Source organism: Pseudomonas sp. B14(2022) (genome assembly GCF_012030485.1).
Taxonomy (GTDB): domain Bacteria; phylum Pseudomonadota; class Gammaproteobacteria; order Pseudomonadales; family Pseudomonadaceae; genus Aquipseudomonas.
The window spans coordinates 1-115343 of sequence record NZ_JAAUVM010000002.1 but is presented as its reverse complement, the minus strand read 5'-3'; the positions used below and the strand labels follow the sequence as shown (position 1 = coordinate 115343).

Genomic DNA, 115343 nt, shown 5'->3' with positions numbered 1-115343 from the left:
GCTTTACCCGCGACGGCAACATTGCCCGCGAGTTTGCCCGGCGTATCGAAGTGGGCATGGTCGGCATCAACGTGCCGATCCCGGTGCCGATGGCGTGGCACGGGTTTGGTGGCTGGAAGAAGAGCCTGTTCGGTGACATGCATGCCTACGGCACTGAGGGGGTGCGCTTCTACACCAAGCAGAAATCGATCATGCAGCGCTGGTCGGAGAGCATCGAGCAGGGCGCGGAGTTTGCGATGCCGGTGTCCAAATAACGCTTGGAAGAACACCGTAGGGCAAATGTGGGAGGGGCAGTGCGACGATTCGACTTGCCCCCTCCCACTTTTGGTTGTTTTTCACTTGAGGGTTGACGGCCAGGCGAATGACGAATACTGTACATAAACACAGTGTTTAAGCGCTGATCAACCAGGATGGCAACATCAGCCACGCCAAACACTGTGTGCAAGTTAATGGATTAACTTAATGCACAGGCTCGTTCTACCGAGCCGTTTTTATGTATAGAGAGGGAACTCATGTCGTACCCAGAAAGCAAACTCACCGGCTTGACCGGTTTCGCCCTTGCGGCAAAAGTGACCGGCGGCTGGTCCGGCCCTGTGGTCAGTATCACCAGCCTGGATCAACTCAAGGCCAATATTGGCGACACTACCCCACGGGTATTGGTGATCAACAGTAATATCTCGGCGTCGAGCCTGACCAAAGTCAACATGGGCGCCAACAAGACCCTGATCGGTTCGTTCCAGAACCGTACGTTGGAGAATATTCACCTGCGTGCAACCGCGCAGTCGCAGAACATTATTCTGCAGAATATTATCTTCAAGCATTCGGCGAGCATTAAGGCCAATGATGATATTCAGGTGTACCTGAACTACGGCAGCAAGTATTGGATTGACCATTGCTCGTTTGTCGGGCACAGCTGGTCCACCACTGACGGCAGTGAAGACAAACTGCTGTATATCGGTGAAAAAGCCGATTATGCCACCATCAGCAACTGCTTCTTTGGCAGCCACAAATACGGCCTGATCTTCGGTCATCCGGCGGATGATAATAAGGCGGAGTTCAACGGTTACCCACGCCTGACGGTGTGCCATAACCGCTTCGAGAACATGGAAGTGCGTGCGCCCGGCTTGATGCGTTACGGTTATTTCCATGTCTACAACAACTACATCAATAACTTCCACCTCGGTTTTACCCTGGCGCAGAATGCCAATATCCTCTCTGAAAGCAACTATTTTGGCGAAGGCAGCCAAAACAAAGGCATGTTGGATGATAAGGGCACCGGGACGTTCACTGACACAAACAGTGTGCCGCCGATCACCAACCAGAAGTCGCCCAAGGCACAATGGACGGCAAGTTCTAACTACGCCTATACCTTGAAGACGGCGGCGCAAGCCAAGGACTTCACACAGAAGAATGCCGGGGCTCAGGCTGCGGCGCTGGTATTCGGTAGTTGAGTAGCTAGCTTTTTACTGAGCTGTCATTTATTGCAAGTGCCACTGTCTTTATATCAAGGATATAAATACAGTGATGGCCTTTGTAATCTAAATAATTCTTCATGTTGCGATAAGTGGGTGCCCATGTTAAACCTTGGTGCGCACTTGCAGGGCCAACTATCTCTTGCTCTTTCAGTCAGTATTAAGTTGCTGGCTGCCAGGTGCTATTTAATCTTCGCTTGTCACTTAAGCGTTAGCAAAAGGACATCATCATGAAACATGCGAATCACGCACCCACTCGCTGGACACGGGCCGATGCGCTGAAAGTTAATGAGAATGACCCGACGACGACACAGCCGTTAGTGAGTCCTGACTTTCCTGTCATGAGCGACACGGTCTTTATTTGGGACACCATGCCATTGCGTGAACTGGATGGCACGGTGGTATCGGTGAATGGCTGGTCGGTGATCTTCACCCTGACCGCCGACCGCCGCCCCCATGATCCACAATTCATCAATGCCGATGGCCGTTACGACATCAAGCGTGATTGGGAAGACCGCCACGGTCATGCGCGGATCTGCTACTGGTACTCGCGCACCGGCAAGGACTGGATCTTCGGCGGCCGTGTCATGGCCGAAGGGGTTTCGCCGACCACCCGTGAATGGGCGGGCACGCCGATCCTGTTGAATAACAACGGTGACATCGACCTGTATTACACCTGCGTCACGCCGGGTGCCACGATTGCCAAGGTCAGGGGGCAGGTTGTCACTTCGGACACCGGTGTCGAGCTGCGAGGCTTTACTCAGGTCAAGTCATTGTTCGACGCCGACGGCACCTATTACCAAACCGAAGCGCAGAATGCGACCTGGAACTTTCGCGATCCCAGCCCCTTTATCGATCCCGTCGATGGCAAGTTGTACATGGTGTTCGAAGGCAATGTGGCCGGCGAGCGCGGAACTCATGAAGTGGGCCCGAATGAAATAGGCCTGGTGCCGCCAGGGCATGAAGATGTCGGCGGTGCGCGTTATCAGGTGGGCTGTATCGGCATTGCGGTTGCCAAAGACCTCAACGGTGACGAGTGGGAGATTTTGCCGCCGCTGGTGACTGCCGTCGGGGTGAATGATCAGACCGAACGGCCGCACTATGTGTTCCAGGACAACAAGTACTACCTGTTCACCATCAGCCACAAGTTCACCTATGCGGATGGCGTGACGGGGCCGGATGGCGTCTATGGGTTCGTCAGCGATCACCTGTTCGGCCCCTATACGCTGATGAATGCGTCGGGGCTGGTACTGGGCAACCCGCCTTCGCAGCCGTTCCAGACGTATTCCCACTGCGTGATGCCCAACGGCCTGGTGACGTCGTTTATCGACAGCGTGCCCACCACCGGCGATGACTACCGCATCGGCGGCACCGAGGCGCCGACGGTCAGGATCGTGTTGAAGGGCGCTCGTTCGTTTGTGCAGGAGGCTTACGACTACGGTTACATTCCGGCGATGCGGGATGTGGTGTTGAGCCAGTGACCGCAGTGCAAAACCCAGCCTGATTTCATCAGGTAGGTGGGAGGGGGCTTGCCCCCTCCCACTTTTTTTGACCGCATTTCAGCCGCCTTCAACGCTCAAGTCCCCGCCCACCTGGCCGATACAGGCACTAGCACCACGAGTGATCCCGAACGCGTAGGTGCACACCTGGTCGTCGCTCAGGTCAACGAATAAAAATCAAAAGGGGTGGCCATGACCATATTGCAGCGTGTGATCGGCGGGTTCGCAGTGCTGGTGCTGTTACTGCTAGTCATGGCGGGGATCAGCTATCAGAACACGCAGTCCATCAGCAGTCGCTTGAACATTATCACCGGCCAGTCGGCACCCTTGAGCCGGGCCGCCAGTGAGTTATACGTGCATATCCTGCGCGCCAACCAGGCGTTGCTGGCCATTCAGATCAGCACCGACCCCAAGCAGATCGAGGACGGCAAGCGACCGTTCACCGAGAGCATCGCCCAGTTCAACCAGTTGCTCGACAGCACCCTTGCCTATACCGGCGAGCATGAGGCGCTGCGCGCGAACCTGGCGCAGCAGCGCCAACAGGTAGCGGCCTACGCCGAGCAGTCGCAGGCGTTGATGACGTCCCACGTGCAACACGTGCAGCAGTTGGCGCTGACGCGGCAACTGCAAGGCTACAGCAGTGCTCAGGCGATACAGCTGACCAGCTATCTGCGCGATTACATTGCCCATGCCCGCAGTGTCGGCGAGCCGCAACAGGTGGCCGCAGCGGAAAAGCTGCTGTTGGAAGTCAACAAATCCTACGATGGCTTCGCGGCTCATACCGTTACGCCCGCTATTGATAAATTACAGCGCGTGCTCAACCTGCAGGACGAAGTGATCAGCACCCGGGCCCAGGCCCTGACGGCGATTGATCCCAGGGTCGGGCGGATTGCCGGCGTCATGGTCAATCGCCTGCTGACTGACCTGACCGCCCCTGACGGGCTGTTCCAGGCTTATCAGGTGGAGGCGAAACTGGCTGCGCAGGTGCAGCAGCAACGCAATGCGGTTGACGCGACCCTGAAAGCCACCCTGGACAGGATTGGCGAGTTCGGCAGCCAGTCCCTGGAGGTCGCCAACCAGGCCAGTCAGTCGGCCAATGCCACCATCGGCACCAGCCGCAGCTTGCTGTTGATCGCGTGTGTGCTGGCGGTGCTGGCGGCAGTGGCGATTGGTACGTGGGTCGCCTTCAGCCTGCGGCGTCCGCTGGCGGCGTTTCGTGAAGTCCTCAAGACGCTCACGGCGGGGGACATGCGGGTCAGTTTCGATGTCAGCCGCAAAGATGAGTTCGGTGAGTTGGGCGGCTACCTGAACGAACTGACCACGGCCCTGCGCAAAACCTTTCGTGAATTGATCAGCTCTGCCGATGCGCTGGCCGTTACCGCAGGCAGCAACGCCTTGAACAGCGAGCAGACCACCCGTGTGGTGGATGAGCAGAAGGACCGGTTGCAATCGGCAGCCTCGGCCATGACGCAGATGGAAAGCACGGTCGAAGAGGTGGCTCGGCGTGCGCAGGACACCCGCCAGGCCGTGGACGACACGAGTGAACTCACGCACAAGGTGCAGGCGCGCGTGGCCGAGACCATCGTCAACATCCGCCAGCAGGCCGACCAGGTGAACAAGGCCACGCAGGTGACCGATGAGTTGCAGAAGTACGGGCAGAATATCGAGGGCATTGTTGTCGCCATTCGCACCATTGCCGAACAGACCAACCTGCTCGCCCTGAATGCGGCGATTGAAGCGGCCCGTGCCGGCGAGCAGGGACGCGGTTTTGCGGTAGTGGCCGATGAAGTGCGCTCCCTGGCCAGCCGTACCCAGACCTCGACCAGCGAAATCCAGGACATGATCGGGCTCATGCAGGAAAAGATTCACTCGGTGGTGCACGTGATGAACGAAAGCCAGGCGCAGTCCACCCAGTGCGTGTCCCTGGCCTCGGGCGCGGGCGACTTGCTGCTGTCGATGAGCGATTCGGTCGACAGTATCCGCGACATGAATATCCAGATCGCCGCCGCCACCGAGGAGCAGAGCGCCACGGTGCAGGAAACCAGTCGGATGGTCATCCAGATCAACGATTCGGCCCAGCAGACGGCAAATGGCGCGGAGCAGTCCGCCATCAGCAGCCACGAGCTGTCGGACATGGCCAAGGTGCAGCGCGAGCTGCTCCATCATTTCAGCGTTTGAGCCGCGGGAGTCAGAACATGAAAGCATGGTTAATCCTCGCCTTGGGGGCGACGCTGTTCATACCGGGCCCAGCCCAGGCCGCCACGCCCTTGCTGGGTGTGGGCATGGCAAAGTACGACGATAACTTCCAGACCCTGCTGCGCAATGGCGTGCAGCACCAGGCCGACGTCATGAACGTCGACGTTTTTATGGAGAACGGGAAGGACAGCGTCGATTTGCAGATGCGTCAATTCCGCAACCTGGTCAACGCCAAGGTGGATGCGATCATCGTCGCGATGGTGGACGGCAAAAGTGCGGCGCAGATGATGCAGCTGGCCTCGGACGCCAAAATTCCGCTGGTCTTCGTCAACCGCAATCCGAACCCGGAAAAGTGGCCGGCGCAGACCGCATTTGTCGGCTCCAACGAGCTGGAGTCGGGGACCTTGCAGATGGAAGAGCTGGCGCGCCGGGCCGGTTACAAGGGCAACGTGGTGATTCTGGTGGGCGACCCGGCCAACGCGTCCTCCTTGATGCGCACCGAGGACGTGGAGAAAGTCGTCGCCAAATACCCCGATATGAAAGTCGTACAGAAAAAAGTCGGTAACTGGGAGCGTAGCCAGGCCGCCACTATTGTCATTGACTGGGTCAAGCAGGGCGTCGATTTTTCGATCATCGCGGCCAATAACGACGAAATGGCGATCGGCGCGATCATGGGCCTGGAAAAGGCCGGCAAGCAGGCCAAGGACTATTGGGTCGGCGGCATCGACGGCACCCCGGACGGGTTGAAATTGATGGCTGAGGGCAAGATGGCGGTCAGCGTGTTCCAGGATGCCGCCGGCCAGGCCGGTGGCGCAGTGGACACCGCGCTGCGCATGGTACGCGGCGAGGTGCTGGAGTCGACGGTGGTCTGGGTGCCGTTCAAGTTGATCACCCCAGAGAATCGTCAGGCGTTTGAATAGGACTGACCACCTCGCTCCAACCTTGGAATGCAGTCAAATGTGGGAGGGGGCAAGCCCCCTCCCACAGGGTTATGGGGTGTTAGTGAGAACGGGCGTCAGCGCCGCCCCGTGCGCGTGCTCACATCCACCCACACCGCCAATACGAGGATGCTGCCCTTCACAATCATCTGCCAGTAACTGTCCACGTCCAGCATCGACATGCCGTTATCCAGGCTGGTAATCACCAACGCCCCGAGCAATGCGCCGTACACCGTGCCCGAGCCGCCGCGCATCGACGTACCGCCAATAAAGCACGCAGCGATGGCATCCAGCTCGCCCATGTTGCCCGCCGACGGTGAGCCCGCCGCGAGACGCGCAGTATTGACCAGGCCAGCGAGGGCGCACATCACGCCCATGATGCCGAAGATCCACAGTTTTACCGCCTGCACGTTGATGCCCGACAGGCGCGTGGCTTCCATATTGCTGCCCACCGCGTATACACGGCGGCCGAACACGGTCTGGCTGGTGACGTAGCTGAACACGCCGAGCAGCACCAGCAACAGCAGCACCGGTACGGGGATGCCGTCGTAGCTGTTGAGGGTGGTGACGAACCCGGCGAGCACCGCGCCGATCACCCCCACGCGCAGCACATCGCGCACCAGGGAGTGTGGCGCCAAGCCATGCAGCGCTCGGTTGCGGCGTTGTTTCCAGGTCAGGAACAGGGTCAGGGCAAACAGCAGAACCCCAAGGCCAATCCCCACCGAATGCGGCAAATACCCCTGGCCTACATACACCAGCGACGGCGACACCGGCGCGATGGTGGTACCGCCGGTGATCCCCAGCAGAATCCCGCGAAACGCCAGCATGCCGCCCAGGCCAACGATAAACGACGGAATGCGCAGGTAAGCGGTCATGTAGCCATTGGCCAAACCGATCATCAGGCCGCACAACGCCACCAGGCTGAGGTTGGCCAGCAGCGGGATGTGATAGATCACATCGAGGATCGCTGCGAGCCCGCCCAATAATCCCAGCAATGAACCCACCGACAAATCGATCTCGCCGCTGATGATCACCAGCACCATGCCGCACGCCAGGATGCCGGTGATCGACATCTGCCGCAGCAGGTTGGACAGGTTGCGCGGGGTGAGGAAGCCGCCCTCGGTCTGCCAGCTGAAAAACAGCCAGATAAACGCCACGGCGATCACCAGGGCGAGCATTTTGTAGCGGGTGAACAGCTGTTTGACCTGATTCATCTACGCGGTTTTCCGATTGTTATTATTTTGGCTGAGTGCGGCGGCGAGCACCTGTTCCTGGGTGAGCCCTTCATTGATGAAATCGCCGCGCAACTGGCCGTCGCCGATCACCAGCACGCGGTTGGATACGCCGAGCACTTCGGCCAATTCCGAGGAAACCATGATGATCGATACGCCTTCGGCCGCCAGCGCGCCCATCAGTTTGTAGATCTCATACTTGGCGCCCACATCCACCCCGCGTGTGGGCTCGTCAAGGATCAGCACTTTGGGCTTGGCCATCAGCATTTTCGCCAGCACGGCTTTTTGCTGATTGCCGCCGGACAGGCTGGTGATCGGCAGGAACGGGCTGGCGGTCTTGAGGTGCATGCGTGCGATCTGCTGGTCGATGCTGCCCAGTTCGGCTTCGGCGTCGATGCGGGTCAGGTGGGCGTAGGTGTCGAGCACCGCCAGGGTGATGTTCTGGCCCACGCCCAGATCGGGAATGATGCCCTGGCGCTTGCGGTCCTCGGGCACCATGCACAGCCCGGCGCGGATCGATTTGAGCGGCGTGCGCGTGTCGATCACCTGGCCGTCCAGCCACACCTCGGCGCTGTAGCGGCCGGGGTAGGCGCCGAACAACGCCGACACCAGCTCCGTACGCCCGGCGCCCACCAGCCCGGCTATGCCGAGGATTTCGCCGCGCTTGAGCACAAAGGAAATATCGTCGACGCGCTTGCGCTTGGGGTTGTCGACGTCATAGCAGGTGACGTTGCGCGCCTCGAAAATCACCTCGCCGATGGCATGGGGCTCGGTGGGGTAGAGGTTGTTCATTTCCCGCCCGACCATCTGCGTGATGATCTGCGGGATGTCCATGTCGGCCATGGCGGTGGTCGCGATGTGCTTGCCATCGCGGATCACCGCGATGGTGTCGCACACGGCCGCGACTTCATCGAGCTTGTGGGAGATGTACACGCAGGCCACGCCCTTGGCCTTGAGGCCGCGGATGATGTCGAGCAGCACCTCGATTTCCGAGCGGGTCAGGGCCGAGGAGGGTTCGTCGAGAATCAGCAGGCGCGCCTGTTTGTTCAGGGCCTTGGCGATTTCCACCAGTTGCTGGTAGCCGCCGCCGTACTGCGACACCGGCAGCGCGACGTTCATGTCCGGCACTTTGAGCTCACGCATCAACGCTTCGGCGCGGTGAAGCATCGCCGGGTAGTTCATGCGCCCGCCGGGCAAGGTCAGTTCGTGGCCCATGAAGATGTTCTCGGCCACCGACAGGTCGGGCACCAGGGTCAGTTCCTGGTGAATGATGACGATGCCGGCGGCCTCGGTCTCGCTGATGGACTGAGCCCTGAGCGGCTGCCCGTCCCAGAGGATTTCCCCCTCCCAGGTGCCATGGGGGTAGACCGCCGACAGCACCTTCATCAAGGTGGATTTACCGGCACCGTTCTCGCCGCACAGGCCGACGCATTCCCCCGGCCGCACCTTGATGTCGATGCCGTTCAGCGCGTGGACACCGCCAAAGGTTTTGACGATGCCGTTCATTTGCAGCAAGTAGTCGGCCATGGCGGTCACTGCCCGCCGATCTGCTCTTTGGTATAGAACCCGTCCTTCTCCAACAGGTCGATATTGGCCTTGGTCAGCGGGGTCGGGGTGAGCAGGATGGTGTCGACTTTCTTGCTGCCGTTGTCGTACTGCGAGCTGTAGGTGGGCTTCTCGTTACGCGCCAGTTGCACCGAGAGCTTGGCGGCTTCGGTGGCGATCAGCTTGAGCGGCTTGTACACGGTCATGGTCTGGGTGCCGTCGATCACGCGCTTGACGGCGGCGAGGTCGGCGTCCTGGCCGGAGATCGGCACCTTGCCCGCCAGCTTCTGTGCCGCCAGGGCCTGGATCGCACCGCCGGCGGTGGCGTCGTTGGAGGCGACGATGGCGTCGATTTTGTTGTTGTTCCGAGTCAGGGCATTTTCGACGATGCTCAGGGCTTCGGTAGGGTTCCATTCCTTGACCCACTGCTGGCCGACAATCTTGATATCGCCCTTGTCGATGGCCGGTTGCAGCACCTTCATCTGGCCTTCGCGCAGCACCTTGGCATTGTTGTCGGTGGGGGCGCCGCCGAGCAGGAAGTAATTGCCCTTGGGTGCCGCTTGCAGCACGCCGTTGGCCTGCATCTCGCCGACTTTTTCGTTATCGAAGGAGATGTACGCATCGATGTCCGCGTTGAGAATCAGGCGGTCATAGGACACCACCTTGATCCCGGCTTTCTTGGCTTCGGCGACGGCATTGGTCAGCACAGTGGCGTTGAATGGCACGATAACGATCACGTCGACGCCCCGGGAGATCAGGTTTTCGATCTGCGAAATCTGCTTCTGCTCGTTGGCATCGGCGGACTGCACAAAGACCTTGGCATCGAGTTTTTCCGCAGCGGCGACGAAGTAATCACGGTCACGGGACCAGCGTTCCAGGCGCAGGTCGTCGATGGAAAAACCGATTTTCGGGTGGGCGGAATCGGCCATCACCGGCAGTGCGAGCAGGGCCAGGGCGGTGGCGAGCAGGGTACGTTTGAATGACTTCATGGTGGTGCGTCCTTTTATTGTTGTTGGAAAGACACAGCGTGATGCGGGTAGAACTGTAGAGCGTCCTTCGACGCTCCGCGCACAGATTTGTCGCGCAAATGTCACCGATAAATAAACCGGTTGACCACTCCCTCCAGCATCTCCTGCCGACCACTCACGGCCTGCGGGTTCAGTTCATGGGCAAACGCATGTTCGGCCAGCGACTCCAGGCTGAACTCACCGGCCAGCACGGCTTGGCCCAGCGGCTGCTGCCAGCCGGCATAGCGCTGGTCCTTGAACTGCTGCAACCGGTCGTTTTGCACCATGGCCGCCGCACGCTCCAGGGCCAGCGCCAATACGTCCATGGCCTCGACATGCCCGTGGAACAGATCCACCTCATCCAGGCTCTGGCGGCGTACCTTGGAGTCGAAATTGTAGCCGCCATTCTTGAAGCCACCGGCCTTGAGGATTTCATAGGTGGCGAGGGTCATCTCCTCGACGCTGTTGGGGAATTGGTCGGTGTCCCAGCCGTTCTGCGGGTCGCCACGGTTGGCGTCGATGCTGCCGAAGATGCCCAGGGACACGGCCGTGGCGATCTCGTGATGGAAGCTGTGCCCGGCCAGGGTCGCGTGGTTGGCCTCGATATTCACCTTGATCTCGTGTTCCAGGCCGTACTCATGCAAAAAGCCGAACACCGTGGCGCTGTCGTAATCGTACTGGTGCTTGGTCGGCTCCTGGGGCTTGGGCTCGATCAGCAGGTCGCCCTTGAAGCCGATCTTGTGCTTGTGCTCCACCACCATGCGCATAAAGCGCCCGAGCTGTTCGCGCTCGCGCTTGAGGTCGGTGTTGAGCAGGGTTTCATAGCCTTCACGGCCGCCCCACAGCACATAGTTGGCGCCCTTGAGTCGCAGCGTGGCGTTCATCGCGCTGAACACCTGGGCAGCGGCGTAGGCAAACACCTCCGGGTCCGGGTTACTGGCAGCACCGGCGGCAAAGCGTGGGTTGCTGAAGCAATTGGCGGTGCCCCACAGCAACTTGATGCCGGTCTGTTCCTGATGGCGCTCCAGGTGGTCGACCATTTGCGCAAAGTGGTTGCGGTACTCCTTGAGCGAACTGCCTTCCGGCGCCACATCGGTGTCGTGAAAACTGTAGTAGTCGATGCCCAGCTTGGAGAAAAACTCGAATGCCGCCTCAGCCTTGCCGATGGCCACGTCCATCGGCTCGCCGCTGCGCTGCCACGGGCGTTTGAAGGTGCCCATGCCAAACATATCGGCGCCGGGCCACACGAAGGTGTGCCAATAACACGCGGCCATGCGCAGGTGCTCGCGCATCGGTTTGCCGAGGATCAGCTTGTTGGCGTCGTAATGGCGAAAGGCGAGGGGGGCGTCGCTGCTGGGGCCTTCGAAGCGAACCTTCTCGACACCGGGGAAGTACGGCATGGCGTTTTCCTTATTGTTCTTGGCGGTGTCTGGATACTAGCAACGGCTCCTGGCCCGCTGATTATGAAAATCATCAAGGTGTAGTGCGATTTTGAGTGGCAGGGGCTAGTCTGGTGTGACTGGCCTCAGGACAAAAACAATGAAAACCCTACCGCCCGTCCACCGCATCGCCCTGTTGTTCAACGGCAGCAAAATCTACGACCGTGGCATCATCGCCGGCATCGGCAATTACCTGAGCAGCACCCGCGCGTCCTGGGATCTGTTCCTGGAAGAGGACTTCCTCTGTCGCCTCAAAGGCATCGAGCGTTTTCAGGGCGACGGCATCATTGCCGACTTCGACGACCCGCTGATTGGCGAGGCATTAGCCGATAGTCAGTTGCCGGTGGTGGCGGTGGGTGGCTCGTATGAAGACGCGCGCGCCTATCCCAAGGGCATTCCCTACGTGGCCACCGACAACTATGGGTTGATGAAGCTGGCGTACGAGCACCTGATCGAGGCCGGGCTGACGCGATTTGCCTGTTTCAGCCTGCCCGAGGCCCAGGCCAATCGCTGGGCCCAGGAGCGTGAAAAAGCCTTTCGCCGCCTGCTGCAACGCGATGGTTTGCACGTCGAGGTGTATCGCGGCCTGGGCACCAGCGCGCCGTTGTGGGACAGCGCGGTGGAACAGCAGATTGCCTGGCTGCACAGCCTGCCCAAGCCCATCGGCATCATCGCCGTCACCGACGCCCGCGCCCGACAACTGCTGCAAGCCTGCCTCACTGCCGGCATCGCCGTGCCGGAGCAAGTGGCGTTGATTGGCATCGACAACGATCCGCTGACCCGAACCCTTACGCGAGTGCCGCTGAGTTCGGTGATCCAGGGCACGGAAACCATGGGTCGCACTGCCGCTGCGCTGTTGCACCAGATGTTGCACGGCAAGCCTTGCACCGGTACGCAAATCCTCGTGCCGCCGGACGCAATCAACGTCCAGGCCTCCAGCCTTCATCAACCCTTGGGCAATCCGTACGTGATGCAGGCGCTGCTGTTTATCCGCCAATACGCTTGCCAGGGCATCAAGACCGCGCAGGTGGCGGCCTATGTCGGCGTGTCGCGCTCCTCCCTGGAAGCGCACTTTCGCAAGGTGCGCGGCTGCAGCGTGCATGACGAGATCCTGCGCTTCAAACTCGCCGCCGCCGCCAAGGGCCTGGAAAGCCACGAACTGGCGATTGCCGATATTGCCGCCAGGTGCGGCTTCAAGTCGGCGCAGTACCTGCACACCGTGTTTCGTCGCGAGTTTGGTTGTACGCCGCGGGAGTACCAGCAGGGTGCGTAGTATGCGTTGCCCGTGCCTGAGTAAGGCCTTACATACACCGCCCCTCCCACCTTTTTAACGCGTTCAGGCAGTTGCTTTTGCGGGTTTCAGGCATTCGATGGAGCGATCCACGGTGGTCTTGGCAATTTCCAGCAAATGCCACACGGCCAGAATCTTCGTCCGTTCGGGGTTTGGTAGCAGGTCACCGCAATCCAGCGCCGTGGCGGAAGCGCTGTCGAGCAAGCTGGCGGTGTAAAGCAGGGCGTCTTCGAAGCTCAGGTCTTCGTTGACCGAGTGGAGGCCTTGGGTGGGTAGGTAGTGGTCGATGGCGCGGTTGAAGGCGGCGCGGTCTTTGGCGGGGTCGTGGGGTGGATCGGGGATAACTTTATTCATGGTGTACCTTCGCGTTGGATGAGAGGCCGACACCCTTCGCGACTAAACGAGGGTGGCGGCTGTACGCAGGTTAGTCGACCGGCTCCAACGCGAAAATACCGGCGCACCCGAAGGTGCCCTGCGCACAGCCACCATAAAACTCATGGAGGACCATGCACGCGGTGGAAGGTCAGGCGACTAAACCCGATCACTGATTTGGCAGTGACGGACCGCAGACTAGCCAGCGATTCCAACAGGCACAAGGCGGCAGGGATTGTCTAGGAAACGTCCTGCAATTAAAAGCGACCCGACTTGCTGGCGCTTTACAAACCATGACCAAATGCCACTAACGATGCCGCTCAACTATTGAAATGCAGGCGATGTGTGAGGGGGCTTGTTGCCGATGCCGGAGCGCGGTGCAGGGGCACCGCGCGGACAGAGGGGTTATGGCAGGGCGTAGGCGATCACGTAGTCGCCACGGTCGGTGGACTGGCGCGCACCGCCGGCGGTGACGACGATGTACTGCTTGCCGGTTTTCGGCGAAACGTAGGTCATCGGGCCGCCCTGGCTGCCGACGGGCAGGCGGGCCTTCCAGATTTCATCACCGTTGCCGCTGTTGAAGGCGCGCAGGTAGAAGTCCTGGGTGCCGGCGATAAAGATCAGGCCGCCCTGGGTCGACAGGGTGCCGCCGAGGGTCGGCAGACCGATCTTGATCGGCAGGTGCATGCGGATGCCCAGCGGACCGGTGTCTTCAACGGTGCCAACCGGCACTTGCCATGCGACTTTCTGGGTCTTCATGTCGATGGCGGTGAGGGTGCCGAACGGCGGCGCCTGGCACGGAATGCCGGCCACCGACAGGAAGCGGTTTTTGTTCACCGCATACGGCGTGCCCTTGAGCGGGACCGCGCCCATGCCGGTGTTCAGCGCTTCGCCACCGGACGAAGACTGGGCCTTGTTCTGCGACGGCACCATCTGGATCCACAGGCCCAGGCGCATGTCGTTGACGAAGATAAAACCATGCACCGGGTCGGTGGAAATACTGCCCCAGTTCATGCCGCCCAGGGAACCCGGGAAACTCAGGGATTTATCGGTGCCCGGCGCGGTGTACAGGCCGTCGTAGCGCATGCCCTTGAAGTCGATGCGGCACAGCAACTGGTCGTACGGGGTGGCGCCCCACATGTCCGATTCAGTCAGGGTTTGCGCGCCAATCTGCGGCATGCCCACGGATTTCGGCTGGGTCGGCGAGTAAGGTTCGTTGGGGATATTCGCGGCTTTGACCGGGACTTCCTTGACGTCGGTGAGTGGCTGGCCGGTGGCGCGGTCGAGTACATAGATCTGCCCGGCCTTGGTGCCGATTACCACTGCGGGTACCGCCTTGTCGCTGCCCGGTGGGGTGAAGTCGATCAGGCTCGGTTGCATCGGCAGGTCGAAGTCCCACAGGTCATTGTGGACGGTCTGGTACACCCACTTTTCAGCACCGGTGGAGGCATCCAGCGCCAATACCGAAGCGCCGTATTTATGGTTGAGCGGGGTGCGCTCCACGCCATAGATGTCGGTGGACGAGCTGCCCATCGGCAGGAAGACCGTGTTCATCAACGGATCGTAGGACATCGGCGCCCAGCTGTTGGGGGTGCTGCGCACATAGGTGCTGCCGGCGGCCGGTGCTTGTTTGTCTTCAGGGTTGCCCGGGTCGAAGGCCCAGCGCATTTGCCCGCTGATCACGTCAAAGCCACGGATCACGCCGCCGGGCATATCGGTTTGTACGTTGTCGGCCACGCGACCACCGACCACCACGGTGGTACCGGCGATCAATGGCGCGGAAGACAGCTGGTAGTAGCTGTCCGGCACATTGCCCAGGCCGGCTTTCAGGTCCACCTGGCCGTGGGTGCCGAAGTCTTCGCAGAATTTACCGGTGTCGGCATCTACTGCGATCAGGCGCGCATCGATGGTGTTGGTCAGCAAGCGGCGCTGGCATTGCGCACCGGCTGGAACGCTGGCGGCAATGATCGGCGAGCTGTTGGGCTGGCTCGGTTGGGCAATCGGCGCGGTGGCGTCGAAATACGCCATGCCCCGGCAACGCTGCCACACCGCCGACTTGGCGTTGACTTCGTTCTTCCACAGCTCTTTGCCGGTGTCGGCGTCGAGGGCGATCAGGTTGTTGTGCGGGGTGCAGATAAACACCTTGTTGCCGATCTGCAGGGGCGTGAGCTGGTCTTCGGCGCCATTGCCGTCGCTGAGAGCCACGTCACCGGTGTGGTAGGTCCAGGCCACTTTGAGCTGGTTGATGTTGTCGCGATTGATCTGGTCCAGCGCGGCGAAGCGGCTGCCACCTTCGGTGTTGCCGTAGTGCGCCCAGTCCTTCTGCGCGTCGGCGGCGGCCACGGGCGTGATGCCTGGGCCTGCACCGGTTGGGGCGACACTGGGGTGGGCGACAAACATATTGCCCGCCGCCACTGCCACGCCCACCGCCAACACGGCGGCAACGCCATAGGCACCGCGCGCAGGTCGGCCCGCCAGCAGCGGATACACCAGCGCCACCACCAGGCCGATGACCGCGAACATGAACAGCCGCGAGAACAGCGGCCAGAACACCAGGCCCACATCCGCCACCGCCCAGATGGCCGTGCCGATCAGGAACGCCGCGAACAGCCATGCACCTGCGGTCTTTTGCCGGGCAATCAGCAGGCCGGAAACCGCCATGGCCACGCCGCCGATCAGGAAGTACCAGGAACCGCCGAGGCTGACCAGTTTGGCGCCGCCAACGGCCAGCGCGAGGCCGAGCAGGGCGATGATCACGCCCAGACCCAGGAGTAAGAATCTAGAGACGCCAGTGGCGCGCGATGCTCGTTTCATGTCGAAAGGACTCGAGTGAGAGAGGGCAAAGACGCGATTTTAGCAAGATAAGTAACCAGATAGTACATTTTGCCGTGTGCACAGCGATCCAATCCTCTTTCTGTGCGGGCAATCAGCACTCAAGGGGAGGCGCCCGCCAGGAAACATTTATTAATAAATACGCGCGCTGATTGGTTGTACGACGTCATATCAACTGTGTTCGACTATCTCCGCTCTCACAAAAAAAACAACGGAGACTCCCCCTATGACCGATTTCCCTTCGATAGAAGGCAAGTCTGCCGCACCCGTAAGCGGCCATGTTGTACGACTACTCAAGCTATTAGGCCCAGGCGTGATCGCCGTCCTGTCTTGGCTGGGTGCCGGCGATTTGATTACTTCCTCCGTTGCCGGCGCCAATTACGGCTACGCCATGATGTGGGTGCTGGCAGTTTCTCTGCTGCTCAGGTACCTGATCGTCAACATCATTGCGCGCTTTCAGCTGTGCAATAACCAAGGCATGACGATCCTTCAGGGTTATGCCCAGTTGAACCCGTTCTTCGCCTGGTTCCTGCTGGTGTATGCGCTGCTGATGGGGCATTTGATGAATGCCTACATGATCAAGGGTGCGGGTGAAGCCCTGGCCATGCTGTTCAAGACTGACTACGCGCTGCTGTGTTCGGTGGCGGTGGTGTTGGCGGTGTGGCTGCTGGTGGGGCGCAATATCTATTCGATGATCGAAGGCGTGATGAAAGGCCTGCTGGCAATCATGACCCTGGCGTTCATTGCCTTGGCGGTGATGTCCGGGCCGGATATGGCGGGCATTGTCAAAGGGACTATCGGTTTCAGCATTCCGCCGGATGAGGGCGTACACGGGGCGTTGCTGGTGGCTGTCTCGGTGATCGGCGCGGTGGCGGGCTCGATTGCTAACTTCGTGCACCCTTATGTCATGCGCCAGAAAGGCTGGGTCGGCCCACAGCACAAGCGCATCCAGCGTAACGACCTGCTATTCGCCGTGTTCGTCGGCATTGTGATCAACCTGGCGATCTGGATTGTGGGCGCCGAAATCCTGCGGCCCAACGGTATTGAAGTGAAGACCTTGGGCGACCTGGGCAAGGCGCTCGAAATCTTCTTCGGGCCGATCGGCTGGTACATTTTCTTTATCGGTGTATTCGCTACGCTGTTTGCCAGCATCTCCGGCAAAACCACGGCCTTCCCGATGCTGATCACCGATGCCTTCCAGCACGTACGGCCTGGACGCCGTGAGCGTTACGGCAAAGAGTTCCACCATGACCCGATGCACAAGTGGTTCATGTTGTTCATTCTGGTGACCCCGCTGATCTGGTCGCTGCCGGGCATGCCGGACTTTGTCACGCTGACCATCGGCGTCAGCGCGTTGAACATCATTGGCTTGCCGGTAATTTCCCTCGGCTTGCTGATTATGTCCAACCAGAAGTCGCTGCTGAGCAAGGAATACCGCAATAACCTGTTCGAAAATATTGCGCTGCTTTTCGCCACGGGGTTGGCGCTGTGGGTCGCGTTCCAATTGGGTGTCGAACTGTTCAGTTGATGCCGGGCGGGCAGGCGTCGCACCTGTTTGGCGCGACGCCTGCAATCAATCAACGAAACGCCGGCACCACCTGCTCGATAAACAGCGCCAACGACTTCTTCTTCTCGGCATGGGGCAGGCTGTTGTCGCACCAGAAGCTGAACTCATCCACGCCCAGTTCCTGGTAGTAGCGGATGCGCGGGATGATTTCTTCGGCGGTGCCGATCATCGCGGTCTTGTGCAGGCTGTCCAGTTCGAACTCCGGGCGGGCGGCGAATTTTTCTTCCGGGCTCGGTGCCAGGAAGCCATTCACCGGCACCTCTTTATTGCCGAACCAGGCATCGAAGGTGCGATAGAACTTCGAGATCGCCTTGGCCCCGACTTTCCAGCCGTCCGGGTCATCGGCGGCATGCACGTGGGTGTGACGCAGCACCATCAGTTGCGGGCGCGGTACGCCAGGATTGTTGTCGAGGGCGGCCTGGAATTTGTTTTTCAGGTCGAGGACTTCTTCGTCGCCCTTCATCAGCGGCGTGACCATCACGTTGCAGCCGTTGGCGACTGCGAAGTTGTGCGAGTCCGGGTCGCGGGCGGCGATCCACATCGGCGGGTTGGGCTGCTGGATCGGCTTGGGCACGCTGGTGGAGGTGGGGAATTTCCAGATGTCGCCGTCGTGGGCGTAGTCGCCTTTCCACAACGCACGCACCACCGGCACCATCTCACGCAGCGCCTGGCCGCCGCTGGAGGCGGGCATGCCGCCGGCCATGCGGTCGAATTCGACCTGGTAAGCGCCACGGGCCAGGCCGACTTCCATGCGCCCGTTGCTGATCACGTCGAGCAAGGCGCATTCGCCCGCCACCCGCAGCGGGTGCCAGAACGGCGCGATGATGGTCCCGGCGCCCAGGTGAATGGTGGTGGTCTTGGCCGCGAGGTAAGCCAGCAGCGGCATCGGGCTCGGCGAGATGGTGTATTCCATGGCGTGGTGTTCGCCAATCCATACGGTGCTGAAACCGCCGGCCTCGGCCATCAGGGTCAGTTCGGTCAAGTCTTCGAACAACTGGCGGTGGCTGACACTTTCGTCCCAACGCTCCATGTGTACGAACAGGGAAAACTTCATGACGCTTACCTCGGATCTATTGTGATCGGCCTGTCGACTGCGGGCCCTTAAGTGCTCTCGCCAATGTGAAGCATGCCAGTGATGATGGCTGTTCGGCGGATTGATTGTTGGTATACCATAATACGGAATATCCGCAAAACTTTTCTCTCCAACGGTTGCACCCTCACCTGACAAGGAAGGCGAGCTCGATGAACATAAAACAAAAACTGATCCTGGCCTTTGCGGTGATCGCCAGCCTGCCGGTAATGCTGGTGGCTGTGCTGATCATCCTCAATGTGCGCCATGAGGCACGCGATGGCTTTATCGACAGCAGTGGGCGCGAAATCCGCCAAGTCGACAACGCCATGCAGTTGTTTTTCGAAGGCATCAGCCAGAACGTCAGCTACCTGGCCGCGCACCCGCAACTGCAGAGTATCAATGGCGATGTGAAACGCTACCTGGCCAGCGATGCTGCGCAAGTCGCTCCTGGCGAGCGCGACGAGCAGTTGTTCAAGCTGTTCGAAGGCCTGGCCAAGAGTCATTCGGCTTATACCTACCTGTCCCTGGGCACCGAGGACGGTGGCTATGTGTTCTGGCCTGGCGACCCCAAGCTCGCCAGCTACGACCCGCGCACACGGCCCTGGTACAAGACGGCCATGGCGCAGCCGGGCAAGACCCTGCGCACCGAGGCCTATTATTGGGCCGCCGACGATGTGGTGCTGGTCAGCACTGTGCAAAGCTTCAACGACCGCCAGGGCAAGGCGAGCGGGGTGGTCAACATCGACGTGTCGCTCAAGCAGCTGACCGACCTGGTCAAGCAGATCAAGCTGGGCGAAAGCGGCTACCTGATGCTGATGGAAGCCAACAACACGGTGCTGGTGGACCCGAATGACCCGTCCCACAATTTCAAGCCGCTCGGTGAACTGGGCGATGGCTATCGCCAGTTGAGCGAAGCCGGCCAGGGCCTGGTGCAGGTCGAGTTGGCGGGTGAGCGCTACATGGCGCTGGTGTGGCCGTCCAAGGCCTTGGGTTGGCGGTTTGTCGGGCTGGTACGCGAGAGTGAAGTGATGGCCGGCGCGACGCGCCTGACCTGGCTGATCGCGGCCATCGCGCTGGTGTGCGGTGTACTGTTCGCGGTGGCGGGGGCCTGGTTTGCCGGGCTGATCGTCAAGCCGATTCGCGGCGTGGCCAGCGGCCTGGAAGGCATTGCCCAGGGGGAGGGTGACTTGACCGCGCGCCTGGCGGTGAAGGGTCGCGACGAGACGGCGCAACTGGCCGGCTGGTTCAACCAGTTCCTCGAAGCGATCCGCACGCTGATCCAGCGCATCGGCCAGGCCGCCGGGCAGATCCACAGCAGCTCCGGGAGTGCCACCGAAGTCTCGGTGGAAATGGCCGAAGTCGCCGAGCGCCAGCGCGAAGCGGTGGATATGGTTTCGACGGCGTTTCATGAAATGGTCGCCACCTCCAACGAAGTCGCGCGTTCCTGCAGCCAGGCTGCCGATTCGGCTGACAACGGCCAGCGCCAGGCCCACACCGGGCAGCAACAGATCGACGCGGCGGTAAGCAGTGTCGGGCGCCTGAGTGTAGAGATCGGCCAGTCCGCCCAGGCCATGGAGCAGCTGGAAAAGGACAGCAACGACATCCAGTCGATCCTCGGCACCATCCGCTCCATTGCCGAACAGACCAACCTGCTGGCCCTGAACGCCGCCATCGAAGCCGCACGGGCGGGCGAGCAGGGGCGAGGATTTGCGGTGGTGGCGGACGAGGTGCGGGCGTTGGCCAAGCGCACGTCGGACTCCACCGGTGAAATCGACGGGCTGCTCGGCAACCTGGCGCGCCGCACTCACCAGATGGGCAAGCAGATGCACGCGAGCCTGGAGGTGTCCCAGGAAACGGTCGTGTCGATCAACGACGCGCGTGAAAGCTTTGGCCTGATCCGTGAATCGGTGGACGTGATCCGCGACATGAACACGCAAATCGCCACCGCCGCCGAAGAGCAGCACCAGGTGGCCGAAGACATCAATCGGCATATCAGCCAGATTCATGGGGACGCGCAATTGGTGGCAAGCCTGGCAGACTCCACGCGCCAGGATGCGCAGCAATTGACGGCGTTGTCGCAGACGTTGAATCAGTTGGTCAGCCGCTTCCGCACCTGACCTGGCTCGGGCTGTCTGATGAGGTGTTTGGCTCAGGCCGGCATCGGCAACGCGCCCATCTTGCCGTGGCAGTACACCAGTGGCCCGGTGTTCTGCCGGGGCACGATCAGGTTTTTTACTGCGCCGACCATGATCGCGTGGTCACCGCCTTCATATTCGCGCCACAACTCGCACTCGATTACCGCCGTGGCATTGGCCAGGATCGGGTTGCCCAACTCACTGAGCGTCCATTCGATGCCCTGGGCCTTGTCCTTGCCCTTGCGCGCAAAGGCATAGGCTTCGGTTTGCTGCCCACCGGAAAGCACATGAATGGCAAAGCGTTTGTTCTTGATCAACACCGGGTACGAGTCGGAGCTGTAGTTGGGGCAGAACAGCACCAGGGCCGGGTCCATGGACAGTGAGCTGAAGGCACTGGCGGTCAGCCCGACGATTTGCCCGTCGTCATCGAGCGTGGTGATCACGGTGACCCCGGACGGAAACGAACCCATCACTTGTTTGTAGATAGCGGCATCGATCATGGGGCGGTCCTCTGCGGGTAAAGCGGTTTTTATGAGTTTGTAGGTCTGATGGTATACCGTAATACAGTGGATGCAACCGCTTTTTCAGTCGCCCGATGAACGTCAATCCTGGGGCTTATAGCCAATAAATACGGGAGCCATGGTAGGAAATAACAGGGTGCCCTGTGGCACACTTGCGGATCAGATGCGTGCTGAAACTACGGATCAGTCTTGTGAAAATGTTGGAATACCATAATATGGTGTTCATCTGAGGGGCGGCCAGAGAGCTCCCCCGGTTTGGCGTCAAACAACTATAAGATCAGACAAACGCGAGTTCATTTCCATGCCCCAGATGTCCCGGCAAGACCCCCTGATCGAGCATCACACGGTCGATTACGTCCCCCTCGCAGAGCGCCATGGAAAGGCCCGCGACCTGTTCACCTTATGGTTCAGCACCAACATCGCACCGCTGCCGATCGTCACCGGTGCCATGGTCGCCCAGGTGTTCCATCTCAATCTGGCGTGGGGGCTGCTGGCGATTGCCCTCGGGCATCTGCTCGGCGGCATCGTGATTGCCCTCGCATCGGCCCAGGGCCCGCGCATGGGCATCCCGCAGATGGTGCAGAGCCGTGGCCAGTTCGGCCGTTACGGCGCGCTGCTGATCGTGTTCTTCGCCGCACTGATCTACATCGGCTTTTTCATCTCCAATATCGTCCTGGCCGGCAAGTCCATCGTGGGCATCGTGCCGTCGGTGCCGGTGCCGGCGAGCATCCTGATCGGCGCCCTTAGCGCCACCGCCATCGGCGTGATCGGCTACCGCTTTATCCATACCCTCAACCGCATCGGCACCTGGGTGATGGGCAGCGCGTTGCTGGCCGGCTTTATCTACATCTTCGCCCATGACCTGCCGGCAGATTTCCTTACCCGAGGCGGCTTCAACGCCGCTGGCTGGTTGGCCACCGTGTCGCTGGGGGTGATCTGGCAGATCAGCTTTTCGCCCTACACCAGCGACTACTCGCGCTACCTGCCGGCGGATATCGGCATCACCCGGCCGTTCATTGCGACCTACCTGGGCGCCACCCTCGGCACCATCCTGTCCTTTGCCTTTGGCCTGGTTGCCGCACTGGCCACGCCAGAAGGCACCGAAGCCATGGTCGCGGTCAAGCAAGCCACCGGCTGGCTGGGGCCAATCCTGATGGTGCTGTTCCTGCTCAATATCATCAGCCACAACGCCCTGAATCTGTACGGTGCGGTGCTGTCGATCGTCACCTCGATCCAGACCTTCGCCAGTCACTGGACCCCCAGCATCAAGGTGCGCGTGGTGCTCTCAGGCGTGATCCTCACCGGTTGCTGCGTAGTCGCCTTGGGCGCGTCGGCGGACTTCATCTCGCAATTTATCGGCCTGATCCTCGCGCTGTTGCTGGTGCTGGTGCCGTGGGCGTCAATCAACCTGATCGACTTCTACATCATCAAGCGCGGGGTCTATGACATTGCCTCGATTTTCCGGGCGGATGGCGGGGTGTATGGGCGTTTCAACCTGCATGCGATCGTGGCGTACTTCATCGGCATCATCGTGCAACTGCCGTTTGCCAATACCTCGCTGTATGTGGGGCCGTGGGCCAACCTGGTGGAAGGCGCGGACCTGTCGTGGCTGGTGGGACTGGTGGTGACGTGCCCGTTGTATTACTGCCTGGCGACACGTCAACACACCCAAAAGGTCAGGGCGGCGCGGTTGGGCTACACCGACTGAGCCACCCCGCCGAACTCCTCCAACGCATCCCGCAACGCGCCCTCGAAGTATGCCTTCGAGGCGCGATCCCAGAGGATATGAAACGCCGGCAGCTCCACACTCCCTGTGTGGATGACAATCGCATTGACCCGCGCCACCGACGTCTGCGCCACCGTCCCCGGCTTAAAGGCCGGGAAACTGAGATCCACCCCGCACAGCTTGGCCATCACCTGCGCAATCACGCCACCGCTGAGCCGCACGCAGGCATGGCTGTCCTGGCGCGGCAGCAGGTAATTGGCGCGGTGGTCCAGTTCCCAACGCGCTTCTTCATCGGCAATCCGCTGCCCCTGATCCTGCGGGCTGCCCAGTAGCAGGTATTCGTTCTGCGACAGGCGCGCCACCCAACTGCCGTCCGCTTGCGCGCTGGCTTGGTTGGGCGCGCCCGGCAACGTGAAGCCGCGCGCCGTGAGGTACTCGGCGCTTTGTGTGCCGCGAAAGCCGACCCGGGGCAGGTCGGTCTGGTCCTGCAGTTGGCAGGGCGGCGTGAACAATTCGTGGGCTTTCAGACTGGTCATGGCTTAACCCTCCTGGCGTTGGTTGGTGGGGTCGAAGAACGGCAGTTGCACCACCTCGGCCTGGACGACGATGCCGCCTTCGACGCGAATCGGAATGCGCTGCCCCGGTGTGCTCTGGTCGATCCCGGCGTAGGCCAGGCCGATGATGCGGCCCAGGCTGGTGGAGTATTCGCAGGAGGTGACGTTGCCGCTGATGTCCGCGCCGTTGAGCACCAGGTGGCCTTCCAGCGGTTGCACACTGCCCTTGGGCAGGCTGAAGCCCACCAGTTTGCGTTTCAGCGGCTGGGCTTCGAGGATGTCCACCGAGCGGCGGCCGACGAAGAATGGCTTGTTGCGGTTGACCGCCCAGCCCATGTCGATTTCTGCCGGGTGAGTCATGCCGTCAGTGTCCTGGCTGATGATCACGTGGCCTTTTTCCAGGCGCAGCAGGCGTTGGGTTTCGACGCCGAAGGGGCGAATGTCAAAGGCCTTGCCGGCCGTCATCAACGCGTCCCACAACGCCAGGCCGTGGCGTGCCGGTACGTGGATTTCATAGCCCAATTCGCCGACGAACCCCACCCGCAGCAAGCGTGCCTTGATCCCGGCCACCGTACCCTGGCGCACGCCCAGGTAGGGGAAGCCTTCGGCACTGAGGTCGATGTCGCTGCACACCTGCTCCAGCACCTTGCGCGAATCCGGCCCGGCGACGTTCACCGCACAGATCGCCGCAGTGACGTTGGTCACGTCCACGTCCAGGCGCCACTGCGCGTTCCACTTGAGCATCTGCTGGTAGATGCGGTCGACGCCGCTGGTGGTGGCGGTGACGTAGAAATGGTTGTCGGCCAGCCGCGCGCACACGCCATCGTCGATCACCACGCCGTGTTCGTTGGTCATCAGCGCATAACGCGAACGGCCCACCGGCTGCTTGAGGAACGCAAAGGTGTACATGCGGTTGAGCAATTCGGCGGCGTCCGGGCCGCGCACGTCGAGGCCGCCGAGTGTGGACACATCGATCAGCCCGACCTTGTTGCGCACGTGCAGCGCTTCGGCCTGCATGCATGCTTCGCGGTCCTCGGCCTTGCCGTAATAGGCCGGGCGCTGCCAGATACCGGCGGGCATCATCTTCGCTCCGGCTTGCACATGGCGTGCGTGCATCGGCGTTTGGCGGTAAGGGTCGAAGGCGCGCCCGGCGACATGCGCGAGTTTCTCCGCCACGAACGGCGGCCGTGCGGTGGTGACCCCGGTTTCGCTGATAGTGCGCTGGGTCGCCCAGGCCACCAGCCGTGCGGTCGGCAGCGCCGAGTGGCGCCCCTGGGACGGGCCCATGCCGACCGTGGAGTAACGCTTGACCAACTGCACATCGCGGTAGCCGATGCGGGTGGCGTTGACGATGTCCGCCACCTGCAGGTCTTCGTCGAAGTCGACAAAATCCTTGCCTTTGGGGTGCGGGAAGATCGGCCAGTGGAAGTTGACCTGGGCTTCACTGTGCAGCGCTGCAGGCGAGCCGGCGCTGTTCAAACCGAGGGCGAGCAGGCTGTCGGCGGCGGCGTTGGTCGCTTCCGCCAGCACATTGTCCAGTTGATGCCGCCCGTGTACGGACCCCGCCACGCCCAGGTTGCGCGGCAGGCCACTGAGGCTGAACTCCGCCCGCGAGTCGTCATAGGCCAGCTTGCCACCGGCCTGGCATAGCAGCTGATAGACCGGCATATAACCGGCCGACATGCACAGCAGGTCGCAGTCGATCACTTGCCCGCTGGCGCTGACCTGGCCCTGGCCGGTGATCTGGCGCACGTCGACGCCTTTCACATGGCGCAGACCTTTTTCATGCAGGGCTTCGAACACGGTGCTGTTGCTCAGGCACGGGATCTTGCGCTGGGCCAGGGCGCCCGGCAGGGCTTTGTCCGCCGGGGCGTGACGCAAGTCGATCACGGCGGCCACGTCCACGCCCTGGTCATGCAGGTCGAGGGCGGCGAGGTAGCCGTCATCGTTGCCTGTGAGTACCACTGCGCGCTTGCCGGGCTTGACTGCATACAGCTTCATCAGGCGTTGCGCGGCGCTGGTGAGCATCACCCCCGGCAGGTCGTTGTTGCGGAAGACCACCGGTTGGTCGAACGAACCGCTGCACACCAGGCACTGTTGCGCGCGCACTTTGTACAGGCGCTTGCCCTGGATCACCGGCAGGTAGTTGTCGGTGAACCAGGCATTGCAGGTGGCGTCGGTGAGCACCTGGATATTCGCGTGTTGCTGCACCGCGCCGAGCAACTCGCGGCGCAAGGTGTCGGCGCGGGTGCCGGCAATATCGAAGCGCGCGTAGGTCAGCGACCCGCCGAGGATCGGCTGCTGCTCGATCAGCAACACCTTGGCGCCGGCATTCGCGGCGGTCAGCGCGGCCTGCAAGCCAGCGGGGCCGGCGCCGATCACGGCGAGGTCGGTGAACAGGTAGGCCTTGTCGTAGTACTCGGGTTGGAACGTCAGGTCGAGCACGCCCAGGCCGGCTTTTTTGCGGATGATCGGCTCCCAGACTTTCCACATGCCCTTGGGCTTGTAGAACGATCGGTAGTAGAAACCCACTGGCATGAACTTGGAGAACTTGCCCAGGTAGGCGTCCTTGTCGTTGTCCAGCGAGCCGTTGACGTTCTGCGCCGTCACCGCCAAGCCGGCGGACAGCGCGTGGGCATCGGCCAATACGTTGGGTTCGCGGGGCAGTTGCACCAGGCTGTTGGCGTCATGGCCGGCCATGGTCAATGGGCCGCGTGGGCGGTGGTACTTGAACGAACGCGACATCAGGAAGCGCCCGTTGGCGAGCAGCGCGCTGGCGATGCTGTCGCCCTGCAAACCTTGGTAGGGCAGGCCGTCGAAACTGAAATCGAGTGGCTGGTCACGTTGGATCAGCAGGCCCATGGGGGCGGGGAGGCGGTTCATCCGGCGATCTCCTTGGCGGTGGTGAAGTCGACGCGGGTGGTGAACACTTCGCGCGGATCGAAGGTGCGCACGATCTCGTCGGTGACCGTGTGGCGCTCGGCGAGGAACCAGTAGCTGGACGGCGTGTGCATCCACCATTCGCGCACCACACCGGCGAGGTTGTCGGTGTTGAACACGTAGTCGGCCCATTCGGCATCGCTGCAGGTCACCGGGTCGGGCATCGGTTTGAATTCACCGCCGTAGGTGAACTCGCTGATATTGCGCGGCCCGTTGAGCGGGCAAATCATGATTTTCATCGTCTGCTCTCCGTCAGTGGCTGGCCGCTGTGGCGCCCATTTCGTTGACTTGCTGGAAGGTCGAAAAGCGTTCGAGGCCGAAGGGCTTGATCAAGTCCGGCACCTTGCCGCCGCTGGCGACCAGCTCGGCCATGGTCTTGCCGCAGATCGGCGTGGCCTTGAAGCCCCAGGTGCCCCAGCCGGCGTCGAGGTAGTAATTCTTTACCGGCGACAGACCCATGATCGGGCTGTAGTCGGGGGTCATGTCGGTGATCCCGGCCCACTGGCGCATCAACTTGGCGTTGGCCAGGAACGGGAACATCTCGATGGCATGGGCCAACAGGCTTTCCTTGAGGTCCAGGGTCGAGCGCGTGTTGAACAGCGGGTACGGGTCGGAACCGCCACCGAACACCACTTCGCCACGGCTGGTTTGCTGCACGTAGCAATGCAGGGCCGAGGAACTCACCAACGGGTCGAGGAACGGCTTGAACGGTTGGGTGACCATGGCCTGCAACGGGAAGGTCTGGATCGGCGAACGGATACCGGCCTTGGCCATCAGCAGCGAACTGTGCCCGGCAATCGCCTGCACCGCGCAGCCGCACTTAATGGTGCCGCGATTGGTTTTCACCGCAGTGATGGTGCCGTTTTCGATCACCAGGTCCTGCACTTCGGTGAGCTGGTGGATTTCCACGCCGCGCTTGGCCGCCTGCTTGGCGTAGCCCCAGGCCACGGCATCGTGACGCGCGGTGGCGCCGTCGATATGCCAGAGCCCGGCGAGCACCGGCAAGTGGCCGGGGTCGAGGTTGAGGCTGGGCACCAGCTCGCGGATCTGCTGGCGGTCGATCATCTCGGTACGGCCGCCGAAGTGCTTGTTGACCTCGGCGCGCTGGCGGAACGAACGCACGGTGGCGTCGGTGTGGGCCAGGGTCAGTTGGCCGCGCTCGGAGTACATGATGTTGAAATCGAACTCGTTGGACAGCGACTGGAACATCTTCACCGACTCGGCGTAGAAACGAACGCCTTCGCTGGTGAGGTAGTTGGAGCGGATCACCGCCGTATTGCGCGCGGTATTGCCGCCGCCCAGGTAGGCCTTTTCCAGCACGGCTATATTGGTGATGCCGTGGTACTTGGCCAGGTAGTAGGCCGTCGCCAGGCCATGGCCACCGGCGCCAATGATCACCACGTCGTAACTCGACTTGAGTTCCTTGGGCGGTGGTAGGTCCACCTCCACCGGGTACTCCGAACTCAGCCCGTATTTCAATAGATTGAATGGCATACGGCCTCCGATTGGCTGCGTAGGGCGTGGTGTTGCGCCAGGGCGGCGGCCACGGTGTTTTTCATCAGGAAGGCAATGGTCATCGGCCCGACACCGCCGGGCACCGGGGTGATGGCGGCGACATGGGGCAGGGCGCTGTCGAAGTCGACATCACCTACCAGGCGGCTGCGGCCGTCGTCGTCGATGCGGTTGATGCCGACATCGATCACCACCGCGCCGGGCTTCAACCAGCTCGCGTCAATCAAGCGGGCGCGGCCCACGGCGGCGATCACGATATCGGCCTGGCGACACAGGGCCGGGGCGTCGTGACTGCGCGAATGCAGCACGGTCACCGAGCAATCCGCCTTGAGCAGCAGCGCGGCCATGGGCTTGCCGACGATGTTCGAACGGCCGATCACCACCGCGTGTTTGCCACGCAGGTCGCCGCAGGTTTGCTCCAACAGATACAGGCAACCGCTCGGGGTGCATGGCGTGAGCACCGCGCGGCCCTGGCTGAGGCCGCCGACGTTCTGGCTGTGAAACCCGTCGACGTCCTTCTCCGGCGCGATGGCTTCCAGGGCGCGCAGTTCGTCCATCTGCGCCGGCAACGGCAATTGCAGGAGGATGCCGTGGATCGCCGGGTCGGCATTCAATTGGCCGATCAGAATCAATAATTGTTCGGTGCTGGTATCGCCGGGCAGGCGATGCTCCACGGAGCGGATGCCCACCTCTTCGGCGCGCAGGATCTTGTTGCGCACATAAACCTGGCTGGCCGGGTCGCTGCCCACCAGGATCACCGCCAGCGCCGGTTGAATATCTTGCCCATGCAGCCGCGCCACGTCCTCGCGCACTTGCAGCAGCACTCGCGCCGCGGCGGCTTTGCCGTCGATCAGTTTATGCGCGCTCACCGGAACACCACCGTTCTGTCCTGATTGAGGAAGACCCGGTGCTCCAGGTGGTACTTGACCGCCTTGGACAGGGCCACGGTTTCGGTGTCGCGGCCGATGGCGACGAGGTCGTCGGGCTTGTACACGTGGTCGACGCGCTGCACTTCCTGCTCGATGATTGGGCCCTCATCCAGGTCGCTGGTCACATAGTGCGCGGTGGCGCCGATCAACTTCACACCGCGTTGATACGCCTGGTGATAGGGCTTGGCACCCTTGAAACCGGGCAGGAACGAATGGTGGATATTGATCGCCCGCCCCGACAGTTGCCGGCACAGGTCGTCGGAGAGGATCTGCATGTAGCGCGCCAACACCACCAGCTCGGTGCGGGTGTCATCGACGATCTTCATCAACTCGGCTTCCTGCGCGGCCTTGTTGTCCTTGGACACCGGCAGGTAGATAAAGCGAATGCCCTCGCGCTCGGCCATCGGCCGCAGATCGAGGTGGTTGGAGACGATGGCGGTGATGGTCATGTCCATCTCGCCCTTGTGGTAGCGGTAGAGCAGGTCGGTGAGGCAGTGGTCGAACTTGCTCACCATCAGCATCACGCGCATCGGCTCGCGGGTGTCGTACAGCTCCCACTGCATGTCGAAGGCCTGGGCGACATCGGCGAAACCGTCTCTGATCTCTTGCAGGTCCCCTGTGTGCCCATCGTTGAAGCGGAACACGGCGCGCATGAAGAAGCGGCCGCTGAAGTCATCGTCGAACTGCGCCATTTCCCCGATGTAGCACGCCTTGTCCGCCAGGTAAGTGGTGACGGCAGCGACGATGCCGGACACGGCGGGGCACGTCACCTTGATGATGAAATGGTTTTTTTCGTGTTGCATGACACGTCCTCGGGATGATGGCGGCAGCTCATCGCATAGCGAAAAAATGTCTGAGGACAGCAGGCTCATTCCTTGAGCGCATTTTCTTGTGAGGAATAAAATATTCCTGAAGTGGCTTTATAGGGGAATGGGGGCAGGGCGTCTAGGGGTTTTGGGAAAGTTTTTTAACTGAGGGGAATTTTTAGCGGACAGGACGGCATCGAATCCAGTCAAAAATGTGGGAGGGGGCTTGCTCCCGATAAGGGCGGGTCAATGACAAATGCATTCACTGACATTCCCTTATCGGGAGCAAGCCCCCTCCCACAGTTGAATCTCTGTGCTTCAGGTGTATCGCGAGTTCGGATTACTCCTTGTCGTTGCCGTAGTTCATGATCGACAACAACCGAATCGGCACCCGCACCAACTGCTCCGGCCCGTGCGGAATCTCGCCCTCAAACGTCAAGCTGTCCCCGGCCTCCATCCGATACAGCTGGTTGCCATGCCGATAAATCAACTCCCCCTCCAGCAAATGCAAAAACTCCGTCCCCGGATGGGCAAAGGTCGGAAACTCCTCACTGGCGTCATCCATGCTGACCATGTACGCCTCGAAGCTCTTCTTCGGTCCGCGCGTGTGGTTGAGCAGGTGATAGGTATGCCCTTTCTCGGTCCCCCGGCGCACCACTTCCATGCCCTGGTCAGCCTTGACCAGCAAGGCGCTGCCATCCTGCTGGTCGTATTCGCTGAATAACTTCGATAACGGCAGCCCGAGCACGTCGCACAGGCGGCTCAAGGTATCGAGGCTGGTGGAGACCTGGGCGTTCTCGATCTTGCTCAACATGCCCTGGCTGATATCGGCAATCTTCGCCACGTCGGACAGCTTAAGGTCCTGGGCCTGGCGCTGGCGTTTGATCTGCAGCCCCAGGTATTGCTCGAGCTTGAGGCGCGGGGCGGTTTCGGTGGACATGATCATCGGCTCCTGCACGGTTTCCGTTCAGTAATATTATTTTCGCACTGGGAAAGTGCAAGGTCTGGCGCTTGAAGGCCACCCCGCTGTACGTATTCCTGCGGGGAAAAGAATTTTCCCATATATACAGCACAAAAGCGCAGCGCCACCCACTTCGATGTGTCGATCACGAATCTGGCAAGGGTATTGCATTCCTGTAGGGAAACTAACTTTCTTTTTAGGAATAAAAAGACAGCCTAGGCCCACCCACACGGTTTTGCCTTTCGCGAGGAGTGACACGCAATGTTGCCAGCAGAAACCCAGCGCCTCATCGACAAGCACGGGATCAAGTACGTGCTTGCGCAGTTTGTGGATATACACGGTGCGGCCAAGACCAAGTCGGTGCCCATCTGCGGGCTCAAGACCGTGGCCGAAGAGGGCGCGGGGTTTGCCGGGTTTGCCATCAGTGGCATGGGTATGGAGCCCCACGGCCCGGACTTCATGGCGCGTGGCGATCTGTCGACCTTGACCCCGGTACCCTGGCAGCCAGGTTATGGGCGCGTGGTGTGCGTCGGGCATGTCGACGGCAAGCCTCATCCCTACGACAGTCGCTACGTGTTGCAGCAACAAGTGCAGCGCCTGCAGGACAAGGGCTGGACCCTGAACACCGGCCTGGAGCCCGAGTTCAACCTGATGCGCCGCGACGAGCAGGGCAAGTTGCAATTGGTAGACCCCAGCGACAACCTCGACAAGCCTTGCTACGACTACAAGGGCCTGTCGCGTTCGCGGGTGTTTCTCGAGCGCCTGACCGAAGCCTTGCAGGCGGTGGATTTCGAGGTCTATCAAATCGACCATGAAGACGCCAACGGCCAGTTCGAGATCAATTACACCTACAGCGACGCTTTGACCTCCGCCGACCGTTTCACCTTCTTCCGCATGGCCGCCGGCGAGATCGCCAATGACCTGGGCATGATCTGCTCCTTCATGCCCAAGCCCGACCCGAAACGCGCCGGTAATGGCATGCACTTTCACCTGTCGATCAGCAGCGCCGAGAACAAAAACCTGTTCCATGACGCCAGCGACCCGAGCGGCATGGGCCTGTCGAAACTCGCCTATCACTTCGCCGCCGGCTTGCTCGCCCATGGCCCGGCGCTGTGTGCGTTCGCCGCGCCCACGGTCAACTCCTACAAGCGCCTGGTGGTCGGCAACTCGTTGTCCGGCGCCACCTGGGCCCCGGCCTTTATTGCGTTTGGCGCCAACAACCGCTCGGCCATGGTGCGCGTGCCGTATGGCCGCCTGGAGTTCCGCCTGCCGGATGCCGGCTGCAATCCCTATCTGGTCAGCGCCGCGATCATCGCCGCGGGCCTGGACGGTATCGATCGCCAGCTGGAAATCGACCACGTCTGCAACGAAAACCTCTACAGCCTGAGCCTCGAGCAGATCGCCGAGCGTGGCATCAAGACCCTGCCGCAATCCCTCAAGGAAGCCTGCGACGCGCTGGAAGCCGACGCGCTGTTCGCCGAAGTGCTTGGCCCGCAGATCGTGGGCGAGTTCATCAAGCTCAAGCGCATGGAGTGGGTGGAGTACAGCCGCCATGTGAGCGACTGGGAAATCCAGCGCTATACCGAATTTTTCTGACACCGTGTGACGGAGACTTGTTATGTGTGGAATCGTAGGCCTGTACCTGAAGAATCCGCAGCTGGAACCCCAGCTCGGCAAGCTGTTTGAACCCATGCTGCAAGCCATGACCGACCGTGGCCCGGACAGCGCCGGTTTCGCCATCTACGGCGATGAAGTCGCCGATGGCTGGGTCAAGCTGACCCTGCAAGCCACCACCGAAGCCTTCGATTGGAAAGGCTTGATGGGCGAGCTGGAAGGGCGCCTCGGCTGTTCCCTGGACTGGTTCCAGAACGCCAGCGCCGCCGTATTGAAGATCCACGCCGACGAAGCTCCGGTGCGCCTGGCCCTGGCCGAACTGGCGCCGAGCGTGCGCATCATGAGCGCCGGGCAGAGCATCGAGATCCTCAAGGGCATGGGCCTGCCCCAGGAGATTTCCCAGCGCTTCGGCCTGGCAAACATGCAGGGCAGCCACATCATCGGCCACACCCGCATGGCCACGGAAAGCGCGGTGACCATGGAGGGCAGCCACCCGTTTTCCACCGGCGCCGACCTGTGCCTGGTACACAACGGCTCGCTGTCCAACCACTTCCGCCTGCGCCAGGAACTCAAGCGCGAAGGCATCCACTTCGAAACCGACAACGACACCGAAGTCGCCGCCGGCTACCTGACCTGGCGCCTGCAACAGGGCGACTCGCTCAAAGAGGCGCTGGACCATTCCCTGGAAGACCTCGACGGTTTCTTCACCTTCGCCATCGGCACGCGCAACGGTTTTGCGGTGATCCGCGACCCGATTGCGTGCAAGCCGGCGATCCTCGCCGAGACCGACGACTACGTCGCCATGGCCTCCGAGTACCAGGCGCTGTCGAGCCTGCCGGGCATCGAGAACGCGCGGATCTGGGAACCGGCACCGGCCACGTTGTACATCTGGGAACGCCAGTCAGCTTAAGGAGCGCACACATGAAAACCATCGATCTTTCCACCGCCACCGTGCGTGACCTCAACCAGGCGCTGCACGCCCAGGTCATCGACAACGAGTGGCGCGTGACCCATTCCAACGGCAAGCACAACCTTGCGGTGGGGGTGAACCAGGCCGTGTCCATCGATATCGAGGGCCACGCCGGTTATTACTGCGCAGGCATGAACCAGCAGGCGTCGATCACCGTGCACGGCAATGTCGGCGTGGGCTGCGCCGAGAACATGATGTCCGGTTCGGTGCGCGTCAAAGGCAGCGCGTCCCAGGCGGCCGGGGCCACGGCCCATGGCGGTTTGCTTGTGATCGAGGGCGACGCGGGCGCGCGTTGCGGGATTTCCATGAAGGGCATCGACATCGTCGTCGGCGGTAGCATTGGCCATATGAGCTGCTTCATGGGCCAGGCCGGGCGCCTGGTGGTGTGCGGCGACGCCGGCGATGCGCTGGGCGATTCGCTCTATGAAACCCACATCTACGTGAAAGGCACGGTGGAGTCCCTGGGCTCGGACTGCGTCGAAAAAGAGATGCGCAGCGAGCACCTGCAAGAGTTGCAGGAGCTGCTCGACCGCGCCGGTTTCGCCCACCAGGCGGCGGATTTCAAGCGCTACGGCTCGGCCCGTCAACTCTACAACTTCAAAGTCGATAACGCCTCCGCGTACTGATCAGGAGCTCCACCATGACTGAACAAACCCCTCCGGTCCTGCGCGAGTCGGCCACCTTCGACCGCCTGACCATCCAGGAAATCCAGCGTGCCGCCGAAACCGGCATCTACGACATTCGCGGTGGCGGCACCAAGCGCAAGCTGCCGCACTTCGATGACTTGCTGCTGCTCGGCGCCAGCGTGTCGCGCTACCCGCTGGAAGGCTATCGCGAGAAGTGCGGCACCGATGTGATCCTCGGCAACCGTTTCGCCAAGAAGCCGATCCACCTGAAGATCCCGGTGACCATCGCCGGCATGAGTTTCGGTGCGTTGTCGGCCAACGCCAAGGAGGCCCTGGGCCGTGGCGCGACCATCGCCGGCACCAGCACCACCACCGGTGACGGCGGCATGACCCCGGAAGAGCGCGGCCAGTCCCAGCACCTGGTGTATCAGTACCTGCCATCACGCTACGGCATGAACCCGGATGACTTGCGCAAGGCCGATGCCATCGAGATCGTCCTCGGCCAGGGCGCCAAGCCCGGGGGTGGCGGCATGTTGCTCGGCATGAAAGTCACCGAGCGTGTGGCCGGCATGCGCACCTTGCCGATCGGCGTGGACCAGCGTAGCGCCTGTCGCCACCCGGACTGGACCGGCCCGGATGACCTGGCGATCAAGATTGCCGAGCTGCGCGAAATCACCGATTGGGAAAAACCGATCTACGTGAAAATCGGCGCGAGCCGGCCGTATTACGACGTGAAGCTGGCGGTCAAGGCCGGTGCCGATGTGATCGTGCTCGACGGCATGCAAGGCGGGACTGCCGCGACCCAGGAAGTGTTTATCGAGCATGTGGGCATCCCGATTTTGTCGGCCATCCCGCAAGCGGTACAGGCTTTGCAAGAGATGGGCATGCACCGCAAGGTCCAGTTGATCGTGTCGGGCGGGATTCGCAACGGTGCCGATGTGGCCAAGGCCATGGCGATGGGCGCGGATGCGGTCGCCATCGGCACGGCGGCGCTGATTGCCCTGGGCGATAACCACCCACGGCTGGACGCGGAACTGAAAAAGATCGGCTCGGCCGCCGGCTTCTACGACGACTGGCAGAACGGCCGCGACCCGGCCGGCATCACCACGCAAGACCCGGAGCTGTCCAAGCGCCTCGACCCGGTGGAAGGCGGGCGGCGGTTGGCCAACTACCTGCGGGTGATGGTGCTGGAGGCGCAGACCATGGCCCGTGCGTGCGGCAAATCGCACCTGCACAACCTCGACCCCGAGGACCTGGTGGCGCTGACAGTGGAATCGGCCGCCATGGCGCGGGTGCCGCTGGCGGGGACCAGTTGGGTGCCGGGTTCGGGTAGCGGTTACTGAGGCGGGAGAAGAACCTGTGGCGAGGGAGCTTGCTCCCGTTCGACAGCGCAGCTGGAGCCGGCTTTTTAGGGCTGCTTCGCACCCCAGCGGGAGCAAGCTCCCTCGCCACAATAGATAGGCAAATCAAGGAGCCCGCCTAGAGGCTCTCCAAACAACAACAACTGCTCGCTGCCCGACACTTCCCATTTCTTTTGCAGGAGCTTTGAACATGGTCAATCGTCTTCTCGGCAAATCCCTCTTCGGTTTATTGGTGGCCAGTGCCTTTGCACCCTTGGCCCAGGCCGCCGACGCCCCCACCTTGAACACCGGCAGCACCGCCTGGATGGTCACCGCCGCCGTGCTGGTGCTGTTCATGTGCTTGCCGGGGCTTGCGTTGTTCTACGGCGGCCTGGTCCGTGCGAAAAACATGCTCTCGTTGTTCACCCAGTGCTTCGGCATCGCCGGGTTGGTGGGCGTGCTGTGGGTGATCTACGGCTACAGCATGGTGGTCGACACCACCGGCATGGTCGAAGGGCAGGTGACCTTCAACAGTTTTGTCGGCGGCCTGAGCCGCGCCTTTCTGGCGGGCATGACCCCGGAAAGCCTGGTGGGGGATATTCCGGAAGGGGTGTTCGTGACCTTCCAGATGACCTTCGCCATCATCACCCCGGCGCTGATCGCCGGCGCCTTTGCCGAACGCATGAAATTCTCGGCGGCGCTGCTGTTCATGGCCCTCTGGTTCACCCTGGTCTATGCCCCGGTGGCGCATATGGTCTGGGGCGGTTCGGGGGCCTTGATGCATAACTGGGGCGTGCTCGATTTTGCCGGCGGCACCGCCGTGCACATCAATGCCGGTGTGGCTGCGCTCGCTGCGTGCCTGATCCTCGGCAAGCGCAAGGGCTACCAGAACACGCCGATGCCGGCGCATAACCTCAGCCTGACCATGGCCGGCGCGGCGATGCTCTGGGTCGGCTGGTTCGGCTTCAATATCGGCTCCGGTGGCGGCCTCAGCGGCACCTCGGGCATCGTCATGCTCAACACTCAGTTGGGCGCCTGCGCCGGGATTCTCGGCTGGATGTTCACCGAGTGGTTCAAGGTCGGCAAGCCCAGTGCCCTCGGCCTGGCCAGCGGCGCGTTGGCCGGTCTGGTGGGGATCACCCCGGCGTGTGCCTACGTGGGCGTCGGCGGTGCGTTGGCCATCGGCTTGCTGTGCGGGGTGTTCTGTTATTTGAGCGTGACGGTGTTGAAGCGCCGCTTCGGCTACGACGACAGCCTCGACGTGTTCGGCCTGCACGGCATTGGTGGGATGATCGGCGCGGTGTTGACCGGTGTGTTCTGTGTACCGTCCATGGGTGGCCTGGTGGAAGGTGTGACCATGGGCGCTCAGGTTGTTGCCCAGCTTAAGGGGGTGCTGCTGACTACGGTGTACTGCTTTGTGATCAGTTGGATCATTCTCAAGGTGGTCAATGCCTTGGTTGGCTTGCGTGCCCATGAGTCGGTGGAGGAGATGGGGTTGGACCTGGCCGAGCATAATGAGCGGGCCTACAACCACTGATCATTCCCCCTGAGTAAACGCAGCTCAAAATGTGGGAGGGGCGGTGCGACGATTCGACTTGCTCCCGATGGCGGCCTTTGGGCCGACCATTTGTTGGAGTTGGAATGAGTACATATCCGTTGCTGCGGTAACGGCCACTTAGGGTTCCGCTCTTACAGCGGGTCACTTTTGGAAAAGAGCCCCAAAAGTAACCAAAAGGGCTCTTGCCCCACCACTCGGCACCTCGCCCAGGCTCGGTGTGCCCGTAATCCGACAGTGATTTGGGGGGCCGCCGCCACGCGCCATCCATGGCGCGGGGCGGCTAAACCGGCATCCCTGCCGGTTTACCCCCCAAATCACTATCGGATTCCGGCCAGCGTGGTTAACGGGGCGCCTGAGATCAAGATCAAGATCTAAAGCAAGATCAAGAGCGGCTCGCTTCGCATCGTGGTTACCATCTATGCGCCTACAGCGGTCTGTCAGTCAGCTTGGTTGTAGCTGAGCCACCGCCATCGGGGGCAAGTCCCCTCCCGCATTTGCCTTGCTGCGTTGCAGCTGGCTCGCCACCAGGGTGTTCTTCAGCAGGTAGGCAATCGTCATCGGTCCCACACCGCCGGGCACTGGCGTGATTGCGCTGGCAACGGTGCTTGCGCTGGCGTAATCCACATCCCCCACCAACCGCGTGCCGGTCTCGGTGGTGATGCGGTTGATCCCCACATCAATCACCACTGCGCCGGGCTTGAGCCAACTGGCATCGATCAACTGCGGCCGGCCTACGGCGGCGACGACGATGTCGGCCAAACGGCACAGCGCCGGTGCATCGATGCTGCGCGAGTGCACCACGCTGACCGAGCAGTTGGCCTGCAGCAGCAGGGTTGCCATGGGTTTGCCGACAATGTTCGAACGACCGATCACCACCGCGTGCAAGCCGCTCAAGTCGCCGCAGGTTTCGTGCAGCAGGCGCATGCAGCCGCTGGGCGTGCACGGCGTGAGCACCTCGATGCCTTGCACCAGGCCGCCGACGTTTTCGCGGTGGAAGCCATCGACATCCTTGATCGGGTCGATCGCGTGGATCACCGCCGCTTCGTCGATATGCGCCGGCAGTGGCAACTGCACCAGGATGCCGTTGACCGTCGCATCGGCATTCAACTGGGCAAGCAGGTCAAGCACCTGCGCCTGGCTGGCATCCTCCGGCAGCCGGTATTCCAGGGAGCGAATCCCGACGTCCTTGGCCCGCAGCAGTTTATTGCGCACGTAGACGTGGCTGGCCGGGTCATCGCCCACCAGCAATACCGCCAGGGCCGGGTAGATTTGCTGCGAGGCAAGCAGCAGGACCTCTTCGCGAACCTCGTCGAGCACCTGGGCAGAGATGGCCTTGCCGTCGATATCGCGGGCAAGCGTGGGGAGAGAGCTGGTCAAAAGCGTCACCGTTGTCTGGGGAAATAAGGCGCTGAGGGATAGGAATCCCTCAGCCATAGGCAGGCCAGAAGGCTCAGGCTACCAGTTGATGGCAGGCATACACCACCAGCACACCGGCGACCAGCGTGGCATAGGGCAGCCAGCCGGCGCGGCGTTGGCCGTCATCGGCCTGGATATACAGGTCAGTGAGCATGGCGGCGGGGAAGCGGCCCTTGTCCTGAACATAGTGGCGGTAGCAGAACACCGGCAGGATCAGCAGCGCCAACAGCAAGCCGGTGACCAGCGTGCCTGCGCCCCAGATGTCCGCGCCCAGGCCCATGCAGGCCAGGTTGACGAAACTCAGCACGCCGCCGGCCGCCAGCAGCACGGTGGGGGCTTTGTACGGGCGCACCCAGTCGGGGCGGTCCAGGCGGTGGATCCAGCCGGCATTGAGGTTGAGGAAGTTGAAGATGATGTAGCTGACGTTGGACGCCGCAAGCACGAACACGTAGTCCGACATCAGCAACAGCAGCAGGTTGAACGACAGGTCGGTCCACATCGCCGCCGTCGGCGCGCCATGTTCGTTGGTGCGCCCCAGGTACTTGGGCAGCCAGCCATCCACCGAAGCCTGATACAGGGTGCGCGACGAACCGGACATCGAGGTCATGATCGCCAGCAACGTCGCCAGCACCAGCATGATCAATACGATATTGGCCACCACCTTGCCGCCGCCGATGCTGTCGGCCAGCACCTGGCCAACGCCCATGCCGCTGTAGATCGCCGGCGAGAGCAGGCCGCTGTACACCGCGGGCGTCACGGTTGCGCCACTGGCGTCGAGCACCGCCGGCGTCACCAGTTGGCCCAGCCCGAGGCTGCCTTGAAATGCCAGCGGCACCAGGGTGAACACCAGGATGCACAGCAGGCCGGCGTAGAAGATCGCCTTGAAGGTGTCGCGCTTGGGGTCCTTGAACTCACGGGTGTAGCACACCGCCGTTTCAAAGCCGTAGGTGGACCACGCCGCCATGAACAGCCCACCGGCCATCAGTGACCAGCCGGATATATCCCACGGTCCATCGATGACTTGCCCGGCCGCGTCATGGGCCAGGGGGTACAGCGGCAGGAAGTTGGCCTGGGTCGCATCCCCGGTGAACAACGGCACCACGCCCACCAGCAGCAGCGGAATCAACGAGGTGACGCCGAGCACCAGGGTCAGGCGCGCCGACCGCAGGATGCCGCCGTGCTGCACGGCAAACACCGTGAGCAAAATCAACAAACCAATGGCGAACGTCGCGTTGATGCGCAACGACAGACCGCTTTTCACCCACCCCAGGTCCAGCAGGGTCAGTTGCCAGGTGTTGATCAGCGCATCGGCGGGAAACAGCGCCGTGAGGATATACCCCGCCGCCAGCCCCGAACCGATGGACAGCACCGGCGACCAGGCCAGCCAGTTGCACCACACCGACACCGGTGCGATCAGCTTGCTGTAGCGCACCCAGGCCACCGCGCCGTACACCGAGGCGCCGCCGGATTTGTGCGGGAACAGCCCGGCGATCTCGGCGTAGGTGAAGGCCTGGATAAACCCGAACAGGATCGACACGATCCACACGATCCACGCCGGTTTGCCCACCGTGGCGGCGATCGCACCGATGGAGAACAACACCAGCGCGGGCACACCACTGGCGACCCAGAATGCCCCGCGCCAATCGATCTTGCGGTGCAGGCTGCCCACCGAGCCGGCAGCCTGCGGTACAGCCTCGAACGTCGTCGCTTCCATCTTCGTATTCCCATGTCTGAATAGCGGTTAGGTTGGGGCAGTCAAAATGGGGTGGCACACACGTTTCGGGACGATCAGCTACGCACCCGGCTTTTGTCCGGGTCGTAGAAAATCGCTGCGCTGACCGTGGCGCTGATGCGCTTCTGCAGGCCATCGACTTTGCCAATCTCAAGTTCAGTGCCGGGCTCGGCGCAGCTCACGTCGACCCGGCACAGCGCGATATTGCTGGCCAGCAGCGGTGAGCGGCAGGCACTGGTGATCACCCCGACCTGGGCCCGGCCCTGGTACACCGGGTCGCCATGGTGGGCGGTCTCGTTGCCGCTCAGGTGCAGGCCGACCAGCTTGTGGCTGGGATGGGCGCTGCGCCGCAGCAGGGCGTCGCGACCGATAAAGTCATCGGTCTTGCTCTTGAGCGGCACGCTGAAACCGATACCTGCCTCGAACGGATCGGTCTGGTCGCTGAACTCGTAGCCGGCGAAAATCAGCCCGGCTTCGATGCGCAGCAGGTCCAGGGCTTCCAGGCCCAGGGGCACCAGGCCCAAGGGTTGGCCGAGTTGCCAGATGCGGTCCCAGACCCGGTCGGCGTCTTCGGGCTGGCACCACACCTCAAAGCCCAGTTCGCCGGTGTAGCCGGTGCGCGAAATCATCAACGGGCAGCCGTCGAAACCGTCCAGCCGACCGACCAGGAAGCGAAACCAGCCGAGGGTTTCCACACTCGGTTGCGTGGGCGCAGTCCAGACCATCTGCTTGAGCAGCTCGCGGCTCAGCGGCCCCTGCACCGCCAGGTTGTGAATCTGTTCGCTGGCGGACTTGACCCACACCTTCATGCCCAGTTTCTGTGCCTGTTCGCGCAACCACACGCCGGCGTAGTCTTCGCCGCAGATCCAGCGGAAGTTGTCCGGGCCCAGGCGCAGCAGGGTGCCGTCGTCGAGCATGCCGCCGTGGGCGTGGCACATCGCCGAATACACCACCTGGCCCACCGCGAGGCGCCGTACGTCGCGGGTCAGGCAGTACTGCAACAGGGCTTCGGCGTCGGGGCCGATGATTTCGAATTTGCGCAGGGCGGTCAGGTCCATCACCGCCACCCGTTCGCGGCAACCGAGGTATTCCTCGGTGACGCCGTAACCGTCGTAGCGCAGCGGCAGCCACCAGTTGCGGTAGTCGGTGAAGCTGCCGGTGAGGGCGCGGGTACGTGAGTGAAACGCGGACTCACGGGTGAGGATCGGGTCGGCATCCGCCGTGGTTCGAGTGCTCATGGCGATGGAAAAACGCTCCTTCTCGCTGTAGATGCGGACATGGATGTCGGTCGGGTTCCAGCCATTGGCCGGGTCAATGTCATCCGGGCACGAGGTACTGCCACACAGCAGGTCGGTCATGGCCCGCAGCAGCACGTAATCGCCGGGCCGTGACCAGGGTTCATCCAGGGTCATCTGCTGGTGCGCATCGATACCGGTGTTGAAGAAGAAATTGATCGCCGGCCAGCCGTTGCGCGCCTGCACGCCATGGGGGGCGAGGACGCGGCTGAGGTTGTCGCTGCAGTTGTCGTGCCCGAAATAGCCATGGGTTTCGTAGTAGCGCGCCGCGCAGGCCAGGGCGAATGAATCGTGGCGCCCGACGGTGTCTTGCACCACCTCCAGCATCGGTTGCATATGGCGGTCGAAAAACTTCGAGAACAGCCCCGGTGCCGGGTAGGCGCTGCCGTTCAGGGTGCGCGTGACGGTCTGGTCCAGGTCCAGCTCGACGCCGCGATCCAGGGCTCGCCGGTCGAGGGCGACGAAGTCCGAACACTGGCGGCCTGCGACGTCCAGCACCTGGATGTACTGTCCTTTGGCGACGGTGTAGCTGTGGGCCGTGCCCGCGCGCAGGGTGAATTCGTCGAGTACATCGCCCAACGGTTCGGGCAGGGCCGGTACCAGCAGCGGCGAGGGGTTGGCCCGCGTCACCAGCAGGCGCAGCTCGCTGGGCCGGTATTGCCGGTCGACGGCGGTTGCCTCGGCGGGGGCGGCGACGATTACCAGCAGCGCGTCCTCGGCGACAAACTGTCGGCTGTGGCCGGGCGGGCTGTCGGCGTCCCACAGCGAGGCAGCCAGCGGCAATGCCTGTGCGTCGATGCCGCGCCGCTGGAGCGCCTGGCCGATACGCCCAGGTACGCTGCACGCCGTTGACCCGTTCAGCCCCCAGCTCGCCAGGGCGCTGCGGCCGCCGGCGTCGAGGGCCAGCAGTGCGCAGGTTTGCCGGCCTTCGACGTCGATCACGTGCAGGCCGTCGCCAGGCTGCAAGTCGACCAGGGTCACGCCGCCGACGGCCACGCGGTAGCGTTCCAGATTCGGCGCGCGGGCAAACAACCCGGGTTCACGGGGATGGGAAACACGCGGTGCATTCATCATCAGCCGACCGACTTGATGGGGGTTGTGGGCTCACCCAAGTACGCCGCCATCGAGTCATCCAGGGCCTGCAACCACGGCGTGTGGTGCGGCGGTGACTGAGTGCCGGTCATCAGCGAGCGATAGGACTTGTCGCGATAGCCCATGATGTTTTCCGCCTTGTCGTGCTTCCAGTGCAGAAAGGTTTCGTTGACGGCGGCGATGTCGAAATTCGGGTAGTCGGTGGCGTCCACCAGTTGCTGGATATAGGCGCCCTGGTACTCGAACATCTGCTGGTTGGTTTCCAGGGTCTGTTCCCGTGCGTGCCACGCTTGGCTGTCGGCGACCATGTCGGCGTGGCCGGGCAGTTGAATGCGCCCGAGGATCACATCGCGGGCATACCAGGCCTGGGCGTCGAACATGTTGAAGGAGTACCACTGGTCCTGCATGCCGAGGTAGATCAGGCGTGGGTTGGGTTCCCAGAACACGCCCTTGTAGAGGTTCATCGGCCACAGGCGGTTGTCGGTCTTGAGGCTCAGTTCATCGGGCAGGAACGGGAAGTGGTGCTTGTAGCCGGTGCACAGGATCACCGCGTCGATGTGCTTGCTGCTGCCATCGATAAAGTACGCGCGGTTGTTTTCCAGGCGCTGGAGCAGCGGTTTTTCTTCCCAGTTATCCGGCCAGGCATAGCCCATGGGCGCGCTGCGGTAGCAACTGGTGATGCTGCGCGCGCCGTATTTGTAGCATTGCGAGCCGATGTCCTCGGCCGAATAGCTGCTGCCGACGATCAGCAGGTCCTTGTCCTTGAACTCCAGCGCCTCGCGAAAATCGTGGGCATGCAGGATACGCCCGGCGAACTGTTCGAAGCCTTCGAAGTACGGCACCTTGGGCGTGGAAAAGTGGCCGCAGGCGTTGATCACGTAGTCGAATTCCTCGCAGGTCAAGGTGTCGCTGGTGTAGTCGTGGGCGTAGAGGGTGAAGCGCTGGCTCTGTTCGTCGAAGGTGACTTGCCGCACCACATTGTTGAAGCGGATGTAGTCGCGCACGCCGGCCTTTTCCACGCGGCCCTTGATGTAGTCCCACAGCACTTCGCGCGGCGGGTAGGAGGCGATGGGCCGGCCGAAATGCTCTTCGAAGGTGTAGTCGGCGAACTCCAGGCATTCCTTGGGACCGTTGGACCACAGGTAGCGGTACATGCTGCCGTGCACCGGCTCGCCGTTCTCGTCGAGGCCGGTGCGCCAGGTGTAGTTCCACATGCCGCCCCAGTCCTGCTGTTTTTCGAAGCAAACCAGCTCAGGGATGGCGGCGCCTTTGTCGCGGGCCGACTGGAACGCGCGAAGTTGCGCCAGGCCGCATGGGCCGGCACCGATGATTGCTACACGTAGGGTCATGAGCGTGCCTCCTGAAGGTTTCAGCGAAAGATCACTGTCTTGTCCTGGTTGATGAACACCCGGTGTTCCAGGTGGTATTTCAGGGCTTTGGAAAGGGCCACGGTTTCGGTGTCACGGCCGATGGCAACCAGCGAATCGGGCAGGTGGGTATGGTCGACGCGCTGGATTTCCTGCTCGATGATCGGGCCTTCATCCAGGTCGCTGGTGACGTAGTGGGCGGTGGCGCCGATCAGCTTGACGCCACGGTCATAGGCCTGGTGGTAGGGCTTGGCGCCCTTGAAACCGGGCAGGAACGAGTGGTGGATATTGATCGCCCGGCCCGACAGTTGCTGGCACAACCCGTCGGACAGGATCTGCATGTAGCGCGCGAGCACCACCAGGTCGGTCTGGGTGTCTTCGACGATGCGCGTCAGCTCGGCTTCCTGGCCGGCCTTGGTGTCCTTGGTGATAGGCAGGTAGATGAAGCGGATGCCTTCGCGTTCGGCCATCGCCCGCAGGTCCAGGTGGTTGGAGACCACGGCAGTGATGTGCATGTCCATCTCGCCCTTGCGGTGGCGGTAGAGCAGGTCGGTGAGGCAGTGGTCGAACTTGCTGACCATCAGCAGCACGCGGGTCGGTTGGCGTGAGCTGAACAACTGCCAGTGCATGTCGAAGCCACCGGCAAGGTCGCCGAGGCCTTTGCGCAGGGCGTCGATGTCGCCGCTCACGCCGGTGTTGAAACGGAACACCGCGCGCATGAAAAACTGCCCGGTGAACTCATCGTCGAACTGTGCCAGTTCGCTGATGTAGCACTGCTGTTGGGCCAGGCACACGCTGATCGCGGCGACAATCCCGGACGCCGCCGGGCAGGTGATCTTGAGGATGTAATGTTCGCTGGAGGCGTCCATCGAAGGCTCCTGAATTGCGTGAAGGAAGGTTCAGCCCTTGGCCGTGCGCTTGGTTTTTTGCGGGTCGTCGAAGGGCAGGGCGTGGGTGCTGGCGCTGGCCTCAAGGCTGCCGCGAACCTGCAAGGCAATACCGGGTTCGGAACAGGCGACGCTCATGCGCGCGATGGCCATCGAACGTTTGCTCAGGCGCGAATACATGCCGCAGGTGATCACGCCGACTTGCTGATTGCCCTGCCACACGGTGTCGCCGGCTTCGGCGGCGCGGACGCCCTCAAGCAGCACACCGGTGATCTTGAAGCGCTCCTGGCCGCGCAGGCGCAGGTGTTCTTCGGCGCCACGGAAGGCGTTCTTGCCAGGTGAAACAGTGAAATCCAGGCCCATTTCCCAGAGGGTGTCGCCGGCCTTCTGGTCGGCGAAGGGGTACATCTGCGAGTTGTCGTAGGGGAAAAACATCAGCGAGCTTTCCACCCGCAACCAGTCCAGGGCGGTGAAGGCGCAGGGGATGATCCCCAGGCTCGCGCCTTGTTCGAGGATGCTGTCCCACAGGAACGGCGCATCGGCGGCCTTGCAGAAAATCTCATAGCCACGTTCGCCGGTGTAGCCGGTGCGCGAGATCATCACCGGGCGGTCGAACAGGCGGGTTTGCAGGTGGTGGAAGTACGCCAGCTGGCGGATGCCGGGCACGTGTTCGGCGAGGAAATCCACCGCCAGCGGGCCTTGCAGCGACAGGTCGTGCAGGTCGTCATCGAACAGCACCGCCACTTGCCGGCCCTGGGCCGAGCGCACGAGCATTTCATGCCCGGTGCCGGCGCCATGCACCACCATGAACGCGTTGGGGCAGGTGCGGTAGACGATGCAGTCATCGACGAACTTGCCGTCCTCATCGAGCATCGAGGCATACACCGATTTGCCGGGGTAGAGCTTGGCGATGTCGCGGGTGGTGGCCCACTGCAACAGGCTCTCGGCGTGGGGGCCCACGTAATGGACTTTTTTCAGGCCGGACACGTCCATCAGGCCGGCGCGGGTGCGGATCGCCTGGTGGTGGTCGGCGAGGTCACTGCTGTAGGTCCAGGCAGTGCCCATGCCGTTCCAGTCTTCGAGGTGGGAGCCGAGGGCGCGGTGCCGTTCGGCCAATGCAGAAATACGCCATGAGTGGGTCATGTGAGGTTCCTTGTCGTAGAAGAAGGGGCGTCAGACCTGTGGGTCGAACTGGCTCAGCCACTCGACCAGCGTGTGGCGGTAGCGGGTCATGCCCTTGTAGTCGGCGATGGGGTCGGGCAGGTCGCGCAGCACGCGGTGCAGGCGACAGCCCCAGCCGGGTTGCGTGACCAGCTCGTCCAGGCTGATCAGGTAGGTGCGGATGCTGAACATCACCGCGTGGCTGCGCGGCAGGCGCGCCATCACTTGCAGCTCGACCCGCAGGTGCACCTGTTGCCCGACGTTCTGCGCGGTGATCTGGCCGCGATCGGCGCCCCATTCATGGAAGGTTTCCGGCGACGAATCCAGTCGCGGGTTGATGGTCAGGGTCCAGTTCAAGCGCCGTACCGGCTGGTCGACCTGCAGGTTGAGCAGGTACTTCAGCGCCCGTTCGAACACGCCCATCTGATGGGCCATGGGCACCGGTGCGTGCCATTGCTTGAAACTCATGCCGGCGTCGAACGCCAGCGACCAGTCGGCCGGGCTGGTGACCAGGCCGGCGTCCATGTACAGGTCGCCGTCGCGCTGGTCGAGCAGGGCGAAATCCCCCTGTACCTGACGGCCGATGTACTCCAGCGGCGCGCAGGGCAGGCTGGTGGCATCGCCGAAGATGAAGTGCTGGTCGATGTCCAGGAGGTGGTTGCGCCACTGCCAGCGCTCGCCGTTTTGCGTCAGGCTGAACGACTGCGGGTAGTCGGCGGCCAGGTGTTCCATGATCATCTGCAGCGCATCCCAGGCCGCCACTTGCATGTGCGGCATCACCAGGTAGCGGCGCGGGTCCTTGTCCAGCACCAGGGCGCGCTCGGCCATTTCCGAGCGGTAGTGCTCGTCGATGTCGAAGGCGTGCTCATAGATCGAGCCGGGGTCGCGGGAGATGGCCGGTTCGATGTTCACCGAGTACAGGTAGCTGTCCTCGATAAAGGGAAAGGGAAAACGCCGGATCGCTGCCGGGCTGTTGCGAAAGCTGAAATCGTCGCGATAGCTCAGCACGGGGCTCGTTTGCAGGGGCATGGCACTCACTCCTATAGGTCCAGCGAAACGCAGGGGCCGCTGCCGCGCGAGACGCAGGGCATCAGAAAGTCGGCCTGCTCGGCCGGGCTGAGGAAGCTGTCGCGGTGTTCGATGGCGCCGCCTTGGTGGCGCGTGATGCACTGGCCGCAGACCCCGCCACGGCACAGGTTGGGCACCTGTAATCCTGCGTGTTCCAGGGCTTCGAGCAGGCTTTGCTCGGCCTCGACCCGCAGGCGTCGGCCACTGCGCAGCAGGTGCAGGTCGAATGGCTGGCCGGGTTGTGCGCCCTTGAAGGCTTCCGAATGCACACGCTTGAGCGGCCAGCCGAGGCGTGCGGCGTGTTGCTCAACCGCCTCGAGCAAGGGCTGCGGACCGCAGGTGTAGACGTGGCTGCCCAGCGGTCGATTGCCGAGGATCCGGTCTAGGTCCGGGCGCCGATCGTAGGTGTGCAGGCGCGGGCCGAGGCGCTCTTGTAACTCGTCGAGATAGGCGTCGCTGAGGCCCGGCCGGAACAGGTAATGCAGTTCGAAGTCGGCCTGCTGTTGTTCCATCGCGGCGATATAGGCCATGAACGGCGTGATCCCGATCCCGGCGGCGATGAGGATATGCAGGCGCGCGGTGCCATGGGGGGCGAACAGATTGGCCGGTGGTGAAATCTGCAAGGTGTCGCCGACCTGCACCTGCCTGTACAGGTACTGCGAGCCACCGCGCGAGGCGTCTTGCAGGCGCACGGCGATGCGGTAGTGCTGGGGGTGCGCCGGGTCGCTGGTGAGTGAATAGGCGTTGCGCACCGTGCCTTCGGCCAGCGGCAGGTGCACCTGCACATGGCTGCCGGGCGAGAAGCCGGGCAGGCTGCCCGTGGCGGGTGTCAGGGTGAATTCGCGCACCACCGGCGTGAGCATGCGTGCTGCGCTGACCTGGACGTTGAGGGCCGCGCTCATGGCTGGAACCCCGCGTAGGGCTGGTCGGGGTTGATGCACACGCCGAGATACGCCCCCAGGCGCCGGGAAAAATGCGTGCGGACCTCCAGCCCGACGTGGCAGCCGATGCAGTTCAACAGCGGCTGCGGCCCGGCCGCCTGGGTCAGGCCGCAGTGTGCGCAATACACCTGGCGCAGGCCCGGCGTGGTGCAGGTCATGTCGATCTCGTCGTCTTCCAGGCCAGCGGCGCGGGCCTCGCCGTGCACACGCCAGATAAAGGCTTCGTCGCCCAGCAGGTAGAGCCGGCAGCCCACGGTGGCGCTGGCCAGCGCCTGTTGCAGGCGCCGCGCAAAGTCGGGGTGTTCGCCGTTCAACAGCACGGGCATGTGCAGTTCGCTGATGAACGCTGCGCTGGCGGCGGCTGATTGCATCACCACGATGGGGCGGCTGCGGGTAGGCGTCATGCGGGCTCTCCACGGTGTGTGTTTGTTTCCTGTTGGGAGAGATACTTTCCTATGGGGAAAATCTTCTCAATCTGGAAAAAGGGCTATGCCTTTGGAGATAAGCCTTGCGCGCCGGCCATTCGGGGCATGGAAGTTGCTGGGCCTTTCGACCATGCAGAGCAACCGGACGGGGAGTTATCAAAGAGTGCTGACACGACCAAAAGGCTGGCCGCTCTGGTTGGGGCCTATACGCCGCGAACAGGCGCGCAGCGTGCGCAGGTTGTTGGCCGAGTTACCCCTGCACGCTGACGGTGCCTTGTCGGGTTTCCTGGACCGTTTCGACGCACTGTTGCCGCCTGCCAGGCTTAACCTGATCCTCGGCGGCGAAGACCTGGGCCCGACGCGGCGAGGGTGGGTCGACGGCTGCCAGGAGGTGGCGCGTTGCCCCTGGCGCGACGCGAGCGTGACGGACGCCCCTCAAGCCTGCGGACCGTGCCGGCAACGGGGCGTGCACCGTCTGGTGTGCGCGTTGCCCGAGGGTGAAAAGGGCGCATTGCTGCTCGACACCCCCCGGCGCGCCGGTGCCAGTTGGCGCCAGTTACTGGAAGAGGCGGCGCAGGCGGTAGGCGTGACCGTACGCCTGCGCAGCCATAACCGTGAGCAGCAGCGCAAACAGGCGACCTCCCGCCACGGCGCCCTGGCCCGTGAGCTGCATGATTCGGTGGCGCAGCAGTTGGGCTATCTGTCGTTCCAGGCCCATGGCTTACAGTCGCAGCTGGGCGAGCCGGCACTGCAGGACCTGTGCACCGGCCTGAGTCAACTGCAACGCCAGGTGCGCGAGCTGATCACCAGTGCGCGCCTGACCATGGACGGGCGCTCGCTGCGCCAGGCCCTGGCCGACTCGGTCGCGGAGTTCTCGCGGCGCTGCATCATTGTCTTCGAACTTGACAACCGCCTGGCCGACGACGCCCTGAGCCCTGAAACCGAATTGCAGATCCTGCAGATCATTCGCGAGGCCCTGGCCAATGCGGTGCGGCACTCCCACGCGCGCCACGTGCGCATCGAACTGCGCCAGACCCAGGATGGCGACGCCTCGGTGTCGGTGGAAGACGATGGCATCGGCTTGATCCCGGCCTGCGACGAGCACAACCATTTCGGCCTGGCGATTATCCGCGAGCGCGCCGCCAGCATCGGCGCACGGCTGAGCATAGAAGCGATCCGCCCGCACGGGGTGCGTGTGCACCTTGGCCTGCGTCGCCACCACGATCTGCCACAGGGGAGTCTCGATGGACTGCACGACCTTATTACTGATCGATGATCACCCGTTGTTTCGCAAGGGCCTGGCGCAGTTGTTCGATGCCAGTGGCGACTTCGAAGTGGTGGGGCAGGCGGCCAGCGGCCGCGAGGGCATCAACCTGGCTGTGAGCCTGACGCCGCAACAGGTGCTGCTGGATTTGCACATGCCGGGCCTCAGCGGATTACAGGTGCTGGATGAACTGCGCCAGTTGCGCCTGGATTGCCAGGTGGTGGTGCTCACCGCCTCCATGGACCGCGCCGAGTTGCTCACGGCCTTGCGCCTGGGCGCCAGCGGTTATGTGCTCAAGGAAACCGAGCCGGATGCGCTATTGGCGTATATGCGCAACTGTCACAAGGGCGCGATCGTGCTGGACTCGACCCTGATTGCCTTGCTCGCCGACCAGGCCGAGCCCACGCAAGCGTGTGAGGCAGCGGGCAGCGAAAACCTTACCGAGCGCGAAGGCCAGACCCTGGCGCTGATCGCCGCCGGCATGAGCAACAAACAGATCGGCCGGGAGCTGGGGATCAGCGACGGCACGGTGAAAATCTACGTGCGCAGCCTGTTGCAGAAGCTTGGCCTGCATTCGCGCCTGGAGCTGGCGGCCTGGGTGCACAGCGGCGCCTTGATGAAACACGAGGAGCGCCACTAGATGAGGGACAGCCCCGAAGCGTTTGCGCCGCCGCCAATGGACTTGATGGATTGCTTTCCCGCCGCCTTATTGCAACTGCGCGACAACGGTCAGATCGCCCATTTCAACCTGGCCTGGGCCGAGTTGATGGGCCCGCCCGGCGCGGAGCGCAACCTGATGGACTACGTGCATCAGGAAGACCGCCCGCTATGGCGCCAGGCCCTGAATGAACTGCGCCGCCGCCCCGACACCTCATTCAACCAGCGCCTGCGCTTTGTGCACCCCAACGGCGAATTGCGCTGGTTCGAGATCAGCCTCAAGCGCGGCCCCCAAGGTTTCTATCTGGTGGCCGGCGATGTCACCACGCACAAGCGCCGCGAAATCGCCTGGCAGGCCAGCCAGCGCAGTAGCATGAGCTTGCTCGACAGCATGCCGGGCCTAATCTATCGCGGCCGCAACAACCGCGACTGGACCATGGAATTCGTCAGCGCCGGCTGCCTGGAGCTGACCGGCTACCCCGCCGAGCGCCTGGTGGACAACCATGAGTTCACCTACAACAGCCTGATCCTGGCGCAGGATGCCGACTATGTGTGGCGCGAGGTGCAATATGCGTTGTCACGGCAGGAGCCGTTCGAGCTCAATTACCGGATTCGCTGCGCCGACCGGTCGATCAAGCACGTGTGGGAGAAGGGCGTGGGGATTTATGCGGATACCCGTGAGGTGTTGGGGATCGAGGGGGCGATTTTCGAGCGCCAGCTTTAACGGGTAAATGCAGCTCAAATGTGGGAGGGGCGGTGCGACGATTCGACTTGCCCCCGATGGCGGCCTGACAGCCGACCAGGATGTCAGGCCGAGTACATATCCGTTGCTGCGGTAACGGCCACTTAGGGTTCCGCTCTTACAGCGGGTCACTTTTGGAAAAGAGCCCCAAAAGTAACCAAAAGGGCTCTTGCCCCACCACTCGGCACCTCGCCTAGGCTCGGTGTGCCCGTAATCCGACAGTGATTTGGGGGGCCGCCGCCACGCGCCATCCATGGCGCGGGGCGGCTAAACCGGCATCCCTGCCGGTTTACCCCCCCAATCACTATCGGATTCCGGCCAGCGTGGTTAACGGGGCGCCTGAGATCAAGATCAAGATCCAAAGCAAGATCAAGGGCGGCTCTCTTCGCATCGTGGTTGCCGTTGGCGACTAGAACGTTGTGTAGATAGCCATGCTCTTCTCAAACTTAAAATAACTTACTGATTTTAAAAGTTAAAATTTCACCCTAAAGTCTTGAATTTTGCATAAGCAATTTCAGTCGACAGCATTCTTGTGGCGAGCGGGCTTGTCCCGCGTTGGGCTGCGCAGCAGCCCTACTTCGAAGCGGTAGTGGGGCCTCCCTCCCACATGGGTGACTCAATGCGCGCCTGCGGCCTTGTTCAGATCACTCTCGGCCCACTCCGTATACACACACGCATCCGCCGTCGCCCAGCGCACACGCACCGGGTCGCCGGCCTTGAGTGGCATGCCCGCAGCGGACAGCGCCTTGACCGTCATCGATGTGCCGCCGAGGGTTTTCACTGTGCAGGTCTGGCTTTCGCCGAGGAACAGCACCTCACCCACAATCGCCGACACTTCATTCCAGCCCGCCGCCAACGGTTGTTCAGCGGCCTGTTCGACACTCAGCGCCAGGGCTTTTTCCGGGCGCACCATCAGCAGCACATCCTGCTCGGTGCGCAGCCCGCTGGTCAGGCGGATCGACAGGGATTGGCCTTCGAACGCTGCCGCCGCGTTGCCCTGGGCCTTGAGCTTGAGGAAGTTGGAGTTGCCGAGGAACGACGCCACGAACGCGTTCGGCGGGTTCTGGTAGAGGTCGAAGCCGGTGCCCAGGCCGACGATCTTGCCGTGGCTGAAAATCGCGATGCGCTGGGACAGGCGCATGGCTTCTTCCTGGTCGTGGGTCACGTAGACGATGGTGATGCCCAGGCGCCGGTGCAGTTGGCGCAGTTCGTCCTGCAGGTCTTCGCGCAACTTCTTGTCGAGGGCGCCGAGGGGCTCGTCCATCAGCAGGATGCGTGGCTCGTACACCAGCGCGCGGGCGATGGCGACCCGTTGCTGTTGGCCGCCGGACAATTGCGAAGGGCGGCGATGCGCAAATTGCTCAAGCTGCACCAGCTTGAGCATGGCGTCCACGCGCTTTTCGCGTTCGGCGCTGGCCAGTTTGCGAATCGCCAGGGGGAAGGCGATGTTGTCGCGTACCGACAAATGCGGGAACAGTGAGTAACGCTGGAACACCATGCCGATGTCGCGCTTGTGCGGCGGGACGTTGACCAGCGATTGGCCGCTGACCAGGATCTCGCCGCTGCTTGGCGTCTCGAAACCGGCAAGCATCGACAGCGTGGTGCTTTTGCCCGAGCCGCTGGAGCCGAGGAAGGTGAGGAATTCGCCGTCCTGGATGTCCAGCGAGATGTTGTCCACGGCAGCGAATTCGCCGTAGTGCTTATTCAGGTTGCGCAGGCTGACCAGGGGTTGGCCATGGCTCTGCGCGACATCGTTGATCACTGCACTCATGTTCTTCTCCTCGGCGCTCAAGCGCGGGTTTCGGTACGCCGGCGAACGGCGGCGGCAATCACCATGACCAGCACCGAGAGGCCGATCAGCAGCGTCGACGCGACGGCGATCACAGGCGTCAGGTCCTGGCGCAGGGTGGTCCACATTTTTACGGGAAGGGTTTGCAGGGTCGGGCTGGCCATCATCACGCTGAGCACCACTTCGTCCCACGAGACCAGGAAGGCGAACAACGCACCGGCGACCATCCCAGGACGAATCGCCGGAAAGGTCACCTTGAACACCGCCTGCAACCGCGAAGCGCCGCAGATCACCGCCGCGTCTTCGATCGACTGGTCGAACAGCTTCAGCGAATTGATGATCGAGATGATGGTGAACGGCAGCGCCACGATCACATGGCTGACCACAAAAGCGAACATCGTGCCGGTGTAGCCCAGCTTGAGGAACAGCGCGTACACCGCCACGGCGATGATCACCAGCGGCACGATCATCGGCAGGGTGAACAGGCCATAGAGCAATTCGCGGCCGGGGAAGCGCCCGCGCACCAGGGCAAAGGCGGTGGGCAGGCCCAGGGCGACGGCGAACACGGTGGTCAGCACGGCCACCTTGAGACTGGCCATGGCTGCGTTCATCCAGTCAGCGTTGGAGAAGAACTGGCCGTACCATTTTAGCGTCCAGCCCGGCGGTGGGAACACCAGCCATTGCGACGAGCCGAACGACAGCAGCACGATAAACACGATCGGCAACAGCAGGAACAGGCCAATCAACCCGGTGGTGGTGTAGAGGCCCAAGCGCATCCTGCGGCTCATGGCATTGGGGGTCAGGAGCATGACGGCTTACCTCGCGTTGCTGGCGCCAACCGGGGATTCCGGCTGAAGCTTCAGGTAGAAGTAGAACAGCACCAGCGTGATGAAGATCAGCAACGCGGCGCCGGCACTGGCCAGGCCCCAATTAAGGAACGATTGCACCTGCTGGATGATGAACTCGGGCAGCATCATGTTCTGCGCACCGCCGAGCAGCGCCGGGGTGACGTAGTAACCGAGGGACATCACGAACACCATCAGGCCGCCGGAGAACAACCCCGGCCGGCACAGCGGCAGGAACACGCGGAAGAAGTTGGTCCACGGGCTCGCGCCGCAGATGGAGCCGGCCTGCAGGATCATCGGGTCGATGGCCTGCATGGTCGCCTGCAACGGCAGCACGATGAACGGGATCATGATGTAGCTCATGCCGATCACCACGCCGGTGAGGTTATGCACCATCTCCAGGGGCACATCGATGATGCCCATGGCCATCAGCGCCTTGTTGATCACCCCGGAGGCTTGCAGCAAGACCAGCCAGGAGTAAGTGCGGGCGAGCAGGCTGGTCCACATCGACAGCAGCACAATATTCAGGATCCAGCGCCCCCAGCCGCGCGGCACCAGGGTGATCGCCCAAGCCAGCGGAAAGCCCAGCAGCAGGCTGAACAGGGTCACCAGGCCCGCCACCGAAAAGGTGTTGAGCAGCACCCGTGCATAGGCCGAGTTGGCGAACAGCTGTTCATAGTTGCCCAGGCCCGGCACCGGCTCCAGCACGCCGCGCAGCAACAGGCCGATCAGCGGCGCCAGGAAGAACAGGCCGAGGAACAGCAGGGCCGGGATCAGGTTGCTCGAGCCCCGCCAGCGCTGCGCCAGGGACGGCGCCCCGGCCTTGGGCGAAACCGCGCCGGCAGCGCCGAGGGCGCTCCCGGTCGGTGTGGTTGCCGTCATTTTCATTTGACTAGCCATTCATTCCACCGTGTCGCAATGGCCGGACCGTTCTTGGCCCAGTAGGCGAAATCGAGGGTGATCTGGTCCTTGACGTAGGCGGTCGGCAGGTTCGGCGCGAGCACCGAATCCAGGCGCTGCACGCTGTCGATGTTCACCGGTGCATAGGCGGTCAGATTAGAGAAATCCGCCTGGCCCTTGGCGCTGCTGGCGTTGGCGAGGAACTTCATCGCAGCCGCTTTGTTTTTCGAACCTTTAGGCACGACGAGGATGTCGGCCATGACCAGGTTCTGCTTCCAGCTCACGCCCACGGGCGCGCCGTCTTCCTGCAGGGCGTGGATGCGACCGTTCCAGAACTGGCCCATGCTGACTTCGCCGGACGCCAGCAACTGTTGCGACTGCGCACCGCCGCCCCACCAGACGATGTCTTTCTTGATGGTGTCGAGTTTCTTGAAGGCGCGGTCCAGGTCCAGGGGGTAGAGCTTGTCGGCCGGGACGCCGTCGGCCAGCAGCGCCAGTTCGAGCACGCCGGGGCTTGGCCATTTGTAGAGGGCGCGTTTGCCGGGGTAGGTCTTGGTGTCGAACAGCGCGGTCCAGTCCTGGGGCTTGCCGGCGCCGAGCTTGCCTTCGTTGTAGCCGAGCACGAAGGAGAAGAAGAACGAGCCCACGCCATGGTCGGAGACGAAGCGCGGGTCGATCTTGTCGCGCTGGATCACCGAGAAATCGAGGGGTTCGAGCAGGCCTTCGGCGGCGGCGCGCAAGGCGAAGTCGGCCTCGACATCCACCACGTCCCACTGCACGTTGCCGCTTTCGACCATGGCCTTGAGTTTGCCGTAGTCGGTGGGCCCATCCTGGACCACGGTAATGCCGCTGGCCTTGCTGAACGGGTCGGCCCAGGCCTGCTTCTGCGCATCCTGGGTGCTACCGCCCCAGCTCACGAAATTGACGCTTTCGGCCGCCATGGCCGCGTGAGTGGCCGTGGCCAATAAGCCCGCGAACAGCACCGCGGTTGCACGTTTGTTCAACACCATTTTCACGCCCTCATTTGTTTTGTTATTGAGCGGGCTTGGTAATGCCCGCCTATCGGGAGCAGTAGGTCCATCGGGGGCGTCTAATCGAGACCCCAAAAGGCGACCGTGCCAAGGGCTGTTATTGGTGCTCTCCCTGGCGGGCGCACTTGGCAGAAGCGTTCGGTCTATGGAATATCATATTATGGTATTCCAAACTTTGTGCAAGCATTTTGCCTTACCGGTTATCCGTCATTCGGTGAAGGGAATGCTCTCGACCACCTCCAGGTCGTAGCCGGTCAGCCCTGCGTATTTGAGGGGCGGGCCGAGGTGACGCAGCTTGCCGACGCCGAGGTCCTGCAAGATCTGCGCCCCGGTGCCTACTTCGGAATAGATGCGCGACTGCGAACGGTTGAACTGGCGCGGTGCCTGCGTCAGTTGCGGCACGCGTTCCAGCAGGGCCTGGGACGATTCATGGTTGGCCAGCACCACCACTACGCCACTGCCTTCAGCGGCGACACGTTGCAAGGCCGCCCACAGCGTCCAGTTGGACGGGCCGCTGTAGTCGGCACCGACCAGGTCGCGCAGCGGGTCGATCACATGTACGCGCACCAGCGCCGGGGTATCGCGGTGCAACTGGCCCATCACCATGGCCATGTGCACGCCGCCGTCGATGCGGTCTTCAAAGGTGATCAGGCGGAATGTGCCGTGCACCGTGGGCAGGTCGCGTTCACCGATGCGCACCACGGTGCGTTCGGTGCTGAGGCGGTAGTGGATCAGGTCGGCGATGGTGCCGATCTTGATGCCGTGCTTGCGCGCGAAGATTTCCAGGTCGGGGCGGCGGGCCATGGTGCCGTCGTCGTTCATCACTTCGACGATCACCGAGGCCGGGGTGTGCCCGGCCAGGCGCGCCAGGTCGCAGCCGGCTTCGGTGTGGCCGGCGCGCGTCAACACGCCTCCATCCTTGGCGCGCAACGGGAAGATATGCCCCGGCTGCACGATGTCGGCCGGTCCGGCATTGCTGGCGACGGCCGCTGCCACAGTGCGTGCGCGGTCGGCGGCGGAGATGCCGGTGGTCACGCCGCTGGCGGCTTCGATGGACACGGTAAACGCGGTGCTGAACACGCTGCCATTGCTCGGCACCATCTGTTCCAGGCCCAGGCGCTGGCAGTGTTCGTCGGTGAGGGTCAGGCAGATCAGGCCACGGGCTTCGCGAGCCATGAAACTGATAGTCTCGGCGGTGCAGCAGGCCGCAGGCAGCAACAGGTCGCCTTCGTTTTCCCGGTCTTCGTCGTCCACCAGGAGCACCATCTTGCCTTGGCGGTAGTCTTCGATGATGTCTGCGATGCTGTTGAAGGACATGGAGAATGCTCGATTTGTTGGTTGTATGTATTATGGTATACCACAAAAACTCAACAAGAGGATGTCACGATGAAGGCCTACTGGATTGCCCATGTGGATGTGTCCGATGCAGAGCAATACACGCAGTACACCCAGCGCGCGCCGGCGGCGTTTGCACAGTTTGGCGGACGGTTCCTGGCCAGGGGCGGGCGCAGTGAAGCGATGGAAGGCGGGCCTGCACGGCAGCGTAATGTGGTGATTGAGTTTGAGAGCTATGAGCAGGCGGTGGCGTGCTACGAGTCCGCCGAATATCAGGAGGCGAAGGCGCACCGTGAAGGGGCGGGGGTGGCGCAGATCATCATCGTGGAAGGGTTGGCGCCCTGATTTTTCAGGTATAAACCGATTCAAATGTGGGAGGGGGCTTGCTCCCGATAGCAGTATGTCAGTCAATACATGAAGTGACTGAACTACCGCCATCGGGAGCAAGCCCCCTCCCACATTTGGACCTGGTTTACCTGAAGATCAGCGGATGAAGTGGATCTTGCCGCTGTCGTCATTGCCGATATAGATGCCATACACCCCAGCCTGGCGTTCCTCGATATACCGTTCGAGGATCTGCCGGATCGCCGGGTAGTAGATGCTGTCCCAGGGAATGTCCTCGGGCGCGAAGAACTTGTAGTCGAGGGTCTCCGGGCCGAACTGGCCGGTGATCTCCAGCGCGATGGCGCGGAAGATGATGTACACCTCGCTGATTTTCGGCACGCTGAAGATCGAGTAGGGCGAGAGGATCTCGGCACGTACGCCGCTTTCTTCCCAGACTTCACGCAACGCCGCCTGCTCAGTGGTTTCGCCACCTTCCATAAAGCCGGCAGGCAAGGTCCAGGTGCCCGGGCGGGGCGGGATCGCCCGTTGGCACAGCAGGTATTTGCCGTCCTGCTCGATGATGCAGCCGGCGATGATCTTGGGATTGATGTAGTGGATATAGCCGCAGCCCCGGCACATCAGGCGCTCATGGGTATCGCCCGGTGGCAACTGGTGACCGAGGTCACTGCCGCCGCATGTCGGGCAAAAGCTGGGGCTGGCCAAGGTCAGTGACCTATGCGCGGTTCTTTCAGCGCGATGGGCAGGGTGATTTCCGGGATCTTGCCGGTTTCTTCCTGTTTGCGCTTGAGGTAATCCAGGGCCACGGCAGCCGCAGCGCGCACGTGATCGACGCAGGCCTGGTGGGCCGCCAGCGGGTCGCCGCTCTTGATCGCCTGGACCATGCGTTCCATTTCCTGGTTACTGGTGCCGCGACGGTTTTCCTGGGACACCGAGGTGGCGCGCAGGTAGCTGATACGCGCTTGCAGCTGGCGCAACTGGGTGGCCGCCACATGGTTGCCCGAACCTTCGAGCAGCACGTCGTAGAAGCCTTGGACCGAGTCGATGACCTGTTGCAGCTCGCCGTCCTTGAGGGCCTTGCGGTTTTCTTCCAGGGCTTTTTCCAGGGCCTTGATGTCCTTGGCCTTGGCGCGCAGGGTGAACAATTGCACGATCAAGCCTTCGAGCACGCACCGCAGTTCATAGATGTCGACGGCGTCGGCCAGAGTAATGATCGCCACCTGCGGGCCTTTGGCATCGGCGAATTCCACCAGGCCTTCGGACTCCAGGTGACGCAAGGCTTCGCGTACCGAGGTGCGGCTGACGCCGAGGCGGTCGCACAGGTCGCGCTCCACCAGGCGGTCACCGGGCAGCAGTTGGAAGTTCATGATGGCGCTGCGCAGTTTTTCCAGCACGATTTCGCGCAGGGTGACCGGGTTGTGATTGACCTTGAAGCTGTCGTCGAGGGGCGCGCGTTTCATGGGGTCTGCTCTGAATTTAGCGGTTAACTGGAGGCCTCGGCCGGCCGGGGCCGATTGAGGGCCGAAAATCGTGCCCAAGTTTATCATGCTGCGTTCCTTAAGCGACAAACCCTCACGGCCCCCGCGCGCCTCAGGCCAGCGCCGGCAGCGGGCCCAGCTTGCCCTTGTGGTAGATCATCGGCGTGACCGGCTCCTTGGGCAGGATCAGGTTCTTTACCGCACCGACGATGATCGCGTGATCGCCGCCGTCGTATTCGCGCCACAGCTCGCACTCGATGATCGCCGTGGCCTTGGCCAGCAGCGGGTTGCCCAACTCGCTCAGGTGCCACTCGATGCCCTTGGCCTTTTCCTTGCCCTTGCTGGCGAAAGCATAGGCCTCGGCGGTCTGGTCGGCGGACAGCAAGTGGATCGCGAAGCGCTTGCTGTCGCGCAGGATCGGGTAGGTGTCCGACGCATAGTTAGGGCAGAACAGAACCAGCGCCGGGTCGATCGACAGTGCGCTGAACGCACTGGCGGTAATGCCGACGATGCCGCCGTCCGGGTCGAGGGTGGTGACCACCGTGACCCCGGAGGGGAATGAGCTCATGACGTCTTTGTAAATGCCGGGTTCGATCATGGTCGGGGTCTCTTAACGCATCACGAAAGGATCAGGCATGGGCGCCTGGGAGAGGTTGATCCACACCGTCTTCAGCTCGGTGTAGGCGAGCACCGAATCGATGCCGCTTTCGCGTCCGTAGCCGCTGTTCTTGAAGCCGCCGATAGGCGCCATCGCCGACACGGCCCGGTAGGTGTTGACCCAGATGATCCCCGAGCGCACGTCCCGCGCCAGGCGGTGGGCGCGGCCGAGGTCGCGGGTCCAGATGCCGGCGGCGAGGCCGAATTGCGAGTCGTTGGCGATGGCCAGCGCTTCGGCTTCGTCCTTGAAACGGATGACCGAGGCCACCGGGCCGAACACTTCTTCCTGCATGATCTTCATCGAATTGCTGTCGCACTCGAACAAGGTCGGCTCATAGAACCAGCCTTCACCGAGGTTCTGCGGGCGCTTGCCGCCGGTGCGCAGGCGCGCGCCTTCGGCGATGGCGTCCGCCACCAGGCGTTCGACCACGGCCAGTTGCTGCGCGGTGGCCATGGGCCCCATTTCGCTGGCGTCGTCCTGGGGGTTGCCGATGCGGATGCGCTCGGCGCGCGCCACCAGGCGCTCGACGAATTCGTCGTAGATTTCATCCTGCACCAGCAGGCGCGAGCCGGACACGCAGCTCTGCCCGGACGCTGCATAGATCCCGGCAATCGCACCGTTGATGGCACTGTCGAGGTCGGCGTCGGCAAAGATGATATTCGGCGATTTGCCGCCCAGTTCCAGGGACAGCTTGGCGAAGTTCTCCGCGCTGCTGCGCACCACATGGCGGGCCGTGGCCGCGCCGCCGGTGAAGGCGATCTTGCGCACCAGTGGGTGGCGGGTGAGGGCGGCGCCGGTGCTGGGGCCGTAGCCGGTGACCACGTTGACCACGCCCGGCGGGATCCCGGCTTCGAGGGCCAGGCGCGCGAGTTCGAGGATGGTCGCCGAGGCGTGCTCCGACGGTTTGATCACGATGGTATTGCCCGCCGCCAGGGCCGGCGCGAGTTTGATCGCAGTCAGGTACAGCGGGCTGTTCCACGGAATGATCGCGGCGACCACGCCCATGGCTTCGTGCACGGTGTAGGCGAACAGGTCGGGCTTGTCCAGCGGCAGGGTGCCGCCTTCGAGCTTGTCGGCCAGGCCGGCGGTGTAGTGGAAAAACTCCGGCAGGTAGCTGACCTGGCCACGGGTTTCGCGGATCAACTTGCCGTTGTCGCGGCTTTCCAGCTGGGCCAGTTGCTCTTTGTTCTCGGCGATCAGGTCACCGAGGCGGCGCAGCAATTTGCCCCGTGCGGTGGCGGTGAGGCCACGCCAGGCCGGGCTGTCGAAGGCGTTTTGGGCGGCCTGCACGGCGCGCTCCACGTCGGCTTCATCGGCGTCGGGCAGTTGCGCCCAGGGTTCGGCCAGCGCCGGGTTGAGGCTTTCGAAAGTCTTGCCGGACAGGGCATCGACCCATTCACCGCCGATGCACATCTGGAAGCGTGCGAGTGTCATGCAACGATCCCCTTGATTGGATTGTTTTGGGCGTACACCGTGTCGAGGAAGCCCAGCAGCAGCTGGTTGACCAGGCGTGGCGATTCTACCGGCATCATATGCCGTTGCTCGGCCAGCACCGCAACGGTGGCGCCGGGAATACGATCGGCCAGTTGCCGGGCCATTTCCGGGGTTGAACCGGGGTCGAGTTCGCCGGTGGCGACCAGGGTCGGTACGCGCAGACCTTTGAGGTCGTCGGCGCGGTACATGTCCTGAGTCGCAAACAGTTCGTAGGTGGTCAGGTAGCCCTGGGGGTCGTTGCCCGCCAGGGTTTCACGCAGGGCGGCGATCTGCGCCGGGTTGGCCGCCTGGTATTCACGGCTGAACCAGCGCGACAGCGCGGCTTCGGCATTCGCATCCGGGCCGTGTTCCGCAGCCTGGGCGGTGCGTGCGATCACGCCGGCACGCTGTTCGGGGCTGCGGTTGAACACACTGTTGAGCACTACCAGGGATTTGAGGCGCTCGGGGTAGTGCAGGGCAAACGCCCGGGCGACCAGGCCGCCCATGGAAAAACCGATCACCGTGGCCTGGGGCAGTTGCAGGTGGTCGAGCAGCTCCAGCAACTGGTCGGCATACCCCAGCAGCGGCGTGCCGGCGGCCGGGCGCGGACTGGCGCCATGACCGAGCATGTCATAGCTGATCACGCGGTAATTCGTGGCCAGGCCAACGACTTGCCCGCCCCACATTTCTTTATTCAGGCCCACGCCGTGGATCAAAACCACAGGCTGGCCTTGGCCGGTCGCCAGATAACTGGTGCCAGCCGGGGTGCGTTCAGCGGTGAGCCGAATCATGGAGCGCTCCTGCATGCTTTTTGTTTTGGCCGGTGTTGCTTACTGGGCGTTTTCAGCGGCCAGCTCTTCCAGGTCGATATAGCGGTTGCCGATACGAGGGTGCAGGCGGCCGCCATCGGCGCAGCCCAATACCACGACGATTTCATCGGCACGCGGCGCATCTTCGATCTGCATTTCCAGGGTGATGTAGTGCGAACGCAGGCCTTCGTCGTCCTTGTGCATCATCGGGATCTGGATCGAGGTGCCCGGACCGCCGCGCTTGTTGGTGAAGCTCAAGTAGCTTTTGGCCTTGACCGCTTCACGGTAGTGATTGCCGAAGCGCAGGGTGTGGATGATCGCGCTCGCGTGTTCGATCTCGCCATCGGCACCGACCACGGCGGCCTTGCCATACGCCTCGATGTTTTCAGCGCCGCCAATAATGCCCACCAGGCGCTCGACCATCAGCGCGCCGAGGTCGGAGCAATTGGCCCGGATTTCCGGCTTGAGGTCTTCGACGAAGCCACGACCCAGCCATGGATTCTTCAGCACCACGGCGAGGCCGACCATTTTCACCGGGGTGTCTGCGGCCTTGCCGCCTTCGATGAAGGTTTCTTCTACGTAGCTGACGATTTTGCGGATTTCGAAACTCATGAGCGGCTCCATCAGGTGTGGGGGAGTGGGTTGCGTATGATGGTATACCATAATACGCAAAGCACAAGCGTCGCAAATGAGTTTGCGTGGGGTAAGGCGTTAAAGGGTGAGGCTGAGATTTTCTCGGATCGATGTTAAAAAATGTTAGATAGAAAAAATACTTCACATAATCCGTTCATTGGTGGATGATCGATCCCAATTCCAACGCGGCTCGCCGGTGTGGTGTCAGCCGCCGTTTTCCCCTGGAGTACCCCATGAATAATAAGAATGTCGGTGTGATCGGTTTGGGCGCGATGGGGCTTGGTATTGCCCGCTCGCTGTTGCGCGCAGGCTTCAATGTGCATGCCTGTGATGTGCGTGAGGCGGTCACCCAGCAGTTCGCCGGCGAAGGCGGGGTGGCGTGCGCGTCACCGGCGCAGATGGCCGAGGCCTGTGATGTGATCATCACGGTGGTGGTTAACGCCGAACAGACTGAGACCGTATTGTTCGGCGAAGGCGGTGCCGTGGCTGCATTGCGCCCTGCGAGCCTGGTGATCGGCTGTGCCACCGTGGCCCCGACCTACGCCGTGGACCTCGGCCAGCGCCTGGGCGAACACGGCCTGCTGTACCTGGATGCGCCGATTTCCGGCGGTGCGGCCAAGGCCGCCGCCGGTGAGATGACCATGATGACGTCCGGCCCGCAGGCCGCCTATGCCAAGGCCGATGCGGTGCTGGCGGGCATGGCCGGCAAGGTGTATCGCCTGGGCGACGTCCATGGCCTGGGTTCCAAGGTCAAGATTATCAACCAGTTGCTCGCCGGCGTGCATATCGCCGCCTCCGCCGAAGCCATGGCCCTGGGCCTGCGCGAAGGGGTGGACGCCGATGCCTTGTACGAGGTGATCACCCACAGCGCCGGCAATTCCTGGATGTTCGAAAACCGCGTGCCGCACATTCTCAAGGCCGACTACACGGCACTGTCGGCGGTGGATATTTTCGTCAAGGACCTCGGCCTGGTGCTGGATACCGCGCGTGCGAGCAAGTTTCCGCTGCCGTTGTCGGCCACTGCGCACCAGATGTTCATGCAGGCTTCCAGCGCCGGTTTTGGCCGCGAGGACGACTCGGCGGTGATCAAGATTTTCCCTGGCATCGACCTGCCGACAGCCAAGCCCGAGCCGGTGTAAGGAACACTTTATGACTAACCACACCACGCGCCCGTTGCTGGGCTGCATCGCCGACGATTTCACCGGCGCCACCGACCTGGCCAACATGCTGGTACGCGGCGGTATGCGCACGGTGCAGAGCATTGGCATCCCCAGCCGCGAAGTTGCGGAGGGGCTGGATGCGGACGCCATCGTCATCGCCCTCAAGTCGCGTACCACACCGGTCGCAGAGGCTGTCGAGGAATCCCTGGCCGCGCTGGACTGGCTGCGCGAGCAGGGTTGCGAACAGATTTTCTTCAAGTATTGCTCGACCTTTGACTCCACCGCCGCCGGCAATATCGGCCAGGTCAGCGAGGCCTTGCTCAAGGCGTTGGGCGGTGATTTTACCCTGGCCTGCCCGGCGTTCCCCGAAAACGGCCGGACGATTTTCCGTGGCCACCTGTTTGTGCAGGACCAGCTGCTCAATGAGTCGGGCATGCAACATCACCCGCTGACGCCCATGGGCGACGCGAACCTGGTGCGCGTGCTGCAGAGCCAGACGCAACTGCCGGTCGGGTTGCTGCGGTACGACAGCATCGCCGCGGGCGTCGAGGCGACCTGTAAAAAAATCGCCGAACTGCGCGAGCAAGGTGTGGGTATTGCCATCGCCGATGCGCTGTCCGATCAAGACCTCTACACCCTCGGCAGCGCCTGCGCCGACTTGCCTTTGCTCACGGGTGGCTCGGGCCTGGCCTTGGGTTTGCCAGGCAATTTCCGCCGTGCCGGTAAGCTGCGCGACTTCGATGCGGCGACGCTGCCGACTATCAGCGGTGGCGAGGTGGTGCTCGCCGGCAGTGCCTCGGTAGCGACCCTCGGCCAGGTTGCGGCCTGGTGCGAGGCGGGCCGCCCGGCGTTGCGCATTGATCCCATCGCCCTGGCCGCCGGTGAACCGGTGGTGGCGCAGGCGCTGGCGTTTGCCTGCGACAGTGCACACACCGTATTGATCTACGCCACCAGCACCCCCGCCGAGGTCAAGGCCGTGCAAGAGCAACTCGGCGTCGAACGCGCGGGTGCCCTGGTGGAGAACGCTTTGGGCGAGATCGCTGCGGGCTTGCGCGAGCAAGGCGTGCGGCGTTTCGTGATCGCCGGCGGGGAAACCTCCGGGGCGGTAGTCAAGGCGCTCGGCGTCAACCTGCTGCAGATCGGCGCGCAGATCGACCCCGGCGTGCCGGCCACAGTCAGCAGTTCCACCGAGCCGCTGGCGCTGGCGCTCAAATCCGGCAACTTCGGTGGCCGTGAGTTCTTTGCCAAGGCCCTTGCGCACCTGGCCGGAGGTGCCCAATGACTGGCATCGACGAACAGGCCCTGCGCGAAGAGATCTGCGACGTCGGCCACAGCCTGTATCAACGTGGCTACACCGTTGGCAGCGCCGGCAATATCAGTGCGCGCCTCGACGATGGTTGGTTGATTACTCCCACCGACGTCTGCCTGGGTCGCCTGGCGCCTGGGGCGATTGCCAAGGTCAACCTGCAAGGCGAGTGGGTGTCCGGGGACAAACCCTCGAAGACCCTGGCCCTGCACCGTCAGGTGTACGACCGCAACCCCTCGGTGGGCGGTGTGGTGCACACCCATTCCACCCACCTGGTGGCGTTGACCCTGGCCGGGGTATGGCGGGCGGACGATATTCTGCCGCCGCTCACGCCCTATCAGGTGATGAAGGTCGGGCACATTCCTTTGATCGGCTACCAGCGTCCGGGCTCGCCCAACGTCGCCGAGCAAGTCGCGCAGCTGGCCAACAGCGTGCGTGGGGTGATGCTCGAACGCCTGGGGCCGGTGGTCTGGGAAAGCTCGGTGGCCAAGGCCAGCTACGCCTTGGAAGAGTTGGAAGAAACCGCCCGGCTCTGGCTGATGAGCAACCCCCGGCCCGAGCCGCTGAGCCAGGCCGCCTTGGATGAACTGCGCGAGACGTTCGGCGCGCACTGGTAAGCCGTAGACCGACACTGCAAGCCCCCCGCGAGACCCGCCTGCGGATCGTGGCGGGAGCGGCTTGCGCCAAAAAACAATAACAACAGGACATTCTCGAATGAGCCCACTGATTTTGATGTTGACCGCTGGCGCGGGTATCGCGCTGCTGCTGTTTCTGGTCCTCAAGTACAAATTCCAGCCGTTTGTCGCGTTGATGCTGGTGAGTATCGTGGTGGCGCTGGTGGCCGGGGTAAAACCGGCTGACTTGGTGGCGACCATCGAAGGTGGCATGGGCAAGACCCTTGGCCATATCGCGATCATCATTGCCCTGGGCGCGATGATCGGGCGGATCATCGAGCTGTCAGGCGGTGCCGAAGCCTTGGCCAAGTCGTTGATCGAGCGGTTTGGCAACAGCCGCACGCCGCTGGCGCTGACCATCGCCGGGTTCATCATCGGCGTGCCGGTGTTCTTTGAAGTCGGGGTGATCATCCTGATGCCGCTGGCGTATGGCGTGGCACGTCGGGCGCGCAAGCCGCTGCTGGTGTTCGCCTTGCCGATGTGTGCGGCGCTGCTCACCGTGCATGCGTTCCTGCCGCCCCATCCGGGTGCCGTTGCCGCCGCCAGCCAACTGGGCGCCGACTTGGGCCGGGTGCTGATGTTCGGTCTGCCGATCACCGCATTGTTGTGCTACATCGGTTACCGCGTGGCGGGGCGCATGACCCGACGCTTCTATCAGATGACCGACGATATCCGTGCCGAAGTCTATGGCCCCCACGTGACCAATGAAGACCTGCGGGCCTGGACCAACGGCAATCACCAGGCGGTGCAACAGAGCGCTGTGGCCGAGTCCCATATGGGCCTGGAAGAGTCCACCAGCGCCATCGCCGCCAAGCTGCCGGCGGCGCCTGCACCCGGTTTCGGCCTGATTGTCAGCCTGATCCTGCTGCCGATTGTGCTGATTTTGCTGGGCACCCTGGCCACTTCGCTGCTGCCGGTCGACTCGACCCTGCGCGGGGTGATGACCGTGCTCGGCGCGCCGCTGGTGGCGCTGCTGATCGACACCTTGCTGTGTGCCTGGCTGCTCGGCTCGCGCCGTGGCTGGAGCCGCAGCCAGGTCTCCGACGTGATCGGCTCGGCGTTGCCGGGCGTGGCGATGGTTATCCTGATCGCCGGCGCCGGTGGCGTGTTCGGCAAGGTGCTGGTGGACACCGGCATCGGCGCGGTAGTCTCCGACATGCTGCGCACCACCGGCCTGCCGGTGCTGGCCCTGGGCTTTTTGCTGACCATGTTGCTGCGCGCGGTGCAGGGTTCGACCACAGTGGCCCTGGTCACCACGGCGGGGATCATCAGCCCGCTGATCGTGACCCTCAACCTCACCCCCAACCACCTGGCGCTGCTGTGCCTGGCCATGGGCGGTGGCGGGCTGGCGATGTCGCATATCAACGATGCCGGCTACTGGATCTTCACCAAGCTTGCCGGGCTCAACGTGGCCGACGGTTTGCGCACGTGGACGGTGATCACCACCTTGCTCGGCACCTTGGGTTTCTTGATTACCCTGCTGATCTGGCCTTTTGTCTGACTCTTGGGAGCTTTTATGCCTCGTTTTGCTGCCAACCTGAGCATGCTGTACCCGCAACATGATTTTCTTGAGCGCTTCGCGGCTGCGAAGGCCGATGGTTTTGACGCGGTGGAATACCTGTTCCCCTACGACTACAGCGCCGAGGCACTCAAGCAACGCCTGAGTGACAACGGCCTGGTGCAGGCGTTGTTCAACGCACCGCCCGGTGACTGGGCGGCGGGGGAACGGGGCATCGCGAGCCTGCCGGGGCGTGAGGCCGAGTTTCGCAGTGGCTTCGAGCGCGCGTTGGAATACGCCGCCGTGCTCGGCAACGACCGCGTGCACGTTATGGCTGGCTTTCTGCCCTCGGAAAACCTGCGCCAGCGCCATCAGGCCGTGTACCTGGAAAACCTCGCCTACGCCAGCGCCGCGGCGGCTGAGGTTGGCGTCACCGTGTTGCTGGAGCCGATCAACACCCGCGACATGCCGGGGTTTTTCCTCAACCGCCAGGACCAGGCCCACGCCATCTGCCGGGAGGTCGGCGCGCAAAATCTCAAGGTGCAGTTTGACTGCTACCACTGCCAGATCGTCGAAGGTGACTTGGCCACCAAGCTGCGCCGCGACATCGATGGCATTGGCCATATCCAGATTGCCGGGGTACCGGACCGTCACGAGCCTGACCTGGGCGAGCTGAACTACGGCTTCCTGTTCGAACTGATGGACCAGTTGGGCTACGACGGCTGGGTCGGCTGCGAATACCGGCCAAAGGGCGACACCTCGGCGGGCCTGCAATGGTTGCGGGACTGGAAAGCGGCTCGGTAGTCGACGAGCCTCTGTGTCGGTTCGGTTCAAATGTGGGAGGGGCGGTGCGACGATTCGTCTTGCCCCCGATAGCGGTGTGTCAGCCAACACCTCTACCAACCATGCCACCGCCATCGAAGCCTCGCTAAAGCTCGACATCACCCACAGGGATCAGCGGTGCCCACGAGATCTATAGCCGAGCAACTTCCCACCTGCCAACCGAGCTCAAATGTGGGAGGGGGCTCGCCCCCGATTGCGGTGTGTCAGCCAAGACACCTGTCACCAGTGCCGCCGCCATCGAAGCCTCGCTAAAGCTCGACATCACCCACAGGGATCAGCGGTGCCCACGAGATCTATAGCCGAGCAACTTCCCACCTGCCAACCGAGCTCAAATGTGGGAGGGGGCTTGCCCCCGATAGCGGTATGTCAGCCAACACCTCTACCAACCATGCCACCGCCATCGAAGCCTCGCTAAAGCTCGACATCTCCCACAGGGATCAGCGGTGCCCACGAGATCTATAGCCGAGCAACTTTCCACCTGCCAATCGAGCTCAAATGTGGGAGGGGGCTTGCCCCCGATAGCGGTATGTCAGCCAACACCTCTACCAACCATGCCACCGCCATCGAAGCCTCGCTAAAGCTCGACATCTCCCACAGGGATCAGCGGTGCTCACGAGATCTATAGCCGAGCAACTTCCCACCTGCCAACCGAGCTCAAATGTGGGAGGGGGCTCGCCCCCGATAGCGGTATGTCAGCCAACACCTCTACCAACCCTGCCACCGCCATCGAAGCCTCGCTAAAGCTCGACATCTCCCACAGGGATCAGCAGTGCCCACGAGATCTATAGCCGAGCAACTTCCCACCTGCCAATCGAGCTCAAATGTGGGAGGGGGCTTGCCCCCGATTGCGGTGTGTCAGCCAAGACACCTGTCACCAGTGCCACCGCCATCGAAGCCTAGCTAAAGCTCGACCTCTCCCACACAGGAAGGGCATCACGCCGGCAACGGATCACCCGGCAGCATCAATTCAATCCCGCGCTTGCGGATGCCATCTGCCGCCGCCGGGGCCAGGGCGTCGTCGCTGATGATCACGTCGAACGGTTCGAGCCCGGCGATGCGGTACATGCTGAAGGTGCCGTATTTGGAACTGCTCGCCACCAGCACGACCTGGGACGCCGATTGCATCGCCACTTGCTTGACCTCGACTTTCAGCGCCGAGGGGGTGGTGATACCTCGGTGCAAATCCCAGGAGCTGGTTGACACAAAGGCGATGTCCGTCACCACCTGGCGCAGGGTCGCCACGGCCAGCCCGCCGACGGAAGAATGGTTGTCATGGTCCAGTTGGCCGCCGGTGTGGATCACCGTGACCTGCGTCGCATCCATAAGGGCCTGCACGATCCCGAAGTCGTTGGTGACCACCGTCATGCCCGACAGCGCCTTGATATAAGGGACAATCTCCAGGGTGCTGGTGCCGGCATCCAGGTACACCGTCATGTCCGCGTGCAGCAATCGCGCCGCCAGTCGCGCCATCGCCTGTTTTTGCGGCAACTCCACCACGGCTTTGGATTGATGGCTGGGTTCGCTGTGCAACTGGCTGGCGATCCGGACCCCCCCGGTGACGGAGTACGCCCGGCCTTCCTGCTCCAGCAGTGCAATATCGCGGCGCACGGTCATGTGCGAGCAGTCGAACATCTCCATCAACTGGTGCACGCTCATCACTTGATGCTTGCGCAATTGCCGCAGGATTTGTTCGCGACGCTGCTCGGGAATCATCGGGGTGCTGCTGTCGGCGGCCGTGTCCTTGGGGTTGGGCATTAAGGCTCCGGGATGGTTAGGTAAGATGCGGGGAGTGCGTGGCTATAGTAGCCAATACACGCCCCCGCAAGCGACCCCGGTGTAACAACGGTCAGAACTTGAAGCGGCCCACCAACCCCTTGAGCTGACCGGAAATATCCGTCAACCGACCTGATCCGGTCTGCGCCGAGTGGGCAAAGCCTTCGACCAGTTGCGCATCGGCATGGATCTGCGCGATGTGGCGGTTGATCTCCTCGGCCACCTGGTGCTGTTCTTCAGCGGCCGTGGCGATCTGGGTGTTCTGGTCGCGGATCGAGTCCACCGAGCCTTGGATCTTGTCGAAGCTGTCGCGGGCCTGCTGGATGCGTTCCACGCTGGTGTGGGACACCAGCAGGCTGCCCTGCATCTGCTGGGTGACTTCCTGGGTGCGGCGCGCGAGGTTGCCCAGCAGGCTGTCGATTTCACCGGTGGAGTCGGCGGTGCGGCGTGCCAGGGCGCGGACTTCGTCGGCCACCACTGCAAAGCCTCGGCCCTGGTCACCAGCGCGCGCGGCTTCAATCGCCGCGTTGAGCGCCAGCAGGTTGGTCTGTTCGGCGATCGAGCGGATGGTGTCGAGGATGGTGTTGATGTTTTGGCTGTCCTGCTCCAGCAACTGCATGGTCTGGGTCGACTTTTGCAGGTCTTCGCTGAGCTTGAGCACGCTGCCGGTGGCTTCGCCGATATGCTGCTGGCCATTGTGCACGTCGCGGTAGCCTTCGTCGGCACTCGCGGCGGCGGCGCTGCAGGAGCGAGCGACTTCGTTGGCGGTGGCCACCATTTCGTTGAACGCGGTGCTCACCAGCTCCACGGCTTCACGCTGGCGACCGGCGGCCTGGTTCATGTTGTTGGCGACTTCGCTGGTGTCGGCGGCGGCGGTTTGCAGGTCGGAAGAGGCGTTGCCGATGCGCTGCACCAGTTGCGCGATCATGCTCAGGAACTGGTTGAACCAGCCGGCCAGGCTGGCGGTTTCGTCCTTGCCTTGCACCTTGAGTTGGCGCGTCAGGTCGCCTTCGCCTTCAGCAATCTCCTGCAGGCCGTCGGCCACCCCGCGAATCGGGCGCACGATCATGCTGGCAAAGCTGGCGCCGACAATCGCGAACACCACGGCCAGGGCGGCGGCAATCGCGGCGATCAACCAGGTGAGGCGGGTGGCGTCGGCCATGACTTCATCGCGCTTGATCAGGCCGATAAAGCGCCAGCCCAGATCCTTGGAGCTGACCACGTTGGCCATGTAGGCCACGCCGTCGATGTCGATCTGGGTCACGCCGTCGCCGCGCTTGGCCAGTTCGGCGTAGTTGGGGCCCAGGTCGGCCATCGGCTTGAAGTTGTGCTGGGCGTCGCTGGGGTCCACCAGCACGTTGCCGTTGGCTTCCACCAGCATCAGGTAGCCGCTGTCGCCCAGCTTGATGTTGCGCACCAGCTCGGTGAGCTGCTTGAGCGACACGTCCAGGCCGACCACGCCGAGGATGTTGCCGGTAGCGTCGGCGACGGTGTGCACGGTGCCGATCAGCACCACGTCGTCCGGTGCCCAGTAATAAGCGCCCGTGCGCACGGTGGCGCCCGGCGCGGCGATGGCGGCCTTGTACCAGGGGCGTACGCGCGGGTCGTAGTTGTTCAGTTTGGTGTCGTCAGGCCAGCTGGCATAACCGCCGTCGGCGAGGCCCAAAGACAAGTAGGCGGTGCTCGGGTGGCTTTTGGCGAACTGATCGAAAATCGCCAGCAGGTCTTTGTTGGTCTGGGTCAGGGGGATTTGCGCGGCGTCGGCGCCGGCGTAGCTCTTGAGGTCCTTGGCCGCGACAACGCGCGGGTCCTTGGCCACGAAGTCGACGTTCTGGCTGATGCCATCGAAAAACTGCTTCATGCCGTTGTCGATCTGACGGATCTCGCGACCGCTGCTGTCGAGGAAATTGGCCAGGGCCCCCTCGCGCAAGTTCAGCACAACCATAACGGCCACCAGGATGACTGGCAGGCACGCGATAGCGGCAAACGCCCAGGTCAACTTTTGCTTGATATTCATGACTTCACCCGCGGGTATTTATATTTTTGGCAAGGAGAAAACAGTGGCGTCGAGCGTCGCATGTGTTGTTTTGAGGGGATGTAGCCCATGCGTACTCCCTTTGTATCGACTGCGGGAGCACGCACTTTAGGCCGAAGGGCATGTTTATCCGATGCGCTCGCCACCCAGCGCATCACGCTGCATCGACTGCAGGTTTTTCTCGATGGTTTCGCAGATGGCTTCCATCTGGATCTGGTGTTCGCTGGAGCGGAACGGACTTTGCAGGTCGGTGCCGATACGCTCGATGGCCAGCAGCATAAAGCCCACAACGGTGGACGCCAGCGGGGTGAACCAGCCCAGGGATTCCACCAGGCCCACGGGCACGATCAGGCAGAACAGCGAGATAAACAGGCGTGGGAAATACACGTAAGGGTAGGGCAGTGGCGTGTTGGCGATCCGCTCCATGCCGCCCTGGGCGTTGGACAAATCCACCAGGGTCGACTCCATCCGCGCCAGGCGAATGCTGTCCAGGTGCCCGGTCTTGTATTCCTTGGCCAGCAACGCCGCCGAGCCGGTGAGGATGTCATTGGCAAAGTTATTGGTGGCGCCGTTGCGGGCGAATTCCTCGGAGGGGATAAAGGCGCGTACTTCATCAGGGCACGGTTCGCCCTTGAGGTGGGCGGCCAGGCAATTCACATACGCCACATGGCGGCGCAGCAGGGTGGCCTTGACCGGGTTCACTTCGCCGTCGGGATCGTCCAGCAGGGTTAATACCTGCCGGGCAAAGCTGCGAGAATTGTTGACCATCGCCCCCCACAGCGTGCGTGCCTCCCACCAGCGGTTATAGGCGCTGCTGTTGCGAAAACTGATGAGCACGATCAGTGCCGAGCCCAGCAGGGTAAGGGGCATCAGCGGCAAGTTGATCTTGGCGGTGAGGAACAGCATGAAGTCTACGGTGACGGCGACGTCCCACAGCAACAGCCAGAACAGCGACCAGCCCACATAGCCCATGGTCTTGATGATCAGGCGGTACTTTTTGATGATGGCGGCTTTCAAACGACAACCTCGCGGCGAGCGGTAAGCAACAGTGCCTTAGCTCGGACGTCGGCTTGCAGGGAAGGTTCGCAGCGCTGACTGAAACGGTTAAGCCGCCTGAGTTTTCTGGAACAATTTTGGTAGCGACGATGTCCCCTGAACTAATCACGATAGATTGCGCTCAAGGCGAAACGCCATTATCGGTGCTGCAATTGAGATCAGTGAATCCAAGTTGGTTGATCAGGGCTCTTTCTCATGTGCAGTGGTTCGTTGAAGTTGGCGATGGAACAGTCGGCGCGGGCGTTTGAGCGCCATGTGGATTTTGAAGCGTGTATTCGTACCCATTATTCGATTTTGTTGGAGTCCTATTCAAAAAGACCGTTTTTCTATAAGACCGCACTGAAGTTCAGTCGCTTGATGGTGTCCTTTACGTTATTGAGCACGTATTTCTCCAAGCCGGTGCCATTACTGTCCGAGGTGAAAGAGTTTTGTATGGCGCGTGGGTTCTGTTCCAGGAACAGCCTGGAGTCGATCTTCCTGCTGTTCAGGGCGTTGGGGTTCATGACGGTGTCGAGGCATGCGGATGACAGCCGTTTGCGGGTATTCAGCCCGTCATCCCAAGCCTGCGAGGAGATCCGGCTGATGCTCACGTCCGTGGTCGAGCCGCTGGGCGTGATGTGCCCGCAAACCGCGGTTTGCAGCTCAATGAACGGGTTGGATGATCGGGCTTACCTGGCACGTTATTTCAAAGGGTTTTTGGTCCTTCTGTCCCATAACGTGACCATTGACCTGTTGATGCCTGATTGTTATTGGCTGGTAAAGCGCGATGCCGGGCATATGTTGATGTTGGCGATCTATAACGATGCGTGTGCGCTGGATAACCAGGGGGCAAGCTTCAGGACTTCGTCCTACCTTTCCATCGCAGAGCAACTCTCGGTGTCCAAGACACACGTTATTCGCTTGGTGCAAGAGGGGGCCGACCGGGGCTATTTCAAGATTCACTCCAAGACACTGCTTGAAGTCCTGCCACCTTTTATGGTGTTGGTAAGACGCTTCATGGCGTATTCGTTTGCGACCTGTCTGCACAGTCTTCAACTAAGTCATGCCGATAACAAAGCGGCCACTCATACACAGGGAGTGACGGGATGCCGGCTAATGTGAAACTCAGGCCACGAATGCAAAGGCTGTTGTCGCCCGCCATTGCCCAGGCCGAACTGATCGGGATTTTCGCCTGGCTGGCGGTGTTGCTGGTTGATCGCGGGGGGCGGTTCGGCTGGCCGGTCGTGCTGGTCACGATGGGGCTGTGCGTGGTGTATAGGGTTCACCGGGCGGTGACTCAGTATGTGCTGTGGCGGGCACTGGGCGTGGCCTACATGGTGCTGCTGTCCGCGGGTTTTGCCTATGTGGTTCACACCCGTCCCGAGCTGCAGGTATTCGCCTTGCCGCTGGCCGTGACCTTGGTGATGAGCAGCGCAATCCTGTTTATCGTGGTTCAGGACTTTCTGGTCTGCGCCGCCTTGGTCTGGTTACTGACGTGGCCCAGCATTCAGATGAGCCTTTACGAAGGCGTCGATATCTACGTGTTTATCTTTTGCGCCTCGTCGGTGGCGATCGGCTTTATCTTGAATGTCTACTACCTAAAGAACCTGCGTTCCGTGTTACTGGTGGAGAGTGAGTTTCGGGAGTTGGCCGAGACCGATTACTTGACCTCCATCCTGAATCGGCGGGCCTTTATGGAGAGCTTCGCCAAACTGATTGCGGCCGGTGATACCGGCTACTTCATGATGCTGGATATCGACAGTTTCAAATTGAAGAATGACCAGTTCGGCCATGACGTCGGCGACAGGATTCTCTGCGCCATGGCCGCGTGCCTTAAATCCACCCCGGGCAGCCACAGTTTCGGCAGGATTGGCGGCGAAGAATTCGGGGTGCTGCTGGTGGGCGATGACCTTGGTCTCGCCACCGATTACGCGCTGCGCCTGCTGCAAGCGATCCGCAGCAGTGTCGCGTCGCCCCATGACTACACCTGCAGTGCGGGCATGACACATTTCACGGTCGGGGCCGATATGTCAGCGGTTCTCAAGCGTGCCGACCGCAACCTCTACACCGCCAAGGGCAACGGCAAGGACCGCGTGTATCTGGATGGCGCGCCGGTGTCCCACGGTTCGATGTCCACCCCGGAGGCCCTATGAAAGTTGGCGTGATTTCCGATACCCATGGCCTGCTGCGGCCTGAAGCCGTGGCGGCTTTGCAGGGATGTGAACAGATCATCCATGCCGGTGATATCGGCAGCCCTGAGATTCTTCAGCAATTGGCGCAGATCGCGCTCCTGCACGTGGTGCGCGGCAACAACGACCAGGACGCGCCGTGGGCACGGCAGGTGCCCGACTATCTGATGCTGGATGTGGGTGGATGGCGGACGCTGGTGGTGCATGACATCGCCGACGTACCTGCATTACTCGATACGCCTACGCGGCTGGTGATCACCGGCCATTCGCACAAGCCCCTGATCGAATGGCGGGGCGCAACGCTGTATGTGAACCCCGGCAGTGCAGGGCGGCGGCGCTTCACGTTGCCGGTGACGTTGGCGGTGCTGGAGGTGCGGGAGATGACGATCGAGTCGCGGCTGATCGCGCTGCTGGACTGATCCGGGTTTTATTGTTGCGCCAGGATGCTCTGCAACAACCCCGGAAACCGTTCCTCAAGCACATCGCCGCGCAATGAATTCATATGGGTGGTGCCCACGCTGCGGGTGTGTACCAGGCCGGCATCGCGCAGGACCCGGAAGTGGTGAGACATACTGGACTTGGGGCGCCCGCCGTCCAGTTCGCCGCAGGTGGCTTCGGGCACACCGGCCAGGCAGCGCACGATTTCCAGGCGCACCGGGTCACTCAGGGCGTACAGCAGACGCTCGAGGGTCAGGTCTTCAAGGGGAGGGTGTTTAAAGGCTCGCATGAAACGAATCATAACAGGGGGGTATCATCGAATACCATAGTTCGATTACCATCGAACTATCGAATCATTCACTCGCTCCCGGAGTTCTCAATGTCCGCTTTGTTCGAACCGTTCAAACTCAAAGACGTCACCCTGCGCAATCGCATCGCCATCCCGCCTATGTGCCAATACATGGCCGAGGACGGCATCGTCAACGACTGGCACCTCGTGCACCTGGCCGGTATGGCGCGTGGCGGCGCCGGTTTGCTGGTGGTCGAAGCCACCGCTGTAGCGCCTGAGGGGCGCATCACCCCAGGTTGCGCCGGTATCTGGAGCGACGCCCACGCCGCAGCGTTCGTGCCCATGGTCAAGGCCATCAAGGCCGCCGGCTCGGTGCCAGGCATCCAGATCGGTCACGCCGGTCGCAAAGCCAGCGCCAACCGCCCGTGGGAAGGGGACGACCATATGCCTGCCTCCGATGCGCGCAGCTGGGAAACCATCGCGCCGTCGGCCATCGCCTTCGGTGCCAACCTGCCGCAAGTGCCACGCGCCATGACCCTGGACGACATCGCTCGGGTCAAGCAGGACTTCGTCGACGCCGCCCGCCGTGCCCGCGACGCCGGTTTCGAGTGGATCGAACTGCACTTCGCCCATGGCTACCTGGGCCAGAGCTTCTTCTCCGAGCATTCCAACCAGCGCACCGACGCCTACGGTGGCAGCTTCGACAACCGCAGCCGTTTCCTCCTGGAAACCCTGGCCGCCGTGCGCGAAGTCTGGCCAGAGAACCTGCCGCTGACCGCGCGTTTTGGCGTGATCGAATACGACGGCCGTGACGAGCAGACCCTCACCGAATCCATCGAACTGGCCCGCAACTTCAAGGCTGGCGGCCTGGACCTGCTGAGCGTCAGCGTCGGTTTTACCATCCCCGACACCAATATCCCGTGGGGCCCGGCCTTCATGGGCCCGATCGCCGAGCGCGTGCGCCGCGAAGCCGGCATCCCGGTGACCTCGGCCTGGGGCTTTGGCACGCCGCAACTGGCAGAAGGCGCGTTGCAGTCTGGGCACCTGGACCTGGTCTCGGTCGGTCGTGCGCACCTTGCGGACCCGCATTGGGCGTACTTCGCTGCCAAGGAGCTGGGCGTGGAGAAATCCTCCTGGACCTTGCCGGCGCCTTACGCCCATTGGCTGGAGCGCTATCGCTAAGGTAAGCCAGGCAGTCTATAGGCCACTCAATTGAGTGGCTTTTTTTCGTCTCGGTATTGATACAAAACGGATACTCAAAAAACAACGAATGAGAATAGATATCAAACGAGAATTCATTGATATATCATGCGCCGCGAATTCTTGGCAGGTTTGCCGCCCCTTCTGGCTCTTTCACTAGGTTCAACATCCATGCGTCGTACCTTGATTTCCCTCTGTGTGCTTCAGGCGTTTTCGCCTTTTACCTGGGCAGAGGTTGTCCCTGCCGACAAGGCCAGTCTTGAGCTGCAGGCCACCAATGTCACGGGCGAGGCGGACTACGAGACGGCGCAAGGGCCGGTCAAGGGCTACCACGCCACACGTTCGGCGAGTGCGACGCGCACCGACACCTCGATTCATGAAACCCCGCAGTCCATCAGCGTCGTGTCCAAGGATGTGGTCGAAGATATCGGCGCCACCCGCTTGCAGGACGCACTGGACTACGCCGGCGGCGTGGGCCGCGCCAACAATTTCGGTGGGCAGGGGCTCACCACCTTCACCGTACGTGGCTTCACCACCGGCGAGTTCTACCGCAACGGTTTCCCGATCAACCGTGGCTACCCGAACATGCCGGATGCCAACACCATCGAACGCCTCGAAGTGCTGCGCGGTCCGGCAACCATGCTGTATGGCCGTGGCGATCCCGGCGGCACCTTCAACGTGGTGTCCAAGCAACCGCTGGCCGAGCCGACCGTGACCCTCGGCAGCCAACTGGATGACCAAGGCATGCAGCGCGCCACCCTTGACGCTTCCGGCCCGCTGGACGAACAAGGTCGCCTGGCCTATCGCCTGAACGTGGTGGGCGAGGGCGGTGACACCTTCCGTGATCATGTCGAAACCGAACGCTACGGCGTGACGCCGGTGATCACCTGGCAGGCCAGCGATGACACCAAGGTGATCTTCGAAGGCGATTTCATGCGCAACAACCACCCGCTGGACCGTGGCCTGACGCGCTACCCCAATCAAAAAGGCACCGCCTCGCGCGACACCTTCTGGGGTGAAAAAGACGTCGGTAAACTGCACAACGACAACAGCATGGCCCAGCTGCGTTTCGAGCACCTGCTCAATGACAGCTGGACCCTGGGCGGTGGTTTCCAGTGGCTGGACGGCACCTTGCAAGGCAATGCCATTGAAGCCAACAGCCTGGGCGCCGACGGTCGCACCCTGAGCCGCAACTTCAACTACCGCAAACTGGAGTGGACCGATAAAGACACCCAGCTCAACCTCACCGGGCATTTCTCCACCGGCGGTTTCGACCACACCTTGCTTACCGGCGTCGAGTTCGAAGACTACGACTACAAGTCGATTATCCAGCGTTCCAGCGGTTTGGCGGGTAGCTATCCCATCGACATCTTCAACCCGGTCTACGGCCAGGCGCGCCCGAACCTCACGCGCACGCCGACCCACGACAAGGAAAACCTCAAGACCTACGCTGCTTTTGTCCAGGACCAGGTGGCCCTGACCGAGCGTTTGAAAGTCCTTGCCGGCGCACGCTTCGAGCGCTTTGAACACGACTACCACACCTACGTGCCGGGCGGTAAAAGCTGGGAAGCCAGCGACAACGCCGTCACCCCACGCGTCGGCGTGATCTACGACCTCACCGACACCGTCGCGGTCTACGCTGACGCCGCGCGTTCGTTCAAGCCCAACACCGGCGCCAGTCGCCAGGGCGGTGGTTTTGAACCGGAGAAAGGCAAATCCTACGAGATGGGCATCAAGTGGGAAGCTCTGGACCGTCAACTCAGCGTCGACGCCGCGATCTACCAGATCGAGAAGAAAAACGTGCTCACCACCGACCCTCTCGACTCAACCTTCAGTGTCGCTGCCGGCCAGGTGCGCAGCCGTGGTTTCGACTTGAACGTGGCGGGCAATATCACCCCCGAGTGGCGTGTGATCGGCGGCTATGCCTACGTGGACGCCGAAGTGACCAAGGACAACACCCTGCGCACCGGCACGCGTTTGCTGAACATCCCGCGAAATAGCTTCAGCCTGCTCAACGTCTACGAATTCCAGGACGGCGCCCTCAAGGGCCTGGGCCTGGGCGCGGGTGGCAAGTATGTGGATGAGCGGGCCGGGCAGACTTCCAACAATGCCTTCTCGATGGACGCCTACACCGTGGTCGACCTGCTCAGCTACTACAAGGTCAACGACAAGGTGCGGCTGAACCTGGATGTGAAGAACCTGTTCAATCGCGACTATGAAGAAGGTGCGTTTGGCAACGTATACGCCTACCCAGGCGAACCGCGCACGGTGCAGGTAGGCATCGCCTACACCCTCTAACGGCCTGCACAGTTTCAATGTGGGAGGGGGCTTGCCCCCGATAGCGGTAGACCAGTCGATGTTGCTGTGACTGAACCACCGCTATCGGGGGCAAGCCCCCTCCCACATTTAATTGCGTTTACATTACAACGGCGTGAGCACATTCATCACCGTATCCAACGCCACCCGCGTGTCATCCAGCTGCACCAGCGACGCATGCCGGGCGCCGAGGGCGTCGCGGTTCTGGATCGCGGTGAGGATCGCCTTGTGCCGGGGCAGGCTCAGGCCCTGGATGTCCGGGCGGCGGTTGGTGATGTTGATCGACTCGCGCAGCGGCAACGACAGCATGTTGCACATATAGGCGAGCAGGTCGTTGCGGGTGGCGTCGGCGATGGCGCGGTGGAAGTCCAGGTCGGCCTGCAACAGCTGTTCGTGGGTCTGCGCGGTTTCCATGCCCTGGTAGGCTTTTTCGATGGTGGCGATGTCTTCATCGGTGGCGGTGGTCGCCGCCATGGCGGCAATCTCCGGCTCGAGGATGCGCCGCACACCGGCCAAGGTATTGAAAAATTCACTGTGGGGCGTGGACTGCATCAACCAGGACAACACGTCCGGGTCGAGCAGGTGCCATTTCAAGCGCGGCCGCACCACCGCGCCCACCCGTGGCTTGGAATACACCAGGCCCTTGGCGCTGAGCACCCGGGTCGCCTCGCGCAACACCGAACGACTGACCTTGTACTCCTCGCAGAGCGTGGCCTCCATGGGCAGCCGTTCTTCGGGCTTGAAGCGACCTGAAACGATGTGCATGCCCAAGTCCTGAACGATCTGGGCATGCATGCTCTTGCGCGGCTTGGGCGGCTGGTGATCCATAACGACAGGGATGCTCTGACTTAAATTCGCGGCATCATAGCATCCCAATTAGTGGGAATGCCGGGGGACTTCAGCCCCACGGCAACCCACCAGGAAGTCAAAGTCGCAACCCTGGTCGGCCTGCAGCACATGGTCGATGTACAACTGGCGGTAGCCGCCGACGATCAGGTTCTGCGGCGGCTTCAGGTCGGCCATGCGCGCCGCCAGCTCTGCGTCGGGGATGTCCAGGTGCAGGCGGCCGTTGGCGCAGTCGAGTTCGATCCAGTCACCTTCCTTCACCGTGGCCAACGGTCCGCCGGCCGCGGCTTCCGGCGCCACATGCAACACAACCGTGCCGTAGGCGGTGCCGCTCATGCGCGCGTCGGAGATCCGCACCATATCGGTCACGCCCTGGGCCAGCAGTTTGGCCGGCAAGCCCATGTTGCCGACTTCGGCCATGCCTGGGTAACCCTTGGGCCCGCAGTTTTTCATGACCAGGATCGAGTTGGCGTCCACGTCCAGTTCCGGGTCGTTGATGCGCGCCTTGTACATGTCGAAGTTCTCGAACACCACCGCGCGGCCGCGATGCTGCATCAGCTCGGCGCTGGCGGCCGACGGCTTGAGCACCGCACCGAGTGGCGCCAGGTTGCCGCGCAGCACGCAGATGCCACCGTCGGCGCGGATCGGGTTGTCGAGGGTGCGGATCACTTCGTCCTGGCCGTAGATCGGCGAGTCCTTGGTGTTCTCGCCCAGGGTCTTGCCGTTGACGGTCAGGGCATTCGGGTGCGGGATCAGGTTGGCTTCACCGAGGCGACGCAGCACGGCGGGCAGGCCACCGGCGTAGTAGAACTCTTCCATCAGGAAGCGCCCGGACGGTTGCAGGTCGACGATGGTCGGCATGCCGCGACCGATGCGGGTCCAGTCGTCCAGGTCGAGCTCGACGCCGATGCGCCCGGCGATGGCTTTCAAGTGGATCACGGCGTTGGTCGAACCACCGATGGCGGCGTTCACGCGGATGGCGTTTTCAAACGCTTCCTTGGTGAGGATCTTCGACAGCTTCAAGTCTTCGCGCACCATCTCCACCGCACGCATGCCGGACATATGGGCCAACACATAACGGCGCGCATCCACTGCCGGGATCGCCGCGTTGTGGGGCAGGGAAGTGCCCAGTGCCTCGGCCATGCAGGCCATGGTCGACGCGGTGCCCATGGTGTTGCAGGTGCCCGCCGAACGCGACATGCCGCCTTCGGCCGCGAGGAAATCATCCAGGGTAATGGTGCCGGCCTTGACCTGTTCACTGAGCTGCCACACCACGGTGCCCGAGCCGATGTCCTGGCCCTTGTGCTTGCCGTTGAGCATCGGCCCGCCGGTGACCACGATGGCCGGTACGTCGCAACTGGCGGCGCCCATCAGCAGGGCCGGGGTGGTCTTGTCGCAGCCGGTCAGCAGCACCACACCGTCAATCGGGTTGCCGCGAATGGCTTCCTCCACGTCCATGCTCGCCAGGTTGCGGGTGAGCATGGCGGTGGGGCGCAGGTTGGATTCGCCGTTGGAGAACACCGGGAATTCCACCGGGAAGCCACCGGCCTCGATCACGCCACGTTTGACGTGCTCGGCGATCTGGCGGAAATGCGCGTTGCACGGGGTCAGCTCCGACCAGGTATTGCAGATACCGATGATCGGCTTGCCATGAAACTGATGGTCGGCAATGCCCTGGTTCTTCATCCAGCTGCGGTACATAAAGCCGTTTTTGTCGGCGGTACCAAACCACTGGGCGGAGCGTAGGCCGGGCTTTTTATCAGACATGATCGATTCTCTTATTGTATGACTATATGTTCTATGTGTGCTTAAACATAAGCGCAAAATCGATGCTTTGGAAGAGTTGTTTTGTAAATAGTCCTACTATATAGTCTGGCTTAACTGAGGTATGACCCTGGCGGATTTTCGCGAGAGGCGTCCCCCGAGCTTCTATAAGAACAACAATCGGAGATCGACCCCATGAGCCAGGAACTGCGGCTTATTCGGCGCATCACGCTGAAACTGATTCCCTTCCTGATCCTGCTGTACCTGATCGCCTACGTGGACCGCTCCGCCGTGGGTTTTGCCAAGCTGCACATGGGCGCCGACGTCGGTATCGGCGATGCGGCCTATGGCCTGGGCGCGGGATTGTTCTTCATTGGCTACTTCCTTTTCGAGATCCCCAGCAACCTGATGCTCGACCGCTTCGGCGCACGGCGTTGGTTCGCGCGGATCATGATCACCTGGGGCGCGATCACTATCGGCATGGCCTTCGTGCAAGGGCCGCATAGCTTCTATGTGATGCGCTTCCTGCTCGGCGCGGCCGAAGCCGGATTCTTTCCCGGCGTCCTGTACTACATCACCCAATGGTTCCCGGTGCGCCATCGCGGCAAGATCCTCGGGCTGTTCATCCTCTCCCAACCGATTGCGATGATGATCACCGGCCCCGTGTCCGGCGGCCTGCTGGGCATGGACGGCATTCTCGGCCTGCATGGCTGGCAGTGGCTGTTCATCGTGATCGGCACCCCGGCGATCCTGCTCACCTGGCCGGTGCTGCGCTACCTGCCGGATGGCCCCAAGCAGGTCAAATGGATGAGCGACGACGAAAAGGCCTGGCTCACCGGTGAGCTGGACAAAGACCTGCAAGCCTACGGCCAGACCCGCCACGGCAACCCGCTGCATGCCCTCAAGGACAAACGCGTGTTACTGCTGGCGCTGTTCTACCTGCCGGTGACCCTGAGCATCTATGGCCTGGGCCTGTGGTTGCCGACCCTGATCAAGCAGTTCGGCGGCACCGACCTGGTCACCGGCTTTATCTCCGCGGTGCCGTACATCTTCGGCATCATCGGCCTGCTGATCATCCCGCGCAGTTCCGACCGCCTGAATGATCGCTACGGCCACCTCGCCGTGCTTTATGTGCTGGGCGCCATCGGCCTGTTCTTCAGTGCCTGGCTGAGTGTGCCGGTGCTGCAAATGGCCGCGCTGTGCCTGGCGGCGTTTGCGCTGTTTTCCTGCACCGCAGTGTTCTGGACCTTGCCGGGGCGCTTCTTTGCCGGCGCCAGTGCGGCGGCGGGCATTGCCTTGATCAACTCGGTGGGCAACCTCGGTGGCTATATCGGTCCGTTCGTGATCGGTGCGCTCAAGGAATACACCGGCAACCTCGCCTCGGGCTTGTACTTCCTGTCCGCGGTCATGGTGTTCGGGCTGGTCTTGACCGGCGTGGTCTACCGCGTGCTGGAGCGCAAGCACGTACTGCCCGCCGATCAATTCGCCGCCAGCGCCCGTGGCGCCACACGTACTTAATCTGGGAGAAGTTTCATGCGTTTAGTTCAGTTCGAGTCAAGCAACGGTGAACGCCGGGTCGGCGTTGTAGAAGGCGACACAGTGCGCGAAGTACTTACCGCGCGCAGCGTGCGCGAACTGGCGCTGGCTGCCATCGAGGCGGGCGTCAAGTTGCAGCAGCAGGTCGAGAGCCTGGGCCTGGGCGACAGCCATGACTACGCCACGCTGCTGGCCGACCTGAAGATTTTGCCGCCGTTGGATCACCCGGACCCGGCCCATATGCTCATCAGCGGTACCGGCCTGACCCACCTGGGCAGCGCCTCGGCGCGGGACAAAATGCACCAGCAGGCCGGCGATGAGAGCACCTTGACCGACACCATGCGCATCTTCAAATGGGGCGTGGAGGGCGGCAAGCCCGCTGCCGGCCAGGCCGGCGTACAACCGGAATGGTTCTACAAGGGCGACGGCAGCATCGTCGTGCGCCCAGGCGAAGCCTTCCCGGTGCCACCGTTTGCCGAAGACGCCGGTGAAGAACCGGAAATCGGCGGCCTGTATGTGATCGGCCCGGACAGCAAGCCCTATCGCCTGGGTTTTGCAGTGGGCAACGAGTTCTCCGACCACATCATGGAGCGCAAGAACTACCTGTACCTGGCCCATTCCAAGCTGCGCAGTTGCAGCTACGGTCCCGAGCTGCGCGTGGGCGAGTTGCCCCAGCACCTGGCCGGCACCAGCCGCATCCTGCGTAACGGCGAGGAAATCTGGCGGAACGAATTCCTCAGTGGCGAGGCCAATATGTGCCACAGCCTGGAAAACCTCGAGTACCACCACTTCAAATACCGCCAGTTCCTCAAGCCGGGCGATGTGCACATTCACTTCTTCGGCACCGCCACGCTGTCATTCGCCGATGGTATACGTACCCAACCGGGCGATGTGTTCGAGATCAGCCAGGCCGAGTTCGGCGCGCCGTTGGTCAATGGCGTCGGCAGCAGCGATGCGGCATTTGAACCCGGCCAAGTCACCCCCCTTTAAGGAGATCAACATGACCCAGTTCCTTGGCCACAACTTCATCGGCGGCCAGCGCAGCGCCAACGGCAGCATCAAGCTGCAGAGCGTCGATGCCAGCACGGGCGAGACCTTGCCGCAGGATTTCTACCAGGCCACGCCGGAAGAGGTCGATGCCGCCGCCAAGGCCGCCGCCGCGGCGTATCCGGCTTACCGTGCGTTGAGTGCCGCGCGCCGTGCGCAGTTCCTGGACGCAATAGCCGACGAGCTGGATGCCCTGAGCGATAACTTCATCGAGCTGGTCTGCCGTGAAACCGCGCTGCCCGCCGCACGTATCAAAGGCGAGCGTGGGCGTACCAGCGGCCAGATGCGCCTGTTCGCCACGGTGCTGCGTCGCGGTGATTTCTACGGCGCGCGCATCGACAAGGCGTTACCCGATCGCCAGCCGCTGCCACGCCCGGACCTGCGCCAATACCGCATCGGCCTGGGCCCGGTGGCCGTGTTTGGCGCGAGCAACTTCCCCCTGGCGTTTTCCACCGCAGGCGGCGATACCGCAGCGGCGCTGGCGGCCGGTTGCCCGGTGGTGTTCAAGGCTCACAGCGGGCATATGGCCACGGCTGAACAGGTGGCCAGTGCAATCATTCGCGCGGCAGAAGCGACCGAGATGCCGGCGGGTGTGTTCAATATGATCTTTGGTGGCGGCGTCGGCGAGGCGCTGGTCAAGCACCCGGCGATCCAGGCGGTGGGCTTTACCGGCTCGCTCAAGGGCGGTCGCGCCTTGTGCGACATGGCCGCGGCACGCCCGCAGCCGATCCCGGTGTTTGCCGAGATGTCGAGCATCAACCCGGTGATCGTGCTGCCCCAGGCCCTGCAAGCGCGAGCGGAAACCGTCGCACGGGATCTGACCGCGTCGGTGGTGCAAGGCTGCGGCCAGTTCTGCACCAACCCTGGCCTGGTGATCGGTATCGCGTCGCCGCAGTTCACCGCGTTTACCCAACAGGTCGCCCAACTGATCGGCGAGCAACCGGCGCAAACCATGCTCAATGCCGGCACCCTGAGCAGCTACGGCAAAGGCCTGGAAAAACTCCTGGCTCACTCGGGCATTCAGCATTTGGCCGGTAGCACCCAGGCGGGCAATCAGGCGCAACCGCAGCTGTTCAAGGCGGATGTACGCTTGCTGATCGAGGGCGATGAAGTGCTGCAGGAAGAAGTCTTCGGCCCTACCACGGTGTTTGTCGAAGTTGCTGATCAAGCCCAACTCAGCGCCGCCTTGCACGGCCTGCACGGACAGCTCACCGCGACGATCATTGGCGAACCGGCAGACTTTCAAGAGTTCGCCGAACTTACGCCGCTGCTGGAACAGAAAGTCGGGCGCATCCTGCTCAACGGCTACCCGACCGGCGTCGAAGTCTGCGACTCGATGGTGCATGGCGGCCCGTATCCGGCGACGTCGGATGCCCGTGGCACCTCGGTCGGCACCTTGGCCATCGACCGTTTCCTGCGTCCGGTGTGCTTCCAGAACTACCCTGACAGCTTGCTGCCCGACGCGTTGAAAAACGCCAACCCGTTGCGCATCCAGCGCCTGGTGGATGGCACGCCATCCCGCGACTCGCTGTAAACACTCATCAGGAGGCGTCATGTCGTGTACCGCTGTCACTGAGCATCGTGCGCAACTGGGGGAAGGCCCGTTCTGGGATGTGCCGACCCAGGCGCTGTACTGGGTCAATATCGCCGGCAAACAGGCCCTGCGCCTGATGGGCGGGCAGTTGCAGATCTGGCAGTTGCCCGAGCACGTTTCGGCGTTTATCCCGTGTGAAAGCGGTGATGCGCTGGTGACCTTGAGCAGCGGTGTCTACCGCCTGGACCTGGCCACCGAAGCCCTCACCCTGCTCTGCGTGGCCGACCCGCAGCCGGGCAACCGTGGCAATGAAGCACGCTGCGATGCCCAGGGCCGCCTGTGGCTGGGCACCATGCAGAACAACATCGGCGAACACGGCGAAGACCTGCCGATCACGCGGCGCTCCGGCGGCCTGTTTCGCATCGATGCGGATGCACAGGTCACGCCGTTGCTCCACGGCCTGGGCATTCCCAACACCTTGCTGTGGAGCGAGGACGGCCGCCAGGTGCATTTCGGTGACAGCCTGGACGCCACGCTCTACCAGTATTCGATCCAGGCCGACGGTCAACTCCAGCCGCCAACCGTGTGGTTCGGCCCGCACGCGCGCGGCGGGCCGGATGGCTCGGCCATGGACAGTCAAGGCTACCTCTGGAACGCCCGTTGGGACGGCAGTTGCCTGCTGCGCCTGACGCCCGAGGGGGAGGTGGACCGCATTATCGAGTTGCCCGTGAGTCGCCCCACCAGTTGCGTATTCGGTGGCCCCCACCTCACCACCTTGTATATCACCAGCGCCGCCAGTCCATTGGATCACCCTTTGGACGGCGCGGTGCTGGCCATCGAAGTCGATGTACCCGGCATGCCTTGCCATCGCTTTGCCGGTTAATGCCTAAAAACAACAACAAGGAGTCACCCGTATGAATCGTCGTCGTGGTATCCGTTCCCTGTGCTGCGCCGCTGTGGCGGTCTCGGCCATGAGCTTGAGCGGGCTGTTGCTGGCCGCTGAAGAAGTGAAAATCGGTTTCCTGGTCAAGCAGGCCGAGGAACCGTGGTTCCAGACCGAATGGGCCTTTGCCGAAAAAGCCGGCAAGGAACATGGCTTTACCGTGATCAAGATCGCCGTGCCCGATGGCGAGAAAACCCTCTCGGCCATCGACAGCCTGGCCGCCAACGGCGCCAAGGGCTTTGTGATCTGCCCGCCGGATGTGTCCCTGGGCCCGGCCATTGTCGCCAAGGCCAAGGCCAACGGTTTGAAAGTGATTGCCGTGGATGACCGCTTTGTCGACGCCAAGGGCAACTTCATGGAGGACGTGCCGTACCTGGGCATGGCCGCGTTTGAAGTCGGCCAGAAACAAGGCGCGGCCATGGCTGCCGAAGCGAAAAAACGCGGTTGGGACTGGAAGGACACCTACGCGGTGATCAACACCTTCAATGAACTCGACACCGGCAAGAAACGCACCGACGGCTCGATCAAATCCCTCGAAGAAGCCGGCATTCCCAAGGACCATATCCTCACCGCCGCGCTGAAAACCCTCGACGTTCCCGGCAGCATGGACGCCACCAACTCGGCCCTGGTCAAGCTGCCCAGCGGCGCGAAAAACCTGATCATCGGCGGCATGAACGACAACACCGTGCTCGGCGGCGTGCGCGCCACCGAAAGCGCCGGCTTCGCGGCGGCCAATGTGATCGGTATCGGCATCAATGGCACCGACGCCATCGGCGAATTGAAGAAAGCCAACAGCGGCTTCTTCGGCTCGATGCTGCCAAGCCCGCACATCGAGGGCTACAACACTGCGCTGATGATGTACGAGTGGGTCACCAAGGGCACTGAGCCGCCTAAATACACGGCCATGGATGAAGTGACCTTGATCACCCGCGCCAACTTCCAGGAAGAGCTGACCAAGATCGGGCTGTGGAAATGACCGCTGCGGCCCTGCGTTTTGACGCTATCGGCAAAACCTTTCCCGGGGTCAAGGCGCTGGACGGCATCAGCTTCACCGCCCATCCGGGGCAGGTGCACGCTCTGATGGGCGAGAACGGTGCGGGCAAGTCGACGCTGCTGAAGATATTGGGCGGTGCCTATATCCCCAGCAGCGGCAGCGTGCAGATCGGCGCGCAGACCATGGCGTTCAAATGCGCCGCCGACAGCATCGCCAGCGGCGTGGCGGTGATTCACCAGGAGCTGCACCTGGTGCCGGAAATGACCGTCGCCGAAAACCTGTTCCTCGGGCATTTGCCATCGCGCTTCGGCGTGGTCAACCGGGGCCTGCTGCGCAAGCAGGCCCTGGCTTGTCTCAAGGGCCTGGCGGATGAAATCGACCCCGAGGAAAAACTCGGCCGCCTGTCCCTGGGCCAGCGCCAACTGGTGGAAATCGCCAAGGCGCTGTCCCGTGGCGCCCATGTGATCGCCTTCGACGAACCGACCAGCAGCCTGTCGGCGCGGGAGATCGACCGGTTGATGGCGATCATCACGCGCCTGCGGGACGAGGGCAAAGTGGTGCTCTACGTCTCGCACCGCATGGAAGAGGTGTTCCGCATCTGCAACGCGGTCACGGTGTTCAAGGACGGCCGCTACGTGCGTACCTTTGACGACATGAGTGCGTTGACCCACGACCAACTGGTGACCTGCATGGTCGGTCGCGACATCCAGAACATCTACGACTACCGCCCGCGCGAGCACGGCGAGGTGGCGCTCAAGGTTGACGGTTTGTTGGGCCCGGGTTTGCGTGAACCGATCAGTTTTGAGGTGCGCAAAGGCGAAATCCTTGGCCTGTTCGGTTTGGTGGGGGCAGGGCGCACGGAGTTGTTCCGTTTGCTCAGCGGTTTGGAGCGCGCCAGTGCCGGCAGCCTTGAGTTATGCGGGGAGGCCCTGCAACTGCGCTCACCCCGCGACGCCATCGCCGCCGGTGTGCTGCTGTGCCCGGAAGACCGCAAGAAGGAAGGCATCATTCCGCTGTCCAGTGTCGCCGAGAACATCAATATCAGCGCGCGTGGAGCCCACTCTTCGTTCGGCTGGCTGCTGCGCGATGGCTGGGAGAAGGGCAATGCCGACCAGCAGATCAAGGCAATGAAAGTCAAAACCCCGACCGCCGCGCAAAAGATCATGTACCTGTCCGGCGGCAACCAGCAGAAAGCCATTCTTGGCCGCTGGCTGTCGATGCCCATGAAGGTGCTGCTGCTGGATGAGCCGACGCGTGGCATCGACATCGGCGCCAAGGCCGAGATCTACCAGATTATCCATAACCTCGCGGCCCAGGGCATTGCGGTGATCGTGGTGTCCAGCGACCTCATGGAAGTGATGGGCATCTCCGACCGCATCCTGGTGCTGTGCGAAGGTGCGATGCGCGGCGAACAAACCCGTGAACACGCGACTGAATCCAACCTGCTGCAACTGGCCCTGCCGCGCGGCCTGGCGAACTGAGAGAAGACCATGACGACTCAAAACAACGCGCTGCCGACGGCACGCAAACCCCTCGATATGCGCGCACTGCTCGACAACTGGGCGATGCTGTTGGCTGCGGTGGGCATCTTTGTCCTGTGCGCCTTGCTCATCGATAACTTCCTCTCGCCGTTGAACATGCGCGGGCTGGGCCTGGCGATCTCCACGGTGGGCATCGCCGCCTGCACCATGCTGTTCTGCCTGGCGTCGGGGCACTTCGACTTGTCGGTAGGCTCGGTGATTGCCTGCGCCGGCGTGGTGGCGGCGATTGTGATGCGCGATACCGACAGCGTCATGCTGGGCATCGGCGCGGCGCTGCTGATGGGCCTGGTCGTGGGGCTGATCAACGGCATCGTGATCGCCAAGCTGCGGGTCAATGCGTTGATCACCACCTTGGCGACCATGCAGATCGTGCGCGGCCTGGCCTATATCTTTGCCGACGGCAAGGCGGTAGGGGTGTCCCAGGATCAGTTCTTTATCTTTGGCAATGGCCAGTTGTTCGGCGTGCCGGTGCCGATCCTGATCACCATCGTGTGCTTCCTGTTTTTCGGCTGGCTGCTCAACTACACCACCTACGGGCGCAACACCATGGCCATCGGCGGCAACCCGGAAGCGGCGTTGCTGGCGGGGGTGAACGTCGACCGCACCAAGATCCTGATCTTCGCCGTGCACGGTCTGATCGGCGCATTGGCCGGGGTGATCCTCGCCTCGCGCATGACCTCGGGCCAACCGATGATCGGCCAGGGTTTCGAGCTGACGGTGATTTCTGCCTGCGTGCTGGGCGGGGTGTCGCTGAGTGGCGGCATCGGCATGATTCGCCACGTGATCGCCGGGGTGTTGATTTTGGCGATCATTGAGAACGCGATGAACCTGAAGAACATCGACACCTTCTACCAGTACGTGATCCGCGGTTCGATCCTGCTGCTGGCGGTGGTCATCGACCGCATGAAACAACGCTGAACTTCTTGTCATGTGAGGCTCAAAATGTGGGAGGGGGCTTGCCCCCGATGGCGGTGTATCAGAAGCAAATATGCAGACTGACACTCCGCAATCGGGGGCAAGCCCCCTCCCACAGTAAAGCGGTTTTAATCGGCGGTGAATTTGAAGACGGTGTTCTGGGTATACGTCTGCCCTGGATTCAAACGAGTCGAGGCAAACGTCGGTTGGTTAGGCGCATCCGGATAGTGCTGGGTCTCCAAGGTGAAACCACTCCAGTGCAGGTAGGTCTTGCCACCTTTGCCCTTCACCGAACCATCCAGGAAGTTGCTGGTATAGAACTGCACCCCTGGTTCGCTGGTGTAGAGCTGCAAGCGCCGGCCTGACGCCGGGTCATGCACCTCGGCGGCCAGTTGCTTGACGTCGCCTTTGGTGTCCAGCGCCCAGTTGAAGTCAAACCCACCCTGTTTTGGCTCGGCAAACTTGAGCTGCGGATGATCCTCCTTGATGTGCTGCCCAATCGGGGTGGGCTTGAGGAAGTCCATCGGCGTGCCCTTGACCGGTGCGAGTTCGCCGGTCGGAATCAAGGTGGCGTTCACCGGGGTGTAATGGCTGGCATGCAAGGTCGCGACTTGCTTGAGGATGTCGCCGTTACCCGCACCGGCCAGGTTGAAGTAGCTGTGGTTGGTGAGGTTGAGCACCGTCGGTTTGTCGGTGGTGGCTTTGTAGTCGATGTGCAGTTCGTTCTTGTCGTTGAGGCGGTAGGTGACTTCGGTTTTCAAGTTACCGGGAAAACCCATCTCACCGTCCTTGGACAGGTAGCTCAGCTTCACGCCGACCGAGTCCTTGTCCTTGACCGACTCGGCCTTCCACACCTGCTTGTCGAAGCCCTGGGCGCCGCCATGCAGTGAGTTGGGGCCGTCGTTGAGCGGCACCTGGAAGCGCTTGCCGTCGAGTTCAAAGGCGCCGCCGGCCAGACGATTGCCGAAGCGGCCGATGGTTGCGCCGAAAAACGCCGTACCGCTTTGATAGCCTTGCACGTCGTCAAAGCCCAGCACCACATCGTCGACCTTGCCGTTTTTGTCCGGCACTTTCAGCGATTGCAACACGCCGCCGTAGGTGATCACCGTGGCTTGCATGCCGTGACTGTTGCGCAAGATGTACTGTTCGACGGCAGTGCCGTCGTTGGTTTTACCGAAAGGTTTTTGCTCGCTGCTCAGACCGGCCGCCTGGGCGCCGCCGCTGGCGATCATCATGGACAGCGCCAGGCCGGACAGCAGGTATCGAGGGTGCTTCATGGTCGAACTTCCTTTTGTTGTTTTGAGTGGAATAGTTCTACTAATAGCGATATTTTGTCGTTGTGACAGCGAATTTATAGCCTTTTACCCCGGTTTCGTAAAATAAAATAAGACTAATTGATCGAGGCATCCTTTTATGAGTACTGAACACGCCGTTTATCCCGACCTCAAGGGCAAGACCGTATTGATTTCCGGGGGCGCCTCGGGGATCGGCGAATTCATGGTGCGGGCCTTCGCCGTGCAGGGTGCCAAGGTCGGGTTTGTGGACCGCGCGCAAAGCCAGGGTGAACGCCTGGCGGCGCTGTTGAGTTCCCAGGGGCATGCCGTGGAGTTCGTGTGTTGCGACATCACCGATGAAATCGCCTACAAGGCGGCGATAGGGCGCTTCGAGCATTCCCTGGGGCCGATCACCGTGCTGGTGAACAACGCCGCCAATGACGTGCGCCACACCCTGGAAGAAGTCGATTCGGAAACCTTCGACAAGCTGATCTCAGTCAACCTGAAGCACGCCTTCTTTGCCGCCAAGGCCGTGGTGCCGATGATGAAACGTGCCGGCAGCGGCTCGATCATCAACCTCGGTTCCGTCGGCTGGATGATGGCCTCCGCCGGCTACCCGGTGTACGCCGCCAGCAAGGCCGCCGCCCACGGCATGACCCGCGCGCTGGCACGCGAGCTGGGGCCCAACCGTATCCGTGTGAACACGCTGGTGCCGGGCTGGGTGATGACCGAAAAACAGCTGGCCATGTGGGTGGATGACGCCGCCAAGGAACTGATCAGCCGCAGCCAGTGCCTGCCCGGCAGCGTACTGCCGGAACACATCGCCAATATGGCGCTGTTTCTTGCTTCCGATGCGTCGGCGATGTGTTCGGCGCAGAACTTTATTGTGGATGGCGGCTGGGTCTGAGCCGAACACGTCAGTTCAGGCAACCCAAATCAATGTGGGAGGGGGCTTGCACCCGATAGCAGTCTTTCAGTAATACATCTGCTGACTGACACACCGCCATCGGGAGCAAGCCCCCTCCCACATTTGAAACTGTGTCGCTTATTCGATGGGGTAACGCTTGAACGCCGGATGCTGCTCCAGCCTTTCGGCATGCCGTTGCAGGTTGGGAAACGCATCCGCCTTGACCACCGACGCCACGGTGAACTGGCTGAACGACCACGCCACCGCCGCCGTAATCGACGCCTGGGTCAGTGCTTCGCTGTCGCCCAGTTGCTTGTCCAGCAACCCATAGGCCGCGAGCAATTGGCCGGTCACGCGCTCAAGCCACGGTGCATGCAGTTTCTCGGCCGGGCGCAGGTTGTGTTCATAGACGATCTGCACGCTCTTCTCACAGGCTGCCAGCGCCAGTCCCAGAACGTGCAAGTCCTTGGCCAGTGCCGCCGGTTGTTGGGGCAGCAGCTTCCTGTCAGCGGGGGCCAGGGCTTCGAGGTAATCCAGGATCAAGCTGGAGTCCATCAATACCGTGCCATCGTCCAGCACCAGGGTAGGGGCCTTGACCACCGGGTTGATCTGCGCAAATTCGTTGAAGGTGCGGAACACGGACAAGGGTTCATGCACGAAATCCACCCCGTACAGGTCCAGGGAAATTGCCACGCGGCGTACGTAAGGCGAGTCCAGCATGCCGACCAGTTTCATGAAGCCTCCATTGCTATCAGGGTGATGGGCTCAAGAGATTAAGGTTACTCGGTCATCCTGCGCAATGGCCGTTACGTCTCCACCCACTGCCCAATCGGTCGGCAAGGATGTCCTCATGCCGGGCTCCTGAAGCCTTGGCGGCTGGCGCCCGGCGGTTGCCCGGTGATGCGTTTGTAGGCGCGACTGAAGGCCGCCTGGGAGGTGTAGCCGAGGCGGTATGCCACTTCTTCGATGGGCAGTCGCTCCAGGGTCAGCCACTGGCTGGCGAGGCGCATGCGCAGCTCGGTCACGTAACGCAGCGGCGGTACCCCCAGGGTCGCCTGGAAACGATCCGCGAACACCGAGCGTGAGGTATGACAGTGCGCCGCCAGTTCGGCCACGCTCCAGTCGCGTCCCGGTTGCTGGTGCAGGGCGAGCAGGGCGCCGGCCAGGCGGGTGTCGCGCAACGCGGCCGCGAGGCCCGACGCATTAGCGCAGGCGCACTCGACCCAGCCCCGCACGATCATCGCCGCCACCACATCGGCCAGGCGCGCAAGGATGCCGGCATAACCGACGCGGGCGCTGGAGACTTCGCGTTCCATCACCGCCAGGATCGGCATCAAGCCGGGGTAACGCTGGCCCCCGGCGTCGATCAGCATCAAGGCCGGCATCAGGTTGCCGAGGCCTTGGATGCTGTCGAGCTCGAACTCCATGCAGGCGCTGAACAGCAGGGTGCTGGAGGGAGCAAAGGGCGAGGCATTCACCGCGCACACGGTATCGCCCAGCGGTGCAGCGTCGAAGCTGGCGATGTCCTGCACGGGATCATCCGGGTTGGACAGCAGCGCATGGGCGCCACCGTGGGCGATAAACACCGCATTGCCGGCCGACAACTCAAAGAGGCTGCCGTCGTGCAGGCGCAGGGTCGCGCAGCCGGCGGCCAGAAAATGGAAATACGCATGGCCTGGCTTGGCCGCAAAGCTGATGCCGAACACCGGCCCGGCCTGGATGCGCCGGTACTGCACGCCGCGCAGGCGCATGCTGCGCAGCAGCTCATTGATCAGCTCGGAGGACAGGGTGAATGCGTTGTCGGCTGGCATATTCGGGGTTTCGGTCAATAAATCAAGGGTTTTAATCATAGATCATCCTGATGGGCAAACCTAGACTGGCGGTCACGTAAATGCCTGAGGATGTCCTGTGATGAATGATTGTGTGTCCCATGCCCCTGTCGATGGCAGGGCAGAACCGACCACGCCGGCCTGGATGGCGGTGTTTTCTCTGGCGATGGGCGTGTTCGGCCTGCTCACGGCGGAGTACCTGCCGGCCAGCCTGCTGACGCCGATGGCCTTGGACCTGGGCGTGTCGGAAGCGTTGGCCGGGCAAGCGGTCACGGTTACGGCGGTGGTGGCGTTGTTCGCCGGTTTGCTGGTGCCAGGCCTGACGCGCGGTATCGACCGGCGCTTGGTGCTGTTGGGGTTCTCCACGCTGATGATTGCGTCCAACCTGCTGGTGGCGTTCTCGTCCAGCCTCCTGGTGCTGTTGTTGATGCGTATCCTGCTGGGCATTGCCCTCGGCGGTTTCTGGAGCATGGCGGCGGCCGTTGCGATGCGCCTGGTACCGGCGGCATTGCTGCCGCGTGCCTTGTCGATCATCTTCAGCGGCATTGCGGTGGGTACCGTGGTCGCGGTGCCATTGGGCAGCTACCTGGGGGACCTGTATGGCTGGCGCAGTGCATTTGTGGCTGCGGCCGCCGTCGGCGTGGTGACCCTGGCCTTCCAGCTGTTCACGCTGCCGCGCCTGGCACCCAGCGGCACCGCGCGCCTGCGCACCGTGCTTGATGTACTGCTGCGCCCCGGCATTGCCATCGGCATGTTCGGCTGCGTGCTGGTGCACACCGGGCACTTCGCGCTGTTTACCTACATTCGCCCGTTTCTGGAAAGCGCCACCGGGGTCGGCACCCAGGGGCTGGCGTTGATGCTGCTGGGGTTCGGCGCGGCGAATTTTGTCGGCACGCTGCTGGCCGGGTGGTTGCTTGTGCGCAACCCCCGGGGAACCCTGGTGTTGATGCCGGTCCTGGTGGGCGTCGCTGCGTTGGCCCTGGTGTTGCTGCCTGCGTCACTGCCGGGTCAGGCATTGCTCCTGGCGCTGTGGGGCATGGCCTTTGGCGGGGTGCCGGTGGCGTGGTCGAACTGGGTGGCGCGTGCGGTGCCGGATCAGGCCGAAAGTGCCGGTGGCATGGTGGTCGCTTCGGTGCAATCGGCCATCGCGGCGGGTGCGGCGGGCGGGGGCGCGATGTTCAGTGCCACCGGCATCGACGGGGTGTTTCTGGGCGCGGGTTGCTTGATGCTGCTGGCGGCCTTGTTGATCGCGCTGCGAGTGCAGGTGCCCCGGCACGCTGCGGCGGGGAGTGTGACGCACCACCCGTCTTTGGTTTAGTCTCAAGCGCTTCGCTGATCGCAAACGCTTCTGGAGCCGTAAGCATGACCGAATATGTACCTCCGAAAGTCTGGACCTGGGACGCCGAAAGCGGCGGCACCTTCGCCAGCATCAACCGACCCATCGCCGGCGCCACCCATGAAAAGGAACTGCCGGTCGGCAAGCATCCGCTGCAGCTGTACTCCCTGGCCACGCCCAACGGGCAGAAGGTCACCATCCTCCTTGAAGAGCTGCTGGCCCTGGGGCACAGCGGCGCGGAGTACGACGCCTGGCTGATCAAGATCGGCGACGGCGACCAGTTCGGCAGCGGCTTTGTCGCGGTCAACCCGAACTCCAAGATCCCGGCCTTGATGGACCACAGCGGCGCCCAGCCGATTCGTGTGTTTGAATCCGGCGCGATCCTGCAGTACCTGGCCGAGAAGTTCGGCGCCTTCTTCCCCACCGAGCCTGCTGCCCGCGCGGAGTGCCTGTCGTGGTTGTTCTGGCAGATGGGCAGCGCGCCGTACCTGGGCGGTGGCTTCGGGCATTTCTATGCCTATGCGCCGAGCAAGATGGAATACCCGATCAACCGCTTTGCCATGGAAACCAAGCGCCAGTTGGATGTACTGGACCAGCGCCTGGCCGTGAGCGAATACATTGCCGGGGATGAATACACCATCGCCGACATTGCCATCTGGCCGTGGTACGGCGGGCTGGTCAAAGGCCGCTTGTATGGGGCGGCGGAGTTTCTGTCGGTGCACGAGTACAAGCACGTACAGCGCTGGGCCGACGCGATTGATGCGCGGCCTGCGGTGCAGCGTGGGCGGCGGGTGAATCGGGTGTCGGGCGAGGAACAGTTGCCCGAGCGGCATGACGCAAGTGACCTGGACTGAAGGCCTGCACTGTAAAAAATGTGGGAAGGGGCAAGCCCCTCCCACATTTGGATGTCCTTATCTTCGATTTACTTGTAGCGCTGTTCGAACACCGCCACCTGTTCCGGCTTAATGAGCTCGAACGGCACCCACACCTCCGACTCGATCGGCTCGCCCTTGATCATCTTGATCGCCGACTGCACCGCTTGCGTGGCCTGGGCCTTGGGGTCCTGGAACACCGAGGCGGTGAGCATGCCTCGCTTGATCGCCGCCAAACCGTCGGGCAAGCCGTCGATGCCAATAATCGCGATCTCACCCTTGGCCTTGCCCGACTGTTGCAAGGCCATGGCCGCGCCAATCGCCATTTCATCGTTGTTGGCGACGATGGCATCAAACTGCGTGCCCGCCAGCAGCCAGTTGCTGGTCAGGTCCATGCCCTTGCTGCGTTGCCATTCGGCGCTTTGCTGCTCGACCACCTTGATGCCGGGAAAGTCCTTGAGCACCTGCTTGGCGCCTTCGGTGCGGTCATGGGTGGCGTTCTGCGCGAGGTCGCCCATGATGATCGCCACATTGCCTTTGCCGCCGAGTTTTTCCGCGAGGTAGCGCATCTGCAATTGCCCGGCTTCGATATCGTTGGACGCCACGGTGACCACGCCCTTGGGCAAGGTGCGCTCATCCGGGTGGCGGTTGACGTACACCAGCGGCGTCTTGGCTGCCACGGCGGCGCGGGTCATGTTGGCGGTGGCGGCGGTGTCCACCGGCAGCACGATCACGGCGTCGACTTTCTGGTTAAGAAAGCCTTCGACCTGGTTGAGCTGGCGCACCACGTCGCCCTGGGCGTCTTCGAACTGGATCTGCACGTCCTGTTGTTTAGCGGCATTTTCCAGGCCGGTGCGCACGTAGGTCATGAAGTTATCGTCGACCCGCGCGATGCTCACGCCGATGCGATACGCGGCGAAGGTCCATTGGCTGAACAGCAGTAAAAACGCAGCAACAAGCAATGAATAGCGATGCATGAGGGTGTTCCTTTTATTGTTATAGGGTGAACGCTTGACGGAAACGCTCCAGGGCCAACTCGCTGTCGCCGCTGGCCCAGCCTTCGAGGCCGACCACGCCGTTGTATCCCATGGCGTGCAGGGCCCTGGCAATGGCCGGGTAGTGGATTTCGCCGGTGCCGGGCTCCTTGCGTCCGGGCACGTCGGCCACCTGGATTTCACCGATGGCGCTGCCTGCGCGCTGGATCAGCTCGATCAGGTTTCCTTCGCCGATCTGCGCGTGGTACAGGTCCAGGTTCATTTTCAGGTGCGAGCTGCCCACGGCTTCGATCAGCGCCAGGGTGTCGTCGGCGCGGGCGAACGGGGTGCCGGGGTGGTCGACCTCGGTGTTGAGGTTTTCCAGCAGGAACACGCGACCGGCGTCTTCGCCCAGGCGCGCGATTTTTTCCAGCGCCTTGCACGCGCTCAGCCACATGCGTCCGGTGGTCTGGCTCACGGGCTGCACCGGCAGGCCGCCGTCCCCCAGGCCGGTGCCGTGCAGGTTGAGGCTGGGGCAGTTCAGGCGCTCGGCGACGCCGATGGATTCGCGCGCGCTGTCGAGCAGTTGGCGGATGCCGTCGGGGTCGGTGAGGGTACCGCTGATATAGCCGGTCATCGAGGTGAAATCGGCGCCGGTGGCGGCCAGGGCGCTGATGTCTTTATTGGTCCAATTCCAGATCTCCGCGCTGAAACCCAGTGCATGGATGCGCTTCACGCGCTCGATGAAGGGCAGGTCGAGAAACACCATCTCGGCACTGATCGCCAGTTTGAACGGGCTCATCAGCGGGCTCCCTGCACGGCCACGGCCTTGCCGGTTTCGAACGACTCGATACAGGCGCGGGCGATCGCCAGGGCGGCACGCGCGTCTTCACCACTGGCCATGGGCTTGGCGCCGCTGCGCAGGCAGTCGACAAAGTGGTTGAGTTCGGCGATGTAGGCGTCGCGCAGCAGGTCGGTGTCCATGCGCTGGGTGTCGGCCTGGATGCCCTGGGCCAGGTAGCGCACCAGGTCGGAGTCGTTGAGGCTGCCCATGCTCAGCATGCCGGCGCTGCCGAACACTTCGCCGCGTACGTCGTAGCCGTACACCGCCTGGAAGTTGGCCTCGGCGGTGGCGATGGCACCGTTGTCGAAGCGGATCGCGACCACGGCGGTGTCGAGGAAACCTTTGCTTTTGTATTCCGGCGCGATCAGTGCGTCGGCCATCACATACACCTGCACCGCTTCGGCACCGGGGTTGAGGTAGCGCAGGGTGTCGAAGTCGTGGATCAGGGTTTCCAGGAAGATCACCCATTGCGGCGAATTGGCCGGGTTGTTGAGTGCCGGGTCGCGGGTCAGCGAACGCAACAATTGCGGCGTGCCGATGCGGCCGGCCGCCACATCGAGGTGGGCAGTGCGAAAACTCTTGGCGAAACGTCGATTGAAGCCGACCTGCAGCGGCACGCGCGCATCGGCCGCGGCGGCAATGGCGCGGTCGGCTTCGTCGAGGGTGATGGCCATGGGTTTTTCGCAGAAGATCCCCTTACCGGCGCGGGCGGCGCTGATCACCAGTTCGGCGTGGCTGCGGGCGGGGGCGGCGATGATGACGCCGTCGATGTCCGGGTCGTCGAGCAGCTGCTGCGGGTCGGTGTAGACCTTGTTCACGCCCAGTTCGACTGCCAGGCGTGCGGCTTGACCGGGAGTGGGGTCGGCGATGGCGGCGAGGGTCGCGCCGGGGATGTGTCGCGCGGCGGTCAGGCCGTGGAAACTGCCCATGCGACCAGCACCGATCAAACCCAAGCGGATGTTCTGTGTACTCATGAAATGACCCCTTTTTATTGTTGGCCGTAGGACAGTCCTGACTGGCAAAGGGGCAGGAGCAAAGGTTATGCCAATTTATAAGTGTCTGATAATTAAGGATTTATAAAATACAATAAACAAAATGTGTTCATTTTGATGACATGCCTATACTGACATGTCAAAAACATGAACATGGATACCTCCCGATGAGCATGGCGTTCAGCGTACAAGACCTCGACTACCTGACGGCCCTGGGGCCTGCGGCGCTGAACGACGGCCCCGTTGCTGCGCTGGAACAGGCGTGGCGCGCGTGCCTGGCCGGGCAGGTGCAGCGGCCGGCCGAGGTGCGTCAGGTAATCTGGGACTCGTGGCGGCGCAGCGTCGAAGCCGCTATCGACCCGCAGGACAGCCAATACCGCTTCGCCGCCGCCGACACGCTGGCGGTCACCCTGGCCAGCCATCGCGTGCTGATCGCCGCCGCCGCGCAAGTCATGCACGGCTTGTTGGCCTACAACCCTCGGGGCCATATCAACCTCACCGACGCCGATGGCATCACCCTGTATTTCTGCGGGCTGGACATCACCCCCGTCGGCAGTCGCCTGCTCGAATCGGTCCAGGGCACCAACTGCACCGGCCTGGCCCTGGCCGAGGACCGCCTGGTGTACGTGCTGGCCGAAGAGAACTTCGGCAGCGGCCTGCGCCAACGCCGCATGCACTGCGCCGCCGCGCCGATCAGGAATGCCCAGGGCCAAACCCTGGCGATGCTGACCCTCACCGCCGAACCCGGCTGGTTTCACTTTCACACCCTCGGCACCGTGCAAGCGGCTGCCGAAGCGGTCTCCCGCCAAATGGCCCTGCAGGCGCTGTTGGAAGAGCAGCAAACCGTGCTCGAAGTCCTTAACGAAGGCCTGGTGGTGCTCGATGAGCATGGCTGCATCAAGGCGCTCAACCGTTACGCCCGGCAACTGTTCGGGGTGGGGCTGGAACTGATCGGCAGCTCCTTCCAGCACCTGGGCCGCAGTGAGTTGAGTGACGCCATTCTTTTACGCGGCGGTGAGCCGGTGCGTGACCTCGATTGCACCTTCCACCTGCACGACCGCAGCCAGCTCGCTTGCCTGGTCTCGGTGTGCCCGCTGGAGCAGGGCGGGGTGATCGTGTCGCTGCGCGAGAACCGCCGCATCCGTGAAATCACCCGCCGCATCATCAGCACCCAGGCCCGCTACACCTTTGACACCATCCAGGGCACGTCGCGGGCGATCCAGGACGCGCTGCACCTGGGGCGCATCGCCAGTCGCAGTGAATCCACCACCCTGATCCTCGGCGAAAGCGGCACCGGCAAGGAGCTGTTCGCCCAGGCCATCCACAACGCCAGCGACCGCGCCAACGGCCCGTTTGTGGCGGTCAACTGCGGCGCGATCCCGCGCGATCTGGTGCAAAGCGAGCTGTTCGGGCATGTCGAAGGCGCATTCACCGGCTCGGCCCGGGGCGGGTCGGCGGGCAAGTTTGAACTGGCCGATGGCGGCACCATCTTTTTGGATGAGATTGGGGATATGTCCTTCGACGCTCAGGTCAGCCTGTTGCGGGTGTTGCAGGAAGGCGAGATCACCCGCGTCGGCGCGAAAAATTCACGGCCAGTGGACGTACGGATCATTGCAGCCACCCACCGCAACCTCAGCCAGGCGGTGGCCGAAGGCGCGTTCCGTGAAGACCTCTACTACCGCCTCAACGTACTGAACCTGACCGTGCCGCCGCTGCGTATGCGCCGTGAAGATATTCCGCTGCTGGCACGGCACTTCCTCACGCGCTGCGCCCGTTCGCTGCGCAAATCGGTACAGGGTTTTTCCCCGGACGCGCTGGAACTGCTGTCGGCCTACGGCTGGCCGGGCAATGTGCGAGAGCTGGAAAACAGCATCGAGCGCGCCACCAACCTGGCGACGGGCGAACTGATCCAGGCGGCCGACTTACCCCTGGAAACCAGACCGCGCGCCACGCTGCGCCACTACGAACCCCAGCCCGCCCAAGACTTGAGCAGCCACGAAATGCACGCCATCGTCGCCGCACTCAAAAGCACCGGCGGCAACATCCGCCTGGCCGCCCGGCAACTGAACGTATCGCGCGGTGGGCTGTACAACAAGATGAGTCGATTCGGGCTGAGTGCCGGGGATTTTCGCGGGGCGTAAGGTCAAAATGTGGGAGGGGGCTTGCCCCCGATAGCCATAGGTATCTACACAACGTTGGCTCAACGCTGAAAGCGCGGCAGATAGGGCTGGTGTGGCGAGCGGGCTTGTCCCGCGTTGGGCTGCGCAGCAGCCCCAAAACCAGCCTCTACAGAGTATCTGATACACCGCGATCTTCTTGAATGGGGCTGCTACGCAGCCCAACGCGGGACAAGCCCGCTCGCCACAGGGAGATTTGTCAGGGGCTGAAAAGTTGTGTAGATACCCTTGCCCCGATAGCGGAGTGTCAGTTGACATCCACTTAACTGACCCACCGCCATCGGGGGCAAGCCCCCTCCCACATGTCTAACCGCGTTTCAGGCAGTTGATGGAGCGATCCACAGTGGTTTTGGCAATTTCCAGCAAATGCCACACCGCCAAGATCTTCGCCCGCTCCGGGCTTTCCAGCTGTTCCCCGCAATCCAGCGCAGTCGCCGACGCACTGTCGAGCAAACTGGCTGTGTAGAGCAGGGCATCTTCAAAGCTCAGGTCTTCGTTGACGGAGTGAAAGCCTTGGGTGGGGAGATAGTGATCGATGGCGCGGTTGAAGGCGGCGCGGTCTTTGGCGGGATCGTGGGGTGGATCGGGTAGGACTTTGTTCATGGTGTAATTCCAACTGGTAGGTAAGGAACCGAACCTTTCGCGACTAAACGTCGGGTGGCGGCTGTACGCAGGTTAGTCGACCGGCCAGTTGAACCCGGCGCACCCGAAGGTGCCCTGCGCACAGCCACCATGAACATGGCGACAGCTTGCGCAAACTGGTAACGGGCGACTAAACCCGATCACTGATGAGCAGTGACGGACCGCAGACTAGCCACCGATTCCAGCAGGCACAAGGCGGCCAGGATTGTCTAGGAAACGTCCTGCAATTAAAAGGGACCGGCCTTGCTGGCCCTTTACAAACCATGACAAAACGCCACCCGCCCACCAATGGAACGCGGTCAATGTGGGAGGGGCGGTGGCTACGTAGGGGGCTGACATAGCCATCCATTGATTGGTTTTTATCTGTAGGAACGGTCTGCCATGACGGATTTTGACGGCAAAGCTGACGAGCTTTCGCTTCTAGCCGGTACACAGGGACGCGTTAAATGGCGGCCCGTTGCTTCTCTCCACAGCCGAGCCCCATGGACAACTCCGACATCGCCATCACCCTCGTCTTGATCTCCGCCCTCATGCACGCCACTTGGAATGCCGTCGTCCGCGCCGGCAGCAGCCGCTTCATGACCTTGGCCATGGTCGACGGCACTGCATTGCTGATCTGCCTGGCGGCGTTGCCGCTGGTCAATGTGCCGAGCCCGCAGGTATGGCGCTACGTGCTGGTTTCCGTGGTACTCAATACGGTCTATCGATTGTTCTTGATCAAGGCCTATGAAACCGGCGATTTCGGCCAGGTCTACCCCGTGATGCGCGGCGTGCCGCCGGTGTTGGTCGCGCTGTTTTCCTACTTCTTGCTGCATGAGCAACTGTCAGTCCAGGCCATGGCGGGGGTGCTGTTGATTTGCGGGGGGATTATCAGCCTGACGTTTGTGCGCAAGATGACGGCGCAGATGTTCAAGCCGATTCTGATGGCCGTGTGTGCGGGGGTGTTTATTGCGTCCTATACGGTGGTGGATGCCAAAGGGGTAAGAGCCAGTGAGACCGTGTTGCAGTACATCATTTATCTCACGGTATTCCAGAGCATTCCGATCCCGTTGCTGGCGTTTTTCAAGGAGCGGTCGGCACTCGCTCAGGCTGTACGCAGTCATTGGCGGGTGGGCGTGATGGGCGGCGTTTTTTACTTGGCGTCCTACGGTCTGGTGCTGTTTGCGCTATCGCTGGACGCGGTGGCCAAGGTCTCAGCGTTGCGGGAAACCAGTGTTATTATCGGCGCCATCATTGCTGCGCTGTTCTTCCATGAGCGGTTCGGCTGGCGACGGATGCTTTCGGCGTTCGTCATTGTTTGCGGGATCATCCTGATCAAAGTGAGCACCTGATGGCCCAGCGCCCGCCACCCACGCCGATGCTTCAAGCCTTCGTCAGTGCCGCCCAGACCGGCAGTTTTGCGCGTGCTGCCTCCGAGTTGAATCTCACCGCCAGTGCCATCAGCCATCAAATTGCGGGCCTGGAAGAGTGGTGGGGTGTGCAGCTATTCGAGCGGCATTCACGGGGTGTCAAACTCACGGCAGCGGGGCAGGCGCTGTTGCCGGTGACCGATGGCTTTTTCAAAGAGCTGGACGCTGTGCTGCACTCGCTCAGCCTGAGCAAATCCCAGCCGCTTTACCTTTCGTGCACCTCTTCACTCTGTTCAACCTGGCTGATCCCCAGGATGCATGACGCTCACGCAGAAGCCTCGTTCAACCTTGACTTGGTGCTGACCAGCGCAGACATCAGCAGCGCTAACTGGAGCGCTCATCCGTTCGATGTCGCGGTGGTGATGGGGTATGGAGACTATCCGGATCACCATGCTGAACTGTTGATGCGCGATGAAGTGTTCCCTGTGTGTTCAGCGGAATTTCAACGTGTGAATGGCAATATTGCGGTGGCGGAGATCGCGCGGTACCCGCTGATTCATCGCGTCGATGATCAAGTGTGTCCAAGCTGGGAAAGCTGGTTCGCGTTCCAGGGCCTCACTGCGCCGCCGTATCACCATGGGCCGCGCTTTCCGGATTCCAGCCTGGCGATCAGTCTGGCGGTCAAAGGGGGTGGGATTGCTCTGGGCAGGACGGCGTTGGTCTATGACGCATTGAAGGACGGGACCTTGGTAGCGCTGAACGCGCCTGTAATGATGTCGCCCGCTGCGTACTACATCATCTGCCGAAATGGACGAAAGTCAGAGCCCGATATCGCCCGGTTGTTTCATTGGCTCAAATCTCAGGCGGACGAATTTATGCGTGAGGTGAAATCCCACAGGGGCAGTTGATCTAACGCGCCGCGATTTTCGCAGTAGCTAGGGCTTCAACTGCTTCCAGTCAATCGAAAACCGCGCCAGGTATTTGCGCAACCGATCTGCATCGTTCGGTTGTGCCTTGGCCTGGCGTGATACGCCAAACAAGCGCCGGCCTGCGTCGGAGAGGCTATCGGATTGCTGGCATACGTCGATGACGGCCTTGAGTTGCAACTGGTCGAACAGATCCAGGTCGGCCGGCAGTGACGCATGGGGTGCGTTGATCCCCCAGGCATAACGCAGGCGCTGTATTTCTTCGTCAACCTGGGTTTCATCGATGCGCCCGCTGTCGGCGAGTGTCGCCATACGTGTGATAGAGGCGGACAGTTCGCGGAAGTTACCCAGCCAGGCCGCCTCGCCGGAGCAGGCAAATGCCAGGTACTGACGCCGTGCCTCCAGGTTGAAGCGTACGCGACGGCCGTGCTCGCGGGCGTGACGCTGCAACTCGAAGTCGATGTTCGGCTCGATGTCCTCGCGGCGCCCCGACAGGCCTGGCAGGTCAAAGGTCCACAGGTTGATACGCGCATACAGGTCTTCGCGAAACAACCCTTCGGCGACACGCCCGCGCAGGTCGCGGTGGGTGCCGGCGATGATCAGGAAGTCACTGGTCACTTCGGTGTCGGCGCCCATCGGGTAGAAGCGTTTTTCTTCGATGGCCTTGAGCAGCATGGCCTGTTCATCCAGGCCCAGTTCGCCGATTTCATCGAGGAACAGCATGCCGCCATGGGCTGCGCGCAGCAGGCCGTCGCGAGCGTTTTGCGCGCCGGTAAAGGCCCCCTTGATATGCCCGAACAGCGCGGACATCGCCCCATCGCCGCGCAGGGTGGCGCAGTTCACTTCAACAAAGCGGCCCTGCACCTGATGGCGGCTGCGCTTGAGTTCGTAGATGCGCCGGGCGAGAAAGGATTTGCCGGCGCCAGTCGGGCCGATCAACAGCATCGGCGCCGTTGAGCGTACGGCCACACGTTCGATCTGTTCGATGGAGGCATTGAACGCACGGTTGCGCGTGGCAATTCCCGATTTGAGAAACGCCAGGCCTTCCAGGCGCTCGTGGGCAAAGCGCGAAGCGATGCGGTCGTAGCGCGACAGGTCGAGGTCGATCAGGGTGTGGGTGCCGGTGGCGGGCGCGATGTCGTCCTGGCGGCGTGAAGGGGCTGTCTGGATCAGGCGTGCCGGCAGGTTGCGCGCCTCGGTCAGCAGGAACCAGCAAATCTGCGCGACGTGGGTGCCGGTGGTGATATGCACCAGGTAGTCCTCACGCTCGGTGTCGAAAGTGTAGGCACTTGTGAAATCGTGCAGCGCGCCGTACACCTCTTCGAAATCCCAAGGGTTGACCAGCGGCATCGGGTGCAGGCGCACCTCCGTGTGGGGGGAGATCTGCTGGATGTCGGCGCGCACCCGCTCGGCCAGGCTGGTATCGCGAGCGTCGACGTCGTGGATCAATTCCAGGCGATCGATCTGCACATCCTCTTGCTGGCACAGCCCGACGCTGGGGCGCCAGTGGTTCCAGCGATTAGCTCCCTTGCCGACGCGATCGAGCTTGGAACCGATAAATCCGATGGCGACTGTGCGCTTGTACTTCATGACTGGACCAAAATATAAGTAACGATATCTAAGGATATGAATGATGTGACCGGCTTGTCATGGGTTTTCAGTGGATAAAAATAAAAAATACAAAAATATCAATGTAAAACAATAGTTTGTAGATTTTTTAGAAGCGTGCGGCAAAAGCTGGCACGTCTGCTGCTATCACCTGATCAACGCCGCAACGACGGCTTTCAAAAAAGAATCGAGATCATGCAAAAGAACACCTGCCAACTGCTGGAAGTCGCCAACGGCAAACCGATCAAGCTCTGGACCGAAGGCGTGCCGGTTGAGCCCGAAGCCCGCCAGCAACTTATGAACACCGCCAAGATGCCGTTTATCTTCAAGCACCTCGCGGTGATGCCGGATGTGCACCTGGGCAAGGGCTCGACCATCGGCAGCGTTATCCCCACCGTGGGGGCGATTATCCCCGCCGCCGTGGGGGTGGACATCGGCTGCGGCATGATCGCCGCGCGCACCACGCTGGTGGCCGGGGATCTGCCGGACAACCTGCATGGCCTGCGTTGCGCCATTGAAGCCGCCGTACCCCATGGCCGTACTCGCAGCCGTAAAGGCCGTGACAAAGGCGCTTGGGAAGACGTGCCAGCACAGGCTGACCAGGTATGGGCTAGGTTGCATCCGCGCTTCAAGGCGATCACCGATAAGTACCCGCAACTGGAACGCAGCAACCACCGCCAGCACCTGGGCACGTTGGGCACCGGCAACCACTTTGTCGAGGTGTGCCTGGATGAAGCCAACCGCGTCTGGTTCATGTTGCACAGCGGTTCGCGGGGCGTGGGCAATGCCATCGGCAACCTGTTTATCCAATTGGCTCAGGCGGATATGCGTCAGCACCTGGCCAACCTGCCGGACCGCGACCTGGCGTATTTCGAAGAGGGCAGCCAGCACTTCGATGACTACGTGCAAGCAGTGGGCTGGGCCCAGGATTTTGCCCGGCAGAACCGCGAGTTGATGATGCGCGCGGTGGTCCAGGCGACGCGCCAGGTGATCAGTAAACCGTTTGAAGTGGCACTGGAGGCCGTTAACTGTCATCACAACTATGTACAAAAAGAGCGGCATTTTGGCGAAGAAATTTTGGTGACCCGCAAGGGCGCGGTCTCCGCAAAAAAAGGCGAGCTGGGGATTATCCCGGGCTCCATGGGCGCCAAAAGCTTCATCGTGCGCGGCCTGGGCAACGAAGAATCGTTTTGCTCGTGCAGCCACGGCGCCGGTCGCACCATGAGCCGTACCAAGGCGAAGAACACCTTCACCGTCGCCGACCAGATCCGTGCGACCGCCCATGTGGAGTGCCGCAAGGACGCGGATGTGATCGACGAAATACCGATGGCCTACAAGGACATCGACCAGGTCATGCACGCCCAGCGCGAGTTGGTGGAAGTGCTGCACACCTTGCGTCAGGTGGTGTGCGTCAAAGGATAAGCGGAGGAATCGAGATGCATAGGGAAGAACGACACCCGTTGAGCGACGCCATGCGCGCTCGGGTCGTGCAGGCGCTGGACAAGATAGAGCACGAGCGCAATGTGAAGGTGCTGTATGCCTGTGAGTCGGGCAGCCGCGCCTGGGGTTTTGCCTCCACCGACAGCGATTACGATGTGCGCTTTGTCTACGTGGAAAAACCTGATTGGTTCATGCAGGTGGACGCGCCGCGTGACGTGATCGAACGTCCGCTGGATGACGAATTGGACGTGAGTGGCTGGGAACTGAGCAAGACCTTGGGCCTGCTGCGCAAATCCAATCCCACGTTGCTGGAGTGGCTGGATTCGCCGTTGGTGTATCGCCAGGAAACCGAGGCCGCCGCGCAACTACGGGCGCTGGCCGAAGCTTTCTACAGCCCGCCGGCCGCGCGCAATCACTACCTGTCGATGGCCAGGAAAACCTTTCGCGGTCACCTGCAAGGTGAAACGGTGCGCTTCAAGAAATACTTCTACGTCTTGCGGCCGTTGCTGGCGGTGCGTTGGATCGACCTGGGGCTGGGGCGGCCGCCGATGACCTTCGCTGACTTGCTGAGCACGGTGAACGACGCGCAACTGTTGGATGAAGTGGCGACGTTGCTGACGCTCAAGCGCAATGCCGGTGAGGCGGCTTATGGTCCGCGACGTCCGGCGCTACACGCATTTATCCAGGCTGAACTGGAACGCGAAGTGCCGGTATTGCCAAGCACTCGGGAAGACTCACAACGACTGGACCGCTATCTGCGGGACACGGTCAAACGCTTTGCATAAGGATGGCTATGAAGCAGGACGTGATTGAACTGGATGGCGCCATTGGCGGTGGCCAGGTATTGCGCAGTGGTGTGAGCCTGTCGATGGTGACCGGGCGCACATTGCTCATCAGGAACATCCGCGCCAAGCGCAGTCGCCCCGGGTTGATGCGCCAACACCTGACAGCCGTGCTGGCAGCGGCCGAGGTGTGCAGCGCTCGGGTGGAAGGCGCTGAGCTGGGGTCGCAAACGCTGCTCTTTGCACCCGGGCCGATTCAGGGCGGCGACTACCGCTTTGTGATCGGCACCGCGGGCAGTTGCACCCTGGTGCTGCAAACGCTGTTGCCGGCGCTGTTGCGGGCCACGGCCGCCAGCCGAGTGACCATTTGCGGCGGCACCCACAACCCGCTGGCACCGCCGGTGGACTTCTTGCAACGCGCCTGGTTGCCGCTGTTACGGCGCATGGGCGCACGCGTTGAGTTGAGCCTGGTCCGGCATGGTTTTGTCCCGGCAGGTGGCGGCGAATTGCAGGCGTTTATCCAGCCCGGCGAACTGGCGCCGTTGCACCTGATGCAGCGTGGCAAATTGCTGGAGGCTCGGGCGACCACACTGAACGCCGGCTTGCCCGCTCAGGTCGGCGAGCGCGAGTTCAAGCGTGTACGCCAGCGTTTGGGGTTCAGCCCGGCACAGCTGTTTACGGTCGAGATAGATCCCGATCATGGCCCGGGCAATGTGCTGATGCTGGAGTACGCCCACGAGCACGTCACTGAAGTGTTCAGCGCCTTTGGCATGGCCAGGGTCCGTGCTGAAACCGTCGCCGATGAGGCAATCAACCAGGCAGTGGAATGGCAGGGCAGCGACACGGCGGTGGGCGAACACCTGGCGGACCAACTGCTGTTGCCGATGGCATTGGCGGGCGGTGGCAGTTTCACCACGGCGCATATGAGCGAGCACTTGCACAGCAATATGGCGGTGATTCGCCGCTTTCTGCCGATAGTGATCGAAAGCCATGAGCAGGAAGAGGGGGCGTTGAAGGTGGAGTGCCGGGCGCTCTAAAGATTCTCCGAGGTGACGATCTGCGGCGCGATATACACCCGATGCCGCCCCGGATCAAACCCCTCGGCACTCTGCAATTCCACCAGCAACTGCACCAGCGCGTTCGCTGTCTGCCTGGGCTGTGAATCCATCACCACATCGATCAACCCCTGGCTCAGCGCCTGGCGTGACAGCTGCGTGGACTCCTGCAAAATGCAGCACAACGCCGGGCGCTTGGGCAGTTGCGCGAGGGCGCTGATGATGCCGTCGCCGCCACCGCCCACCACGCACAGGCCACGCAGGTCGGTGTGGCGGGTGAGCAGGTCGAGAGTGGCTTCTTCGGTGATGTCGCAGTTGTCCAGGTTGATCAGCGGCTCCAGCGGTTTGAGACCGGGGGCGTGTTCGGTGAGGTAGCTGTGCAGGCCTTCGACCCGTGCCTGGTGACCGAGAAAGCGATGGCCGCCGAGCAGGATCCCCACGCTGCCTTTGCGTGCGCCACAGGTGCGGGCGAGCAGCCAGCCCATGGTGCGGCCGACCACGTGGTTGTCCTGGCCCACGTGAACAGGTGCAGGTGTCGCTGGACTTCCCCCAGCACCAGGCCTGGGTGCAGCGCTTTACCGCGTGGTGGCGCTACGGGATCGAAGGCTGGCTGGCCCGCCCCGACACCCCGCACAGCCTGTCCTTCACCTGCGAACTGGGCCCGCCGCCCTATGCCATCACCGACGAAGACGGCGAAGAAGTGAAAATCCTGCGCGACAACATGCCCTTCGGCCGCCCGGGTGCCGGGGAGTTCGGCACCTACTTCATCGGCTACGCACGCTCGCCGCAGCCGCTGGAATTGATGCTGGAAAACATGTTCGTCGGTCGCCCGGCAGGCAACTACGACCGCTTGCTCGATTTCAGCACGGCGGTCACCGGCGGGTTGTTTTTCGTGCCATCGGCCGACCTGCTCGAAGCACTGGCGGAGCGTACGGGCGGGCTGTAAGGCAAAGCAGTTCAAATGTGGGAGGGGGCAAGCCCCCTCCCACATGAGATTTATGCTGGGTTGAGACGAGGGTTTGTATCAACTCAGCAGCCCGGTACTTACCGCCACAATCAGGAACACCCCCAGCAGCGCGCGATAGATCACAAACGGCCAGGTGGAGAACCGCTCCAGGAACTTCATCAGGCCCCAGATCGCGAAGAACGCCGAGACGCTGGCCACCAACAGCCCGAACAGCAAATGCGGCCAGGCATGGGCGGGCATATCGGCATGCAGCAGCACCCACAGCTCCTTCAAGCCGGCGAGGGCGATGGCGGGCAGGCCCAGCAGGAAGGAAAAGCGTGCGGCTTCTTCGCGTTTGAAGTTAAGGAACAGGGCGGCGGTGAGGGTCGAACCCGAACGCGATACGCCCGGAATCAACGCGCCGATCTGCGCGACCCCGACGATCAGCGCATCGCGCAGGCGCATCTGGCTGACCTCGCGGGTATGCCGTGCACGCAGCTCGGCCGCCGCCAGCAACACCGCCATCACCACGCAGGAAATCCCGATCACCATCAGCCCGCGCAGCGGCGAATTGCAGGCGTTCAGGGTCGATGACAAGGCCAGCCCGGCAATCCCGATCGGGATAGTCGCCAACACAATCGCCACGGCCAGCTTGAACCATTGATCGTTGTAGTCGCCCCGGCGCACCGCGCCGATGCTGCCCGTGGTCACTTGGCGCACATCGCGCCAGAAGTAACTGACCACCGCCGCCAGTGCCGCCAACTGCATGGCCGCCGAAAACGCCGAGCCGGGGTCTTGCCAGCCGAGCAGGGCGGGCACTACGCGCATATGGGCGGTGGAGGAGACCGGCAACAGTTCGGTAATGCCCTGGATCACGCCCAGGATGAAGATCTGCAAGTAGTCCAGGGAGGCGAAGCCCACATCCAGGCCGGCGGAACAGACGTTCGTCAAAATACGTGTCCTTGAGGAAAGGTAGAGATCGGCGAATTCTATTCGAAATGTTTCAGAGCTTTGGCAGGGGCCGCCGCTATTTGCAATCGGTTCAGCAAGTAGAAAGGTTCGTGGCGCTATTGGACTGCGCCGAGGTTTTGTGAACAATGGCGCCCTGCGTTTTTTGACCGAGAGCCCAATGCCTGAAACTACCGTGGAACTGATCCAGACCGGCCCTGAAGAATCCGAGTTGATCCGCAATCTCTACCAGTACTACGCCTATGAGTCGTCGGACTGGGAGCAGGAAGATGTCGAGGCGGACGGCCGTTTCTACATCCATGACGAACACCTGACGCGCTACTGGCAAGACCCGCAGTGGAGCGCCAACCTGTTGCTGGTCGATGGTTATATCGCCGGCTTCCTGCTGATCGAAGGCAGCGAGTTGCCGGGCATCGACGCCTTGGAACTGGCCGACCTGTTTATCCTCAAGCGCTATCGCCGCAAAGGCATTGGCCGCGCCATCGCCACCCAGGTGCTGTGCAGCGGCGCGGCGGATTGGCTGGTGCGGTTTTATGACCAGGACGAAGTGTCCCAGGCGTTCTGGCGCTCGGTGCTGGATAACCTGCCGCGCCCGGTGCAGGCCCTTGAACTGGCGGATGATCCGCAGTTGATGAGTTACCTGGTTACGCGGGCGGTGTTGCATTAAAGGTTTGCTGCATCGCCTGCGGCGGCTGCCCGAACGCCCTTAAAAACGCCTGGCGCATGCGCTCGCGGTCACCGAAGCCGGTTTCGCGGGCCACCACTTCCACCGGGTGCCGGCTGGTTTCCATCATCGCCCGCGCAGCCTCAACCCGCAGGGATTCGATGGCCTTGGCCGGGGTTTGCCCGGTTTCTTCGCGGAATACCCGGCTGAACTGGCGCGGGCTCAGCCGGGCCACGTCGGCCAAGGCGTCCACCGACAGGTCGTGTGTGAGGTTTTCACGGGCGTAGGCCAGGGCCAGTTGCACGCGGTCGGACTTGGGGTCCAGCTCCAACAGTGCAGACAACTGCGATTGCTCACTGCCCCGACGCTGGGCGATCACCAGCTTGCGCGCGATGCGCCGGGCGAGGTCGCTGCCCAGGTCGTTCTCCACCATGGCCAGCGCCATGTCCACCCCGGCACTCATGCCGGCGCCGGTCCATAGCTGGCCGTCGACGATAAACAGCTTGTCTTCTTCCAGGCGGATGTCCGGGTAGCGCTTGCGAAAGGCAGGCGCGTGGATCCAGTGGGTGGTGGTGCGCTTGCCGTCGAGCAAGCCGGCTTCGGCCAGCACGAAGATGCCCATGCACAACGAGGCGACGCGCCGCGATTGGGCCGAGGCGGCCTTGACCAGTTCCAGCAGGTTGGCCTCCGGCAGGCGAAACTCCAGGTAACCGCTGACAATCAGCGTGTCATAGCCTTGTGGCCGCAGAGGCGAGGTGTTCACCGAGAAACCCTGGGACGTCATCACCGCGCCGCCGCTTTCCGACACCAGGTGAAACTCATAGGCAGGTTCACCGCGCAGCAGGTTCGCGCACTCGAACACCGAGCCGAGGCTGAGGCTCAGGGATTGGAAGTTCGGGTAAACCATCAGCGCAACGCTGTGCATCGCATGTCTCCAGGGGCGTGGGAGGGTGGATTGTCGGCGCGTGCCCGGTAAACGGCAACCCACTTCGGGTCATGTCCGGAATCCTTGCGCATATGACATTGTGAGGGTTTGGCGCCGCCCCTAACATTCCCTCAACGAACTAGACGACTGGTCTAATCGGACGGAGTGAAGCATGAACAGCGAAACTAAAAGTGCACGGCAGACCATTCTCGACACGGCGCAGTTGATTGTTGGCCGTAAAGGATTCTCTGCGGTGGGCTTGAACGAAATACTTCAAGCCGCCCAGGTGCCTAAAGGTTCGTTCTATCACTACTTCAACTCCAAGGATGGTTTCGGTGTCGTGTTGCTCGATACCTACTTCGACAACTACCTGCACGGCATGCAGCAACTGTTCGACCAGCCCGGCTTATCCCAGCACGCCAAGTTGATGCGTTATTGGCAAGCCTGGATCGACAACCAGACCGGCTGCACCGATGCGGGCAAATGCCTTGCCGTCAAACTGGGTGCTGAGGTGTCAGACCTTTCAGAGCCCATGCGCCTGGCGCTGGAACGTGGCACGTCGCGCACTATCGATTTACTCGCCATCGCCATACAGCGCGGCCTTGAGGACGGTTCCCTGAACGTCGATCAAGCCCCTGCAAGCCTGGCCCGGCGCCTGTACGCGCTGTGGCTGGGGACCAGCGTCATGAGCAAGATCACCCGTACATCCGCGCCTTTTGATGAGGCGTTGCTGCTGACCCGACAGCTGTTGGGTTGCCCTGGACACACTGACATTCACTGATCGAGGCACTGGAAAATGAAAGTATTAATGGTACTGACCTCTCACGACCAGCTTGGCGACACCGGCCGCAAGACCGGCTTCTGGCTCGAAGAATTTGCTGCACCCTATTACGTGTTCAAGGACGCCGGCGCCGAACTGGTGCTGGCTTCCCCGGCCGGTGGCCAGCCGCCGCTGGACCCGGTGAGTGACGCGCCCGACGCGCAAACCGAGCAGACCCGCCGCTTTGCCGCCGACCCTGCCGCGCAACAGGCCCTGGCCAACACCGTCAAGCTGGACACAGTCAACGCGGACGACTTCGACACCGTGTTCTACCCAGGTGGCCACGGCCCGCTGTGGGACCTGGCAGAGTCGCCGGTGTCCATCGCCCTGATCGAGTCCTTTGAACGGGCCGGCAAGCCTGTTGGTTTTGTCTGCCACGCACCGGGCGCCTTGCGTCACGTCAAGGCCGTCAATGGCGAGCCGCTGGTCAAGGGCCGTCGCGTCACCGGCTTCTCCAACTCGGAAGAAGCGGCGGTGGGCCTGACCGAGGTGGTGCCGTTCCTGATTGAAAATGATTTCAAAGCACTGGGCGGCAACTATCAGAAGGGCGCCGACTGGCAATCCTTCGTGCTCGAAGATGGTTTGCTGATCACTGGACAGAACCCTGCCAGTTCCAGTGACGTGGCTAAGGCGCTGCTGAAACTCACCGCATAAGTTAATTAACCCTGCTAATCATTGGCGACTTGCAACAGTCGCCAATGCTTTTGTTCGTCCCGAATTTGGATTACCCCAATGACTAACAGCGTTTTAAGTACCCCGGTAAAACTGGGTCATCACACCTTGAACAACCGTATCGTATTGCCGCCGCTGACGCGCCAGCGCAGCGCACAACCCGGCGACATCGCGACCGACCTGATGGCCAAGTATTACCGCCAGCGCGCTACGGCCGGTTTCATGGTCAGCGAAGGCACGCAGATCGAACCGCGTGGCCAGGGCTATGCCTGGACGCCGGGCATCTACACCCCGGCGCAGATCGACGGCTGGCGCAAGGTCACCGACGCGGTGCATGCCGAAGGCGGGGTGATCTTTGCCCAACTGTGGCATGTGGGCCGTGTGTCCCATAACGCCTTGCAGCCTGAAGGCGCCGCACCGGTGGCACCGTCGGCCATTCAAGCCCAGCAAGCCAAGGCCTTTATCGAAACCGGGCCTGGCGAGGGTGAATTGAAGCAACCGCCGGTGCCTCGCGCCTTGAGCGTGCTCGAGATTGAAGAATTGGTCGGGCACTACGCCCAGGCCGCACGCAATGCCCTGGACGCCGGGTTCGACGGCGTGGAAATTCACTCGGCCAACGGTTACCTGGTCAACCAGTTCATCTCGGCCCATTCCAACCAGCGCGACGATGAATACGGCGGCTCGCTGCATAATCGCCTGCGCTTTTTGCGCGAGATCGTCGAAGCCGTCAGCAAGGTAGTCGGGCCGGAGCGCCTGGGCGTGCGGTTCTCGCCGCTGTTCAGCGGCACCGACCAGGACCGTGTGTACATCGGCCTGGTGGAAGAAGATCCGCACCACACCTACATCGAAGCGATCAAGGTGTTGGAGGAATCGGGCATCGCCTACGTGTCCATCGCCGAAGCCGACTGGGACAACGCCCCCGTGCTGCCCGACAGCTTCCGTGAAGCCGTGCGCAGCACCTTCAGCGGCCGCATTATCTATGCCGGTCGTTATACCGCTGAACGCGGCGCGAAACTGGTGGAAGCCGGGTTGGCGGATTTGATTGCATTCGGACGGCCGTTCATTGCCAACCCGGACCTGCCGCAGCGGCTATTCAAGGGCTGGCCGTTGAACCCGCTGCGGGAAGAGGGGATGTATGGTGGGGGTGAGGTTGGCTACATCGACTACCCCACTTACTCCGAGTAAGAACGCAGTCAATGTGGGAGGGGGCTTGTTTCCGTGGCGGCCTTCGGGCCGACCATGTCGTTGGATTTGATTGAGTACATATCCGTTGCTGCGGTAACGGCTGCTTAGGGTTCCGCTCTTACAGCGGGTCACTTTTGGAAGAGCGCCAAAAGTAACCATGGACTTGCTCCCTCGCAGCGGACGCCAAGAAGCGATATTTTAATCGTAACCTTGGAGGCACTTATGGCACAGCAAACCCGCCGCAGTTACACCGACGACTTCAAAGCCCAGGCAGTGACACTCGCC

General features: G+C 62.2%; 97 protein-coding genes and 7 pseudogenes (1 of these 104 running past the window's edge). 51 read left to right on the top strand and 53 right to left on the bottom strand.

Annotated elements, in window-relative coordinates; translation table 11 throughout:
* The 6 genes and pseudogenes from HCF10_RS03980 to HCF10_RS03960 form a co-directional block, all read left to right on the top strand.
* Positions 1-254: the 3' end of a CoA-acylating methylmalonate-semialdehyde dehydrogenase gene (locus tag HCF10_RS03980; RefSeq protein WP_090402496.1), read on the top strand. Its footprint begins 1246 nt before the window's first position; the window shows 254 of its 1500 coding nt (coding positions 1247-1500); the start codon falls outside the window, past its left edge; the stop codon is at positions 252-254.
* Between the two features lie 258 nt (positions 255-512).
* Positions 513-1451 (top strand): pectate lyase family protein, encoded by a 939-nt coding sequence (locus HCF10_RS03975; RefSeq protein ID WP_167654925.1) that lies wholly within the window; start codon positions 513-515, stop codon positions 1449-1451.
* A 251-nt stretch (positions 1452-1702) separates the two neighbouring features.
* Positions 1703-2953, top strand: a complete 1251-nt coding sequence (locus HCF10_RS03970) for a glycoside hydrolase family 68 protein (RefSeq protein WP_167654924.1) — start codon at positions 1703-1705, stop codon at positions 2951-2953.
* 210 nt (positions 2954-3163) lie between these two features.
* Positions 3164-4291, top strand: a pseudogene (locus tag HCF10_RS31880) (HAMP domain-containing protein); the annotation flags it as partial.
* 144 nt (positions 4292-4435) lie between these two features.
* Positions 4436-5149: a methyl-accepting chemotaxis protein gene (locus HCF10_RS31875; protein ID WP_390620716.1), complete on the top strand. Its 714-nt coding sequence runs from the start codon at positions 4436-4438 to the stop codon at positions 5147-5149.
* A gap of 17 nt (positions 5150-5166) precedes the next feature.
* On the top strand, positions 5167-6087 hold the full coding sequence (locus HCF10_RS03960) for a substrate-binding domain-containing protein (protein ID WP_167654923.1): 921 nt from the start codon (positions 5167-5169) through the stop codon (positions 6085-6087).
* A gap of 95 nt (positions 6088-6182) precedes the next feature.
* Here the strand turns inward: HCF10_RS03960 and HCF10_RS03955 are convergent, their stop codons facing one another.
* The 4 genes from HCF10_RS03955 to xylA all read right to left on the bottom strand — a co-directional run bounded on the left by HCF10_RS03955 (position 6183) and on the right by xylA (position 11289).
* Entirely contained in the window at positions 6183-7319 is a 1137-nt protein-coding gene (locus HCF10_RS03955; RefSeq protein WP_145337200.1) for a sugar ABC transporter permease, read from the bottom strand.
* Positions 7320-8864 carry a D-xylose ABC transporter ATP-binding protein gene (gene xylG, locus HCF10_RS03950; RefSeq protein WP_205885509.1) on the bottom strand — a complete coding sequence of 515 codons (1545 nt, stop codon included), beginning with the start codon at positions 8862-8864 and terminating at the stop codon, positions 7320-7322.
* A gap of 5 nt (positions 8865-8869) precedes the next feature.
* Positions 8870-9871, bottom strand: coding sequence for a D-xylose ABC transporter substrate-binding protein (gene xylF / locus HCF10_RS03945; protein ID WP_167654921.1), 1002 nt, complete (start codon positions 9869-9871; stop codon positions 8870-8872).
* 101 nt (positions 9872-9972) lie between these two features.
* Positions 9973-11289, bottom strand: a complete 1317-nt coding sequence (gene xylA, locus HCF10_RS03940) for a xylose isomerase (protein WP_131698798.1) — start codon at positions 11287-11289, stop codon at positions 9973-9975.
* A 139-nt stretch (positions 11290-11428) separates the two neighbouring features.
* On the opposite strand from xylA, the gene HCF10_RS03935 reads away from it, so the two are divergent.
* Positions 11429-12601: a XylR family transcriptional regulator gene (locus HCF10_RS03935; protein WP_167654920.1), complete on the top strand. Its 1173-nt coding sequence runs from the start codon at positions 11429-11431 to the stop codon at positions 12599-12601.
* Between the two features lie 63 nt (positions 12602-12664).
* Here HCF10_RS03935 and HCF10_RS03930 read toward each other — a convergent pair whose 3' ends face one another.
* Positions 12665-12973 (bottom strand): DUF6124 family protein, encoded by a 309-nt coding sequence (locus HCF10_RS03930; RefSeq protein ID WP_167654919.1) that lies wholly within the window; start codon positions 12971-12973, stop codon positions 12665-12667.
* A gap of 423 nt (positions 12974-13396) precedes the next feature.
* Positions 13397-15805: a glucose/quinate/shikimate family membrane-bound PQQ-dependent dehydrogenase gene (locus HCF10_RS03925; RefSeq protein ID WP_167654918.1), complete on the bottom strand. Its 2409-nt coding sequence runs from the start codon at positions 15803-15805 to the stop codon at positions 13397-13399.
* Positions 15806-16049: 244 nt separating this feature from the next.
* On the opposite strand from HCF10_RS03925, the gene HCF10_RS03920 reads away from it, so the two are divergent.
* Positions 16050-17351: an Nramp family divalent metal transporter gene (locus HCF10_RS03920; RefSeq protein ID WP_074846027.1), complete on the top strand. Its 1302-nt coding sequence runs from the start codon at positions 16050-16052 to the stop codon at positions 17349-17351.
* 49 nt (positions 17352-17400) lie between these two features.
* Here HCF10_RS03920 and HCF10_RS03915 read toward each other — a convergent pair whose 3' ends face one another.
* Entirely contained in the window at positions 17401-18444 is a 1044-nt protein-coding gene (locus tag HCF10_RS03915; protein ID WP_064052580.1) for an LLM class flavin-dependent oxidoreductase, read from the bottom strand.
* A gap of 188 nt (positions 18445-18632) precedes the next feature.
* Between HCF10_RS03915 and HCF10_RS31870 the strand changes: the two are divergent.
* Both HCF10_RS31870 and HCF10_RS31865 read left to right on the top strand, forming a co-directional pair.
* Positions 18633-19673 (top strand): annotated as a pseudogene (locus HCF10_RS31870) (cache domain-containing protein); the annotation flags it as partial.
* A 138-nt stretch (positions 19674-19811) separates the two neighbouring features.
* Positions 19812-20579 carry a methyl-accepting chemotaxis protein gene (locus HCF10_RS31865; RefSeq protein WP_375232527.1) on the top strand — a complete coding sequence of 256 codons (768 nt, stop codon included), beginning with the start codon at positions 19812-19814 and terminating at the stop codon, positions 20577-20579.
* 32 nt (positions 20580-20611) lie between these two features.
* Here the strand turns inward: HCF10_RS31865 and HCF10_RS03905 are convergent, their stop codons facing one another.
* Positions 20612-21097 carry a flavin reductase family protein gene (locus tag HCF10_RS03905; RefSeq protein ID WP_145337206.1) on the bottom strand — a complete coding sequence of 162 codons (486 nt, stop codon included), beginning with the start codon at positions 21095-21097 and terminating at the stop codon, positions 20612-20614.
* A gap of 322 nt (positions 21098-21419) precedes the next feature.
* Between HCF10_RS03905 and HCF10_RS03900 the strand changes: the two genes are divergently transcribed.
* Positions 21420-22826: a purine-cytosine permease family protein gene (locus HCF10_RS03900; protein WP_167654917.1), complete on the top strand. Its 1407-nt coding sequence runs from the start codon at positions 21420-21422 to the stop codon at positions 22824-22826.
* Here HCF10_RS03900 and HCF10_RS03895 read toward each other — a convergent pair.
* The 7 genes from HCF10_RS03895 to HCF10_RS03865 form a co-directional block, all read right to left on the bottom strand.
* Positions 22814-23380 carry a sarcosine oxidase subunit gamma gene (locus tag HCF10_RS03895; protein ID WP_167654916.1) on the bottom strand — a complete coding sequence of 189 codons (567 nt, stop codon included), beginning with the start codon at positions 23378-23380 and terminating at the stop codon, positions 22814-22816. The two genes, HCF10_RS03900 and HCF10_RS03895, sit on opposite strands and share 13 nt — an antisense overlap.
* Positions 23381-23383: 3 nt before the next feature.
* The gene (locus tag HCF10_RS03890; RefSeq protein WP_167654915.1) at positions 23384-26281 is read right to left on the bottom strand and encodes a 2Fe-2S iron-sulfur cluster-binding protein; all 2898 of its coding nucleotides are present in this window, start codon (positions 26279-26281) and stop codon (positions 23384-23386) included.
* Positions 26278-26577: a sarcosine oxidase subunit delta gene (locus HCF10_RS03885; protein WP_065939715.1), complete on the bottom strand. Its 300-nt coding sequence runs from the start codon at positions 26575-26577 to the stop codon at positions 26278-26280. Before HCF10_RS03885 ends, HCF10_RS03890 begins: the two co-directional genes overlap by 4 nt.
* Positions 26578-26590: 13 nt before the next feature.
* On the bottom strand, positions 26591-27832 hold the full coding sequence (locus HCF10_RS03880; RefSeq protein ID WP_167654914.1) for an FAD-dependent oxidoreductase: 1242 nt from the start codon (positions 27830-27832) through the stop codon (positions 26591-26593).
* Positions 27814-28719, bottom strand: coding sequence for a bifunctional methylenetetrahydrofolate dehydrogenase/methenyltetrahydrofolate cyclohydrolase FolD (gene folD, locus HCF10_RS03875; protein ID WP_167654913.1), 906 nt, complete (start codon positions 28717-28719; stop codon positions 27814-27816). Before folD (HCF10_RS03875) ends, HCF10_RS03880 begins: the two co-directional genes overlap by 19 nt.
* A complete protein-coding gene (purU, locus tag HCF10_RS03870; RefSeq protein WP_090402534.1) occupies positions 28716-29582 on the bottom strand; it encodes a formyltetrahydrofolate deformylase in 867 nt (288 codons plus the stop codon). Before purU (HCF10_RS03870) ends, folD (HCF10_RS03875) begins: the two co-directional genes overlap by 4 nt.
* A 343-nt stretch (positions 29583-29925) precedes the next feature.
* On the bottom strand, positions 29926-30525 hold the full coding sequence (locus tag HCF10_RS03865) for a helix-turn-helix domain-containing protein (RefSeq protein ID WP_131698783.1): 600 nt from the start codon (positions 30523-30525) through the stop codon (positions 29926-29928).
* Positions 30526-30807: 282 nt separating this feature from the next.
* On the opposite strand from HCF10_RS03865, the gene glnT reads away from it, so the two are divergent.
* The 5 genes from glnT to HCF10_RS03840 all read left to right on the top strand — a co-directional run bounded on the left by glnT (position 30808) and on the right by HCF10_RS03840 (position 36633).
* Positions 30808-32142 carry a type III glutamate--ammonia ligase gene (gene glnT, locus HCF10_RS03860; protein WP_131698782.1) on the top strand — a complete coding sequence of 445 codons (1335 nt, stop codon included), beginning with the start codon at positions 30808-30810 and terminating at the stop codon, positions 32140-32142.
* A 22-nt stretch (positions 32143-32164) separates the two neighbouring features.
* Positions 32165-33070 (top strand): class II glutamine amidotransferase, encoded by a 906-nt coding sequence (locus HCF10_RS03855; RefSeq protein ID WP_131698781.1) that lies wholly within the window; start codon positions 32165-32167, stop codon positions 33068-33070.
* An 11-nt stretch (positions 33071-33081) separates the two neighbouring features.
* Positions 33082-33756 (top strand): protein glxC, encoded by a 675-nt coding sequence (locus HCF10_RS03850; protein ID WP_167654912.1) that lies wholly within the window; start codon positions 33082-33084, stop codon positions 33754-33756.
* A 14-nt stretch (positions 33757-33770) separates the two neighbouring features.
* Positions 33771-35099, top strand: coding sequence for an FMN-binding glutamate synthase family protein (locus tag HCF10_RS03845; protein ID WP_078732729.1), 1329 nt, complete (start codon positions 33771-33773; stop codon positions 35097-35099).
* A gap of 208 nt (positions 35100-35307) precedes the next feature.
* Complete coding sequence (locus HCF10_RS03840; protein WP_167654911.1) at positions 35308-36633, top strand: ammonium transporter; 1326 nt, start codon at positions 35308-35310, stop codon at positions 36631-36633.
* Positions 36634-37095: 462 nt separating this feature from the next.
* Here the strand turns inward: HCF10_RS03840 and folD (HCF10_RS03835) are convergent, their stop codons facing one another.
* From folD (HCF10_RS03835) to HCF10_RS03795, 9 genes are all read right to left on the bottom strand, one after another.
* The gene (folD, locus tag HCF10_RS03835; RefSeq protein ID WP_167654910.1) at positions 37096-38088 is read right to left on the bottom strand and encodes a bifunctional methylenetetrahydrofolate dehydrogenase/methenyltetrahydrofolate cyclohydrolase FolD; all 993 of its coding nucleotides are present in this window, start codon (positions 38086-38088) and stop codon (positions 37096-37098) included.
* 16 nt (positions 38089-38104) lie between these two features.
* On the bottom strand, positions 38105-39784 hold the full coding sequence (locus HCF10_RS03830; protein WP_145338780.1) for an APC family permease: 1680 nt from the start codon (positions 39782-39784) through the stop codon (positions 38105-38107).
* 74 nt (positions 39785-39858) lie between these two features.
* Positions 39859-42168, bottom strand: coding sequence for a DUF1989 domain-containing protein (locus HCF10_RS03825; RefSeq protein WP_167654909.1), 2310 nt, complete (start codon positions 42166-42168; stop codon positions 39859-39861).
* Positions 42169-42170: 2 nt separating this feature from the next.
* Positions 42171-43538 (bottom strand): NAD(P)-binding domain-containing protein, encoded by a 1368-nt coding sequence (locus HCF10_RS03820; RefSeq protein ID WP_145338779.1) that lies wholly within the window; start codon positions 43536-43538, stop codon positions 42171-42173.
* A gap of 20 nt (positions 43539-43558) precedes the next feature.
* Positions 43559-44425 (bottom strand): formyltetrahydrofolate deformylase, encoded by an 867-nt coding sequence (gene purU, locus HCF10_RS03815; RefSeq protein WP_167654908.1) that lies wholly within the window; start codon positions 44423-44425, stop codon positions 43559-43561.
* A gap of 30 nt (positions 44426-44455) precedes the next feature.
* The gene (locus tag HCF10_RS03810) at positions 44456-45586 is read right to left on the bottom strand and encodes an aminomethyltransferase family protein (protein ID WP_167654907.1); all 1131 of its coding nucleotides are present in this window, start codon (positions 45584-45586) and stop codon (positions 44456-44458) included.
* Positions 45587-45616: 30 nt separating this feature from the next.
* Positions 45617-46633: a heme-dependent oxidative N-demethylase family protein gene (locus HCF10_RS03805; protein WP_167654906.1), complete on the bottom strand. Its 1017-nt coding sequence runs from the start codon at positions 46631-46633 to the stop codon at positions 45617-45619.
* 11 nt (positions 46634-46644) lie between these two features.
* On the bottom strand, positions 46645-47574 hold the full coding sequence (locus tag HCF10_RS03800; RefSeq protein WP_167654905.1) for a PDR/VanB family oxidoreductase: 930 nt from the start codon (positions 47572-47574) through the stop codon (positions 46645-46647).
* The gene (locus HCF10_RS03795) at positions 47571-48017 is read right to left on the bottom strand and encodes a dimethylamine monooxygenase subunit DmmA family protein (protein WP_167654904.1); all 447 of its coding nucleotides are present in this window, start codon (positions 48015-48017) and stop codon (positions 47571-47573) included. The genes HCF10_RS03800 and HCF10_RS03795 overlap by 4 nt, the downstream gene beginning before the upstream one ends.
* A 250-nt stretch (positions 48018-48267) precedes the next feature.
* Between HCF10_RS03795 and HCF10_RS03790 the strand changes: the two genes are divergently transcribed.
* From HCF10_RS03790 to HCF10_RS03780, 3 genes are read left to right on the top strand one after another with little or no spacing between them, the layout of a single operon-like run.
* Complete coding sequence (locus tag HCF10_RS03790) at positions 48268-49314, top strand: ATP-binding protein (RefSeq protein ID WP_167655034.1); 1047 nt, start codon at positions 48268-48270, stop codon at positions 49312-49314.
* Positions 49283-49942 (top strand): response regulator, encoded by a 660-nt coding sequence (locus HCF10_RS03785; RefSeq protein WP_131698771.1) that lies wholly within the window; start codon positions 49283-49285, stop codon positions 49940-49942. The genes HCF10_RS03790 and HCF10_RS03785 overlap by 32 nt, the downstream gene beginning before the upstream one ends.
* Positions 49943-50683, top strand: a complete 741-nt coding sequence (locus HCF10_RS03780; RefSeq protein ID WP_131698770.1) for a PAS domain-containing protein — start codon at positions 49943-49945, stop codon at positions 50681-50683.
* A gap of 634 nt (positions 50684-51317) precedes the next feature.
* Here HCF10_RS03780 and HCF10_RS03775 read toward each other — a convergent pair.
* The 5 genes from HCF10_RS03775 to ribBA form a co-directional block, all read right to left on the bottom strand.
* Positions 51318-52472 (bottom strand): ABC transporter ATP-binding protein, encoded by a 1155-nt coding sequence (locus HCF10_RS03775; protein ID WP_167654903.1) that lies wholly within the window; start codon positions 52470-52472, stop codon positions 51318-51320.
* Positions 52473-52489: 17 nt separating this feature from the next.
* Entirely contained in the window at positions 52490-53299 is an 810-nt protein-coding gene (locus HCF10_RS03770; RefSeq protein ID WP_010567348.1) for an ABC transporter permease, read from the bottom strand.
* A gap of 6 nt (positions 53300-53305) precedes the next feature.
* Positions 53306-54223, bottom strand: coding sequence for an ABC transporter permease (locus HCF10_RS03765; RefSeq protein ID WP_065926398.1), 918 nt, complete (start codon positions 54221-54223; stop codon positions 53306-53308).
* Complete coding sequence (locus HCF10_RS03760) at positions 54220-55245, bottom strand: ABC transporter substrate-binding protein (protein ID WP_027603596.1); 1026 nt, start codon at positions 55243-55245, stop codon at positions 54220-54222. The genes HCF10_RS03765 and HCF10_RS03760 overlap by 4 nt, the downstream gene beginning before the upstream one ends.
* A gap of 228 nt (positions 55246-55473) precedes the next feature.
* A complete protein-coding gene (gene ribBA / locus HCF10_RS03755; RefSeq protein WP_167654902.1) occupies positions 55474-56583 on the bottom strand; it encodes a bifunctional 3,4-dihydroxy-2-butanone-4-phosphate synthase/GTP cyclohydrolase II in 1110 nt (369 codons plus the stop codon).
* 69 nt (positions 56584-56652) lie between these two features.
* On the opposite strand from ribBA, the gene HCF10_RS03750 reads away from it, so the two are divergent.
* Positions 56653-56946: a DUF1330 domain-containing protein gene (locus HCF10_RS03750; protein WP_167654901.1), complete on the top strand. Its 294-nt coding sequence runs from the start codon at positions 56653-56655 to the stop codon at positions 56944-56946.
* 138 nt (positions 56947-57084) lie between these two features.
* Here the strand turns inward: HCF10_RS03750 and HCF10_RS03745 are convergent, their stop codons facing one another.
* The 6 genes from HCF10_RS03745 to HCF10_RS03720 all read right to left on the bottom strand — a co-directional run bounded on the left by HCF10_RS03745 (position 57085) and on the right by HCF10_RS03720 (position 61973).
* Positions 57085-57648 (bottom strand): NUDIX hydrolase, encoded by a 564-nt coding sequence (locus tag HCF10_RS03745; protein ID WP_131698765.1) that lies wholly within the window; start codon positions 57646-57648, stop codon positions 57085-57087.
* Positions 57649-57650: 2 nt separating this feature from the next.
* Positions 57651-58403, bottom strand: coding sequence for a GntR family transcriptional regulator (locus tag HCF10_RS03740; RefSeq protein WP_027603600.1), 753 nt, complete (start codon positions 58401-58403; stop codon positions 57651-57653).
* 130 nt (positions 58404-58533) lie between these two features.
* On the bottom strand, positions 58534-59019 hold the full coding sequence (locus HCF10_RS03735) for a flavin reductase family protein (RefSeq protein WP_053139508.1): 486 nt from the start codon (positions 59017-59019) through the stop codon (positions 58534-58536).
* Positions 59020-59031: 12 nt separating this feature from the next.
* Positions 59032-60513 carry an aldehyde dehydrogenase gene (locus HCF10_RS03730; protein WP_131698764.1) on the bottom strand — a complete coding sequence of 494 codons (1482 nt, stop codon included), beginning with the start codon at positions 60511-60513 and terminating at the stop codon, positions 59032-59034.
* Positions 60510-61343, bottom strand: coding sequence for an alpha/beta fold hydrolase (locus HCF10_RS03725; protein WP_131698763.1), 834 nt, complete (start codon positions 61341-61343; stop codon positions 60510-60512). The genes HCF10_RS03730 and HCF10_RS03725 overlap by 4 nt, the downstream gene beginning before the upstream one ends.
* Before the next feature lie 39 nt (positions 61344-61382).
* Positions 61383-61973: an amino acid synthesis family protein gene (locus HCF10_RS03720; RefSeq protein WP_145338769.1), complete on the bottom strand. Its 591-nt coding sequence runs from the start codon at positions 61971-61973 to the stop codon at positions 61383-61385.
* A 185-nt stretch (positions 61974-62158) separates the two neighbouring features.
* On the opposite strand from HCF10_RS03720, the gene ltnD reads away from it, so the two are divergent.
* From ltnD to otnI, 5 genes are all read left to right on the top strand, one after another.
* Positions 62159-63133 (top strand): L-threonate dehydrogenase, encoded by a 975-nt coding sequence (ltnD, locus tag HCF10_RS03715; protein ID WP_260403726.1) that lies wholly within the window; start codon positions 62159-62161, stop codon positions 63131-63133.
* A 10-nt stretch (positions 63134-63143) separates the two neighbouring features.
* Entirely contained in the window at positions 63144-64436 is a 1293-nt protein-coding gene (otnK, locus tag HCF10_RS03710; protein WP_167654900.1) for a 3-oxo-tetronate kinase, read from the top strand.
* On the top strand, positions 64433-65077 hold the full coding sequence (otnC, locus tag HCF10_RS03705; protein WP_131698759.1) for a 3-oxo-tetronate 4-phosphate decarboxylase: 645 nt from the start codon (positions 64433-64435) through the stop codon (positions 65075-65077). Before otnK ends, otnC begins: the two co-directional genes overlap by 4 nt.
* A gap of 97 nt (positions 65078-65174) precedes the next feature.
* Entirely contained in the window at positions 65175-66635 is a 1461-nt protein-coding gene (locus HCF10_RS03700; RefSeq protein ID WP_167654899.1) for a GntT/GntP/DsdX family permease, read from the top strand.
* A gap of 15 nt (positions 66636-66650) precedes the next feature.
* Positions 66651-67436 carry a 2-oxo-tetronate isomerase gene (gene otnI, locus HCF10_RS03695; RefSeq protein WP_167654898.1) on the top strand — a complete coding sequence of 262 codons (786 nt, stop codon included), beginning with the start codon at positions 66651-66653 and terminating at the stop codon, positions 67434-67436.
* Positions 67437-68408: 972 nt separating this feature from the next.
* On the opposite strand, the gene HCF10_RS03690 is transcribed toward otnI, so the two are convergent.
* From HCF10_RS03690 to HCF10_RS03680, 4 genes and pseudogenes are all read right to left on the bottom strand, one after another.
* The gene (locus HCF10_RS03690) at positions 68409-69230 is read right to left on the bottom strand and encodes a DeoR/GlpR family DNA-binding transcription regulator (protein ID WP_131698757.1); all 822 of its coding nucleotides are present in this window, start codon (positions 69228-69230) and stop codon (positions 68409-68411) included.
* A 91-nt stretch (positions 69231-69321) separates the two neighbouring features.
* Positions 69322-69837, bottom strand: a pseudogene (locus HCF10_RS31860) (methyl-accepting chemotaxis protein); the annotation flags it as partial.
* A 348-nt stretch (positions 69838-70185) separates the two neighbouring features.
* Positions 70186-71109 (bottom strand): annotated as a pseudogene (locus HCF10_RS31855) (HAMP domain-containing protein); the annotation flags it as partial.
* 300 nt (positions 71110-71409) lie between these two features.
* A complete protein-coding gene (locus HCF10_RS03680; RefSeq protein WP_145338765.1) occupies positions 71410-72300 on the bottom strand; it encodes a bestrophin family protein in 891 nt (296 codons plus the stop codon).
* 261 nt (positions 72301-72561) lie between these two features.
* On the opposite strand from HCF10_RS03680, the gene HCF10_RS03675 reads away from it, so the two are divergent.
* From HCF10_RS03675 to HCF10_RS03665, 3 genes are read left to right on the top strand one after another with little or no spacing between them, the layout of a single operon-like run.
* Positions 72562-73440 carry a hypothetical protein gene (locus HCF10_RS03675; RefSeq protein ID WP_167654897.1) on the top strand — a complete coding sequence of 293 codons (879 nt, stop codon included), beginning with the start codon at positions 72562-72564 and terminating at the stop codon, positions 73438-73440.
* The gene (locus tag HCF10_RS03670) at positions 73425-74471 is read left to right on the top strand and encodes a GGDEF domain-containing protein (protein ID WP_167654896.1); all 1047 of its coding nucleotides are present in this window, start codon (positions 73425-73427) and stop codon (positions 74469-74471) included. The genes HCF10_RS03675 and HCF10_RS03670 overlap by 16 nt, the downstream gene beginning before the upstream one ends.
* Entirely contained in the window at positions 74468-74926 is a 459-nt protein-coding gene (locus HCF10_RS03665; protein WP_131698752.1) for a metallophosphoesterase family protein, read from the top strand. Before HCF10_RS03670 ends, HCF10_RS03665 begins: the two co-directional genes overlap by 4 nt.
* Before the next feature lie 8 nt (positions 74927-74934).
* Here the strand turns inward: HCF10_RS03665 and HCF10_RS03660 are convergent, their stop codons facing one another.
* Entirely contained in the window at positions 74935-75246 is a 312-nt protein-coding gene (locus HCF10_RS03660; RefSeq protein ID WP_093546722.1) for an ArsR/SmtB family transcription factor, read from the bottom strand.
* Between the two features lie 78 nt (positions 75247-75324).
* Here HCF10_RS03660 and HCF10_RS03655 point away from each other — a divergent pair, with 78 nt between their 5' ends.
* Both HCF10_RS03655 and HCF10_RS03650 read left to right on the top strand, forming a co-directional pair.
* Positions 75325-76416, top strand: a complete 1092-nt coding sequence (locus HCF10_RS03655) for an NADH:flavin oxidoreductase/NADH oxidase (RefSeq protein ID WP_145338761.1) — start codon at positions 75325-75327, stop codon at positions 76414-76416.
* Positions 76417-76605: 189 nt separating this feature from the next.
* On the top strand, positions 76606-78732 hold the full coding sequence (locus HCF10_RS03650) for a TonB-dependent siderophore receptor (protein WP_167654895.1): 2127 nt from the start codon (positions 76606-76608) through the stop codon (positions 78730-78732).
* 123 nt (positions 78733-78855) lie between these two features.
* On the opposite strand, the gene HCF10_RS03645 is transcribed toward HCF10_RS03650, so the two are convergent.
* On the bottom strand, positions 78856-79578 hold the full coding sequence (locus HCF10_RS03645) for a FadR/GntR family transcriptional regulator (protein WP_065926379.1): 723 nt from the start codon (positions 79576-79578) through the stop codon (positions 78856-78858).
* Positions 79579-79626: 48 nt separating this feature from the next.
* Positions 79627-81363, bottom strand: coding sequence for an IlvD/Edd family dehydratase (locus tag HCF10_RS03640; protein WP_027603618.1), 1737 nt, complete (start codon positions 81361-81363; stop codon positions 79627-79629).
* Between the two features lie 192 nt (positions 81364-81555).
* Here HCF10_RS03640 and HCF10_RS03635 point away from each other — a divergent pair, with 192 nt between their 5' ends.
* Genes HCF10_RS03635 through araH form a run of 7 tightly spaced genes read left to right on the top strand, consistent with a single transcriptional unit; the run spans position 81556 to position 89873 of the window.
* Complete coding sequence (locus HCF10_RS03635) at positions 81556-82878, top strand: MFS transporter (RefSeq protein ID WP_131698749.1); 1323 nt, start codon at positions 81556-81558, stop codon at positions 82876-82878.
* 15 nt (positions 82879-82893) lie between these two features.
* Entirely contained in the window at positions 82894-83886 is a 993-nt protein-coding gene (gene araD1 / locus HCF10_RS03630; protein WP_167654894.1) for an AraD1 family protein, read from the top strand.
* A 10-nt stretch (positions 83887-83896) separates the two neighbouring features.
* The gene (locus HCF10_RS03625; protein ID WP_167654893.1) at positions 83897-85477 is read left to right on the top strand and encodes an aldehyde dehydrogenase (NADP(+)); all 1581 of its coding nucleotides are present in this window, start codon (positions 83897-83899) and stop codon (positions 85475-85477) included.
* 19 nt (positions 85478-85496) lie between these two features.
* Positions 85497-86360 carry an SMP-30/gluconolactonase/LRE family protein gene (locus tag HCF10_RS03620; RefSeq protein WP_167654892.1) on the top strand — a complete coding sequence of 288 codons (864 nt, stop codon included), beginning with the start codon at positions 85497-85499 and terminating at the stop codon, positions 86358-86360.
* 31 nt (positions 86361-86391) lie between these two features.
* Positions 86392-87396 carry a substrate-binding domain-containing protein gene (locus HCF10_RS03615; RefSeq protein ID WP_090405878.1) on the top strand — a complete coding sequence of 335 codons (1005 nt, stop codon included), beginning with the start codon at positions 86392-86394 and terminating at the stop codon, positions 87394-87396.
* Positions 87393-88895, top strand: a complete 1503-nt coding sequence (araG, locus tag HCF10_RS03610) for an L-arabinose ABC transporter ATP-binding protein AraG (protein ID WP_167654891.1) — start codon at positions 87393-87395, stop codon at positions 88893-88895. The genes HCF10_RS03615 and araG overlap by 4 nt, the downstream gene beginning before the upstream one ends.
* A gap of 9 nt (positions 88896-88904) precedes the next feature.
* Positions 88905-89873, top strand: coding sequence for an L-arabinose ABC transporter permease AraH (araH, locus tag HCF10_RS03605; protein ID WP_131700749.1), 969 nt, complete (start codon positions 88905-88907; stop codon positions 89871-89873).
* A gap of 125 nt (positions 89874-89998) precedes the next feature.
* On the opposite strand, the gene HCF10_RS03600 is transcribed toward araH, so the two are convergent.
* Entirely contained in the window at positions 89999-91147 is a 1149-nt protein-coding gene (locus HCF10_RS03600; RefSeq protein WP_131700750.1) for an aldose epimerase family protein, read from the bottom strand.
* Between the two features lie 136 nt (positions 91148-91283).
* On the opposite strand from HCF10_RS03600, the gene HCF10_RS03595 reads away from it, so the two are divergent.
* Positions 91284-92051, top strand: coding sequence for an SDR family NAD(P)-dependent oxidoreductase (locus HCF10_RS03595; protein WP_131700751.1), 768 nt, complete (start codon positions 91284-91286; stop codon positions 92049-92051).
* Between the two features lie 138 nt (positions 92052-92189).
* Here HCF10_RS03595 and HCF10_RS03590 read toward each other — a convergent pair whose 3' ends face one another.
* Together HCF10_RS03590 and HCF10_RS03585 are read right to left on the bottom strand one after the other, a co-directional pair.
* Complete coding sequence (locus HCF10_RS03590) at positions 92190-92786, bottom strand: glutathione S-transferase family protein (RefSeq protein ID WP_131700752.1); 597 nt, start codon at positions 92784-92786, stop codon at positions 92190-92192.
* A gap of 113 nt (positions 92787-92899) precedes the next feature.
* A complete protein-coding gene (locus HCF10_RS03585; RefSeq protein ID WP_131700768.1) occupies positions 92900-93862 on the bottom strand; it encodes an AraC family transcriptional regulator in 963 nt (320 codons plus the stop codon).
* 100 nt (positions 93863-93962) lie between these two features.
* Here HCF10_RS03585 and HCF10_RS03580 point away from each other — a divergent pair, with 100 nt between their 5' ends.
* Together HCF10_RS03580 and yghU are read left to right on the top strand one after the other, a co-directional pair.
* Entirely contained in the window at positions 93963-95198 is a 1236-nt protein-coding gene (locus HCF10_RS03580; RefSeq protein ID WP_095186022.1) for an MFS transporter, read from the top strand.
* A 44-nt stretch (positions 95199-95242) separates the two neighbouring features.
* On the top strand, positions 95243-96070 hold the full coding sequence (gene yghU / locus HCF10_RS03575; RefSeq protein WP_131700753.1) for a glutathione-dependent disulfide-bond oxidoreductase: 828 nt from the start codon (positions 95243-95245) through the stop codon (positions 96068-96070).
* A 68-nt stretch (positions 96071-96138) separates the two neighbouring features.
* Here the strand turns inward: yghU and HCF10_RS03570 are convergent, their stop codons facing one another.
* The 3 genes from HCF10_RS03570 to HCF10_RS03560 are packed head-to-tail and all read right to left on the bottom strand — an operon-like array spanning position 96139 to position 98880.
* A complete protein-coding gene (locus HCF10_RS03570) occupies positions 96139-97065 on the bottom strand; it encodes a sugar ABC transporter substrate-binding protein (protein ID WP_053139452.1) in 927 nt (308 codons plus the stop codon).
* Between the two features lie 19 nt (positions 97066-97084).
* On the bottom strand, positions 97085-97864 hold the full coding sequence (locus HCF10_RS03565) for a TIM barrel protein (protein WP_167654890.1): 780 nt from the start codon (positions 97862-97864) through the stop codon (positions 97085-97087).
* Positions 97864-98880, bottom strand: a complete 1017-nt coding sequence (locus HCF10_RS03560; protein WP_167654889.1) for a Gfo/Idh/MocA family oxidoreductase — start codon at positions 98878-98880, stop codon at positions 97864-97866. The genes HCF10_RS03565 and HCF10_RS03560 overlap by 1 nt, the downstream gene beginning before the upstream one ends.
* Before the next feature lie 185 nt (positions 98881-99065).
* Between HCF10_RS03560 and HCF10_RS03555 the strand changes: the two genes are divergently transcribed.
* A complete protein-coding gene (locus tag HCF10_RS03555) occupies positions 99066-101039 on the top strand; it encodes a sigma-54 interaction domain-containing protein (protein WP_167654888.1) in 1974 nt (657 codons plus the stop codon).
* A 342-nt stretch (positions 101040-101381) separates the two neighbouring features.
* On the opposite strand, the gene HCF10_RS03550 is transcribed toward HCF10_RS03555, so the two are convergent.
* Positions 101382-101678 (bottom strand): DUF6124 family protein, encoded by a 297-nt coding sequence (locus tag HCF10_RS03550; RefSeq protein WP_053128775.1) that lies wholly within the window; start codon positions 101676-101678, stop codon positions 101382-101384.
* Between the two features lie 521 nt (positions 101679-102199).
* On the opposite strand from HCF10_RS03550, the gene HCF10_RS03545 reads away from it, so the two are divergent.
* Together HCF10_RS03545 and HCF10_RS03540 are read left to right on the top strand one after the other, a co-directional pair.
* Positions 102200-103048, top strand: coding sequence for an EamA family transporter (locus HCF10_RS03545; RefSeq protein ID WP_167654887.1), 849 nt, complete (start codon positions 102200-102202; stop codon positions 103046-103048).
* Positions 103048-103974, top strand: a complete 927-nt coding sequence (locus HCF10_RS03540; RefSeq protein WP_167654886.1) for a LysR family transcriptional regulator — start codon at positions 103048-103050, stop codon at positions 103972-103974. The genes HCF10_RS03545 and HCF10_RS03540 overlap by 1 nt, the downstream gene beginning before the upstream one ends.
* A gap of 27 nt (positions 103975-104001) precedes the next feature.
* Here HCF10_RS03540 and rtcR read toward each other — a convergent pair whose 3' ends face one another.
* Positions 104002-105582, bottom strand: coding sequence for an RNA repair transcriptional activator RtcR (gene rtcR, locus HCF10_RS03535; protein WP_167654885.1), 1581 nt, complete (start codon positions 105580-105582; stop codon positions 104002-104004).
* 213 nt (positions 105583-105795) lie between these two features.
* Between rtcR and HCF10_RS03530 the strand changes: the two genes are divergently transcribed.
* From HCF10_RS03530 to rtcA, 3 genes are read left to right on the top strand one after another with little or no spacing between them, the layout of a single operon-like run.
* Entirely contained in the window at positions 105796-107022 is a 1227-nt protein-coding gene (locus HCF10_RS03530; RefSeq protein ID WP_167654884.1) for an RtcB family protein, read from the top strand.
* Positions 107023-107036: 14 nt separating this feature from the next.
* Positions 107037-107825 (top strand): nucleotidyltransferase domain-containing protein, encoded by a 789-nt coding sequence (locus tag HCF10_RS03525; protein ID WP_205885507.1) that lies wholly within the window; start codon positions 107037-107039, stop codon positions 107823-107825.
* Positions 107826-107833: 8 nt separating this feature from the next.
* Positions 107834-108859: an RNA 3'-terminal phosphate cyclase gene (rtcA, locus tag HCF10_RS03520; protein WP_145338742.1), complete on the top strand. Its 1026-nt coding sequence runs from the start codon at positions 107834-107836 to the stop codon at positions 108857-108859.
* Here rtcA and HCF10_RS03515 read toward each other — a convergent pair.
* Positions 108856-109398, bottom strand: a pseudogene (locus HCF10_RS03515) (substrate-binding domain-containing protein); the annotation flags it as partial. The gene rtcA and the pseudogene HCF10_RS03515 sit on opposite strands and share 4 nt — an antisense overlap.
* 155 nt (positions 109399-109553) lie before the next feature.
* Here HCF10_RS03515 and HCF10_RS03510 point away from each other — a divergent pair.
* A pseudogene (locus HCF10_RS03510) lies at positions 109554-109823 on the top strand (Dyp-type peroxidase); the annotation flags it as partial.
* Positions 109824-109901: 78 nt separating this feature from the next.
* Here HCF10_RS03510 and HCF10_RS03505 read toward each other — a convergent pair.
* Positions 109902-110774, bottom strand: a complete 873-nt coding sequence (locus HCF10_RS03505) for an undecaprenyl-diphosphate phosphatase (RefSeq protein ID WP_131700763.1) — start codon at positions 110772-110774, stop codon at positions 109902-109904.
* Positions 110775-110952: 178 nt separating this feature from the next.
* On the opposite strand from HCF10_RS03505, the gene HCF10_RS03500 reads away from it, so the two are divergent.
* Positions 110953-111459 carry a GNAT family N-acetyltransferase gene (locus HCF10_RS03500; protein ID WP_145338740.1) on the top strand — a complete coding sequence of 169 codons (507 nt, stop codon included), beginning with the start codon at positions 110953-110955 and terminating at the stop codon, positions 111457-111459.
* Here the strand turns inward: HCF10_RS03500 and HCF10_RS03495 are convergent.
* Positions 111437-112381 carry a GlxA family transcriptional regulator gene (locus tag HCF10_RS03495; protein ID WP_167654883.1) on the bottom strand — a complete coding sequence of 315 codons (945 nt, stop codon included), beginning with the start codon at positions 112379-112381 and terminating at the stop codon, positions 111437-111439. The two genes, HCF10_RS03500 and HCF10_RS03495, sit on opposite strands and share 23 nt — an antisense overlap.
* 172 nt (positions 112382-112553) lie before the next feature.
* Here HCF10_RS03495 and HCF10_RS03490 point away from each other — a divergent pair.
* From HCF10_RS03490 to HCF10_RS03480, 3 genes and pseudogenes are all read left to right on the top strand, one after another.
* A pseudogene (locus tag HCF10_RS03490) lies at positions 112554-113181 on the top strand (TetR/AcrR family transcriptional regulator).
* On the top strand, positions 113178-113855 hold the full coding sequence (locus HCF10_RS03485) for a type 1 glutamine amidotransferase domain-containing protein (protein ID WP_131700766.1): 678 nt from the start codon (positions 113178-113180) through the stop codon (positions 113853-113855). The pseudogene HCF10_RS03490 and the gene HCF10_RS03485 overlap by 4 nt, the downstream one beginning before the upstream one ends.
* 78 nt (positions 113856-113933) lie before the next feature.
* Entirely contained in the window at positions 113934-115058 is a 1125-nt protein-coding gene (locus tag HCF10_RS03480; protein WP_145338737.1) for an alkene reductase, read from the top strand.
* Positions 115059-115343 lie beyond the last annotated feature (285 nt).

Coding starts and splice junctions, on each gene's coding strand:
- HCF10_RS03975 (WP_167654925.1), top strand. CDS start 513: ATGTCGTACCCAGAAAGCAAACTCACCGGCTTGACCGGTTTCGCCCTT.
- HCF10_RS03970 (WP_167654924.1), top strand. CDS start 1,703: ATGAAACATGCGAATCACGCACCCACTCGCTGGACACGGGCCGATGCG.
- HCF10_RS31875 (WP_390620716.1), top strand. CDS start 4,436: ATGACGCAGATGGAAAGCACGGTCGAAGAGGTGGCTCGGCGTGCGCAG.
- HCF10_RS03960 (WP_167654923.1), top strand. CDS start 5,167: ATGAAAGCATGGTTAATCCTCGCCTTGGGGGCGACGCTGTTCATACCG.
- HCF10_RS03955 (WP_145337200.1), bottom strand. CDS start 7,319: ATGAATCAGGTCAAACAGCTGTTCACCCGCTACAAAATGCTCGCCCTG.
- xylG (WP_205885509.1), bottom strand. CDS start 8,864: ATGGCCGACTACTTGCTGCAAATGAACGGCATCGTCAAAACCTTTGGC.
- xylF (WP_167654921.1), bottom strand. CDS start 9,871: ATGAAGTCATTCAAACGTACCCTGCTCGCCACCGCCCTGGCCCTGCTC.
- xylA (WP_131698798.1), bottom strand. CDS start 11,289: ATGCCGTACTTCCCCGGTGTCGAGAAGGTTCGCTTCGAAGGCCCCAGC.
- HCF10_RS03935 (WP_167654920.1), top strand. CDS start 11,429: ATGAAAACCCTACCGCCCGTCCACCGCATCGCCCTGTTGTTCAACGGC.
- HCF10_RS03930 (WP_167654919.1), bottom strand. CDS start 12,973: ATGAATAAAGTTATCCCCGATCCACCCCACGACCCCGCCAAAGACCGC.
- HCF10_RS03925 (WP_167654918.1), bottom strand. CDS start 15,805: ATGAAACGAGCATCGCGCGCCACTGGCGTCTCTAGATTCTTACTCCTG.
- HCF10_RS03920 (WP_074846027.1), top strand. CDS start 16,050: ATGACCGATTTCCCTTCGATAGAAGGCAAGTCTGCCGCACCCGTAAGC.
- HCF10_RS03915 (WP_064052580.1), bottom strand. CDS start 18,444: ATGAAGTTTTCCCTGTTCGTACACATGGAGCGTTGGGACGAAAGTGTC.
- HCF10_RS31865 (WP_375232527.1), top strand. CDS start 19,812: ATGGCCGAAGTCGCCGAGCGCCAGCGCGAAGCGGTGGATATGGTTTCG.
- HCF10_RS03905 (WP_145337206.1), bottom strand. CDS start 21,097: ATGATCGATGCCGCTATCTACAAACAAGTGATGGGTTCGTTTCCGTCC.
- HCF10_RS03900 (WP_167654917.1), top strand. CDS start 21,420: ATGCCCCAGATGTCCCGGCAAGACCCCCTGATCGAGCATCACACGGTC.
- HCF10_RS03895 (WP_167654916.1), bottom strand. CDS start 23,380: ATGACCAGTCTGAAAGCCCACGAATTGTTCACGCCGCCCTGCCAACTG.
- HCF10_RS03890 (WP_167654915.1), bottom strand. CDS start 26,281: ATGAACCGCCTCCCCGCCCCCATGGGCCTGCTGATCCAACGTGACCAG.
- HCF10_RS03885 (WP_065939715.1), bottom strand. CDS start 26,577: ATGAAAATCATGATTTGCCCGCTCAACGGGCCGCGCAATATCAGCGAG.
- HCF10_RS03880 (WP_167654914.1), bottom strand. CDS start 27,832: ATGCCATTCAATCTATTGAAATACGGGCTGAGTTCGGAGTACCCGGTG.
- purU (WP_090402534.1), bottom strand. CDS start 29,582: ATGCAACACGAAAAAAACCATTTCATCATCAAGGTGACGTGCCCCGCC.
- HCF10_RS03865 (WP_131698783.1), bottom strand. CDS start 30,525: ATGTCCACCGAAACCGCCCCGCGCCTCAAGCTCGAGCAATACCTGGGG.
- glnT (WP_131698782.1), top strand. CDS start 30,808: ATGTTGCCAGCAGAAACCCAGCGCCTCATCGACAAGCACGGGATCAAG.
- HCF10_RS03855 (WP_131698781.1), top strand. CDS start 32,165: ATGTGTGGAATCGTAGGCCTGTACCTGAAGAATCCGCAGCTGGAACCC.
- HCF10_RS03850 (WP_167654912.1), top strand. CDS start 33,082: ATGAAAACCATCGATCTTTCCACCGCCACCGTGCGTGACCTCAACCAG.
- HCF10_RS03845 (WP_078732729.1), top strand. CDS start 33,771: ATGACTGAACAAACCCCTCCGGTCCTGCGCGAGTCGGCCACCTTCGAC.
- HCF10_RS03840 (WP_167654911.1), top strand. CDS start 35,308: ATGGTCAATCGTCTTCTCGGCAAATCCCTCTTCGGTTTATTGGTGGCC.
- folD (WP_167654910.1), bottom strand. CDS start 38,088: ATGGCTGAGGGATTCCTATCCCTCAGCGCCTTATTTCCCCAGACAACG.
- HCF10_RS03830 (WP_145338780.1), bottom strand. CDS start 39,784: ATGGAAGCGACGACGTTCGAGGCTGTACCGCAGGCTGCCGGCTCGGTG.
- HCF10_RS03825 (WP_167654909.1), bottom strand. CDS start 42,168: ATGAATGCACCGCGTGTTTCCCATCCCCGTGAACCCGGGTTGTTTGCC.
- HCF10_RS03820 (WP_145338779.1), bottom strand. CDS start 43,538: ATGACCCTACGTGTAGCAATCATCGGTGCCGGCCCATGCGGCCTGGCG.
- purU (WP_167654908.1), bottom strand. CDS start 44,425: ATGGACGCCTCCAGCGAACATTACATCCTCAAGATCACCTGCCCGGCG.
- HCF10_RS03810 (WP_167654907.1), bottom strand. CDS start 45,586: ATGACCCACTCATGGCGTATTTCTGCATTGGCCGAACGGCACCGCGCC.
- HCF10_RS03805 (WP_167654906.1), bottom strand. CDS start 46,633: ATGCCCCTGCAAACGAGCCCCGTGCTGAGCTATCGCGACGATTTCAGC.
- HCF10_RS03800 (WP_167654905.1), bottom strand. CDS start 47,574: ATGAGCGCGGCCCTCAACGTCCAGGTCAGCGCAGCACGCATGCTCACG.
- HCF10_RS03795 (WP_167654904.1), bottom strand. CDS start 48,017: ATGACGCCTACCCGCAGCCGCCCCATCGTGGTGATGCAATCAGCCGCC.
- HCF10_RS03785 (WP_131698771.1), top strand. CDS start 49,283: ATGGACTGCACGACCTTATTACTGATCGATGATCACCCGTTGTTTCGC.
- HCF10_RS03780 (WP_131698770.1), top strand. CDS start 49,943: ATGAGGGACAGCCCCGAAGCGTTTGCGCCGCCGCCAATGGACTTGATG.
- HCF10_RS03775 (WP_167654903.1), bottom strand. CDS start 52,472: ATGAGTGCAGTGATCAACGATGTCGCGCAGAGCCATGGCCAACCCCTG.
- HCF10_RS03770 (WP_010567348.1), bottom strand. CDS start 53,299: ATGCTCCTGACCCCCAATGCCATGAGCCGCAGGATGCGCTTGGGCCTC.
- HCF10_RS03765 (WP_065926398.1), bottom strand. CDS start 54,223: ATGAAAATGACGGCAACCACACCGACCGGGAGCGCCCTCGGCGCTGCC.
- HCF10_RS03760 (WP_027603596.1), bottom strand. CDS start 55,245: ATGGTGTTGAACAAACGTGCAACCGCGGTGCTGTTCGCGGGCTTATTG.
- ribBA (WP_167654902.1), bottom strand. CDS start 56,583: ATGTCCTTCAACAGCATCGCAGACATCATCGAAGACTACCGCCAAGGC.
- HCF10_RS03750 (WP_167654901.1), top strand. CDS start 56,653: ATGAAGGCCTACTGGATTGCCCATGTGGATGTGTCCGATGCAGAGCAA.
- HCF10_RS03740 (WP_027603600.1), bottom strand. CDS start 58,403: ATGAAACGCGCGCCCCTCGACGACAGCTTCAAGGTCAATCACAACCCG.
- HCF10_RS03735 (WP_053139508.1), bottom strand. CDS start 59,019: ATGATCGAACCCGGCATTTACAAAGACGTCATGAGCTCATTCCCCTCC.
- HCF10_RS03730 (WP_131698764.1), bottom strand. CDS start 60,513: ATGACACTCGCACGCTTCCAGATGTGCATCGGCGGTGAATGGGTCGAT.
- HCF10_RS03725 (WP_131698763.1), bottom strand. CDS start 61,343: ATGATTCGGCTCACCGCTGAACGCACCCCGGCTGGCACCAGTTATCTG.
- HCF10_RS03720 (WP_145338769.1), bottom strand. CDS start 61,973: ATGAGTTTCGAAATCCGCAAAATCGTCAGCTACGTAGAAGAAACCTTC.
- ltnD (WP_260403726.1), top strand. CDS start 62,159: ATGATCGATCCCAATTCCAACGCGGCTCGCCGGTGTGGTGTCAGCCGC.
- otnK (WP_167654900.1), top strand. CDS start 63,144: ATGACTAACCACACCACGCGCCCGTTGCTGGGCTGCATCGCCGACGAT.
- otnC (WP_131698759.1), top strand. CDS start 64,433: ATGACTGGCATCGACGAACAGGCCCTGCGCGAAGAGATCTGCGACGTC.
- HCF10_RS03700 (WP_167654899.1), top strand. CDS start 65,175: ATGAGCCCACTGATTTTGATGTTGACCGCTGGCGCGGGTATCGCGCTG.
- otnI (WP_167654898.1), top strand. CDS start 66,651: ATGCCTCGTTTTGCTGCCAACCTGAGCATGCTGTACCCGCAACATGAT.
- HCF10_RS03690 (WP_131698757.1), bottom strand. CDS start 69,230: ATGCCCAACCCCAAGGACACGGCCGCCGACAGCAGCACCCCGATGATT.
- HCF10_RS03675 (WP_167654897.1), top strand. CDS start 72,562: ATGGAACAGTCGGCGCGGGCGTTTGAGCGCCATGTGGATTTTGAAGCG.
- HCF10_RS03670 (WP_167654896.1), top strand. CDS start 73,425: ATGCCGGCTAATGTGAAACTCAGGCCACGAATGCAAAGGCTGTTGTCG.
- HCF10_RS03665 (WP_131698752.1), top strand. CDS start 74,468: ATGAAAGTTGGCGTGATTTCCGATACCCATGGCCTGCTGCGGCCTGAA.
- HCF10_RS03660 (WP_093546722.1), bottom strand. CDS start 75,246: ATGATTCGTTTCATGCGAGCCTTTAAACACCCTCCCCTTGAAGACCTG.
- HCF10_RS03655 (WP_145338761.1), top strand. CDS start 75,325: ATGTCCGCTTTGTTCGAACCGTTCAAACTCAAAGACGTCACCCTGCGC.
- HCF10_RS03650 (WP_167654895.1), top strand. CDS start 76,606: ATGCGTCGTACCTTGATTTCCCTCTGTGTGCTTCAGGCGTTTTCGCCT.
- HCF10_RS03645 (WP_065926379.1), bottom strand. CDS start 79,578: ATGGATCACCAGCCGCCCAAGCCGCGCAAGAGCATGCATGCCCAGATC.
- HCF10_RS03640 (WP_027603618.1), bottom strand. CDS start 81,363: ATGTCTGATAAAAAGCCCGGCCTACGCTCCGCCCAGTGGTTTGGTACC.
- HCF10_RS03635 (WP_131698749.1), top strand. CDS start 81,556: ATGAGCCAGGAACTGCGGCTTATTCGGCGCATCACGCTGAAACTGATT.
- araD1 (WP_167654894.1), top strand. CDS start 82,894: ATGCGTTTAGTTCAGTTCGAGTCAAGCAACGGTGAACGCCGGGTCGGC.
- HCF10_RS03625 (WP_167654893.1), top strand. CDS start 83,897: ATGACCCAGTTCCTTGGCCACAACTTCATCGGCGGCCAGCGCAGCGCC.
- HCF10_RS03620 (WP_167654892.1), top strand. CDS start 85,497: ATGTCGTGTACCGCTGTCACTGAGCATCGTGCGCAACTGGGGGAAGGC.
- HCF10_RS03615 (WP_090405878.1), top strand. CDS start 86,392: ATGAATCGTCGTCGTGGTATCCGTTCCCTGTGCTGCGCCGCTGTGGCG.
- araG (WP_167654891.1), top strand. CDS start 87,393: ATGACCGCTGCGGCCCTGCGTTTTGACGCTATCGGCAAAACCTTTCCC.
- araH (WP_131700749.1), top strand. CDS start 88,905: ATGACGACTCAAAACAACGCGCTGCCGACGGCACGCAAACCCCTCGAT.
- HCF10_RS03600 (WP_131700750.1), bottom strand. CDS start 91,147: ATGAAGCACCCTCGATACCTGCTGTCCGGCCTGGCGCTGTCCATGATG.
- HCF10_RS03595 (WP_131700751.1), top strand. CDS start 91,284: ATGAGTACTGAACACGCCGTTTATCCCGACCTCAAGGGCAAGACCGTA.
- HCF10_RS03590 (WP_131700752.1), bottom strand. CDS start 92,786: ATGAAACTGGTCGGCATGCTGGACTCGCCTTACGTACGCCGCGTGGCA.
- HCF10_RS03585 (WP_131700768.1), bottom strand. CDS start 93,862: ATGCCAGCCGACAACGCATTCACCCTGTCCTCCGAGCTGATCAATGAG.
- HCF10_RS03580 (WP_095186022.1), top strand. CDS start 93,963: ATGAATGATTGTGTGTCCCATGCCCCTGTCGATGGCAGGGCAGAACCG.
- yghU (WP_131700753.1), top strand. CDS start 95,243: ATGACCGAATATGTACCTCCGAAAGTCTGGACCTGGGACGCCGAAAGC.
- HCF10_RS03570 (WP_053139452.1), bottom strand. CDS start 97,065: ATGCATCGCTATTCATTGCTTGTTGCTGCGTTTTTACTGCTGTTCAGC.
- HCF10_RS03565 (WP_167654890.1), bottom strand. CDS start 97,864: ATGAGCCCGTTCAAACTGGCGATCAGTGCCGAGATGGTGTTTCTCGAC.
- HCF10_RS03560 (WP_167654889.1), bottom strand. CDS start 98,880: ATGAGTACACAGAACATCCGCTTGGGTTTGATCGGTGCTGGTCGCATG.
- HCF10_RS03555 (WP_167654888.1), top strand. CDS start 99,066: ATGAGCATGGCGTTCAGCGTACAAGACCTCGACTACCTGACGGCCCTG.
- HCF10_RS03550 (WP_053128775.1), bottom strand. CDS start 101,678: ATGAACAAAGTCCTACCCGATCCACCCCACGATCCCGCCAAAGACCGC.
- HCF10_RS03545 (WP_167654887.1), top strand. CDS start 102,200: ATGGACAACTCCGACATCGCCATCACCCTCGTCTTGATCTCCGCCCTC.
- HCF10_RS03540 (WP_167654886.1), top strand. CDS start 103,048: ATGGCCCAGCGCCCGCCACCCACGCCGATGCTTCAAGCCTTCGTCAGT.
- rtcR (WP_167654885.1), bottom strand. CDS start 105,582: ATGAAGTACAAGCGCACAGTCGCCATCGGATTTATCGGTTCCAAGCTC.
- HCF10_RS03530 (WP_167654884.1), top strand. CDS start 105,796: ATGCAAAAGAACACCTGCCAACTGCTGGAAGTCGCCAACGGCAAACCG.
- HCF10_RS03525 (WP_205885507.1), top strand. CDS start 107,037: ATGCATAGGGAAGAACGACACCCGTTGAGCGACGCCATGCGCGCTCGG.
- rtcA (WP_145338742.1), top strand. CDS start 107,834: ATGAAGCAGGACGTGATTGAACTGGATGGCGCCATTGGCGGTGGCCAG.
- HCF10_RS03500 (WP_145338740.1), top strand. CDS start 110,953: ATGCCTGAAACTACCGTGGAACTGATCCAGACCGGCCCTGAAGAATCC.
- HCF10_RS03495 (WP_167654883.1), bottom strand. CDS start 112,381: ATGCACAGCGTTGCGCTGATGGTTTACCCGAACTTCCAATCCCTGAGC.
- HCF10_RS03485 (WP_131700766.1), top strand. CDS start 113,178: ATGAAAGTATTAATGGTACTGACCTCTCACGACCAGCTTGGCGACACC.
- HCF10_RS03480 (WP_145338737.1), top strand. CDS start 113,934: ATGACTAACAGCGTTTTAAGTACCCCGGTAAAACTGGGTCATCACACC.